General features: G+C 38.9%; 99 protein-coding genes, 3 tRNA genes and 1 CRISPR repeat array (2 of these 103 running past the window's edge). Of the genes, 60 read left to right on the forward strand and 42 right to left on the reverse strand.

Going from position 1 to position 115343, the window contains the following annotated elements; translation table 11 throughout:
* The 10 genes from thrS to B0169_RS04065 all read left to right on the forward strand — a co-directional run.
* A protein-coding gene (gene thrS, locus B0169_RS04020; RefSeq protein ID WP_077284676.1) for a threonine--tRNA ligase crosses the window boundary here: on the forward strand, positions 1–1765 show its 3' portion. Its footprint begins 146 nt before the window's first position; the window shows 1765 of its 1911 coding nt (coding positions 147–1911); its start codon lies beyond the left edge, outside the window; it ends in the stop codon at positions 1763–1765.
* Between the two features lie 94 nt (positions 1766–1859).
* Positions 1860–2414 (forward strand): translation initiation factor IF-3, encoded by a 555-nt coding sequence (gene infC / locus B0169_RS04025; protein ID WP_077284677.1) that lies wholly within the window; start codon positions 1860–1862, stop codon positions 2412–2414.
* A gap of 180 nt (positions 2415–2594) precedes the next feature.
* Complete coding sequence (gene rpmI, locus B0169_RS04030) at positions 2595–2789, forward strand: 50S ribosomal protein L35 (protein ID WP_077284678.1); 195 nt, start codon at positions 2595–2597, stop codon at positions 2787–2789.
* A gap of 15 nt (positions 2790–2804) precedes the next feature.
* Positions 2805–3161 carry a 50S ribosomal protein L20 gene (gene rplT, locus B0169_RS04035; protein WP_077284679.1) on the forward strand — a complete coding sequence of 119 codons (357 nt, stop codon included), beginning with the start codon at positions 2805–2807 and terminating at the stop codon, positions 3159–3161.
* Between the two features lie 191 nt (positions 3162–3352).
* Positions 3353–4456: a phosphoribosylaminoimidazolesuccinocarboxamide synthase gene (locus B0169_RS04040; RefSeq protein ID WP_077284680.1), complete on the forward strand. Its 1104-nt coding sequence runs from the start codon at positions 3353–3355 to the stop codon at positions 4454–4456.
* A 351-nt stretch (positions 4457–4807) separates the two neighbouring features.
* The gene (gene glnK, locus B0169_RS04045; protein ID WP_077284681.1) at positions 4808–5146 is read left to right on the forward strand and encodes a P-II family nitrogen regulator; all 339 of its coding nucleotides are present in this window, start codon (positions 4808–4810) and stop codon (positions 5144–5146) included.
* A 74-nt stretch (positions 5147–5220) separates the two neighbouring features.
* Positions 5221–6513 carry an ammonium transporter gene (locus B0169_RS04050; RefSeq protein ID WP_077284682.1) on the forward strand — a complete coding sequence of 431 codons (1293 nt, stop codon included), beginning with the start codon at positions 5221–5223 and terminating at the stop codon, positions 6511–6513.
* Between the two features lie 574 nt (positions 6514–7087).
* Complete coding sequence (pheS, locus tag B0169_RS04055) at positions 7088–8068, forward strand: phenylalanine--tRNA ligase subunit alpha (RefSeq protein WP_077284683.1); 981 nt, start codon at positions 7088–7090, stop codon at positions 8066–8068.
* A gap of 12 nt (positions 8069–8080) precedes the next feature.
* Positions 8081–10507 carry a phenylalanine--tRNA ligase subunit beta gene (gene pheT, locus B0169_RS04060; protein ID WP_077284684.1) on the forward strand — a complete coding sequence of 809 codons (2427 nt, stop codon included), beginning with the start codon at positions 8081–8083 and terminating at the stop codon, positions 10505–10507.
* A 3-nt stretch (positions 10508–10510) separates the two neighbouring features.
* Positions 10511–10804 (forward strand): integration host factor subunit alpha, encoded by a 294-nt coding sequence (locus B0169_RS04065; RefSeq protein ID WP_077284685.1) that lies wholly within the window; start codon positions 10511–10513, stop codon positions 10802–10804.
* An 81-nt stretch (positions 10805–10885) separates the two neighbouring features.
* Here B0169_RS04065 and B0169_RS04070 read toward each other — a convergent pair whose 3' ends face one another.
* Positions 10886–11404: a DUF2937 family protein gene (locus B0169_RS04070; protein WP_077284686.1), complete on the reverse strand. Its 519-nt coding sequence runs from the start codon at positions 11402–11404 to the stop codon at positions 10886–10888.
* Positions 11405–11600: 196 nt separating this feature from the next.
* Here B0169_RS04070 and B0169_RS04075 point away from each other — a divergent pair, with 196 nt between their 5' ends.
* From B0169_RS04075 to B0169_RS04090, 4 genes are all read left to right on the forward strand, one after another.
* Positions 11601–13391, forward strand: a complete 1791-nt coding sequence (locus tag B0169_RS04075; RefSeq protein ID WP_077284687.1) for an ABCB family ABC transporter ATP-binding protein/permease — start codon at positions 11601–11603, stop codon at positions 13389–13391.
* A 106-nt stretch (positions 13392–13497) separates the two neighbouring features.
* Entirely contained in the window at positions 13498–14046 is a 549-nt protein-coding gene (locus B0169_RS04080) for a DUF1415 domain-containing protein (protein ID WP_077284688.1), read from the forward strand.
* Between the two features lie 137 nt (positions 14047–14183).
* Positions 14184–14972, forward strand: coding sequence for a hypothetical protein (locus B0169_RS04085; RefSeq protein ID WP_077284689.1), 789 nt, complete (start codon positions 14184–14186; stop codon positions 14970–14972).
* Between the two features lie 70 nt (positions 14973–15042).
* Positions 15043–15888, forward strand: coding sequence for a glucosaminidase domain-containing protein (locus B0169_RS04090; protein WP_077284690.1), 846 nt, complete (start codon positions 15043–15045; stop codon positions 15886–15888).
* Positions 15889–16030: 142 nt separating this feature from the next.
* Here B0169_RS04090 and B0169_RS04095 read toward each other — a convergent pair whose 3' ends face one another.
* The 14 genes from B0169_RS04095 to B0169_RS04160 form a co-directional block, all read right to left on the reverse strand.
* Entirely contained in the window at positions 16031–16801 is a 771-nt protein-coding gene (locus B0169_RS04095) for an outer membrane protein OmpK (protein WP_077284691.1), read from the reverse strand.
* Positions 16802–16831: 30 nt separating this feature from the next.
* Complete coding sequence (locus B0169_RS04100) at positions 16832–18124, reverse strand: NCS2 family permease (protein ID WP_077284692.1); 1293 nt, start codon at positions 18122–18124, stop codon at positions 16832–16834.
* A 52-nt stretch (positions 18125–18176) separates the two neighbouring features.
* On the reverse strand, positions 18177–19112 hold the full coding sequence (ttcA, locus tag B0169_RS04105) for a tRNA 2-thiocytidine(32) synthetase TtcA (protein ID WP_077284693.1): 936 nt from the start codon (positions 19110–19112) through the stop codon (positions 18177–18179).
* A gap of 121 nt (positions 19113–19233) precedes the next feature.
* On the reverse strand, positions 19234–20166 hold the full coding sequence (gene uspE / locus B0169_RS04110) for a universal stress protein UspE (RefSeq protein WP_077284694.1): 933 nt from the start codon (positions 20164–20166) through the stop codon (positions 19234–19236).
* 173 nt (positions 20167–20339) lie between these two features.
* Positions 20340–21059 (reverse strand): fumarate/nitrate reduction transcriptional regulator Fnr, encoded by a 720-nt coding sequence (fnr, locus tag B0169_RS04115; protein WP_077284695.1) that lies wholly within the window; start codon positions 21057–21059, stop codon positions 20340–20342.
* 50 nt (positions 21060–21109) lie between these two features.
* Positions 21110–21772, reverse strand: a complete 663-nt coding sequence (locus tag B0169_RS04120; RefSeq protein ID WP_077284696.1) for a sulfite exporter TauE/SafE family protein — start codon at positions 21770–21772, stop codon at positions 21110–21112.
* Positions 21762–21986, reverse strand: a complete 225-nt coding sequence (gene ccoS, locus B0169_RS04125; RefSeq protein ID WP_077284697.1) for a cbb3-type cytochrome oxidase assembly protein CcoS — start codon at positions 21984–21986, stop codon at positions 21762–21764. Before ccoS ends, B0169_RS04120 begins: the two co-directional genes overlap by 11 nt.
* Positions 21983–24382, reverse strand: coding sequence for a heavy metal translocating P-type ATPase (locus B0169_RS04130; protein ID WP_077284698.1), 2400 nt, complete (start codon positions 24380–24382; stop codon positions 21983–21985). Before B0169_RS04130 ends, ccoS begins: the two co-directional genes overlap by 4 nt.
* Positions 24383–24409: 27 nt before the next feature.
* On the reverse strand, positions 24410–24910 hold the full coding sequence (locus B0169_RS04135) for a FixH family protein (protein ID WP_077284699.1): 501 nt from the start codon (positions 24908–24910) through the stop codon (positions 24410–24412).
* Positions 24911–25086: 176 nt separating this feature from the next.
* Entirely contained in the window at positions 25087–26055 is a 969-nt protein-coding gene (ccoP, locus tag B0169_RS04140) for a cytochrome-c oxidase, cbb3-type subunit III (RefSeq protein WP_077284700.1), read from the reverse strand.
* Positions 26048–26245 (reverse strand): cbb3-type cytochrome oxidase subunit 3, encoded by a 198-nt coding sequence (locus B0169_RS04145; protein ID WP_412842109.1) that lies wholly within the window; start codon positions 26243–26245, stop codon positions 26048–26050. The genes ccoP and B0169_RS04145 overlap by 8 nt, the downstream gene beginning before the upstream one ends.
* Entirely contained in the window at positions 26245–26889 is a 645-nt protein-coding gene (gene ccoO, locus B0169_RS04150; RefSeq protein WP_077284701.1) for a cytochrome-c oxidase, cbb3-type subunit II, read from the reverse strand. The genes B0169_RS04145 and ccoO overlap by 1 nt, the downstream gene beginning before the upstream one ends.
* Before the next feature lie 11 nt (positions 26890–26900).
* Positions 26901–28322 carry a cytochrome-c oxidase, cbb3-type subunit I gene (ccoN, locus tag B0169_RS04155; protein WP_077284702.1) on the reverse strand — a complete coding sequence of 474 codons (1422 nt, stop codon included), beginning with the start codon at positions 28320–28322 and terminating at the stop codon, positions 26901–26903.
* A gap of 389 nt (positions 28323–28711) precedes the next feature.
* Positions 28712–29443, reverse strand: a complete 732-nt coding sequence (locus tag B0169_RS04160) for a Crp/Fnr family transcriptional regulator (RefSeq protein WP_077284703.1) — start codon at positions 29441–29443, stop codon at positions 28712–28714.
* Positions 29444–29621: 178 nt separating this feature from the next.
* Here B0169_RS04160 and B0169_RS04165 point away from each other — a divergent pair, with 178 nt between their 5' ends.
* The gene (locus B0169_RS04165; protein ID WP_077284704.1) at positions 29622–30173 is read left to right on the forward strand and encodes a hypothetical protein; all 552 of its coding nucleotides are present in this window, start codon (positions 29622–29624) and stop codon (positions 30171–30173) included.
* 114 nt (positions 30174–30287) lie between these two features.
* On the opposite strand, the gene B0169_RS04170 is transcribed toward B0169_RS04165, so the two are convergent.
* Positions 30288–30908: a LysE family translocator gene (locus B0169_RS04170; protein ID WP_077284705.1), complete on the reverse strand. Its 621-nt coding sequence runs from the start codon at positions 30906–30908 to the stop codon at positions 30288–30290.
* Between the two features lie 264 nt (positions 30909–31172).
* Between B0169_RS04170 and B0169_RS04175 the strand changes: the two genes are divergently transcribed.
* From B0169_RS04175 to B0169_RS04190, 4 genes are all read left to right on the forward strand, one after another.
* Complete coding sequence (locus B0169_RS04175) at positions 31173–31619, forward strand: TlpA disulfide reductase family protein (RefSeq protein ID WP_235838459.1); 447 nt, start codon at positions 31173–31175, stop codon at positions 31617–31619.
* A gap of 13 nt (positions 31620–31632) precedes the next feature.
* On the forward strand, positions 31633–31884 hold the full coding sequence (locus B0169_RS04180) for a DUF4266 domain-containing protein (RefSeq protein WP_077284707.1): 252 nt from the start codon (positions 31633–31635) through the stop codon (positions 31882–31884).
* The gene (locus B0169_RS04185; protein WP_077284708.1) at positions 31875–33194 is read left to right on the forward strand and encodes a DUF3570 domain-containing protein; all 1320 of its coding nucleotides are present in this window, start codon (positions 31875–31877) and stop codon (positions 33192–33194) included. The genes B0169_RS04180 and B0169_RS04185 overlap by 10 nt, the downstream gene beginning before the upstream one ends.
* 159 nt (positions 33195–33353) lie before the next feature.
* Complete coding sequence (locus tag B0169_RS04190; RefSeq protein ID WP_328589004.1) at positions 33354–34256, forward strand: FAD:protein FMN transferase; 903 nt, start codon at positions 33354–33356, stop codon at positions 34254–34256.
* An 85-nt stretch (positions 34257–34341) separates the two neighbouring features.
* Here B0169_RS04190 and B0169_RS04195 read toward each other — a convergent pair whose 3' ends face one another.
* A complete protein-coding gene (locus B0169_RS04195; protein ID WP_235838461.1) occupies positions 34342–35490 on the reverse strand; it encodes a DUF3083 family protein in 1149 nt (382 codons plus the stop codon).
* 238 nt (positions 35491–35728) lie between these two features.
* On the opposite strand from B0169_RS04195, the gene B0169_RS04200 reads away from it, so the two are divergent.
* Positions 35729–37378 (forward strand): M28 family metallopeptidase, encoded by a 1650-nt coding sequence (locus tag B0169_RS04200; protein ID WP_077284710.1) that lies wholly within the window; start codon positions 35729–35731, stop codon positions 37376–37378.
* 172 nt (positions 37379–37550) lie between these two features.
* Here B0169_RS04200 and B0169_RS04205 read toward each other — a convergent pair whose 3' ends face one another.
* The 4 genes from B0169_RS04205 to B0169_RS04225 form a co-directional block, all read right to left on the reverse strand.
* Positions 37551–37865: a hypothetical protein gene (locus B0169_RS04205; protein WP_077284711.1), complete on the reverse strand. Its 315-nt coding sequence runs from the start codon at positions 37863–37865 to the stop codon at positions 37551–37553.
* Positions 37866–38767: 902 nt separating this feature from the next.
* Positions 38768–38843: transfer RNA gene (locus B0169_RS04215), tRNA-Asn, on the reverse strand.
* A 48-nt stretch (positions 38844–38891) separates the two neighbouring features.
* A tRNA-Asn gene (locus B0169_RS04220) sits at positions 38892–38967 on the reverse strand.
* A gap of 57 nt (positions 38968–39024) precedes the next feature.
* A tRNA-Asn gene (locus B0169_RS04225) sits at positions 39025–39100 on the reverse strand.
* A gap of 559 nt (positions 39101–39659) precedes the next feature.
* Here B0169_RS04225 and B0169_RS04230 point away from each other — a divergent pair.
* Together B0169_RS04230 and uvrB are read left to right on the forward strand one after the other, a co-directional pair.
* On the forward strand, positions 39660–41033 hold the full coding sequence (locus B0169_RS04230) for an MATE family efflux transporter (protein WP_077284884.1): 1374 nt from the start codon (positions 39660–39662) through the stop codon (positions 41031–41033).
* Positions 41033–43033 carry an excinuclease ABC subunit UvrB gene (uvrB, locus tag B0169_RS04235; RefSeq protein ID WP_412842110.1) on the forward strand — a complete coding sequence of 667 codons (2001 nt, stop codon included), beginning with the start codon at positions 41033–41035 and terminating at the stop codon, positions 43031–43033. The genes B0169_RS04230 and uvrB overlap by 1 nt, the downstream gene beginning before the upstream one ends.
* Positions 43034–43175: 142 nt before the next feature.
* Here the strand turns inward: uvrB and B0169_RS04240 are convergent, their stop codons facing one another.
* The 4 genes from B0169_RS04240 to sbcB form a co-directional block, all read right to left on the reverse strand.
* Positions 43176–43388, reverse strand: a complete 213-nt coding sequence (locus B0169_RS04240) for a hypothetical protein (RefSeq protein WP_077284713.1) — start codon at positions 43386–43388, stop codon at positions 43176–43178.
* A 393-nt stretch (positions 43389–43781) separates the two neighbouring features.
* Positions 43782–44264: a glutathione peroxidase gene (locus tag B0169_RS04245; RefSeq protein WP_077284714.1), complete on the reverse strand. Its 483-nt coding sequence runs from the start codon at positions 44262–44264 to the stop codon at positions 43782–43784.
* 128 nt (positions 44265–44392) lie between these two features.
* Complete coding sequence (locus B0169_RS04250; protein WP_077284715.1) at positions 44393–45253, reverse strand: NAD(P)-dependent oxidoreductase; 861 nt, start codon at positions 45251–45253, stop codon at positions 44393–44395.
* Positions 45254–45603: 350 nt separating this feature from the next.
* Positions 45604–47046: an exodeoxyribonuclease I gene (gene sbcB / locus B0169_RS04255; RefSeq protein WP_077284716.1), complete on the reverse strand. Its 1443-nt coding sequence runs from the start codon at positions 47044–47046 to the stop codon at positions 45604–45606.
* A gap of 533 nt (positions 47047–47579) precedes the next feature.
* On the opposite strand from sbcB, the gene B0169_RS04260 reads away from it, so the two are divergent.
* The 6 genes from B0169_RS04260 to B0169_RS04285 all read left to right on the forward strand — a co-directional run bounded on the left by B0169_RS04260 (position 47580) and on the right by B0169_RS04285 (position 51714).
* Complete coding sequence (locus B0169_RS04260) at positions 47580–48332, forward strand: nucleotide pyrophosphohydrolase (RefSeq protein WP_202971804.1); 753 nt, start codon at positions 47580–47582, stop codon at positions 48330–48332.
* Positions 48333–48344: 12 nt separating this feature from the next.
* Positions 48345–48665, forward strand: coding sequence for a hypothetical protein (locus tag B0169_RS04265; protein ID WP_077284717.1), 321 nt, complete (start codon positions 48345–48347; stop codon positions 48663–48665).
* Positions 48666–48750: 85 nt separating this feature from the next.
* Complete coding sequence (locus B0169_RS04270) at positions 48751–49062, forward strand: hypothetical protein (protein WP_077284718.1); 312 nt, start codon at positions 48751–48753, stop codon at positions 49060–49062.
* Positions 49055–50221 carry a WYL domain-containing protein gene (locus tag B0169_RS04275; RefSeq protein WP_077284719.1) on the forward strand — a complete coding sequence of 389 codons (1167 nt, stop codon included), beginning with the start codon at positions 49055–49057 and terminating at the stop codon, positions 50219–50221. The genes B0169_RS04270 and B0169_RS04275 overlap by 8 nt, the downstream gene beginning before the upstream one ends.
* Positions 50222–50298: 77 nt before the next feature.
* Complete coding sequence (locus tag B0169_RS04280; protein ID WP_235838463.1) at positions 50299–50505, forward strand: hypothetical protein; 207 nt, start codon at positions 50299–50301, stop codon at positions 50503–50505.
* Between the two features lie 282 nt (positions 50506–50787).
* A complete protein-coding gene (locus B0169_RS04285; RefSeq protein WP_077284720.1) occupies positions 50788–51714 on the forward strand; it encodes a hypothetical protein in 927 nt (308 codons plus the stop codon).
* 24 nt (positions 51715–51738) lie between these two features.
* Here the strand turns inward: B0169_RS04285 and B0169_RS04290 are convergent, their stop codons facing one another.
* From B0169_RS04290 to B0169_RS04300, 3 genes are all read right to left on the reverse strand, one after another.
* Positions 51739–51999: a transposase gene (locus B0169_RS04290; protein ID WP_077284721.1), complete on the reverse strand. Its 261-nt coding sequence runs from the start codon at positions 51997–51999 to the stop codon at positions 51739–51741.
* Positions 52000–52040: 41 nt separating this feature from the next.
* The gene (locus tag B0169_RS04295; protein WP_077284722.1) at positions 52041–53207 is read right to left on the reverse strand and encodes an IS256 family transposase; all 1167 of its coding nucleotides are present in this window, start codon (positions 53205–53207) and stop codon (positions 52041–52043) included.
* Positions 53208–53280: 73 nt separating this feature from the next.
* Positions 53281–53475 (reverse strand): hypothetical protein, encoded by a 195-nt coding sequence (locus B0169_RS04300; protein ID WP_077284723.1) that lies wholly within the window; start codon positions 53473–53475, stop codon positions 53281–53283.
* Positions 53476–53997: 522 nt separating this feature from the next.
* Between B0169_RS04300 and B0169_RS04305 the strand changes: the two genes are divergently transcribed.
* Positions 53998–55713 (forward strand): DUF4153 domain-containing protein, encoded by a 1716-nt coding sequence (locus B0169_RS04305; protein ID WP_077284724.1) that lies wholly within the window; start codon positions 53998–54000, stop codon positions 55711–55713.
* Between the two features lie 226 nt (positions 55714–55939).
* Here the strand turns inward: B0169_RS04305 and B0169_RS04310 are convergent, their stop codons facing one another.
* From B0169_RS04310 to B0169_RS04325, 4 genes are all read right to left on the reverse strand, one after another.
* A complete protein-coding gene (locus B0169_RS04310) occupies positions 55940–56986 on the reverse strand; it encodes a polysaccharide lyase family 7 protein (protein ID WP_077284725.1) in 1047 nt (348 codons plus the stop codon).
* A 186-nt stretch (positions 56987–57172) separates the two neighbouring features.
* Positions 57173–59434, reverse strand: a complete 2262-nt coding sequence (locus B0169_RS04315) for a VCBS domain-containing protein (protein ID WP_077284726.1) — start codon at positions 59432–59434, stop codon at positions 57173–57175.
* 173 nt (positions 59435–59607) lie between these two features.
* On the reverse strand, positions 59608–60138 hold the full coding sequence (locus B0169_RS04320; protein WP_077284727.1) for a hypothetical protein: 531 nt from the start codon (positions 60136–60138) through the stop codon (positions 59608–59610).
* Between the two features lie 23 nt (positions 60139–60161).
* Positions 60162–61565 (reverse strand): polysaccharide lyase family 7 protein, encoded by a 1404-nt coding sequence (locus tag B0169_RS04325; protein ID WP_077284728.1) that lies wholly within the window; start codon positions 61563–61565, stop codon positions 60162–60164.
* A 517-nt stretch (positions 61566–62082) separates the two neighbouring features.
* Here B0169_RS04325 and B0169_RS04330 point away from each other — a divergent pair.
* Positions 62083–65181, forward strand: a complete 3099-nt coding sequence (locus B0169_RS04330) for a TonB-dependent receptor (protein ID WP_158077048.1) — start codon at positions 62083–62085, stop codon at positions 65179–65181.
* Positions 65182–65373: 192 nt separating this feature from the next.
* Positions 65374–66252 (forward strand): NAD(P)-dependent oxidoreductase, encoded by an 879-nt coding sequence (locus B0169_RS04335; protein WP_077284730.1) that lies wholly within the window; start codon positions 65374–65376, stop codon positions 66250–66252.
* Positions 66253–66681: 429 nt separating this feature from the next.
* Here B0169_RS04335 and B0169_RS04340 read toward each other — a convergent pair whose 3' ends face one another.
* On the reverse strand, positions 66682–66951 hold the full coding sequence (locus B0169_RS04340; protein ID WP_077284731.1) for a hypothetical protein: 270 nt from the start codon (positions 66949–66951) through the stop codon (positions 66682–66684).
* A 311-nt stretch (positions 66952–67262) separates the two neighbouring features.
* Positions 67263–68714 carry an SLC13 family permease gene (locus tag B0169_RS04345; RefSeq protein WP_077284732.1) on the reverse strand — a complete coding sequence of 484 codons (1452 nt, stop codon included), beginning with the start codon at positions 68712–68714 and terminating at the stop codon, positions 67263–67265.
* 579 nt (positions 68715–69293) lie between these two features.
* On the opposite strand from B0169_RS04345, the gene B0169_RS04350 reads away from it, so the two are divergent.
* The 14 genes from B0169_RS04350 to cas2e all read left to right on the forward strand — a co-directional run bounded on the left by B0169_RS04350 (position 69294) and on the right by cas2e (position 87241).
* Positions 69294–70343 (forward strand): porin, encoded by a 1050-nt coding sequence (locus B0169_RS04350; RefSeq protein ID WP_077284733.1) that lies wholly within the window; start codon positions 69294–69296, stop codon positions 70341–70343.
* Between the two features lie 471 nt (positions 70344–70814).
* The gene (locus B0169_RS04355) at positions 70815–72650 is read left to right on the forward strand and encodes a sensor histidine kinase (RefSeq protein ID WP_077284734.1); all 1836 of its coding nucleotides are present in this window, start codon (positions 70815–70817) and stop codon (positions 72648–72650) included.
* Positions 72651–72663: 13 nt separating this feature from the next.
* The gene (locus B0169_RS04360) at positions 72664–74025 is read left to right on the forward strand and encodes a sigma-54-dependent transcriptional regulator (RefSeq protein ID WP_077284735.1); all 1362 of its coding nucleotides are present in this window, start codon (positions 72664–72666) and stop codon (positions 74023–74025) included.
* A gap of 280 nt (positions 74026–74305) precedes the next feature.
* Positions 74306–76207 carry a tetratricopeptide repeat-containing diguanylate cyclase gene (locus B0169_RS04365; RefSeq protein WP_077284736.1) on the forward strand — a complete coding sequence of 634 codons (1902 nt, stop codon included), beginning with the start codon at positions 74306–74308 and terminating at the stop codon, positions 76205–76207.
* Between the two features lie 174 nt (positions 76208–76381).
* Entirely contained in the window at positions 76382–78289 is a 1908-nt protein-coding gene (locus B0169_RS04370; RefSeq protein WP_077284737.1) for a class I SAM-dependent methyltransferase, read from the forward strand.
* A 63-nt stretch (positions 78290–78352) separates the two neighbouring features.
* Positions 78353–79261: a WYL domain-containing protein gene (locus B0169_RS04375; RefSeq protein ID WP_158077049.1), complete on the forward strand. Its 909-nt coding sequence runs from the start codon at positions 78353–78355 to the stop codon at positions 79259–79261.
* Between the two features lie 142 nt (positions 79262–79403).
* The gene (gene cas3 / locus B0169_RS04380) at positions 79404–81818 is read left to right on the forward strand and encodes a CRISPR-associated helicase/endonuclease Cas3 (RefSeq protein ID WP_077284739.1); all 2415 of its coding nucleotides are present in this window, start codon (positions 79404–79406) and stop codon (positions 81816–81818) included.
* Between the two features lie 17 nt (positions 81819–81835).
* A complete protein-coding gene (gene cas6e, locus B0169_RS04385; protein WP_077284740.1) occupies positions 81836–82381 on the forward strand; it encodes a type I-E CRISPR-associated protein Cas6/Cse3/CasE in 546 nt (181 codons plus the stop codon).
* 20 nt (positions 82382–82401) lie between these two features.
* Positions 82402–82818 carry a type I-E CRISPR-associated protein Cse2/CasB gene (locus B0169_RS04390; RefSeq protein WP_077284741.1) on the forward strand — a complete coding sequence of 139 codons (417 nt, stop codon included), beginning with the start codon at positions 82402–82404 and terminating at the stop codon, positions 82816–82818.
* 49 nt (positions 82819–82867) lie between these two features.
* On the forward strand, positions 82868–83893 hold the full coding sequence (gene cas7e / locus B0169_RS04395; protein WP_077284742.1) for a type I-E CRISPR-associated protein Cas7/Cse4/CasC: 1026 nt from the start codon (positions 82868–82870) through the stop codon (positions 83891–83893).
* A gap of 37 nt (positions 83894–83930) precedes the next feature.
* Positions 83931–84578 (forward strand): type I-E CRISPR-associated protein Cas5/CasD, encoded by a 648-nt coding sequence (gene cas5e / locus B0169_RS04400; protein WP_077284743.1) that lies wholly within the window; start codon positions 83931–83933, stop codon positions 84576–84578.
* Entirely contained in the window at positions 84565–86037 is a 1473-nt protein-coding gene (locus B0169_RS04405) for a type I-E CRISPR-associated protein Cse1/CasA (RefSeq protein WP_077284744.1), read from the forward strand. Before cas5e ends, B0169_RS04405 begins: the two co-directional genes overlap by 14 nt.
* Entirely contained in the window at positions 86038–86955 is a 918-nt protein-coding gene (gene cas1e / locus B0169_RS04410) for a type I-E CRISPR-associated endonuclease Cas1e (protein ID WP_077284745.1), read from the forward strand.
* A gap of 7 nt (positions 86956–86962) precedes the next feature.
* Positions 86963–87241, forward strand: coding sequence for a type I-E CRISPR-associated endoribonuclease Cas2e (gene cas2e / locus B0169_RS04415; RefSeq protein WP_412842113.1), 279 nt, complete (start codon positions 86963–86965; stop codon positions 87239–87241).
* A gap of 89 nt (positions 87242–87330) precedes the next feature.
* Positions 87331–89738: direct repeats of the CRISPR family, unit length 29 nt; unit sequence GTGTTCCCCGTATCCACGGGGCTGAACCG.
* Between the two features lie 159 nt (positions 89739–89897).
* Here cas2e and B0169_RS04420 read toward each other — a convergent pair.
* Together B0169_RS04420 and B0169_RS04430 are read right to left on the reverse strand one after the other, a co-directional pair.
* Complete coding sequence (locus tag B0169_RS04420; protein ID WP_077284747.1) at positions 89898–90089, reverse strand: NF038104 family lipoprotein; 192 nt, start codon at positions 90087–90089, stop codon at positions 89898–89900.
* 385 nt (positions 90090–90474) lie between these two features.
* Positions 90475–90726 carry a hypothetical protein gene (locus tag B0169_RS04430; protein ID WP_235838465.1) on the reverse strand — a complete coding sequence of 84 codons (252 nt, stop codon included), beginning with the start codon at positions 90724–90726 and terminating at the stop codon, positions 90475–90477.
* A gap of 114 nt (positions 90727–90840) precedes the next feature.
* On the opposite strand from B0169_RS04430, the gene B0169_RS04435 reads away from it, so the two are divergent.
* From B0169_RS04435 to B0169_RS04445, 3 genes are all read left to right on the forward strand, one after another.
* Positions 90841–94050, forward strand: coding sequence for a UvrD-helicase domain-containing protein (locus B0169_RS04435; protein ID WP_077284750.1), 3210 nt, complete (start codon positions 90841–90843; stop codon positions 94048–94050).
* Positions 94051–94231: 181 nt separating this feature from the next.
* Positions 94232–95776, forward strand: coding sequence for an HD domain-containing phosphohydrolase (locus tag B0169_RS04440; protein WP_077284751.1), 1545 nt, complete (start codon positions 94232–94234; stop codon positions 95774–95776).
* A complete protein-coding gene (locus B0169_RS04445) occupies positions 95763–97238 on the forward strand; it encodes a GAF domain-containing sensor histidine kinase (protein WP_235838466.1) in 1476 nt (491 codons plus the stop codon). Before B0169_RS04440 ends, B0169_RS04445 begins: the two co-directional genes overlap by 14 nt.
* Positions 97239–97501: 263 nt before the next feature.
* Here B0169_RS04445 and B0169_RS04450 read toward each other — a convergent pair whose 3' ends face one another.
* From B0169_RS04450 to B0169_RS04465, 4 genes are all read right to left on the reverse strand, one after another.
* A complete protein-coding gene (locus B0169_RS04450) occupies positions 97502–98665 on the reverse strand; it encodes a murein transglycosylase domain-containing protein (RefSeq protein ID WP_077284752.1) in 1164 nt (387 codons plus the stop codon).
* A gap of 65 nt (positions 98666–98730) precedes the next feature.
* Positions 98731–99549, reverse strand: a complete 819-nt coding sequence (locus tag B0169_RS04455; protein WP_158077050.1) for an SGNH/GDSL hydrolase family protein — start codon at positions 99547–99549, stop codon at positions 98731–98733.
* Between the two features lie 107 nt (positions 99550–99656).
* Positions 99657–100169: a YgjV family protein gene (locus tag B0169_RS04460; RefSeq protein WP_077284754.1), complete on the reverse strand. Its 513-nt coding sequence runs from the start codon at positions 100167–100169 to the stop codon at positions 99657–99659.
* A gap of 644 nt (positions 100170–100813) precedes the next feature.
* On the reverse strand, positions 100814–101380 hold the full coding sequence (locus B0169_RS04465) for a bacteriohemerythrin (RefSeq protein ID WP_077284755.1): 567 nt from the start codon (positions 101378–101380) through the stop codon (positions 100814–100816).
* 386 nt (positions 101381–101766) lie between these two features.
* On the opposite strand from B0169_RS04465, the gene B0169_RS04470 reads away from it, so the two are divergent.
* Positions 101767–103395 carry a cytochrome D1 domain-containing protein gene (locus B0169_RS04470; protein WP_164474795.1) on the forward strand — a complete coding sequence of 543 codons (1629 nt, stop codon included), beginning with the start codon at positions 101767–101769 and terminating at the stop codon, positions 103393–103395.
* 130 nt (positions 103396–103525) lie between these two features.
* Positions 103526–105319: a NapC/NirT family cytochrome c gene (locus tag B0169_RS04475; protein ID WP_077284756.1), complete on the forward strand. Its 1794-nt coding sequence runs from the start codon at positions 103526–103528 to the stop codon at positions 105317–105319.
* Between the two features lie 161 nt (positions 105320–105480).
* Here B0169_RS04475 and rarD read toward each other — a convergent pair whose 3' ends face one another.
* Complete coding sequence (gene rarD, locus B0169_RS04480; RefSeq protein ID WP_077284757.1) at positions 105481–106389, reverse strand: EamA family transporter RarD; 909 nt, start codon at positions 106387–106389, stop codon at positions 105481–105483.
* A 320-nt stretch (positions 106390–106709) separates the two neighbouring features.
* Here rarD and B0169_RS04485 point away from each other — a divergent pair, with 320 nt between their 5' ends.
* The gene (locus B0169_RS04485) at positions 106710–107090 is read left to right on the forward strand and encodes a SpoIIAA family protein (protein WP_077284758.1); all 381 of its coding nucleotides are present in this window, start codon (positions 106710–106712) and stop codon (positions 107088–107090) included.
* Between the two features lie 68 nt (positions 107091–107158).
* The gene (locus tag B0169_RS04490; protein ID WP_077284759.1) at positions 107159–107479 is read left to right on the forward strand and encodes a cupredoxin domain-containing protein; all 321 of its coding nucleotides are present in this window, start codon (positions 107159–107161) and stop codon (positions 107477–107479) included.
* 44 nt (positions 107480–107523) lie between these two features.
* Here the strand turns inward: B0169_RS04490 and B0169_RS04495 are convergent, their stop codons facing one another.
* Complete coding sequence (locus tag B0169_RS04495) at positions 107524–108243, reverse strand: substrate-binding periplasmic protein (RefSeq protein ID WP_077284760.1); 720 nt, start codon at positions 108241–108243, stop codon at positions 107524–107526.
* 523 nt (positions 108244–108766) lie between these two features.
* Between B0169_RS04495 and B0169_RS04500 the strand changes: the two genes are divergently transcribed.
* The 8 genes from B0169_RS04500 to B0169_RS04535 form a co-directional block, all read left to right on the forward strand.
* Complete coding sequence (locus B0169_RS04500; RefSeq protein ID WP_280522513.1) at positions 108767–109606, forward strand: CbbQ/NirQ/NorQ/GpvN family protein; 840 nt, start codon at positions 108767–108769, stop codon at positions 109604–109606.
* Positions 109599–110231, forward strand: a complete 633-nt coding sequence (locus tag B0169_RS04505) for a cytochrome c oxidase subunit 3 family protein (protein ID WP_235838467.1) — start codon at positions 109599–109601, stop codon at positions 110229–110231. The genes B0169_RS04500 and B0169_RS04505 overlap by 8 nt, the downstream gene beginning before the upstream one ends.
* 14 nt (positions 110232–110245) lie before the next feature.
* Positions 110246–110509, forward strand: a complete 264-nt coding sequence (locus B0169_RS04510; protein WP_077284761.1) for a cytochrome C oxidase subunit IV family protein — start codon at positions 110246–110248, stop codon at positions 110507–110509.
* Between the two features lie 469 nt (positions 110510–110978).
* The gene (locus tag B0169_RS04515; RefSeq protein WP_077284762.1) at positions 110979–111959 is read left to right on the forward strand and encodes a transposase; all 981 of its coding nucleotides are present in this window, start codon (positions 110979–110981) and stop codon (positions 111957–111959) included.
* A 703-nt stretch (positions 111960–112662) separates the two neighbouring features.
* On the forward strand, positions 112663–112998 hold the full coding sequence (locus tag B0169_RS04520) for a c-type cytochrome (protein WP_280522514.1): 336 nt from the start codon (positions 112663–112665) through the stop codon (positions 112996–112998).
* 4 nt (positions 112999–113002) lie between these two features.
* The gene (locus tag B0169_RS04525) at positions 113003–114391 is read left to right on the forward strand and encodes a cbb3-type cytochrome c oxidase subunit I (RefSeq protein ID WP_077284764.1); all 1389 of its coding nucleotides are present in this window, start codon (positions 113003–113005) and stop codon (positions 114389–114391) included.
* A 180-nt stretch (positions 114392–114571) separates the two neighbouring features.
* Complete coding sequence (locus B0169_RS04530; RefSeq protein WP_077284765.1) at positions 114572–114850, forward strand: hypothetical protein; 279 nt, start codon at positions 114572–114574, stop codon at positions 114848–114850.
* Between the two features lie 122 nt (positions 114851–114972).
* Positions 114973–115343, forward strand: the 5' portion of a protein-coding gene (locus tag B0169_RS04535) for a nitric oxide reductase activation protein NorD (protein WP_077284766.1). Its footprint extends 1471 nt past the window's final position; only the first 371 of its 1842 coding nucleotides appear in the window; it begins with the start codon at positions 114973–114975; its stop codon lies off the right edge, out of view.

The raw sequence follows: 115343 nt of genomic DNA on the forward strand, positions 1-115343 counted from the left end.
ATTAATTAAAGAAGACGCAGCACTGCAACTTATTACCAGCAAAGATAGCGAAGGTTTAGAGATTATTCGTCATTCTTGTGCACATTTATTAGGTCATGCGATTAAGCAATTGTGGCCTAATACCAAGATGGCTATTGGTCCAACAATCGAAAACGGTTTTTATTATGATGTTGATTTAGAAGAATCAATCACCGAAGACGATTTAGTTAAACTAGAAAAACGTATGACAGAATTAGCGCGAACGGGCTATGAAGTTATTAAAAAAACAGGTACGTGGCAGGATGCATACGATGCTTTCACTGAACGTGGTGAAACATACAAATTAGAAATTCTTGATGAAAATATTGATAAGTCAGATACACCCGCGCTTTATCATCACCAAGAATACATTGACATGTGTCGTGGTCCTCATGTGCCAAGCATGCGTCATTGTCATCATTTTAAGTTGATGAAAGTTGCTGGCGCCTATTGGCGTGGTAATTCAGATAATAAAATGCTGCAACGTGTTTACGGCACAGCATGGGCTGATAAAAAACAACTTAAAGCTTATATCGTGCGCTTAGCGGAAGCTGAAAAACGCGACCACCGTAAAATTGGTAAAACGTTAGATTTATTCCATTGGCAAGAAGAAGCGCCAGGTATGGTGTTTTGGCATAACGATGGTTGGACGATTTACACTGAGTTAGAAAAGTTTGTGCGTGAAAAGTTGCACGAATATGATTATGACGAAGTTAAAGCGCCAATGATGATGGATAGAAGTCTTTGGGAAAAATCAGGCCACTGGGACAAATATGCTGATGGCATGTTTACCACAGAATCTGAAAAGCGTGAATACGCGATAAAACCGATGAACTGTCCGGGTCATGTTCAGATATTTAACCAAGGGTTAAAATCTTACCGTGATTTACCGCTGAGAATTGCAGAATTTGGTTGTTGTCATCGTAATGAGCCATCAGGTTCATTACATGGCTTAATGCGTGTACGTGGCTTTACCCAAGATGATGCACATATCTTCTGTATGGAAGAGCAAGTACAAGCGGAAGTAACTAAATGTATTGAAATGGTTTACGACGTATATGGCTCATTTGGCTTTGAAGACATTGTTGTTAAACTTTCAACGCGTCCAGAAAACCGCATTGGTAGTGATGAAATTTGGGATAAAGCTGAAGCAGGTTTAGCGCAAGCATTAACGGACAGTGATATTAAATTTGAATACTTACCAGGTGAAGGTGCGTTTTACGGTCCTAAAATTGAATTTACTTTAATGGATTGTTTGGGACGTGCTTGGCAATGTGGTACTGTGCAACTCGATTTTGCTTTACCAGAGCGTTTAGGCGCAACTTATGTTGGTGAAGATAACGAAAGATACATTCCAGTGATGATCCATCGTGCAATTTTGGGTTCACTTGAGCGCTTTATCGGAATTTTGATTGAAGAGTACACCGGCAAATTTCCAACGTGGTTATCACCAATTCAAGCAACTGTGATGAATATTACCGACAAACAAGGGCAATATTGTGAAAAAGTTGTTAAAAAACTAAAAGAAAATGGATTTAGAGCAAAACTAGACTTGAGAAATGAGAAGATAGGCTTTAAAATCCGCGAGCATACTTTAAAGCGTGTTCCGTATTTGTTAGTTGTCGGTGATAAAGAAATGGAAACTGGCGAAATTGCAGTACGAACTCGAAGTGGTGAAGATTTAGGTACAATGTCAGTTGATGACTTTGTTGCCAAATTATCAGACGAAGTTAAAGCTCGTCGCTAAGCACTTTATATTATAAAACACGTAACATTATTATTTAAGCCAAGTAAGCTAAAACTATAAGCGCTTACTTGGTCACAACGTTCTTTGGAGGAACATGGCTATTAAAGGTGGACAACGAGGCGGGCAAAAAGAGCCAGCACATCGTTTAAATGAGTTAATCACAGGTATTGCAGGCAATGAAGTTCGTTTGATTAAATATGACGGAGAGCCTGGTGGTATCGTCACATTGGATGAAGCAATGGATCAAGCTGAAGATGCAGGTGTCGATCTTGTAGAAATCAGCCCAACAGCAAAACCTCCTGTTTGTCGCGTTATGGATTACGGTAAGTTTATCTATGAAAAAGCGAAAGAACAGAAAGAGCAGCGTAAAAACCAGAAACAAATACAGGTTAAGGAAATTAAATTCCGTCCTGGAACAGATGAAGGCGATTATCAGGTCAAACTACGCAACCTGAAGCGCTTTTTAGAAGGCGGCGACAAGGTCAAGGTAACATTACGTTTCCGTGGCCGTGAAATGGCCCACCAAGAACTTGGTCTTGAAATTCTAACTCGCGTTAAAAACGATTTAGAAGAATTGACTGTAGTTGAGTTTTTCCCTCGTAGAGCGGAAGGGCGTCAAATGGTGATGGTCTTAGCCCCTAAAAAATAGATAATACCCGGTTTGACAAGTAGTTAATTGTTTTTCGGAATAATTAACTCACCGCTATTATCTTTAAGCTGGTAAACAAGGCCTACAAGCAGAGTTCGATATCTTAGCTTAATTGCTAAGCGCTAAGAAACTCTCGCCTAGTTTACTTTATATTTGGCATAACAATGCGGAGTTATTAACATGCCTAAAATGAAAACCAACAAAGGTGCTGCAAAGCGCTTTAAAGCGACAGCCACAGGCTATAAATTTAAACAAGCCGGTCTTCGTCATATTTTGACTAAACGCCGTACTAAAGTTAAGCGTCATCTTCGTGCTAAATGCATGATCGCCGCATCTGACATTAAGTCAGTTAAAAAACTTTTACGTCACGGTTAATAGGAGAGATAGAAAATGGCAAGAGTAAAACGTGGTGTACAAGCGCGTGCACGTCATAAGAAGGTTCTAAAGCAAGCTAAAGGTTACTACGGTGCTCGTAGTCGCGTTTATCGCGTTGCTTTCCAAGCTGTAACTAAAGCTGGCCAATACGCATACCGTGACCGTCGTCAACGTAAGCGTCAATTCCGTCAACTTTGGATTGCTCGTATTAACGCAGCAGCTCGTCAAAATGGTTTATCTTACAGCCGTTTCATTAATGGTCTTAAAAAGGCTTCTATTGAAATCGATCGTAAGATCCTAGCTGACATCGCAGTATACGATAAAGCAGCTTTCACATTCTTAGTTGAAAAAGCGCAAGCTTCTTTAGCATAAGTTTGAGATATTAGCTCGAAAAAAAGGACGCCTTTAGGCGTCCTTTTCTTTTTTTAAATGTTAAGAAACTGACTAATAAGTCAGGAAATATTATGGCTATAGTATGAGCGATTAATTAAGCGGGTTACGCACTTGTACATCAACCTGTTTAGTTAAACGTTTATTTAATTATAGGAAGTAAAGGTCTTATTATGAGTCTTGCTGATCAAATTTTAGCGGTAAATAATGATTTGCCTATCCGTACTGACGTTGCTGTGCACAGTGGCAAGGTACGCTCCGTTTACTGGTTAACTCAAGCGGATAGCCAGCGCTTAATTAAAGAAAAAAACTACGATGTTGCACTCGATACCCCATTAGCTATTATGGTGATCAGTGACCGTATTTCAGCTTTTGACTGTATTTGGCATGGCGAAGGTGGCATGAAAGGCGTACCGGGTAAAGGTGCAGCACTGAATGCGATATCAAATCATTGGTTTAAGCTATTTCAAGAGCAAGGCTTAGCTGATAGTCATATTCTTGATATACCGCACCCTTTTGTTTGGATTGTACAAAAAGCTAAACCTGTGATGATTGAAGCCATTTGTCGTCAATATATTACTGGCTCGATGTGGCGCTCGTATGCTAAAGGTGAGCGAGATTTTTGCGGTATTGAGTTACCTGATGGTCTTGAAAAAGACAGTAAATTGCCGACGTTATTACAAACGCCGTCAACTAAAGGCATTTTACAAGGAATTCCAGGTGTGCCAGCGGTTGACGATGTTAATATTACTCGTAAAAATATGGTTGATAATTTTGCGGCTTTTAATTTTAAGTCAATTGAAGATATTGCCTTATATGAGAAGTTATTAACTGAAGGCTTTGATGTTATCGCTGAAGCATTAGCAAAACTGGACCAAATTTTTGTTGATACTAAATTTGAGTTTGGTTATGTCAAAGACCGTAACGGCAATGACAAACTTATTTATATGGATGAAGTGGGCACACCTGATTCATCACGTATTTGGGATGGAGCGCAATATCGATTAGGTCATATTGTTGAGAACTCGAAGGAAGGTTTCCGTCAATTATTACTGAATCACTTCCCAGATGCCGATATATTATTAAATAAAGACCGTATGGTGGAACGTGAAGCATTGGCTCGTGATAATGAGTTACCTGCAGCAGTACTAATGTCACTCTCTGAAACCTACCTTGCTATAGCAGAAAAAATTACCGGTAAAGCGATTGTTTTATCGAGTAACCCGAAGCAAGAGATCATCGATATTTTACGCACTGAATATCATCTGATTGATTAAGCACGACATACTGACAATGATAGCCTATGCAGAGCCTCGCAATTGCGGGGCTTTTTTATGCCCGTGACAAAATGATTTTCAGCGAGATAAGTATTTGCGTAACAGGGGCTATTTAAGCGGGAATAACGGCTGCGCTTTTTTGATGCGACAAATGAGTGTTGCACCAAGGTGGCTCTTAATTAATGTTTTGTTGCACTGTTTTGGTGCTTTGTTGTGTTGAAGGGGGAGCTGTTTATCATTTAGTTGTTTGTATTTTATAGTTTTTATATTTTGGGTATAAATGGTGCTTAGTGTTGTCTCTATAATAAAAGTTAGAATTTAACTGATAACAAATGCACTAAAGGTGAGCGAATGAAATTAGTCACAGCAATAATTAAACCCTTCAAAATGGATGATGTTAGAGAAGCGTTAAGTGAAATTGGTATTGATGGTATGACAGTAACAGAAGTGAAAGGTTTTGGTCGTCAAAAGGGTCATACGGAACTTTACCGTGGTGCTGAGTACTCAGTTGATTTTCTGCCAAAAATTAAATTTGAAATTGCTGTTAAAGATGATTTTGCCGAGCGAGTTGTCGAAACCATTATTAGTTCGGCTCATACCGGAAAAATTGGTGACGGTAAAATATTTGTTACTGATATTGAAAGCGTTACCCGAATTCGTACCGGTGAAACAGATGATGACGCGATTTAATCAGTTGTTATTACCCGGTAATGAACAACTTCATTGCTTATTCTTAAGCTAAAAATTTAAATAGTGGATGTAAAATGAATAAAATAATAATCGCACTGCTAGCGTTAACGTTTTCTGTGCCAAGCTTTGCGGCCGTGCCAGCCCTTAATGGCGCTAACACCGCTTGGATATTAACTGCTACTGCCTTGGTATTACTAATGACTTTACCTGGATTAGCTTTATTTTATGGCGGTTTAGTGCGCCGTAAAAATATTCTATCAATTCTCATGCAATGTTTTGCTATTGCAGGTCTATCTTCTATTTTATGGTTTATTTTGGGCTATAGCCTAGCGTTTGGTGAGGGTAATGCCTGGATTGGTGATTTTAGTAAAGTCATGATGGTTGGTATGACTAAAGAAACACTCGCTGGTGATATTCCTGAAAGTCTATTTGTGCTTTTTCAAATGACCTTTGCAGTGATCACTCCAGCCTTGATTATTGGTGCATATGCGGAAAGAATGAAATTTTCTGCAGTATTGATTTTTTCAGGTTTGTGGTTGCTAGTGGTTTATGCACCAGTTACTCATTGGGTTTGGGGCGGTGGTTGGTTAGCGCAAATGGGCGTATACGATTTTGCTGGTGGTATTGTTGTGCATATTACCGCGGGCGTTGCGGCGTTAGTTGCTGCGGTAGTGTTAGGGCCACGCCATGGCTTTCCTCGTACGCCAATGTTGCCGCATAACTTAACCATGACAGTAACCGGCGCAGGTATGCTTTGGGTTGGTTGGTTTGGTTTTAATGGTGGTAGTGCTTTGGCTGCTAATGGTGATGCCGCTATGGCGATGATAGTTACTCACCTTTCGGCATCAGCAGGTGCATTGACATGGGCAGCTATTGAGTGGAAGAAATTTGGTAAAGCCAGTGTTTTAGGTGCGGTAACCGGTATGGTGGCGGGGTTGGGTACTATTACACCAGCGTCAGGTTTTGTTGGTCCAGGTGGTGCGTTAATTATTGGTGTTTCAGCCGGTATTGTATGTTTTTACTCAACAGTTTATATCAAACAAAAACTAAAAATTGATGATTCATTAGATGTATTTCCCGTTCATGGCATTGGCGGGATATTAGGTACGTTATTAGCAGGGGTTTTTGCCTCAACTGAGTTAGGTGTCTTTAGCGGATTTGGCTATGCAGAGGGCATCAGTACTATGCTAGGGCAAGTAACTGTGCAGTTAATTGGTATTGGTTCAACGATTCTTTACACGGCGGTGGTTTCTTATTTGTTATTTAAATTAGTCGGCTTTATGACTAACGGCTTGCGAGTTTCCAAAGAGCAGGAAACTACCGGTTTAGACTTAATTGAGCATGATGAAGTTGGGTATAATTTATAACGAAAGCAATTTGAATTATTAACAAATATAGTTTTTATTAGAAACGGTTACTCACATAGTAACCGTTTTTTTATGGCGAGAGTAAATACCATGTGAGTTAAGTAGCCTTGCTGAGGTGGCAGTGAACTGTATCTTTATTTTTTGCTTGCTACTTGCGAGCTAGTAATCGAAATGGATTTAGAAGATAAGCGGATGCTATTAGGCAGCAACGTAGCATGATTGTTCAAGCTAAGGCTAAGACTAAGACTAAAGCTAGGTTGATTTTAACTTAGCATGGTGGTTGTTTTTTATTCAGTAGAGCAAAGGAGAAGTCACTAAAATGCCAGCAAAATATAGCTTAGTTGATGGCTAATTTTTTAAAATAATGTCGTATTTGAAAAGTATTCAGCATCAAAGTGCAAATTATTGTTGAAAAACGTAGATTTACTCTACTTTATCGACAAGTTTTTGTGTAAAATCATTCACCATTTTATTAATCGAAAAAGTCTAGCTAAAGGCCAAATTAGGCCGATGTTAATGCCCTATATTTAAATACTCGAAGTATGGGCGCTTTAAACACGCTTTAGAGGAACTCATGAATTTAGACGATATAATATTGCAGGCAGAACAAGCTATTGCTGCGGCAACTGACCCTGTAGAACTTGACCAAGTTCGCGTTAACTTCTTAGGAAAAAAAGGTTTGTTCACTGAGCAAATGAAAGGCCTAAGTAAGTTACCAAAAGAAGAAAAGCCCAAAGCGGGTCAAGTGATTAACATCGCTAAACAGCAAGTACAAAAATTGTTAACTGAACGTGGTGAATTATTACGTGCCGAAGTTATCAAACAACAACTTGCTGCTGAATCTATTGACGTAACATTGCCAGGTCGTGGTGATGAGCTAGGCGGATTACACCCAGTAACACGTACTATTGAGCGTATTGAAAGCTTTTTTGGCGATTTAGGCTTTTCTGTTAAGCAAGGTCCAGAAGTTGAAGATGATTTTCATAACTTCGATGCTTTAAATATTCCTGAACATCACCCTGCACGTCAAGACCATGATACTTTCTACTTTAACCCTAAGTTAGTGTTACGTACGCAAACGTCTGGTGTGCAAATTCGTACCATGGAAAAAGAACAACCGCCTTTGCGTATTATCTCGCCAGGTAAGGTTTATCGTAACGATTACGATCAAACTCATACGCCAATGTTCCATCAAGTGGAAGGCTTAATGGTTGATAAAGATGTGAGCTTTACACACTTAAAAGGTGTGTTGCATGATTTCTTACATCACTTTTTTGAAGAAGAAGTAGAAATTCGCTTCCGTCCATCGTATTTCCCATTTACAGAACCTTCTGCAGAAGTTGATATTATGGGTAAAAACGGCAAATGGTTAGAAGTATTGGGCTGTGGCATGGTACATCCTAATGTACTGCGCAGTGTCGGCATTGATCCTGAAGTTTATACTGGTTTTGCCTTCGGTATGGGGGTTGAACGTTTAACCATGTTACGTTACGGCGTAAATGACTTACGTTCATTCTTTGAAAATGATCTTCGCTTCTTAAAACAGTTCAAGTAGGAAAGCCATATAATGAAATTTAGTGAATCTTGGTTACGTGAGTGGGTAAACCCTGCTATATCTTCAGATGAGTTAGCTCATCAAATTACCATGGCTGGCCTAGAAGTTGACGCGGTAGAGCCTGTTGCTGGTGAATTTAGTGGTGTATTAATTGGTGAAGTGGTTGAGTGTGGTCCACACCCTGATGCAGACAAATTACAAGTAACAAAAATTAATTTAGGCCCAGATTTTAATGACGGCGAGTTAGTTGACATTGTTTGTGGTGCTAAAAACTGTCGCCTAGGTTTAAAAGTTGCGGTTGCCACTGTTGGCGCGGTATTGCCGGGTGACTTTAAAATTAAAAAAGCAAAACTGCGCGGTGTACCATCACACGGTATGTTATGTAGTGAGTCAGAAATCGGTTTAGCTGATAATGCTGATGGCATTATGGAATTAGCCAGTGATGCACCTATTGGCAAGTGTGTAAGAGAATACCTTGATCTTAATGATGTCACTATCGACGTCGATTTAACGGCTAACCGTGGTGATTGCCTAGGCCTTAAAGGTCTTGCGCGTGAAGTAGGTGTACTTAACAGTTTAAGCGTTACAGAGCCAATGATCACGGCAGTTACACCAACTATTGATGATACCGTAGCGATTACTTTATCTGCTGACAAAGCTTGTCCGCGTTATTTAGGTCGTGTGATTAAAAATATCGATGTAAACGCTCAAACACCTTTATGGATGGTGGAGAAGCTTCGTCGTTGTGGCACACGTTCAATAGACCCTGTAGTGGATGTGACTAACTACGTGCTATTAGAGCAAGGTCATCCAATGCACGCCTTTGATTTAGCAGCTATTGATGGCGGCATTAATGTTCGTTACGCAGCTAAGGGTGAAAAATTGGTTTTGCTTGACGAAAATGAAGTTACACTTTCGGAGCAAACCTTAGTTATTGCTGATGGCGATGACAAGGGTAATGGTAAAGCGCTGGCAATGGCAGGGATTTTTGGCGGTTTAGCGTCAGGCGTGACTAGCGAGTCGAAAGATATTTTCTTAGAAAGTGCCTTTTTCGCACCGTTAGCTATTTTAGGTAAGGCGCGTCAGTATGGTTTACACACTGATGCATCGCATCGTTACGAGCGTGGCATTGACCCTCAATTGCAACGTGACGCCATGGAACGTGCAACACAATTATTGCTTGAAATTGTCGGTGGTGAAGCCGGACCTATTGTTGAAGCCGTGTCGCAAGAAAATATTCCAACTGAAAAAGCAGTAAGCTTACGTCGTGCCAAATTAGATAGCCGTATTGGTCATCATATTGATGATGTAACGGTAACTAACATCTTAACTCGTTTAGGGTTTAGCGTTACTGAAACTGGTGTTGATGCAGAGAAAGTATGGACTGTTGTTGTTCCTGCTTATCGCTTTGATATCAGTATTGAAGTGGACTTAATTGAAGAAGTTGCTCGTATTTTTGGTTACAACAACATTCCTAATGTTTCGCCAAAAGCGACATTGGCGATGCGTGAGCAAAAAGAAGCCGTGTTATCGGTAAGTAAGTTACGCAATGTACTGGTTAATCGCGGTTATCAAGAAGCGATCACGTATAGCTTTGTTGATCCGAAAGTACAGGCGCAGCTTCATCCTGGCCAAGCAACCATGACTTTACCTCACCCGATTTCGTCAGAAATGTCAGAAATGCGTGTCAGTTTATGGACGGGGTTATTGCAATCTGTGGCATATAACCAAAACCGTCAACAAAGTCGTGTACGTTTATTTGAAACGGGTTTACGCTTTATTCCTGATGAAAATGCAGAAAATGGCGTTCGTCAAGATAATATGATTGCAGGTATTCTTAGCGGTCAACGTAGTGAAGAACATTGGGATATTGAAAAATCAGCAACTGACTTTTATGATATCAAAGCCGATGTTGAAGCGTTGCTTAAGCTAACAAGTAATGAAAGTGCCTATGTATTTTCAAAAGCTGAAGTTGATGCCTTACACCCAGGACAAACCGCTGCTATCCACAAAAATGGTGTATTAGTTGGTTATGTTGGTGCCTTACATCCTGAATTAGAACGAAAATTAGGTCTAAATGGCCGAACACTAGTTTTTGAGCTTTTATTGAGTGAGGTTTGTACTCAAAATATCCCGCAAGCACGCGATATATCTCGCTTTCCGGCGAATAGACGTGATATCGCAGTTGTTGTTGAAGAGCAAGTTAGTGCAAATAATGTACTACAACTTATTGAAAAGGTTGGCGGAAATTATTTAGTTGATCTAAACTTGTTCGATGTATACCGAGGTAATGGTATTGAATCTGGTTTTAAGAGCTTAGCAATAGCAATGATATTGCAAGATAATAATAAAACCTTAGAAGAAAAGGACATCACAGACGTTGTTGACCGAGTGGTTGATACCTTAAAAACTGAACTAAATGCATCTCTGAGGGATTAAATAATGGCGCTAACAAAAGCAGAAGTAGCAGAACATTTATTTGAAAAAGTTGGGCTGAGTAAGCGCGACGCAAAAGATATGGTTGAAGTGTTTTTTGAAGAAATTCGTGAAACATTAGAAACAGGCGAACAAGTAAAGTTGTCTGGTTTTGGTAATTTTGATCTACGAGTTAAAAGTGAGCGTCCTGGGCGTAATCCTAAAACTGGTGAAGACATTCCAATTTCAGCACGTAAAGTAGTAACATTTCGTCCTGGTCAAAAGCTTAAAAGTCGCGTAGAAAACGGTAACGGCGAATAAGTTAACAGTTCAGTTTTGCATTAGTACTGTATAAAAAAAGGTTGCTTCGGCAGCCTTTTTTATTGCTAAAAATAACCTAAGCTAATGTTCTATTACTGTTTTCTTTTTGAATGGGTATTTAATCAAATTGACGGTTATTGTTTTTAAAATTAAGGCCGTAATGGCCAGTGTTCCACCAGTAGCAATAGCATTGAGTTCAAGAGGAATTGCCATTGAAAAATGTTCGACAGTGCCCCTGGCAATTTCATTATCTAAATGCCAAATAAACAGATAAACATTATGCAGATAGTCAGATTGTGTTATTTGCGCTAAGTGCGTTGAAAGGTACTCAACACGCAAAGATAGCCGTTCAATAAGTTCACCTGTACTGACAATAGCGGCCTCGCTATTGTCTTTATAGCGCGTGACCATGGTGATGATACTGCCATCAAAGTGTTGTTGAGCGATTATTTCAAATTGATTTAATTGTGACTGTGCTTCAGCCAAGTGCCCAGCTAAGCGCTGTTGATATTGCTGCATAAACTCAGGTAACTGAACACCCAATATAAAAATAGCAGTAAAGAAGCAGCGATCGATAATATTATTAATCAAAGTAAACATAATCGCGAGTTACGGTATAAGCAGAATAGTTTCACGTTAGCACAACTACAGAAAAAGTTCATAAAGCAATGCAAACAGTTTTTAGTTAATGTAATTGTTAAATGTTTTTTCAGACTTAATTTAGCATTAATGATAATATATTCAATTCTTAAAACCATGTAACCAACTCAAATTTTAGCGGAAATAACGAGCAATAATGCGTAGATCATCCCATCAGCCAGAACAAGAAGTTACTACCTTTAATTGGCGTGTTGTTAAGCTTTTAGTACCTTATTTACTTGAGTTCAAGGCGCGTATTTTTTTTGCTTTAGCTTGTTTAGTAATGACCAAAGTCGCCAGCGTATATTTACCTTTTATTCTTAAAGATATTGTTGATGTTTTAGATAGCCAGCAAGAAAACCGCATTTACTTAGTGCCGTTTGCTTTAGTGGCAGCCTATGGTCTGGTCAGACTAACCATTGTTATATTTGCAGAAATTCGTGACACTTTGTTTGGTCGTGTTACTGAGCGTGCGATTCGCCGGATAGGTTTAAAAGTTTTTCAGCATCTACATAAATTAGATTTAGATTTTCATTTGAATCGTCAAACGGGTGGGTTATCACGAGATATCGATCGTGGCACCTCTGGCATTAACTTTTTAATGCGCTTCATGATTTTTAATATTATCCCGACCTTAATCGAAATAGTCATGGTAGTTGGGATTTTATTGGTTAATTATGGCATTTGGTTTGCCCTTATAACCCTCTCTTCTATTGTGCTATACGTTGGTTATTCTGTTTATGCGACAGACTGGCGTACTCGCTTTATTCGAGAAGCGAACAAAGCTGACTCATCGAGCAATACTCGCGCTATTGATAGCCTACTCAATTATGAAACAGTTAAGTATTTTACAAATGAAGCATACGAAGCCTCAGCTTATGATAGCCAGTTAGCCAGCTGGGAGCAGGCTAAAATGAAGAATAGATTATCTCTATTTGCCTTAAATGGCGGGCAAGCACTGATTATCTCGTGCTCAATGACAGCTATGCTTGCACTTGCCGCCTATCAAGTAACCTATGAAAAAATGACCTTGGGTGATTTTGTCTTGATAAACGCTTTCATGATGCAACTTTTTATTCCATTAAATTTCTTAGGTTTTGTTTATCGCGAGATCAAAGGGTCATTGGCCAACATTGAACAAATGTTTGAATTGATGTTGAAGAAACCCAAAGTCGAAGATAATGAAAATGCTGACGTATTAAGTTTATCTCAAGCTGAGATTAACTTTGAAGCAGTGTCGTTTGCTTATGATGCTAAACGTCCCATCATCAAAAACATATCATTTACCATTAAGTCAGGGCAAAAAGTGGCTGTAGTTGGTGAAAGTGGCTCAGGAAAATCAACTTTAGTTAAATTGTTATTTAGGTTTTACGATTGCGACAGCGGTAAAATAACGATTGATGGACAAAATATTCGTCAAGTGACTCAACATTCGTTAAGAAAAAATATTGGTATTGTGCCGCAAGACACTGTGCTATTTAATGATACGCTATTTGCTAATGTGCACTATGGAGAGCCCAACGCAGATAGCGAAAAAGTACATCACGCTTTTAAAATGGCGCATTTGTCAGACTTTGTTGCTAGGCTTCCTGATGGTATCGACACGATTGTTGGTGAACGTGGTTTAAAGTTATCTGGCGGTGAGAAGCAACGAGTGGCTATTGCCCGAACTATTTTAAAAAATCCGCGGATTTTAGTTTTTGATGAAGCAACATCTTCACTTGATAGCCAATCGGAGCAAGCCATATTAACAGCAATAAAGGAAGTGGCGGAGCATAGAACCAGTTTAGTTATTGCGCATAGACTATCGACCATAGTTGACGCGGATAATATTATTGTCATGCAGCAGGGCGAAATAGTTGAACAGGGCACTCATCAGGGCTTATTAGCACAAAAAGGTTACTATTATACTATGTGGCAGCTGCAACAAAGTCATCATGATAATTAGGCTTACTGCGCTTAAATTTTTCCCTAGATTATCGTTAACCATATCAGGCTAAAAGCATGCTCTTTTAGCCGTAATTAAAAACTTAGCATAGGTTCTTCACGTTTACATGACAACAATACCTGAAATAGAGCAAACCAAACAATGGCTCGAACAAGTCATTATTGGCTTGAATTTTTGTCCGTTCGCAAAAAAAGAGTTTGTTAATCAAACCATACATTACCACCTAAGTGTGCAAGCGCAGCTAAAATCAGCACTGACTGAGTTACTCGCACAATGCCATTACTTGCAAGATAACCCTGAGGTTGAAACCAGTTTATTAATTTACTGTGATGGTTTTAGGGACTTTAATCGTTTTTTAGATTTGGTTGATTATGCTAATGCGCTTGTGGTTGAACATGGTTTTGAGGGGGAATTTCAAATTGCGACTTTTCATCCAGAATATTGTTTTGCTGATGCACATTATGATGATGCCAGTAACTTTACTAATCGCTCACCTTATCCCACTTTGCACTTAATTCGAGAGCAAAGCATGGCAAGGGTACTCAATGTTTATAAAAATCCAGAAGCTATTCCCGATAATAATATTGCGTTAGCGAATAAAAAGGGGGCTAACTACTTCAAAAGCTTGTTAGAGAAAATTAAAAGTAATAGTTAAATGGTATCAGCCGCTTTTATCGAATTTTCACAACTTTGTGCTCCTTATTCACACACACGAGCAAATTACGATATACTGGCGGCAATTAAGAGATAATAAACGCTGAGAATGCGTTGGCTAATTAGGTAATATTTTTTGTGGAAAAAGATCCGGTTGTAAAAGTTGGTGGTAGTGTTGAAGAAGCGATACAAGGTCAATACTCGCTTGATGTTGTGGCGATATTAAAAGAAGCATGGCAAATAACCTTAAAGTCACGTATGGCAATTAATTTAGGGTTATTAACTTGCTTGATTATCGGAATGTTAGTTTCAATGTTGGTGAGTAGTCAATTAGGTGGTATTGAGGTTGCCATTCAAGACCAACAATCAGCAACTTTACTTAATATTATTGTAACCTTAGTGGTTTACCCATTTGTTGTGGGTGTTGAAATGATGGGAATATTTCATTCTGTTGGTTTAAAAACAAGGCCACAATTAGTTTTTGCCTTTTTAAAGCGAGGTAGTTGGGTTGCCGTGTCAGCTTTGTTGACATCAACCCTAGTGACTATCGGGTTAACACTATTCTATTTACCCGGAATATTCTTGGCTGTGGCGTTGTCGCTCGCCTTACCTTTAGTGGTTGAAAAGCAAATGTCACCATTAAAAGCCATATCGGTGAGTTTACGTGCAACTCGTTTTCAGTGGTTTAAAATATTTTCGCTTTATGTCACTTTAGCGCTTGCTACTGTTGTTGCCGCATTACCGATTGCGGCTGCAGGTGGTTCAGAGCTAGGCTTTATTGCAATTGCTTTGTTTCTTTTTTGTTTAGCTTACATTGCGCCGATGTTTTATAACGTAAAAGGTATTTTGTATCGTGAAATATTTGGTTTACAAATGTCAGCTTCTGGTGCTCAATCTAATACTATAACGGACACTTTTTCGGCCTAACGTAAATGATGACTTTGCAGATTATAATGAGTCGATCATACTGAAGATTATTGCTTAAGGAACTATAAGCTTGACGAGATTTAATAAACAGCATTTTTTAGGGTTAATATTCGCTGCCTTGTTGGGTGTTGGTTTAATTGCTCCGTTTACTTTTTTAACAATAGAAGAGGATATTGAGCAGGTAACACCCGTAGCGCCCAAAGCAATACCTAAAGTAGTGAAAAAAGTAGAACAACCATTACATGATGTTACGCTCCCTAATTTTGCCAAAATACGTGATGTGAAAGAGAAAAAACGACAATTTTTTGCTTTTATAAAACCTGCGGTATTGGCTGAGAACAATAGAATACTTGCTTTGCGGGTAGAAATTGAACGTTTGATCGCGCAGCTGACCTTAGAGCAGCCGTTTAGTGAAGAAGATCTTGCACTAGTCGCTGACTTAATTGCAAAATATAAAGTCAGTAAAAAGTTCTCACTGTTAAGGCAGCTGTATGAGTTACAAGTTAAAGTTGATATTATTCCCCCTGCATTGATATTAGTTCAAGCAGCGAATGAGTCAGCTTGGGGAACATCACGATTTGCTCGTATTGGTTTGAACTTTTTTGGTGTTTGGTGTTATAAAAAAGGCTGTGGCATGGTACCGGGCAGTCGTAATACTGGCGCTAAACATGAAGTTGCGGCTTACAGCTCGATAAAGCAGGGTGTTGCACGTTATTTACATAATATTAATACCAATAGTGCCTATACGGTTTTTCGTACTATACGAAGCCAGTTACGAGAACAAAACCAACCACTAGCACCTGAGATCCTTGCTACGGGTTTAATTCCATATTCTGAGCGCGGTACTGATTACGTTTTGGAGTTAACCGAAATGATCCGTCATAACCGTAAATACTTCACTTTTCCCAATAAATAGCCAAGTTGCTATATCTATCGCGGTTTAAAATACAACAGCCCAGTTTATATAAAAAAGCTCATGAGTGTTTACTCATGAGCTTTTGATGTTTAATTGTTATTTTAACTGGCAATTAATACCTATAGCGCTAATTGCCATCGTGCTATAGATGTACCTTTATCATCGCACTTAGGGTGTTTTCGTTATCTAAACCAGCAATACCAAATTTATTATGCCAATATGAATACTCGAAACCCACTTCAAAGAATTTGGCTTTGCCAAAGTATTTACCAACATCGAGACGAATTTGAGGGTTAAAGTGGAAGTCGGCTTTATGGTCATCTGCTGCAGATGACCAATCAAGGTAACCATCGATAATAATATCATGGTTACCTAATTCGATGGGGTAGCCCCATGCTACGGTTAACTGGTAGTCATTGTCAGTATCATCGTTCTCGGCTAAATACACATTACTACTAAGGTAACTAAAGCCTTTAACATCCCATGAGGCACCAACACCAACGAGGTAGTTATTAAAGCCAAAACCAAAGCCATCATTGTTACCTGTGTCGTGTTCATAAGTACCGGCAAGATATAAATCAGTGATCGGTCCCATTGCCATTTTTGTTCCAGTTAAGTAGCTTAAACTGAGACGAGCTGATAGTTCACCATAAGTTTCTTCATAGCGGCCATGGTTGTCATCTTTACTTGCTGTGATGCGATCAACAAAAAAGAACACATCACCCCAATTGTGGCCTGAAGCATGCTCAAAGGTAATGACATTTATGTTGTCGTTTTCCAATAATTGAAAGTCATCAACATTTTTTAAATAGCTAATGGAGTTATCACTCCAAAGTGTTTCAGCATTAACTGCACTTGCTAATAACAAACTCGAACAGATAATCGATTTACATATATTTGAAGTTACTGACATTGGTTATTTCCCTGTGAATAAAATAATAAGTTAAGCGAAAAAAGCAAATTTTAATAAAAACAATAATGCTAAGCATAATACACTGATATCAATTTTATTGAATTGGCCACTAAAAGCTCTCACTGCCACATAACTAATAAAACCAAAGGCGATACCATTGGCAATTGAAAAGGTTAATGGCATGGTAATACAGATAATGGTGACGGGAACCGCTTCAGATAAATCGTCCCACTTAACATTCACTAAGCCTGCAAGCATGAGTACAGCAACGTAGAATAATGGTCCAGCCGTTGCGTAAGCCGGTACCATGGCAGCTAAGGGCGAAAACATTAATGATAATAAAAATAGCACACCCACTGTAACTGCTGTTAAACCAGTACGACCACCGGCACTGACACCTGCGGTACTTTCAACATAGCTAGTTGTGGTTGAAGTACCTAAAACACTACCCGCAACTGTCGCGGTTGAGTCTGCTAATAACGCCTTGCCTAAGCGTGGAAAGTTACCTTTCTTATCAAGTAAATTCCCGCGCTGTGCAACAGCAATTAGCGTACCTGAAGTATCAAATAAATCGACAAAAAGAAAAGCAAATATTACAGAAAGCATACCTACTTCTAATGCACCAGCAATATCAAGTTGCATGAATGTTGGCGCAACAGAAGGAGGCAAAGAAACTAAGCCTTGATATTGAATATCGCCAACAATAATCCCCAGTAATGTGATCACTAAAATGGCGATCATTACAGCGCCGTTTATGCCTCTGTTTGCCAAGCCAACGATAAGGAATAAACCTACAGCGGCAAAAATAGCTGGCATTGAAGTAATATCGCCCAAGGTTAATAAGGTCGCTGGGCTATCAACCACAATACCGGCATTTTTCAGGGCAATAAATGCGAGAAAAAGCCCAATGCCTGCGGCAATACCAAAGCGCAATGAGTGTGGAATACTGTTTATTATCCATTCACGAATATTAAATAAACTTAATACGATAAAAATAAGTCCAGAAAAGAACACTCCACCTAACGCCACTTGCCAGGTATAGCCCATATCGAGTACTACAGTGTAAGTGAAAAATGCGTTTAGCCCCATACCAGGTGCCAATGCTATTGGATAGTTAGCAAGCAAACCCATGACAAAACAGCCAATGGCCGCTGCAACACAAGTCGCAACAAAAACAGCGCCGTGATCCATTCCGGCATCGGCTAACATGGCCGGATTAACAAAAATAATATAAGCCATGGTTAAAAATGTTGTAAAACCGGCGATGACTTCTTGTTTAACGGTTGTTTTATGTTGCTGTAACTGAAATAACTTTTCGAGCATAACTAAGCCTTGTTTAAAAAAATGCTAAAAGTGGTCAACTAACTATATGGTGTTATTTAATTTCTACTACTTGTAATAAATCAGCAGAATTTACTTTCGTTTGATTACTATCAAGTGCCGTTGCTTGGCTAAGTACTTCTTGATCAAAAGCTGTGTCTCCACCGTCAATAATGCCAGAGCTGGAATTTATTGCCTTAAAGTCAAATAATTCGCTGTCACATAAATGTGAAGGTACAACATTTTGAATAGCAGTAAACATCGACTCTATACGGCCCGGATGGTTCTTATCCCAATCTTGCAGCATAGCTTTGATGTTTTGACGCTGTAGATTAGGCTGAGAGCCACATAAGTTACAAGGAATAATAGGGAACTGTTTGAGTTGAGCATATTGAATAAGTTCTTGTTCTTTACAAAATGCTAATGGTCGAATAACAACATGTTCGCCATTATCCGAGACTAACTTAGCTGGCATTGACTTGAGCTTACCGCCGTAAAACATGTTAAGCATTAACGTTTCAAGCATATCATCGCGATGGTGGCCAAGTGCTATTTTAGTTGCGCCTAAAGCTTTTGCCGCTTTGTATAATAATGCTCTACGCAAGCGTGAACATAAGCTACAGGTGGTTTTTCCTTCAGGAATTTTCTCTTTTACAATAGCATAGGTGTCTTCTTCGACAATTTGGTAAGCAACACCTAATGATTCTAAATAGTTGGGTAATATGTGTTCAGGGAAGCCAGGTTGTTTTTGGTCAAGGTTTACGGCAACGAGATCAAAATGAATCGGAGCGGACTCTTTCAAACGCATCAAAATTTCAAGCATGGCATAACTGTCTTTTCCTCCGGACAAACACACCATGATTTTATCGCCATCTTCAATCATATTATATTGGGCGATAGCTTGACCGACATGACGGCGTAAGCGTTTTTCGAGTTTATGTAATTGTGTTTCTTGGCTCGGAGAAAGGGCCAACTTTAAGTCTGCGCTCATAGTAAATTCCTGATAAATTGCGGCGCGTAGTATAGCCCAAGCAATTAAATGAAAAAAGTTGAACAAGACAATTTATCGTCTAAGTTCAACTTTACTTTCTTAATCTCTATTTTAGCTAAGATTATTCAACGTCAAGTGGTGAGACATAGCCGTCGGGTTTCAGTGCTAATACATCACAGTTGAGTCGGTCAATCACATGCTCGGCAGTATTGCCAATCAATGCTGCCGATAAGCCGGTCCGTCCTACTGTGCCTAAAATAACGAGTTCGGCATCTAATTCATTAGCAATACTTTGAATGACATCTTCAGGTAAGCCCTCTTTAATATGGGTATTTTCCTTAGCAATGTTAAACGCTTGAGCATGTTCTTGCATCGCATTTTCATGATGTTTAAACATCGAGCGATTATAGTCGCTAGCGTTAAATTCTGGAATTTCGATGGCAATATTGACGGGAGTGCCAGGGTATGAATTGACTAAATGTAAATTAGCATTCATCACTTTAGTGAGTTGTTTAGCTTCAGCGGTGATTTTTTCATTGAGTGAGTTATGTTCTTCTTCATCACTGCCAATATTTAATGCGGCCACAATATTACCGTTATCAGGCCATAAATGCTCTTTGACGAGTAAAACTGGGCACGGGCATTTTCGTAAAATATGCCAATCGGTAGGTGTGAAAATAACTGACTTAAGCTTATCGTGCTGATGGGTACCTTTAATAACAATGTCGTAGCCATTCTTTAATACTTGTTCAATAATTTGTTCAAACGGACGATTATGCCAAATTACCTGACAGTCAATACGGATTTCACCGGTATCAAGTTCTGACAGTAAGGATTGTAACCATTGTGTTCTATCGTTTATTACCGACTGACGCATAGCTTCACGCTCATCACTCGATAGCATGGTAGTCATTTCATAAGAAAAATCGTATATGGTCAAAAATGCGGTAATGCTAGCGCCGGTTTTACGTGCAAGCTCTATTGCTCTCTTTAACGCTTTTTGATCTTCAGTTGTTGGGTCAACAACCGCGAGTATTTTTTGATACTTTTCCATAGTTAATTCCTTTATCAATTGCCTACTGTACTTGTAACAATAGTCTACTTTGTAACAATAATAGTTGTTTTAAATCAAATTATTATCGTATCAAATATAAATGGTATTTCACGCTAAGCATAGCGTGAAATACTTGAATAAGGAAGTTTATGAATTAAGAAGGGAAAACTATATTATAGTGCTGCGCACTCGTTTAATTTATCAATATCAAGAATGGTAATTAACTTACCATCCACTTGAATTAGCCCATTTTTGTGAAAACGGTTAAGTAAGCGGCTGATGGTTTCAACGGTTAAACCAATATAGTTGCCAATATCACTACGAGTCATTGATAAACGAAACTCAGATGCTGATAGACCACGAGCGTGATAGCGACTACTTAAAGCACTAATAAATGTCGCTAAGCGCTGTTCAGCATTCTTACGATTCAATAATGTTAACATTTCTTGGTCTTCGCGAATTTCTGAACTCATCATGCGCAAAATTTGTTTCTTTAATTTCGGCATCGTATTCGACAATGTATCTAGGGTATTGTAAGGAATTTCACAAACCATTGATGTTTCTAATGCTTTAGCAAAACTTGGATGCTCTGATTCTGCAATCGCGTCAAAACCAAGTAAATCACCTGCTAAATGGAAACCTGTGATTTGCTCTTCACCTTGTTCGTTAACGGTGTAAGTTTTAAAGGTACCTGAACGAATAGCATAAAGAGCATGCATAGGCTGACCGTCATTAAATATTTGTTCGCCTTTATGAATAGGTCGCTTACGATCAATTATATTGTCTAGAGAATCTAACTCTTTCTCGTTGAGAGAAAATGGTAAGCATAATTCGCTGATACTACAATTTTGACAGTGAATATGTTGCTGACCAGTACATGATTTATTACTCATAGTAACCTATAGTATTTTGCTTTTTAATGACATAAATCATATTAGAAGTTTTATAGATAAGCAATATATATAGTGTAAAAGCCATATATAATCACTGAAATGGCAGCTAACTTTCTAAATATAATATTACTTAATAACGATTTTATACTTAAAGTTCCGAGTGATACTGAAAGTAGAGCAGGTAAAGTACCTAGCCCAAAGAAAAACATGATCAGGGCACCATTCATTGCATCCGCGCTAGCCAATGCCCAAGTTAAGGTTGAATAGACTAAACCACAGGGTAACCAACCCCATAATGCGCCAAGGGCGAAGGCACTTTTAATGTTGTTAATAGGGATGAATTTTTTAGTTTGTGGTGAGATATAACGCCAAATATTTTTGCCTAAATGCTCAACGTGACTTAGCCACATTAGCCATTGTCCTAGATATAGCCCTAATAAGATAAGAAAAACCCCAGCAATTGTCTTTAAAAACGCAACGGGAAAGCCAATTTCTTTTGTTGCCATTGAACTGGTAAAAGCAACTAGCGCTCCAATCATACTGTAAGAGGCAATACGACCAAAATTATAAGCAAAAACGATGAGGTGTTTCTTCTGCTTGGCAACATCTGATATAGCGGTAGTGAGCATAGTGCTAATACCACCACACATTACAATACAATGCCCAGAGCCTAATAAGCCAATAATAAAAGCAGAGAAAAAATCAAGGCTCATGGGATGACTTTTCACTCTGCTTATTTGCCGTTACCTTATCACTTTGCTCACTGATTTCATTAGCGGTTTTATCGTTGGCATCATCAAATAAAATGCTCATGCCTTGTTTTTCTAAATCATCAAACTGCTCTGTTTTTACCGCCCAAAAAAATAGATAAATACCAATAATGGTAAGTAAAATTGCTATCGGGATTAAGACATAAATTACACTCATTTTTTTAACAACCTTAAAGAGTTACTGACAACAAGTATTGAACTGGCAGACATGCCAATAACCGCCATATAAGGGGCAATGTAACCCATAACAGCCAATGGTAATACAACTGCATTATAACCAAATGCCCAAAGGTAATTTTGTTTAATAATTCGGGTTGTACGTTCAGAAACATTTCTTAATGTTTGAATTGACGCTAATTTATTATTAAGCAATATAACATCAGCCCCACTTTTTGCGATATCTGTGCCGCTACCCATCGCGATAGACAAATGTGCAGCGCCTAATACCGGGCTGTCATTCACACCATCACCAATCATGGCGACAGTGTGAGTTATTTGCTGTTGTTTAATGGCGTTAACTTTATCTTGTGCTGATAAGTCAGCTTGCACATCACCTAACTGTAATTGGCTTTGTAATTTGTTACAGCCAGCTAAGTGATCACCAGATAACATTAGCGTTTTAACGTTTTCAGCATGTAAGAAGTTGATTAAATCTGTGGCATCATCACGTAAACCATCATGTAAGTAAAATTCAGCGACTAAGCTATCATTCTCCATCAGAACACATTGCGCACTGTGAGCTTGTTGTTGGTTTTCTTGCAACAGCCATGAATTTTTACCTATACGGTAATGTTGTTGAGCAATTTCTCCAGTAATACCGGCGCCTGGAGCAATAACAACTTGCGACGCTTTTTGCTTGAAATCTCGATAACAGCTAAAGGCCTTGGCAAGAGGGTGAGCAGAGTGTGCCTCAAGCGCGGCTGCTATCGCTAACACTTGTGCTTTACCTTCAGTGTTCTGGTCAATAGCAAACCTGCCATGAGTAACGACTTTTGTAATAGTAAACTCGCCTGTGGTCAGGGTACCTGTTTTATCAAATGCAACAGCATCAATCTTCGGCATGGCTTCTAAAACATGCCCAGATTTAACCATAATACCTTCACGATTTAGGCGAGTAGTAGCACAAGTTAATGCGGTTGGCGTTGCCAATGATAAAGCGCAAGGACATGTCACCACTAATACTGATAACGTGATCCAAAATGCCTCTGCAGGTTGGTGCTGCGCCCAATAGAATGCAGTACAAGAAGCGGTAACAAGAATTAAAGCAACAAAGTATTGTGCGATCTTATCCGATAATTTTGCCAGTTTAGGTTTGTGGGTTTGCGAGCTTTCACTTAAGCGAATTAACTGGCTTAAGAATGACTTTTGATTATTGTGTTTTACTTTCGCTGTTAAGTTGCCATCACCATTGATGGTACCGGCATAAATAATATCATGTTCACTTTTGTGTAGCGGCAGCTGCTCACCAGACAGCATAGCTTCATTAATTTGGCTGTTACCAGAAATAATTTCACTATCAGCCGGGATGGTTTCACCCGGCTTAATAAGAATGATGTCTTCAGCCTTTAGATGGGTAGCGGCGATAAAGCTTTCTTGGTGATCAACGAGCTTTGTTGCTGTCATCGGCATTAACTTTAACAAATTTGCTGAGACATCAGCAGCTCGGGTACGAGCTCTAAATTCAAGGAATTTGCCAATTAACAGTAAGAAAGTAAACATCGAAACAGATTCAAAATAGACTTCACCTTGTTGAGTGAACGTTGCCCAAGTACTGGCTAGAAAAGCAAGGCTAATAGCAATAGATACGGGTACATCCATGGAAAGCTGTTTAGCTTTAAGGGCAAAGTAAGCGCTTTTATAAAAAGGGAAGGCGCCATACGTAACAATAGGTACGGTTAAGAAAAAACTGGCAAAACGTAAATAGACTAAATTGTGATCGGCCATATCAGAAAAAGCACCAAAATATAAACCAAAGGCGATCATCATCACTTGCATCATTAATATGCCAGATATACCTAAACGTTTAATAAAGTTTTTAGCTTGTTTTTTATTGAGCTCTTCTGCGGTACTGGCTTTGAAGGGCAGGGCATGATAACCAATTTTATCTATTAAGCTCAGAATTTCACTGAGTTTTACTTGCGCTTCTTGCCATTGTACGGTTGCTCTTTGTGTTGTGGCATTAACATTTATTTTATTAATGCCAACATGCTTGCTTACTTGCATTTCTATTAACCAAGCACAGGCTGAGCAACTGATGCCTTCAATGGTTAATATGGTTTCTTTAAAACCATCATGGTAATAAGCAAATTCATTTTGTAAGCTTTCTTCGTCGAGTATTTTGTTACGTTGTAACTGCTCAGGGATAAGTGCCTCGCCTTTTTGAGCAGGAGCGCTGCGAAAGCGGTAGTAGTCGGTTAAGTTATTGTCGACAATAGTTTGGGCAACCGCTTGGCAACCTATGCAGCACATCGGCTGCTTGATATTCTCAATAGTTGTTGTTAAATCAATACCATTGGGGACAAGTTCACCACAATGAAAACAATTTATGCTCATTAACCTATACCCATTAATAAAAATTCGTTAATTTGCGACAGCAGGATTTGGTGTAATATCGATAAATTCAGATTGAGGTAAAGTGATTACTGATTGAATTTTCCAGTGATCTTCAAATGGGCTAAGCGTGACACGCCATTTACCTGATATATCTTGGTCAGCTTCAAAGTGATGAGTAAAGTTGCCATTACCATCAGCGGTTAGCGCTAAGTAAAAGTCTCTATCAGCCAGTGTTGGGTGATAAAAATTAACATTGAGTAATGGGAATTCTTTTTCGATACCGGTAGGGCGAATAATCAGTTGATCATCAACTACCTTTAGTCCAAAGCGCATACCAAGCTTTTGTGCCTGCTTAATTTTACCTAATTCAAGGTTAATCGCTTTACCTTTTTTGTAATAATCACCCACCACTAGCGTGTCAGGATTGGTATTAGCAATGATAAAAGTAGCGATACCAGCAACGACAGCAGTAAAAGGCAAAATAAATACAAGCCATGCCCAAGGCTCTTGATACCAAGATGTTTTCATGTGATTTTCTTCTTTGCAGATAGTGCCGACATTATACGACTTTTCTTAAACAGGAACTATTAAAAAAGTGTTAATTTTCTTAACTTTAATTTTCTTTAAGGTAATAAAAAACCCTAGTGTAATTAAACACTAAGGTTTTGTTTTTAAAGGGAGATGAACCCGTTAAGTTTTAGCTATTAATTTTGTGACAAGCTGTAAACATAAGCACTGATCACGTGAACTTTTTGCTCACCTAGGATTTTATCCCAAGCAGGCATTACACCAGCACGACCGTTAGCAATTGATGTTTCAACTGCGCGCGGAGAGCCACCGTATAACCACACGTTGTCTGTTAAGTTTGGTGCACCTAATGGAATGCCCATTTCAGCACTACCTTTACCTTCAGGGCCATGACAAGCAGCACACATAGCAAACTTCACTTTACCTGCTTCAGCGGCTGTTGTATCAACTTCACGACCACTTAGGCTAAGTACAAATGCAGCCACTTCCTTAACACCTTGCTCACCACCTAATGCAGCACTCCAAGCCATCATGCCATTAGCCTTGCGGCCATGCATAATTGTAGCTTTGATCATTTCAGGTGAACCACCGTATAACCAATCTTTATCGGTTAGGTCAGGAAAGCCTGTTGTACCACGGGCATCAGAGCCGTGACATTGTGAACAGTTTTGTAAAAATAGACGTTGGCCCACTTTTAATGCTTCTTCATTACCCGCTAAGGTTTCAATGCTCTGCGCCGCGTAAGCTTCAAAAATTGGACCATATTTTTCGTCAGCCGCCGCAACTTCACGGTCGTACTGAACTAACATGCCAGATTCTTTAGCGTTAGCAACACTCGCTTTGGACTCAGATAAGTTCAAGATACCTTGGTTCGAACTCTTCCAACCTAATAAGCCTTCAAAGTTACCTAAACCAGGGTAAAGCAATAAGTAGCCAAAACCCCAAATGATTGTTAATAAGAAGAACGTACTCCACCATTTTGGTAGTGGGTTATTTAATTCTTCAATGCCGTCGAAGGTATGTCCCATAGACGCGCCTTCTTCAACGCCTGCAAAGTTCTTTAAACACCAGCGCAATAATAGGTAACAACCTACTAGTGTGCCTAAAGTAAGAACAGTAATCCAAATACTCCAGAAGCTAGACATTATTATTAGTCTCCTGTTTGTTATTTTTGTCGTTGTGTTTTAATTCACTTGATTCATCGAAAATTGAATTCGCCGCTTCATCAAACGCTGATTTGCGTTTTTTTGAATATGACCAAACCACAATGACAATAAATAATGCCAATATTAATAGGGCAATTAACCCTCTAAGCGTGCCGTAGTCCATCATCATTATTTCAACGCATGACCAAGAGATTGAAGATATGCAATTAATGCATCCATTTCTGTTTTACCTTTAACTGCTTTCTTTGCACCAGCAATATCAGTTTCAGAGTAAAGAGGGATAGCATTACCTTGCTCGTCTTTATGGCTACGATTACGTGTTAAGAAGTTAAATGTTGATAACTTTTTCGCTGTTAATTCACCATCAAGGGTATTTTCAGCTAACCATTTAAACGAAGGCATATTTGACTCAGGTACAACAGAACGAGGGTCAAGTAAATGCGCACGGTGCCAATCGTCACTATAACGACCGCCAACACGAGCTAGATCTGGCCCTGTGCGTTTTGAACCCCATAAATGTGGATGTTCCCATACACCTTCACCGGCAACTGAGTAATGACCATAGCGCTCTGTTTCCGCACGGAAAGGACGGATCATTTGGCTATGACATACATTACAACCTTCGCGAATATAGATATCACGACCTTCCATCTCTAAAGCTGTGTAAGGGCGTAAGTTATCCACTGGCGTTGTTGTCGCTTTTTGGAAAAATAATGGCGTAATTTCAACTAAACCACCGATGCTGATAGCAAAAATAGTGAAGATAAAGAATAAGCCAACGCTTTTTTCAACTTTTTCGTGTTTGTTGATCATGGTCTGGCTCCTTAAGCTGCTTCAACTGGCTTAAGACTTCCGTCTTTAGCGCCAATAGTTTTGAACATGTTGAAAGCCATTAAAATAAAGCCTGCAACCACTAATACACCACCAACAAAACGGATGAAGTAGAATGGGTATGACGCTGTTAAACTTTCAACAAAGCTGTACGTTAAGGTACCGTCAGTGTTAACCGCACGCCACATTAACCCTTGCATTACACCTGAAATCCACATTGCTACTATGTATAAAACGATACCCGCTGTGTGCATCCAGAAATGAATGTTGATTAAACGAATACTGTACATACGGCCTTGGTTAAATAGCACTGGAATTAAATGGTACATAGCACCAATTGATACCATAGCAACCCAACCTAGCGCGCCTGAGTGAACGTGACCAACAGTCCAGTCAGTGTAATGAGAAAGTGCGTTTACAGATTTAATTGCCATCATTGGGCCTTCAAACGTAGACATACCGTAGAAAGATAATGAAACAATTAGGAAACGTAGAATAGGGTCATGACGAAGCTTATGCCATGCACCAGATAGCGTCATAATACCGTTAATCATACCACCCCAAGATGGTAAGAATAATACGATAGACATAACCATACCCACAGATTGTGCCCAATCAGGTAAAGCTGTGTAGTGAAGGTGGTGAGGACCAGCCCAAATGTAAAGAGAAACAAGTGCCCAGAAATGCACGATTGATAAACGGTACGAGTAAACTGGACGTTCAGCTTGTTTTGGTACGAAGTAGTACATCATACCTAAGAAACCAGCTGTTAATAAGAAGCCTACGGCGTTATGTCCATACCACCACTGCATCATGGCATCGATAGCACCAGAATATAGAGAGTAGGATTTAAACATTGATACTGGGATCACCATGCTGTTGCCTATATGCAATACAGCTACGGTAAGTATGAAACCACCAAAGAACCAGTTGGCAACATAAATATGTGAGGTTTTACGCTTAACTAAAGTACCAAAAAATACAATAGCGTAGCTGACCCAGACAACCGCGATTAAAATATCAATCGGCCATTCTAGCTCTGCGTATTCTTTACTTGATGTGTAACCAAGTGGCAAAGTTATCACGGCAAGAACGATAATGGCTTGCCAGCCCCAAAATGTAAAAGCGGCTAATTTTCCACCGAAGAGGGCAGTTTTACATGTACGTTGCACCACATAATATGATGTAGCAAACAGTGCACTGGTACCAAAAGCAAAAATTACCGCATTGGTATGCAGTGGACGAAGACGAGAATAGGTTAACCAAGGTGTTTCAAAGTTTAATGCAGGCCAAATTAATTGTGCTGCAATAAGAACACCTACTAGAGTACCAACGATCCCCCAAATAACTGTCATTATGGTGAATTGACGCACCACTTTGAAGTTATAGGACGGATGATCAAGCGTTGTTGTCATTTTTATTGTTCCGTTACTAGGTTAAATTTTGCATTTTTTATAAAAAACAGGCTTTTTTATTAAAAATGCTGAGAAGCCGTGATAATTGTCACAATCTGTAGTGAGTTGTTTCAAATTCAATGCAATTTTACCTTTCGGCCATGACATAAATCAACCGTAAAGCTTGATTTAAATCAACAAATAAATTGCAGTAGCTTTAATCTTGTCCGATAAGTGATTCTTAAGATAGAAATTATTGCTGTATCAATAGATTGTTCTTATTAAAAGTAGGCTATTTTTGTGAAAACAGCGAGTTAACTTATGCTTGAATTTTACTCAATGAGTTTGAGTATGAAGAGGTCATTACATCTTGCTTAAATGAGAAGTCGCACCATGAAAGTGCGACTAAATTAATCATAGGCAATATTCTTTAATCCCTCTAAGTCTAAGATTTCCATGTCTTTTGCATGAATCGTTAGTAAACCTTTTTGCTGGAATTTAGAAAATATACGGCTAAGCGTTTCTCGACGAAAACCCAAATGATTGGCAATTACATCACGCCCAACCGGCAAATGCAGTTTAGTTTCACTTTCTTGGTATTGGGCATTTCGTTTTAGCATGTTGAGAATAAATGCCGCTAATAAACTTTCGGCAGTATGTTTAGCCACCACAGAAGTAAATTCTTCTCGTAGCATTGAATTTTGCTTACTGAGTAAAGAAATTAAGTTTAATTGCAGCTCGGGCAGCAATTTTCCGCATTCATTGAGCTCTTTTAAATCTATTTTACACACGCTAGTTGTGCCCACCGCTACGGCATTGTAATTGTAGTGTTGAGTATGAATAGCATCTTCACCAATTAATTCGCCAGGAAAACGAAAGCCAATGACCTTCTCGTTATTTTCTGATGATATTTCTGTGAGCTTAAAGCTACCTGCACATACCGCGTATATTGCATCGGCACTTTCTTTCTCGCGAAATAGTGGTGTTGAATTATTAACCGTATTACGTCTGGACAAATAACTGTCCATGATCGACACTTCTGTTTTTCCTGCTCTTAATGGCACGCAAATCGGTTGCATGGAGCAATTATCACAGTCTACGTATTTGATGTTAGGTTGTTTTACCTTAATACATGTTGTCATTTTGTTGCCTACAGTCTTTTAAACGAGCTTGAATGTGTAAAGTCGGATACTGGATTAATTATAACGAATGCCAATTCAAGCAGATTTGTTTCAAATCAAAAACAAGGCTTAAAAAAGTGATAAATATCACTGTGTTTTAGGTATCATAGCGACTTATTTAGCGCCTTAGGTCTTATTAATGACAAACCGTAGAAAATCACTTGAACCGTTTTTATATTTACTGCTGTTGATAATGTTAAGTGCTTGTAATGACAACAGTCAAAATAAGCGAATAAATGCCACTGATGCGACGCATCCTGTTGCAATGCAGTGCCTTGAATTACAAAGCCAATGCGACTTTGAATTGGCTGATGGTCGTGCTCAAGTGTTATTTGATGTTAAGAAAATAATCGCTGAACAGGCATTTAACATGTCAATTAATTATACCGGTACTAATCGTATTAAAACGGTGAGCGGCTATATGGAAGGTGTTGAGATGTTTATGGGAAAAATACCTGTTTTTTTGGAGCCGGCACTAGCGTCAGATAAACGCAGGGCAGTTAAAATACCAAGTATTCAGCAACAGACTTCGCAGCATGCAACGGCAATTACTCAACAAGTGTTTTTAGCAGAACTTTTGGTTGGTAGTTGTTCTGCTGAGCAAATGACCTGGAAACTATGGTTAACCTTTACCATGGCTGATAACCAAACACAGACAAAAATGCTCACCATCGTCAGTTATCGTAGTTAAGCCGTCAGTTATCGTAGTTAAACTACGTTCGGGCTATGTTTACAGCAAATAGCCATTGCTAATTGCCAGAACAGTAAAGTGGGGTGGCAACTAGGCAATGGGGTAGCGCAATAACTAGCTACTTGCTAACCAAATGGCGACCAAAATCATCAAACTACCTGATATTTTATTGAGTAATTGCACGTTATTTCGCTGCGTTAGTAGCTTTGCGACAGTTTTTCCGCCGGTAGCATAGATCGTCATACAGATAAATTCAGAGATTAATATTACCGCAACTAAAATGCCAAGCTGAGGAGCTAATGGTAATGTTTCGTTTATAAATGGCGGTAATAGAGAGATCATAAATGCCCAGCCTTTAGGGTTGGCAATTGCAGTAAAAAATCCTTGTTGAAATAAACTACGTTTTTTAATAGTTTTTGGGCATTGTTCTGCGTTTTTTGCAAGCTGACCCTTAGCTCGCCACATATTAACCCCGACGTAAGCTAAATACATTGCCCCTAGCACTTTAAAGGCTTGAAATAGTTCGGGGAATTTAGTCATGACTGTTGCAACACCTAGCACAGAGGCAACCGCAACGGTCGCCACGCCTAATAGCTCACCGTACATCATCCAAAATGTTTTTCTTACCCCAATGGTGATACCTAAGCTCATTGCAAGTGTCATACACATGCCAGGCGTTAAGCTGACAATAAAAAATGTTGGGATAAATAGGCTGAGCAAGGTGATATCAATCAAGAGTATTTTACCTAAATGTTAGAGAGCTAATGTTTGTAATACAGCTTTTGGGGCTATTTTTTCGCTATATTATCCTAATGAATGCTATAGCGTAATAAAAGATTTCTTTTCTTAAGCCAGCCTTAAGTTTGCCTTAAGAAATCACCCTTATATTGGATAGTAGAATATCTCTAGATACAAATAACAATGATTGAACGGTTCAGTTTTACAAAACTAAGTGCTGTTAACAAAGTAGGCCAGGTATTAATTAATCTTACGATAGGTTTGCTTTTAAGTATTAGTTTATCGGTACACAGTGCTGAAAATGAAGCTTTAACGCAGTCACAGATTGACTTGCAAGCGGTGTTATTGCAGCACAAAGGTGAGGTGGTTTATCTTGATTTTTGGGCTTCATGGTGTGTGCCATGTCGTAAGTCATTCCCCTGGATGAATAAAATGCAGCAACAACATCAGCATGAAGGCTTTGCTGTTATCAGTGTTAATCTTGATGCTGAGCATTCATTAGCAAAGGCGTTTTTAACCCGTAACAACGCAAACTTTCCAGTGATTTACGATCCTAAGGGCCATATCGCGCGGCACTTTAAAATTAAGGGAATGCCAAGCAGTATGCTGATAGACCGAGAAGGCAAAATACGACAAAGCCACAGTGGTTTTTTCAGCAATAAAATTAAAAGTTATGAAGCAGAAATTACTGCTTTATTAAATCAATAGTAAGGAAAGGGTTATGAGCCGATCATATTTTAAGCCTTATCGTGTTAGTAGACGTTGCTACTCGGTAATATTATTAACAGTATCACTCGCTAGTGGTTGTTCTTCATTAGGTGTTCAACCTTGGGAGCGTGACTTACTAGCAAAAGATGAAATGGCATTAACATCATCTCCTTTAGATGCAGCACTTGATGATCATATTTATTTTAGTAAAGAAGCATCAAGCGGTGGAAAAAGCTTTGGTGGCGGAGGTTGCGGATGCAATTAACTAAAAAAAAGAGCCCAGTGAATATTAAAGCAGCACTAACACTTGCCACAACCGCGTTGTTAGGAACGTTACCTGCTGCGGGTCATGCGCAAGAATCATCAAAAGTTGCAGAGCTATCATCTTGGGATTTTGATACTGCATTTTTGTACTACAGTGAAAGCGACCGAGTGTCAGCTGCAGAAGCAATTATTAATGCGAAAAAAACCTTTGAAAATGATCAAGTGCTTAACCTCAAATTGACTATTGATTCATTAACCGGTGCTTCAGCCAATGGCGCTACCGCGCAACCTAATGTACAAACGTTTACTCGTCCATCTGGCAAAGGCAGTTATCAAACGGATAAAAACACCACACCACTTGACGATACTTTTAAAGATACTCGGGTGCAATTAAATGCACAATGGACCCAACCGTTGGCTGAAAATTATACGGGTAGTGCAGGTATACATATTTCTAAAGAATATGACTATTTATCGTTAGGCATTAATGGCAATTTGGCTTATGACTTTAATAATAAAAACTCAACGTTTTCATTAGGGTTAAGCTATTTTCAAGATACATTTGAACCTGAAGGTGGTATTCCCGTCGCTTTTGCTAGCATGCCATCAGCTTTCGGTAGTGATGAAAACGGGAATAAAGCGCTGTTTGATGCGACACGCCTAACTGATAGTGATGACAAAACCACTGCTGATATTATGTTAGGTTTTACCCAAGTGATTAACCGCAGAATGTTAATGCAATTTAATTACTCGTATTCCAAGGTTGATGGCTATTTAAGTGATCCATTTAAAGTATTAAGTTTGCTTGATAGTAATGGTTATGCACAAGATTACCTTTATGAGAGTCGACCTGATAGCCGTGTAAAACAAAGCTTATTTGCCCAAACCAAATACCACTTTGAACAGAATGTAATTGATGTTTCTTATCGTTATATGTGGGATGACTGGGAGATAGACTCTCACACGATTGACTCAAAACTACGAGTGCCATTATCGAGCACTAGTTACCTAGAGCCGCATTTGCGCTTTTATCAACAAACGGCTGCTGATTTTTATCGCCCTTTTTTAATGCAATCAAACCCTATGCCGATGTTTGCGAGTGCTGATTACCGTATTGGTGAAATGAGTGCTTATACGGTTGGTTTAAAATACGGCATGAAATTGAGTGACGGTAATGATTTATCGTTTAGGCTAGAGTATTATCGACAAAATCCGAAAAATGCAGGTTATCAAGCTCCTGATGCGCTTGAAAGTGCTGATATATATGAAAGTGTTGACGCGATTATTGCGCAAGTCAGTTATTCATTTTAAGCCTTTTATTTTAAAACACTTTGCGCAAGGACGCGCTGGTAACCGTATCAAAGCTTGAACAGTGAGTTTTGCCAAGCAGTGCCTTTATAAAGGGTAACTTGTAACGCCTTAAATGAGTTGGTATAAGTCATTATGCCTAACAGGTGTAAAGGAAGCGATTTGTCAAAAAAGATTAAAAGATCAGTTGAAGTTTTAGCGACGGCAGATGGTCATTGCATGCGTTTTGATGCCATGGCCAGCCCCTGTGAAATTCTTGTTGCAGGCAGTGACCTAAAGCTAGCACAAACTTTAGGTCAGCTTGTTGCAGATGAAGTTTGGCGTATTGAAGATAAATATTCTCGCTATAAAACCAACAGTGTTTGCTCGACTATTAATAACAGTAGCGGGCAATCAATCGCAATTGATCAAGAAACTTTTGCATTATTGAACTTTGCTGATACTTGTTATCAGCTAAGCGAAGGCGTGTTTGATATCACTTCAGGAGTATTGCGCAAAGTCTGGTGTTTTGACGGTAGCGATAACATTCCTAATGAAGCTAACGTGCAAAAAGTGCTGCAAAATATTGCTTGGGAAAAAGTACAGTTTGATCAGCAGCAGATCACTTTACCTGCCAACATGGAGTTAGATTTTGGTGGGATCGGGAAAGAATACGCCGTTGACCGAGCGCTACTTATTGCTGAGCAGTTAACCTCATTACCGATATTAGTCAATTTAGGTGGTGATTTAGCCGCGAATAAACCTCGTCAAGACAATACACCATGGCAAGTCGGTATTGAGCACCCAGGCTTTATTGATCGCAAACCTATGGTTGTTAGTTTACTTTCAGGCGCGTTAGCAACCAGTGGTGATGCTAAGCGTTTTTTATTGAGAAATAATATTCGCTATAGTCATATTTTAAATGCAAAAACAGGTTGGCCTGTAGCACAGGCACCGCGCTCAATCACTGTAGTTGCCCCTCAATGCATTCAGGCCGGAATATTGGCAACACTAGCGTTAATGCAAGGAGAAAATGCAGAAACATTTCTTTCTGAGCAAGAGATTAAGTTCTGGGCCATTCGCTAGCGGCTTTAATTTTAGGGTGGACATAAAAAACGCGCGGTGAGCGCGTTTTATTTTTTCAATCACATAGCTTTATAATATTTCTATACTACTCTTGATAAAAACCAAGGTGTTGATGAAAGCGAACGGTTAACTCTTCTTTGTTATTCACATATTCGAGCTTCTGAGCAATGCTATGCAGCGCATGCTCAATTTGCATTAAAAATTTACCGTAGCCATGGCTAGTTTTATCTTGCTCACTTGCCACAAAAATAAGCTGAACACTGTCAACAAGTTTATCGGCTACCCACTTGCAAACATAGCCACCATTGTTATTTTTAGGGTTGTATCCCAGCATGTAAAGCTCACCTTTAACTGCAGCCATTTCATCATCGCTACGGCGAACAATGGGCACTAAGCCATTCGCAATAACCGCACCATTATGCAAATTATGCTTTTCTGCCGCATCGACAAATGCGTCAGAAATAAAGCTGTAAAGTGGGCTGTAGTTTTCGCCATTACTATGGTCTAAAGGCACAATGTTTCGCAAGCGACGATTAATCGGCATATCAACAATGGAGTAAGTTAATTCATCAGTATTTTTAGGTAGAGTAATATCATCAGCAGCATAGCGATTAGAAATACTACGAAGCTTATGAACTTGATTACCCTGTACGCCTTTATCTTTAGCAAATAAATCGTAAGTTAAGTGCTGATGATCACAAATTCGCACGTCTTGCACGTTAAGCCCTGTTTGCTCTGTAAATTGGCCAATGGCTTGTACAACTTTTTGGTGGAATATTGCAGAGTTATGTCTGACATCATCACCGTTTGATAAAAATACTAGGTGTATTTTATTGGCTTTTTTGCTGGCATCAAAGTAAGCGTTTTGGCTGTAATGGTAGCGAGAGTTATACAAAAACAAAATTTGCTGTGCTGTTTGCGCGGTTAATTTTTCTGGGCTAAAGCGAATACGGGTAAATTTGTCGTTAGCAACAAACTGGCCACTTTCAATATCGAGTTCGTCGTTAATTTTAAAAAACAATACGGAGAGTTTCTTATAAAAGGCGAGAAAAGGTTGTTCACTTTTGTGATCAATCGCACCAACAAGGTTCTCGATTAATTTATTTGTAACAGTAAACTTAGCCAGTAAATACTGGTTTTCACGGGCTGAAGATGGAATATGAACTTTGTGCTGAACGCTTCTTTTACGAGATAGTGGCATAACATGTAACCCATTGATTAAAAACGTTAGCATAGTAACAACATTCAACATCAGCAAATATGATTTATATCAAAAAGTAAGCTCACAGCTTGCGCATATTTTCCGCAGCAGTGCTTGCTTAGTATGGCAAAGCTAAAAAAGTAGTTTGACTAAAAATATACCGTGATTTTGCTGTGGTTATTAGCGTGGATAAATTTATTAGCTAGACCTACCTAATTGCATCTGTATTTGTTTATAATCGTTGCACCATTCGCAACTTAAGAATAAAAATATGAAAAAAACCTTAGCTTTTACCCTACTTACCTCTGCTGTCTTGTTTGGCTGTGGGGCAGAAAATGTTGCTAAAAGTAATAGTGCTAAAAGTAATAGTGCTGCAGATGTAACAGCAAGTTATAACAGCATTAATAAAGAACAACTCACCGAACATATTAAAGTGCTAGCTTCTGATGAATTTGAAGGGCGAGCACCGTCGAGTAAAGGTGAAGAACTGACACTTGATTATTTAACTAAGCAGTTGACTGCGATAGGTTTCAAACCTGGTAATGGCGATAGTTTTTTACAAGCCGTGCCTATGGTCTCAATTGAAGCATCTCCAGAAATGACCTTAACCATAGGTGGTAAAGACTATCAATATGGTCATGATATGGTCATGGGCTCTAGCCGTATTAGTGATTTTGAACAGCTTAAAGACTCTGAATTAGTTTTTGTTGGTTATGGGGTTAATGCACCTGAGTATCAATGGAATGACTATGAAGGACTTGACGTTAAAGGTAAGACCGTTGTTATTTTAGTAAACGATCCGGGTTTTGCGACCCAAGATCCAGCAATATTTAACGGTAATGCCATGACTTATTATGGTCGTTGGACATATAAATATGAAGAAGCAAGCCGCCAAGGTGCAGAAGGGGCAATTATCATTCATGAAACCGCACCGGCATCATATGGTTGGTCAGTAGTAGAGCACTCATGGACAGGGCCACAATTTGGTTTCGTACGTGAAGACCTTAATAAAGGACGCGTTGCAGTTGAAGGTTGGGTTAATAGCGATGTGGCAAAAGAGCTTTTCGCAAATGCAGGTTTGAATTTTGAAGAGGCAAAAGCAAAAGCCGCCAAAGGCAGTTATCATGTTGATATGGGTGACTTAACCGCGTCTGTTGCCGTTAAAAATACCGTTAAAAAGTCAACATCATATAACTTCATTGCTACTTTACCGGGTAGTAGCAAACCTGATGAACATATTCTTTATACAGCCCATTGGGATCATTTAGGTAAAGATACCAGTAAAGACGGTGACCAAATTTATAATGGTGCTGTTGATAATGCTTCTGGTACTGCAGCGTTGATTGAAGTGGCTGAAGCTTTCTCTAAGCTACCAGTAGCACCTGAACGTTCAATCACTATTATGGCGGTAACAGCTGAAGAGCAAGGTTTACTGGGTTCTAAGTTTTATGCAGCAAACCCAGTGATCCCAGCAGCGAAAACAGTTGCTAACATTAATATGGATGCATTAAATGTTAATGGCCGCAGTAAAGATGTTTCCGTTTACGGTTTGGGGCAATCACAGCTTGATGATTACTTAACCGTGGCAGCGAAGAAACAAGGTCGCGTTATTTCAGGAGATCCTCGTCCAGCGGCAGGCATTTATTATCGTTCAGATCATTTTGCTTTCGCTAACATTGGTGTACCAGCGCTTTATGCTAAAAGTGGTAAAGAGCCCGTTGATGAAGCTACAAAGGCATTACGAGCAAGTTTAGACCCAATTTTAGCTAAGTGTTACCACAACGCATGTGATGAATACAGTGAGCAATGGGACCTTTCCGGTGCTGTTGAAGATATGCAAGCGTTCTTCGAAATTGGTTATGAATTATCTCATGAAAATGTTTGGCCACAGTGGAGCAAAACTTCAGAGTTTAAACGTTAATCAAAGGGTTATCGCTAAAGTAGGGGAGCCTTAGTGCTCGTTGAATACAGCGCTTTAAAACCAGAGCAGCAATGGCATCATTGCTGCTTCTTTGTGCCACCAAACCATTCAATTCAGAAAAATTAATCAAGTTTCCAGGCTGTGATTTAATTTCATAGGTGTATCACCCACATTAACCTTCTTTTATGAACTCAACAATAAATGTCACACCAGAAGGTATTAGTTGAAAGCTAGATGAAATAATCTTGTAATCAACATATTCATCATGAAGGGCTATAAACTTTTTAGCTTCTACATCTAAGTCTTTTTTTGCATACTCTGGTCCTGCAAAACCGCCGGTATATATTTTTAAGGTATATTGATTTGATGCTTGATTTTTTTGAACAGGAGTAAAAGAGTTACCATAACTCGATGATGTACAACCTGATGTTGTGATGAGTAAAACGGTAATAAAAATTAATGTGACCACATTTATTCGTAAATACATAATCTATCCTTGCTGAGTGTTATTTTAGAACGTTAACTAGACTCTAGACTTTTTAAATTTGAAAAAACAGTTTTATAACTTATTCTTATATGGCCTTTAGTCATACTAAAACCTCTATGCCATTTTAAACAGCAAAGAACTTGTTCGTTGCCAAGTTAGAAAGTACTAGCTAAAAGTGATATTTTTGTTTGAAAGCTTAAGTTTATACTGCATAAATGTCCATAAAATGGTTCTGTAAATTAAAGTATCCTACCTTTTAGGTAGATTAATTACATCAAGAATAACGTCATCAGACTCAATTACGATTAATTGTTGCTCCACCAACTAAACTATCGAATGTCGCAGTTAATATCTACCAAACAACGAGCATCAAATTCTAGACGAAAAAAAACCTGCTAAAAGCAGGTTTCTTTAATGTGGCTCCTCAATCTGGACTTGAACCAGGGCAAACGCTGACTTTTATAACAGCACAGTCCGTTGCTCTACCAACTGAGTTATTGCACATTACAGTTAATAGCTACCAAACAACGAGCATCAAATTTCAGGTGAAAAAAAACTGCTAAAAGCAGGTTTCTTTAATGTGGCTCACTATCAATGCTGGACTTAAATCAGGGACAAACGCTTGTTTTCATAAGAGTACAGTCCGTTGCTCTACCAACTGAGTTATTGCGCATTACAGTTAATATCTACCAAACAACGAGCATCAAATTCTAGACGAAAAAAAACCTGCTAAAAGCAGGTTTCTTTAATGTGGCTCCTCAACCTGGACTTGAACCAGGGGCAGACGCTGACTTTTATAACAGCACAGTCCGTTGCTCTACCAACTGAGCTATTGAGGCGTAATATTAATTTCACTAAATTTTAGGCGAAAAAAAACCTGCTAAAAGCAGGTTTCTTTAATTTGGCTCCTCAACCTGGACTTGAACCAGGGACAAACGGATTAACAGTCCGTTGCTCTACCAACTGAGCTATTGAGGAATAAAACTTTTACTTCCTTTATCAGGGAAGAGAGCAATGCTCTTAATGTGGCTCCTCAACCTGGACTTGAACCAGGGACAAACGGATTAACAGTCCGTTGCTCTACCAACTGAGCTATTGAGGAATTGTTCTTTTTAATATAACCGCTGGTAATTAAATTACTAGCCATTACTTTTAAATTTGGCTCCTCAACCTGGACTTGAACCAGGGACAAACGGATTAACAGTCCGTTGCTCTACCAACTGAGCTATTGAGGAATTGTTTTGAAAGCCGCTATCGGCTAACGGGGCGGAATATTAAAGGCAGCATGTCAGACTGTCAACACAAAATTTAGAAAAAAATCATTTTATTGACTGTTTGCTTAAATTGCAGCCATTGTTGAGGAAAAATACTCATATTTTGTTGAATAAATGCTCAGCTCGATTTAACTGAGGATATAAACCATAGTTATCCACTTATTCTGTGGATAACTATGTGAGTTAAAGTGTAAGTTTACGTACAATGAACAGTAGAATGCGGCTTGTAGCAAGGTTGCTCTTTATTATCCAAGTGTGTAATTTTCTTTAATAACAGTTAGTTAGTGGTTTATTGTGGTGTTTATGACCATGCTCGTGCGTTTTTTGTGCAAGAGTGATATTTGTCACGTTTGTTGTGTATTTCTATCTATAACAGGTGAATTAAATTATTTATAAGTCAATAAGTATTTCTAAGAATGGCACTATTATGTGTCGAAATAAAATATTTACGTAGCGAGTCCTAGCACTATCTTTTACAATGGTTGAAGCATTCGCTTTATTATCTATTTTGAAGTTATTAATGACCGAAATTAAAAAAAACCGCCAAATTAATTTACTCGAAGATCCCGTTGCCCCCACATTGAAGTCAATGACCATTCCAATGATCTACGGCATGATTCTATTGATGACTTTTAATCTCGTTGATACTTTTTTTGTTGGTTTATTAGGTACTGAGCCTTTAGCAGCAATTAGCTTTACTTTCCCCATTACCTTTACCGTGATCAGTTTAACCATAGGTTTAGGAATAGGCACCTCAGCGGTTATTGCTAAAGCATTAGGCAAAGGAGATAAAGCGTCAGCAAAAAATCTAGCCACTAGTTCTTTATATTTAACCGCGATAATTGTCGGTATTTTGGCGGTTGTTGGCTACTTGTATATTGATGAAACCTTTTTGCTTTTGGGTGCAAATGAGGCGCTGTTACCGTTAATTCATCAATACATGGATATTTGGTTTTTAGGCTGTATTTGTTTGATTGGCCCTATGATAGGTAATGCGGTTTTACGTGCCTCAGGAGATACCAAAACGCCAAGTTTAATTATGGGCAGTGCGGGTTTGATAAATGCGGTATTAGATCCTATTTTGATTTTTGGTTTCGGCCCTGTGCCCGCGATGGGAATTCAAGGGGCTGCTATAGCAACCTCAGTATCGTGGATATTTGGCTCTGGCTATGTTTTATATATTTTAGCAGCTAAAAGAGGTTTGATTCATACCGGCTTAATGACCATTAAAGACTTTATTAGCTCAGCACGTGGAATTCTACATATCGGTTTACCTGCTGCTGGTGCTAATATGTTAACACCTGTTGCAGCTGCTGTACTGACGGCAATAGTTGCAAATTATGGTGCTTCCGCTGTTGCTGCATTTGGTGTCGGCTCTCGAATTGAATCAATTGCTTGCTTAGTCGTACTGGCATTGTCGATGACCTTACCGCCATTTATTAGCCAAAATTTAGGCGCTGGCAATATGAAGCGTGTTGAAGAGGGTTATAAAACATCAATAAAATTTGTTTTAGCTTGGCAGGTATTTATCTATCTTGTCTTAGTACTAGCAGCACCATTTATTGCACAGGTGTTTTCTAAAGAACAAGCCGTAGCAGATATTATTAAGCTCTTTATTTGGATTTTACCTTTAGGTTATGGCTTTCAAGGCGTGATTATTTTAACAAATTCGTCATTTAACGCCCTGCATAAGCCTATGGTTGCTCTTACGCTCAGTATTATTCGTTTATTTGTTTGTTATGTACCTTTGGCTTATCTGGGCAGCTTATGGTTTGGACTAGAAGGTTTTTTTATTGGTGCGTTACTGGGCAACGTTGTAATGGCAGTGATTTCGTATACCTTGTTTGCTAAACAATGCAAAAAAGATAGCTTACCGGAAGAGGTTGTTGTTTGATGAAAGCATTAAAAATACATTCCGATTATATTCCTAGCGGTGATCAACCTACGGCAATCGCACAGCTGCTTGATGGTATTGAGTCAGGCCTAGCGCACCAAACGCTTTTAGGTGTAACGGGCTCAGGTAAAACGTATACCATTGCCAATGTTATTGAAAAACTAAATCGCCCAACCATGATGTTGGCGCCTAATAAAACTTTAGCAGCGCAACTCTATGGAGAAATGAAAGAGTTTTTCCCGAACAATGCTGTTGAGTACTTTGTTTCATATTATGATTATTATCAGCCTGAAGCCTATGTACCCACTACGGACACTTTTATTGAAAAAGATGCTTCTGTAAATGAACATATAGAGCAAATGCGTTTATCTGCTACTAAGTCATTATTAGAGCGTCGAGACGTTATCATTGTTGCATCAGTATCAGCCATATACGGCTTGGGTGATCCCGATTCATATTTAAAAATGATGCTGCACATCAGTGTTGGCGACATTATTAATCAACGCGACATTTTAAGACGATTAGCAGAGTTACAATATTCACGTAACGACGTGGCGTTTCAGCGAGCAACATATCGTGTACGCGGTGACGTGATTGATATATTCCCAGCAGAATCAGACCGTATGGCTTTGCGTGTTGAGTTATTTGATGAAGAAATTGAGCGGATTAGTGTTTTTGACCCATTAACCGGTGAAGTTGAGCGCACATTGGCGCGTGTTACGGTTTATCCTAAAACCCATTACGCCACACCGAGAGAAAAAATTCTTGCCGCGGTTGAAAATATAAAAATTGAATTAAAGCATAGATCCGCACAGTTAAAAGAAAACAATAAGCTGGTAGAAGAGCAGCGCATAGTTCAACGTACGCAGTTTGATATTGAGATGATGACAGAGCTAGGCTATTGCTCAGGTATTGAAAACTACTCGCGTTACTTGTCAGGCCGAGGCGCCGGAGAGGCTCCACCTACCTTGTTTGATTATTTACCCAGTGATGGTTTGTTAATTATTGATGAATCGCATGTTACCGTGCCGCAAATTGGTGCTATGTACAAAGGTGACCGTTCACGTAAAGAAAACTTAGTTGAGTACGGTTTTAGGTTGCCTTCAGCGCTTGATAATCGCCCGATGAAATTTGAAGAGTTTGAGGCCTTATCACCACAAACTATTTATGTGTCTGCAACACCAAGTAATTATGAAATTGAAAAGTCAGCAGGCGAAATTGCTGAGCAAGTAGTACGACCTACAGGCTTACTTGATCCGCAAATTGAAGTTCGTCCGGTTGAAACGCAAGTAGATGATTTATTGTCTGAAATTCGCAAGCGCGTGAAAATTAATGAACGCGTATTAGCGACAACATTAACCAAGCGAATGGCGGAAGATTTAACGGATTACTTAGATGAACATCAAGTTAAAACGCGCTACTTACATTCTGACGTTGATACGGTGGAACGAGTTGAAATAATTCGCGATTTTCGTTTAGGAAAATTTGATGTGCTTGTTGGTATTAACTTATTACGCGAAGGCTTAGATATGCCTGAAGTGTCATTAGTGGCCATTTTAGATGCGGATAAAGAAGGCTTTTTACGTTCAGAACGTTCACTTATTCAAACGATTGGGCGAGCAGCACGTAACATTAACGGGCGAGCAATTTTGTATGCTGGGCGTATTACAGGTTCAATGCGTAAAGCGATTGACGAAACTGACCGACGTCGCGCGAAACAGCACCAATATAACCTTGATAATAATATTACGCCACGTGGTGTTAAACGTATTATTGCTGATGTCATGGATCTTGATGGCGGTAAAACCCGTGCTGAGGCCGCATTAAAAGCAGCAGAGCCGGCAGGTAAGTATGATTCGCTAACGACGAAAGAGATTGATGCCAAAGTACAAGAGCTAGAGAATAAGATGTTTACTCATGCTCAAAACTTAGAGTTTGAACTTGCGGCCTCAGTACGTGATGAAATTAAACAACTGCGTGATCAACAGTTAGTGACTTAAACAGTTAGCGACTTATACACTTACTGAGCTAATAAATGATGCAATGAGATAGGGCGTTTATTTTATTGTTATATGTTGTGAAATATAACTAACACTTAATAACACACATGCGTGTTAATAAGTGTTAGTAAAAGCCTAAAATTTACTTCATTTCAAACATCATATATCGATTAATGATACTGGCGACTTCGTCGGTGTTACAATGTTTTAAACGACTAACATCACTAATAATTTTATCTTGAATATCGACAGGAAACAGCATTAATTGCTCCAAATATAAATGAGCATCGCTTTCATTATTACTGTTAATTAATGTGATCAATCGGTCAGCATGGTTCTTCCAAATAACACTCATACAAGCTCCCCGCTATTGTAATTATCTTTAATATGTTTAAGTAACCAACACAGCATGGTGACAAGATATAAAAATATACCGTCACTACCTTAAGTTTAGAGTATCGAGCGGCAGAGCTTATACGCATTAGGAATTAAAATAACCTGTTGACAATTAAGTCATCTAAAACTGAAACATATTGAAGTGAAAGCTTAAGTGAAAAGCATGTAACTGTGAGTACTACAGAGCAGGGTTAAAGTCTAATATCAGCCAAATTGAAGGTTTTTAACCTGTTAACTATATAAGCTAGCTAAGTAAGTTAGCTTAGTAAGTTAGTTAAGTGTGCGAATAGGAGTAACAAGCCTGGTTCAATGGCTTATTACTCAATCATATTTTTATAGCCGTCAAGTTTGATTACAGTATAGCAGCGACATCATTGGCAATATCGGCCGGCTTAGTGGTTGGACTATAACGCTTGATCACCTCTCCTTGCTTGTTAACCAAGAACTTAGTGAAATTCCATTTAATGCCTTTACTGCCCAAAATGCCAGGCGCCTGAGCTTTTAAATGTTGGAAAAGTGGGTGTGCGTTGTCGCCATTGACTTCAATTTTACTGAAAAGCTCAAATGAAATATTAAAATTGAGATCGCAAAACTTTTTGATCTCACTATTTTCAGCTTTTTCTTGCTTACCAAATTGATTACATGGGAAAGCTAATATTTCAAAATTTTTGTCTTTATATTCTTGAAACAATGTCTCTAAACCAGCGTATTGCGGAGTAAAGCCACAAGCACTCGCCGTATTGACGATCAGCAATGTTTTACCTTTATATTTAGCAAAATCAATGGTTTCATTTTTATAATTGGTTGCACCAAAAGTGTAGATTTTATTTGTCATTATTGTTAACTGGTCGGATCAATGTAATAAGTAGAGTAAGGGAAATGCGTGAAATTAACAACATTCACGCACGACAAATGTATCTTAAGGCGTTTTCACCTTACGCTTGAGTTATAGGAATATTTGCTTCAAAGGCGAGTTAGTAAGCTTGATGTGTCCCAACGGTTGCCACCATTTTTTTGTACATCAGCATAAAACTGATCAACAAGCGCCGTTAATGGCAGGGTAGAGCCATTGTTTTTAGCTTCTGTCAGTGCAATATCGAGATCTTTTCTCATCCAGTCGACAGCAAAACCAAAATCATATTCGCCTTTTATCATGGTTTTATGGCGATTATCCATTTGCCAAGAGCCAGCAGCACCTTGACTAATCACTTCAACGACTTGCTCGCAATCTAATCCTGCGTTTTTACCAAAATGTAAAGCTTCAGCTAAGCCTTGAACAACACCGGCAATACAAATTTGGTTCATCATTTTAGCTAATTGTCCGCTACCGGCTGGGCCAAGTAATTTGCTAAATTTTGCATAGGGTTGCATTGCGCTTTCAGCAATATCATATATATTTTGTTCGCCGCCTACCATAATGGTTAACTGGCCATTAACGGCACCGGCTTCGCCGCCTGAAACCGGAGCATCGAGAAAAGCTAAATCAATAGCCGCCGCTTTTTGCGCTAGTTCACGGGCAACACTTGCTGATGCAGTTGTGTGGTCCACTAAAATAGCTTTTGCTTTCATGCCCGCAAATGCGCCATTTGGTCCTAATACGACTTGACGTAAGTCGTCGTCATTACCGACACAAACAAACACAATATCACTATCCTTTACCGCCTTGGCTGGTGTACTTGCCATAGCGCCGCCATATTGTTTAACCCAATTTTCAGCTTTATTTTGACTGCGGTTATAAACGGTGACTTGATAGCCAGCATTTTGTAAATGCCCCGCCATTGGAAAGCCCATAACACCTAAGCCAATAAAAGATACTTTGTTCATATTGTTCAATCTACTACAGTTTATGTTGTTAATATTTATAGCATATATTCAAACACTTTTGCGCAAATATAGTTGCTTGTGATAGATAAATTTTATTGCTGACTTAAGGTGTAATAAACCTGAGTAAGGTTGAAATGCAATGAGATATTAAATTAATTGTAGCTATGCCTGACTAGGTGTAATTATGCCTAACTATGTCTAGTAATGAGTTACGACAAGTAACTAGAGAGAATATTTTACTGAAGTAGGGGAGAATCATTGTTTTCAGTGGTGAGAGGTACAGTGTCGAGAAGCAAAGTGATGAGAGGTGCAGTGTGAGTACCCCTCATACCAGTAATTATCAGTTAAGGTTATTTGTTGATATATTCAAATAATGCTTTCAATAATTGCATTTTTTCAGTGTTGTTTTCATATTCATATGCTAAATTTTCTAGCTTTATCATAAACTCATCTGCGCTCAATAAGCCTTTACTACCATGCTGAATACGATTTTGACAATGAGCTTGCCATTTTTGCTGCTCACTATCGGTTAAGGTTAATGGGAAATTACGTGCGCGGTAAATAAACAGTAAACTTGCTAAACGCTCATCTTGAAACTGAAAAGGGTGTGTGCCTAATTGCTCAGGTGGTAGTTGATGCAATATCTCCATTTGTGCTTTATCGCTATGTGAGAAAAATTTGCCGCCATAAAGCGCAAATTCAGCCTCCACTGGCTCATCGCCAAAGTCACTTTCAGCAAACACATCGGTTAATTTATCTCTAAGCTCTGCGTATTGCTTGAGTCGTTTTAAATTATCTAAACAAAGCTCACGCGGGATCGCTAAGCGCTCAGCGTTTTCAGGTAACAATGTTTTTGCTGGCGCAACTACAGGGCACTTATTCAAGTGAATTAACTTAACCGGGATCGGTAACTCGTCTGCTGCTAAGTCGTCATAACGGGTATATAAACGAGCTTTGATTTCTTCGCTCGATAACTCAAATAACGGCGTAGGATCACGTGCCAAATCAACCGTAATAACCGCATTTTTGTTTATTGGGTGATAACAAACTGGCGCAAACCAACTTGTGCAACCATGCGCAGAAGACACTTTACTTGAGGTATGAACAATCGGTGTCATATTATAAACATCAATTAATTCAGCTACTTGTTTCTTATTTTTTAAGTTGAAAATAAAGTCATATAGCTTAGGTTGCTTTTCTTTTATTAACTTTGCCATTGCAATGGTGGCGTAAACATCACTCATGGCATCATGGGCAGCTTCATGGCTAATACCATTAGCCTTTGTTAGCAACTCTAAACGAAAACTTACCACTTGTTCGCCATCGCGTTCAACTGTTGGCCACTCAATACCTTCTGGTCGCAATGCATAGCAAGCCCTGACCATATCGATAATATCCCAACGGCTGTTACCATTTTGCCATTCACGTGCATACGGATCGTAAAAATTGCGATGAAATAAGTAACGTGTCACTTCATCGTCAAAGCGAATACTGTTATAACCGGCAACACAAGTGTCAGGTTGAGAAAATAAACCATGAATACGATCAGCAAATTCTGCCTCTGTTAACCCCTCGCGTAATGCTTTTTGTGGTGTAATGCCCGTAACTAAACAAGCCTCGGGTTGCGGCAGATAATCTTGTGGCGGCTGACAATAAAACATCTCAGGCTCACCAATAATATTTAAATCAAGATCGGTTCTAATACCGGCAAATTGTGATGGCTTGTCAAATTTTGGCGATATACCCCATGTCTCATAATCGTGCCAGAGAATGGTTTGTGTGTTTGAATTCAATTTATTCCTACTATATTTTTATTTTTAACTTTATCTTCAATAATTAATATTAACAAATCAAGTTATATAAATCAGGGTTAACTGCTTCGCAGCAAATTTAATGTAACCTAGAGAGTGGAGTGTATAAAGTTATTAAAATAATTTATACAGTTAAAACAATGGAACATCTGGAGGTAATGGAGAGGCGTAGCAAAAAAATACCACAGGCAAGCATACAGTTTGCACCAATGTTACATTGGGTTGTTAATTTCTTCTATTGCTGTTTGGTGATAGGGCTAATTATATTTGCATTAACTTCATTAGAAAGCGAAATGTCAGAACTGAGTATTGAATTTGCGTTGAGTATTAGCAACAGGCTATCACATGTTTTGCTAAGTTATACCCTTTACTTTGGTTCACATGCCTTATTTTCAGCACTGTCCTGAGTTAATTAGTTTGGAGTTATATAGAGGAATTAGAGGGTTGAGACAAAAGATGTCTTAGTGGTGAGTATAATTATTTCAAATTAGTTTAAAGCAACGAATAAGTCACTTATGAATACGTTCAATAATCAAATATCTGAAGATTACTTTTTACACCGCATTAAACCTGAGTACCAAAAAGAAGCTAATATTTTGCTGGCTACTACTGGTGTTCTTAACAGTTTTTCTGGTGAGTACACTTTAGCCATTATCAACTGTACTATGAAGCCAGTAGCACTATCTTCAATGAATCACCAGCATTGTATTTATAAAGCATCAGTGATTGACCAAGATGATACTATCGTTGATACATTTAATTGTGAAGGTTCTCCAAATCAGTGCTTTGAATACCTTACTCATTGTTTTGAACAATTGCTAACAAAGCACAAAGATCAAATTTATTTAAAGCAGCATGATGAATTAACAGTAGATGACATTTCGATCGCTGAAACCTTTAAATCCCCTCAAACACTAATTGATAAGCAACCATCATTATCAGTGGTACAGCAAGAAGTTGATGAATGGATTAGTACCTTGGGTGTTCGATATTTTAGTGAGTTAACTAATTTATCAAACTTAATTGAAGAAGTCGGAGAAGTAGCTCGTTTAATAGGTCGTGAGTATGGGGAACAAAGCTTCAAAAAAGGTGAAAAACCAGAGTGCATTACAACTGCCATTTCTGACGAGTTATCCGATGTACTGTTTATTGTCGTGTGTTTGGCAAATCAGCTTGGTATTAACTTAGATGAAGCCTTTGCTAACAATATGGATAAAAAAAACAACCGTGATACTAGTCGACATAAAAACAATAGTAAGTTGAACTAAGGGGACATTTATATGAAAAGTGATATGACTTATTATACAGGGAATGCAAAGGTCATTTACATGCTAAGCCTTTGGCTTACGCCTGACATGTGGCAAGAGAAGACTGTATTTTTTGAAATTAAAGAAGTAATTCAAAAACTGACTGAACAGTCTTCATATCAACTATCTGAACGAGAATTTTATCTCACTCAAGAACTTACTAATGGCCTTTTAGAAGCAACTTTAACCTCATTTGATAAAGCAGACGACTTCCAAAAAGATGAGCTTGGCTTAGCGCTCAACGATATAAGAAAATTCCTATCATTCTTGCAAATTAGTACTGAGACTCACTGAATTCATGCTCAACTTCCTTGTGAGACAAAGTATGTCCTAGTTGGTGTTTACAATACACATATAAATCATTATTGTTGAGGTTGTGATGGAATATATTACGGTGTTTTTTGGTTCGTTATTAACGGTTTACATGCTTGGCATAAACTCTCAGTTAGTTCGTGATAAGAACTGTGTTGGGGCATTTGCTTTAGCATGGTTCATTTCTTTGTCTAACATGCTTTACATCAAGGTGTTTGTGATGAGTGATGAATTTATACTGACTTATCTGTGCTCTGCATTAGGTAGTGGTATAGGGATTGTTTTATCAATTATTACTTATTCAAGAGCACATAAATTATTAACCAAAAAAAGCTTAGTTAAAAGTCAGCGTCTTATTGAAGGAACTCAGGATGTCTAGAACATACGCTTGTTACAATGATGCAATAAAGCGAATTATTGGAGTCGGTGAGGACAATAAGTTAACTATTGCCCAAATTATAGATCACCCTGATTTTATTCGTGAAGATGAACACTTAGCTGTTGCAGATTTCAAAAAAGAAATAAGACGAGAAATACGTCGAATGATTAAAGAACTTGGCTCAGATTTGGAAACAGGTTTAATGATTTTGGTTGAGGAAAAACCAAAAGGGCGAGGACAACAAGCATATTATTACTGGGCAAGTAGCCCATTGAAAAATGTGGCGTTAGGTCGCGAAGAAATATCTGATGATAGGTTGATGGCTAGGGCAATAGCATTTCAATTTGTCGATGAATATTTGAAAGAGTTCCTTCCTCCAAGCATTATTGAAAGTCTTGAAGCTGATATGGATGAAGCGAATGACGATTTACATGCAGCTAAATTTTGGCAAAAAAAATTGCAGTTTCATCCGTCAGGTTTTGAGGTTAGCCCTAACCCTAAAATTGTTATTGGCAATGAGCAAGACTGGGATAAGACTTATGATGCATTGAATAAGCAATATGTTATACAAGCAACCTATGAAACATTACATCAAGGAATAATGCCTAGTTCAGTTTTTTTGTCACTTCAGAAAATTCAATATGTGAATCATAAAGTAATGGTTCTGGCTTATGTTCATAAATTAAATTGTGTAAAAACGTTTGAGGTAGCTCGTCTTAGGGATATTAAGCAGTCATCTGATTATTCGTTTGAACACGTTGATTTCAATACCTATGAAAAAAGTTATAAGTTCGAAGCGAGAGTTAACGTTAGTGTTAAAGATTACTTTAAGAGTGTTCGATTTGGTCATAACTTCAAAGAAGCAGAATATGAAGCTGATGATTCATGGATAATTAAATCAACAATTAAAGTACCAGATCATTTCTCTAAAGATAAACAAGGGCCTGACCCATTTGCCATCGCTAACTTCTTGAGTGGCTTTGCTGACTCAATGGAGATCATAAAGCCGGACTTCTTGAGAGAAGAAATGAAGCGTAGGGCAGATAACTTATCGAAGTTATATTTAGATGAATTTGATAGTGTGCCTGTTATCAGTAGAAGCCCTCATGAACAAACAGGAAACATAGAAAAGCTTAAAGAAATAGACGAGAGGCGTTAATGGTACAGGTGAGACAAGGCGTGTCTCACTAATCATTATAATGATGCTTGAACTGTTAACTACAAATGGATGTACAAATGACTAAACATCGTTACTTAACTAAATCTCGTTTCAAAATCGCAACGGAATGCCCAACTAAGCTTTTCTATACAGGTAAAAAAGAATATCCCAATACCATGCTAGATGACCCATTCTTAGCAGCCCTTGCTGATGCTGGTCATCAAGTTGGCGAATTAGCTAAGCAGTATTACCCAAATGGTTTTGACATTACCACACTTACCTAAAATGTTTGCTGGTATAACTGACCATGATGTTGAATTGCTATCAGAAGGTAGTGAGTGAAATAATGGTGGTTTGGTACTGACCGCCTATGCAAAGTTACAGCATACTCACATGAGAGAGTATGCGCGCAAAGAATTGAAAGAGCGCTGTTGTGTTACTGCGAGACAAATACTATCGCTATGGTATTTTTATTTGAAGCTTGGAGATAAATGTTAAACTAAGACATTTAGTGTCCCACCTGCGTTTTATAATAAAGTTTCAGTAATCAGAATAGAGGTACTCCTATGAATAAAAATGATTTTTTAAAACATGAACATATAGCACCATTTATAAATTACTTGGTTGAAGAGTTGAAAGGTAAACGCTCTATTGCTCATAACTACCAAATGGAAACTAAGGGGAAAAGCAATAAACTAATCGATTGGAATTGTAAAAATGTATTTGATGCTTATTCAAACTATGAATGGCCTTTTTCGTTTAAGAGTTTTTTAGAACAAGACAAATTATGGCCAGAAGAACTGTATGACCCAGTAAAGTTTAAAGTTAAAGGAAGAACTTATGATGAGAGTGAAGTCGTTTTATCTATTTTATCTTCAGAATTAAGGCAAGCTGTTTCTGATGGTAACACTCAGAAGTGTTTTGAATGTTGCCACATGATTTTAGATTGGGGCGGTGTATTAGGGGGCGAGAAAAGTGGAAATTTACGCTTTTTATTAGAGAGTAAAGAATATTTAGCTTCATACTTACAACAAATAAAAATGTACTTTGAATCCAGTGAGTTAACACTTGGTTCTAAGTATACAGTTAATGTTTCTGGAGAGAATTATCCAATTAAAATGAATGCGGGTTTTACTAAGATTTATGCTTTGCTTTGTGACTCCTTTGTTATTTACGATGGAAGGGTTGGAGCAGCTTTGGGATTGATTGAAAAGAAATTCTATAATGATGAGAACATACCTCAATCTGAGATTTTAAGCTTTCGCTTTGGTAAGGCTAAAAACCCTAAGGTAAACAGAAACCCCTCGGATGAAACTTATGAATTTAAAGCTCTTCATAGTAGTAATCCAATTCATACTACAAATAATATTAAAGCTAACTGGATCCTTGATAAAGCTATTTCAAGCTTACCTAACACAATATCATTTGGTAGCTGCAAGGCTCCACTAAGAGCCCTAGAAGCCGCTCTGTTTATGATTGGTTATAGGGTTTAAATCTAATAACCATTGAAGTTGTTTTTATATTAGTGCTAGCTCCACGAAACTATTGAATAAGGTGGACTGCTCATCAATCGAAGGAGCTGTCATTAATAAATGAACATGGTTAGTCAATAGAACAAATGCATGAATGGAAACATTATGCTTATTAGCGAAATACTTGAGTTTAACTAAATAAACTGTGTAATCCTGCTCACTAAAGAAACACGCTTGGCGATTATTGCCCCTTTGAATTATGTGCTGAGGACAGCCAACGATGGATAGTTGAGGTAGACGAGCCATTTTTGTATCCCTTTACATTCTTTAGGTATACAAAGTCTAATTCATAATTCCGTTTGTTCAATTGAGACTACTTTCAACGAACCTGACCCCGCAGGTTTCTCAATCGCCAAATAGATAACTTTCTTCGCTGAATCATCATGTGGAAATAACTTACGTTTTTTAATCGCCTTACGAATAACGCTGTTCAGTGACTCTATCGCATTCGTGGTATAAATCGCTTTGCGTATATCGTCAGGGTAGTTAAATAACGTGCTGACGTTTTGCCAGTTACTGCGCCATGAGCGAGAGATGCTCGGGTATTTACTATCCCATCGATGCTCAAATTGGTCGAGCGACAACAGAGCTTCGTCTTCAGTGACTGATTGATAAATTCGTTTTAAATCTGCCGTGATAGCTTTGTAGTCTTTCCAAGGCACGAACTTCAGAGAGTTACGTACCATATGCACGATGCAGAGCTGTATCTGCGTTTCAGGATAAACCGTATTAATCGCATCAGGAAATCCCTTAAGCCCATCGACACAAGCGATGAGGATATCTTTTACGCCTCGATTTTGCAGCTCAGTGAGTACATTAAGCCAGAACTTAGCCCCTTCATTTTCTGATATCCACATGCCAAGTAATTCTTTATGACCTTCAACATTAACACCTAAGGCGAGGTAAACCGCTTTATTGATGACCTGCTTATCTTGCCTGATTTTAAACACTAAGCAGTCTAAATAGACGATGGGATAAACCGAATCTAAAGGTCTTGCTTGCCATTGAACCACTTGTTCAATAACGGCGTTTGTTACCCGAGAAATAAGCGTTGGTGATACATCGGCATCGTACATTTCTTTAAACGTTGCGACGATATCACGCGTTGTCATGCCTTTGGAATACAGATATAAAATCTTGTCGTCCATCGAGGTAAAGCGGGTTTGGCTCTTCTTTACTAGCTGCGGCTCAAAGCTTGAGTCTCTATCGCGTGGCGCGTCTAAATCGACTTCACCATCTTCCGTACGAATAACTTTAGAAGAATAACCATTACGGTAATTATTTCTAGGGGATTGCTCATGACGAGCATAACCAAGATGTTCGTCTAATTCAGCATTAAGTGCTGCTTCAACGGTTACCTTGGTTAATATTTTACGAAAGTCAGTTAAGTCTGCTTCGGTTTTAATTGATTTAGCGGCTTGCTTCGCAAACGCTTCAAGTTCTTTCTTATTCATAGTCTGCCTATCCTAAATCCTACATGGGTATTAATGATAGGCAGTTACACAGATTTTGTTACAGGGTCTCACTTTATAATAATGAGCTCAATTGATCGCCGATACCAATCAACCTTCCCGTTCTAGCACAAGTTGTTTTATCACTTGTAGCGTCATACCAGCCAAGTAAAGCGCCTCTGCTGTTCCTGATTTTCTTTCTACCACTGTTCGCTGTTTCAATCCAACCAGTTAATTTTCCTTTATCATCACGTAATTGAGTTCTATTCATTGCTATACACCTCGTTTTTAAAACATTAGTGTAGTTATTAACTAAGACACAAAAAGTCTTAGTTAATAACTAAGTTAAATTCAACCTTCAGATTGAGTAAGCAATATGGGAAGTCCAGGGAGTGATAATTAGCTTTTATTGCGGTATTTTATTAGGGAAATGGTAGTAAATTAACAATATGACTCCACGTGTGAGCCCATAAACGAAATATTCTATCTAGCTCTTTGAAAACAAGTCGTGGTTCTATTTTTAATATCGCCAATCCTACAAAACGGCGGTGTTAAAAGCGTAATGCTGCCAAAATAACGGTTGCTAGTTAGTAATATTATTATAGTTAGCGCAGCAAGTACTGTTTGCTTTTGAGCTTTTAAATCGGCGGTAATGTGAGTAGTATCAGCTGATTTGTTACAACTTATTAACAGGCTCTCGTGTCAGGTTAACTCAGTGCTTTGTGTTTTTACTTTGAGTTTTTATTTTGACACTAAAGCAGTTTTCACTTTATGGAATATAACGGTGTAAAAAATGGATAATCAATTACCTAAACCACTAATTATTGCTATAGCGCTGATTCAGGGGATTTTATTAACGCTGCTGTATCAAAGTGTTGAACATCAAGTATGGCCTGGCACAGCGCCGACATGGTTAACAGCGCTTGTCACCTTTGTTATTACTTTACCTTTACTGACCTTGCTCTCAATAACCCAAACCAATGCGAAGGCGACAGTAAAATACCTATTACCTTTTACGCTATTATTATCCACTTTAGGTGCTTATGTCGGCTATCAGCAAGAGCCAGCAGAGTTGATTAACAATGGCGGTGTCATTGCTATATTTTGTTTTACCGGCCTTATTGCGGCTTTTAAAGCATTAATGTATGTCCAACAATATATTAGTAATGAACGTATTAGCTACAGTTCATTGTTTAAATTATCGTGGCGAAACTTTATTATTTTCGGTGAATGCTGGTTATTTGTTTTAATATTTTGGGCAATATTACACTTAGGTGCCGGACTATTTGCTGTTTTAGAAATTGAGTTTTTCAACCAGTTATTATCAAAAGACTGGTTTGTGATACCGGTGTTAAATTTGGCTTTTGGTTTTGCCATTATCGTTTTTCGAAATATTACTTTCACGGTAGATAATATTTTTACCATACTGCAAACCTTGATTAAATTTTTGCTACCAGCACTAACCGTTGTTTCATTAGGGTTTTTAGCCACACTGCCTTTTACCGGCTTAGACACACTATGGAAAACCGGTACCGGCAGCATGTTAGTCATGTGGCTTCAGGCGTTAACGCTATTTTTTGTTAATGCGGTTTACCAAGATGCTTCACATGAACGTCCTTACCATCATATTTTACATCGACTAATTTTTATTGGCGTTGCGGTACTACCTATTTATAGCCTTATTTCATTTTATGGGCTTTGGCTTCGTATTGACCAGTATGGTTTAACCGTTGATCGTTGTTGGGCAGTGCTAATTTGCCTTTTATTAGCATGTTTTTCTTTCGGATATTTAATCGGCATTATTAAAAAGCGAGATGCCTGGTTAGCAACGCTTAGTCAAGTCAATATCGCTATGGGCGTTGTTGTCATGGTTGTTATGTTATTGGTTAATTCACCGATATTAAATTTTCAGAGTATTGCAGCATCTAGTCAGCTATCAAGACTGCACGATGGCAAGGTATCTTATGAGCAATTTGATTATCAATACTTTGATCACGCATTAGGCCGACAAGGCTATTTGGCGTTACAAGCGCTAAAAACAGAGCTGGCAGTTTCTGCACCTGAAAAAGTCGTGATGATCGATAGAATGTATATCAATCATGAAAACATAGCCGAAGATGATTTAACCCTAGAAGATTTCAATACGTTAGTGACTTATTGGCCTAATAAAAGTGATTTTCCACAAGCGTTAATTCAGGAAGTTTATCGTGAAAAACTTAAAAATGAATGGGCTACGTATCGTGGTAATAACTACTACTTTATCGCTCAAGATTTAAATGCCGATAATGCCTTAGATTTCATTGTTATCGAAGAAAATAATTACTCAACTTCCGCTAACCTTTGGTTTTTAGAAGATAATCAATGGCAGTCGCAATATATGCAAACGAGTAATCCAAACGATAGTAAGTTTATAAAAGATTTTCTGCTAAATAATAATGTTGAAGTGAGTCAGCCGAAATGGCAAAACTTAAAAATAGGTGACTTAACGTTTAGAGCAGCATTAGATTAAAAGTAGCGTAGGGCGTTTAGCGGGTTAATTTTGGTTAAATAAGGTTATTAGCTGTAAGCTTTCAGTTCGAAGCTTTCAGTTATCAGCTACCAGTTGTTAGTTTTCAGCTATCGGTTTTTAGCTAATGGTTGCTCGCTGTTAGTCGGAAAGGCATTATCCATTTTGGGTAATGCCTTTTTATTTCTTATTGAAGTGCTTATTGAAGTGTTTGTTGAAATGCTAGTTGTTACTTTTGGCTCGTTTTATCGCTTAATGTCAGCTTAGAGAATGATACGCTAGTATAATCGCCATTTGCTTTGTCTATTGCCCAATCGCCAGTGCCTGAACAGCCGGCATACCAAATGCCATCAGCGTCTTTGGTTGAACATTGGTTATAAGCTCCTGCTTTAAAATACAGCCAATCACCGCTGTAACCTGCGCTGTGATCTTTCTCATCTACCTGACCATAAGCGTCTATGTTATTAGAAAGGTTAATATCATAGGTGACGGTGTTCTTATCTTTTTGGCTAAATGTTAGTCTCATGATATTACCAACAACATTTATCGTGTAGCTAAACTCTTCACCTAGCGCAATGCCTGAACTTTTTGGATCATTTGGGTTTTCCCAAGTGTTACCCCAAATAGGATAAGCGATGTCAGTTCTATCGGGGTTATCTTTAGCTAGGTTGCGTTCATAGGTCCAAAATACCGATCCTGTATCGTGATTTGGCCATTTTTTATAATAAATTTTTATCGGTTCGTTACCCCAGCCAAACCCTTTGCCTTGTGCAATAACTTCTTTATCTTTTCCTGCATGTATTTGTCCAACTACCACAGAATAAGCTGGTTTTTTCGGATGTTTAGCGTTTTTAGCTACATGATTTACTTTTAAGGTTGCGTCTAATCTGCCACCAATTTGATTAAAGTAAGCTGCATCAGGATGCGCAGCAATAGCGAAATTGTTGGCGTAAGATTTAGTGCCGATTGAAGTGTCTAAGCCACGGATCATTTGTCTTAATTCGCTTCGGGTATTAGATGATGAAGCTGTTGTTACGGCTTTATTAGGTGAGGTGAATACCATCTCACCATTGGCATCAATATAGAAAAAATCAGAGTGTTGATAACTTTGTAATGCCTTAGTGTCGATATCATCAGCCTTACCATTGTTATCTCGGTCTAACGGAATAGTGATTTTCCAATGCGAGAGATCAAATTTTCCAGCAGGAACATTAGAGGTACTTGCACAGCCAGTTATCAGCAAAGCAAAGGAAAGGGTAGATACAGCTTTAAACATAAAGCACTCCTGTATATTAATTTTTATTTATCGTTGTTATTTATCGTTGATATAAATCGTATTTATTTATTCGCGGCTTTAGGCAATTAGCGTTAAATTAAACGTTATCGTTTATGAAAAAATAGCGCCATTAAAGCGCTATTTTTATTTTCAACTTAATAATTAACCTGAACTCTGGATAAAATGCTATTTTGCTTTTTTAGCAACAACCGCTTCAGCAGTCGCTGAATTATAAGGTGATGCGGTATTGTCATCATCTAATGAGTCGCCTTCAGCATAACCTTCAAAGTTATCTTCAAATAGAATTGCCGTACCATCCATATCAGAAAATAGTTTGAATTCATCAACATAATAAGCTGCATCGCCAGAAACCGAGCTGTTATCACCTAGCTTAAAGATAACAGTTTGAACACCAATTGCTACGTCGCTTAAGGATTCAGACACAGAAGCAAAAGGTGAAGTAGTAACACTGGTGCCGTCAATAGTCAGGGTTAGCATAGGGGCAGCAGTTGCCGAAGCGTTTGTTGCATCCCAAGTTATCTCAACGTCAGTCCATTTGTCAGCGGTAAATGGAATCGTGATATCAACACCTTCATTGTTGCGAATAACATAGCCGCTGTTTTGAATACGTAAATCAATCAGCGCATTACTGGTACTTGTTGAAGAGCCAAACAAGCCAATGTAAGCATCTTTTTCAATCGCCGCTTCTTTAAGAAATGACACGGTTAATTTACCAGCAGCGGTAATGTCGCTTGAAGATAATTTGTAACGTAATTCACCGGCATCATCTTCCATGTTGTCGGTAATTCTGGCTGTTAGATTATCAGGGTTGGTGTTACCGTTACCGCTTGTAGTACCACTAAGTAACTCTACAAACGCTTCAGCAGTTGCAGAATTGTATGGAGAAGCAGGGTTATCAGTGTCTAATGACGCGCCATCATCATAACTTTCAAAGTCATCTTCAAATTGTACTGTTGTTCCGTCGATATCAGCATAAAGTTTGAAGTTATCCAGATAATAAGCCGCATCACCAGAAACCGAGCTGTTATCACCTAACTTAAAGATAACGGTTTGAACACCAATAGCGACATCGCTTAATGACTCTGACACTGAAGCAAATGGTGAGGTAGTAACACTGGTACCATCAATAGTAACCGTTAATAATGGTGCAACAGTTGCCGAAGCGTTCGTTGCATCCCAAGTCATTTCAACGTCAGTCCATTTGTCAGCGTTAAATGGAATGGTGATGTCAACGCCTTCGTTGTTACGAATAACATAGCCGCTGTTTTGAATACGTAAATCGATCAGCGCATTACTGGTACTTGTTGAAGAGCCAAATAAACCAATGTACGCATCTTTTTCAATTGCCGATTCTTTTAGGAATGACACGGTTAATTTACCGGCTGCAATTATATCACTTGAAGAGAGCTTGTAACGTAATTCACCGGCATCATCTTCCATATTATCAGTCAGTCTTGCCGCTTTGGTTGGAGCTACATCTTCGGCACCGGTAATGGTGAAAACAACTTCAGCCGCAGTACCATCAACAGAGCTAATAGCGACAGTATCAGTAACAATATCACTGGCATCAACTAATGAAGCGACTGTTGCGTTAGCAGTGTCAAGGGTATAAGTCCATTCACCCGTAGCTAGCACTGAAAATGTACCAAAGGTTGTTGTTAAGTTAGCTTGAGCTTCAACGGCGTTTTCATTAGCGTCATCATCGCTAACGACGATTGTGCCAGTCACGGCATCGCTGACGTTGTTTGCAATGCTTGCTGTTAAATCGCCTGAAAATGTTGCTGGCGTATTGGCAGAAGCTGGGGCAATAACACCCGTCTCTGCAGAGGTAAGTGTTTCGCTGTAACCATCAAGATCGCTATAAGCGGCAGTAACAACAAGGGTTTTTCCTACTTCGTCATCGGTCAGCGCAAAGGTAGACTCTGTTGCGCCCACAATAGCAACATCATCGGCAAGCCAGCTATATACTACGCTTTCAGCATCAAAGTCATTGTCATCTAATACGGTAGCTGTCAGTAACTTACCTGATTCTAAAGTACCTGAGATTTCTATAGTGCCAATAAAGTTGATTAACACATCAGCTGTAGGGTTAGAGGTAATTACTTCGCTATAGTTATCGTTATCTGTGTATGAAACGGTAACTTTTATATTTGTGCCGGCTTGAGCATCAGTTAATAACAAAGTGCTTGATGTTGCACTAGCAATTGCAACGTCGTCTGCCATCCAAGTATAAGAAACGGCTGATGCATCTAAGCCATTTGCATCAGTTAACGTTGTTGTGAGTGTTTCACCAACTTTCGCTTCCCCAGATAGCGAAAGTTGACCAAACGAGTTGCCTTTTTTGTCAGGCAATGTATCGGTATTACAACCAACCACTGCTAATGCAATGGTTGATATAGCAATCGTTTTATTCATTAACTTTATCATTATTATAATCCTACTATTTTTTTTGGTAAAAAATTTCGCTGCTATTTGGTTTGTTATTAATACTAATTTGTATAGCCACTTTGTCAACCAATATGTGCAAAATGCGGCTAATTTAATCAGTTTTTGATGGTGTGTTAGTGATAAGAAAGCGGTTTTTTTATGCTCGTTATCACTTAAATATCCTTGAGTTGGATTGAATCCATACTTTCTCTGGCTAGGGCTAGCCACTTGTTTTTGTATTTTTTATCGGTAGTAGTAAATGAAATAAAAGTTAATTTACCGTCAACAGGTAATGCATAAGTAAGATTGTATTGGTATTTACCAATAGATCTGATTTCGTACTCAAATACAGCAACTTTAGTTTTTAGACGGTTATATACCTTGTCTTTTTTCCAACGGGCTTTGTCATTCGACTTACGTAAGATATTAGATAGCGACTTATGAATTTTATTCATATTTTTCTTATCCGCTGGCGTGGAATACTGGGTGAACGTGAAGCTGACCGATTTATCCTTATCGCTAAATGCAAAAGCAGGAGGATTTTTTTGTTTGCCATAACGCTTGTCTAAAGCAGAGTCAGATAAGGCCTTAAACTCTGTTGACAACTCTATGATCAGATGGTCGTTGAAAAAGCGCTCCGTTTTAGTTTCTGCGGCCATGCTGGTAAAGCTGAGCAAAAAAAGTAGCAAATATAAATTCTTCATGGTTAATCTCTTATCTTATTGTTTTAGTTTGAATAACCGCTATGGCTATTATCGATTCGATAGAACGTCGCTCTGACAAAATCATGGTCATCGCCGGAATTATTTTGGTTATAAACCCCAGCTTTAAAATACATATACTGGTTGCCTTGGTCATAGCCACTTGTCGTCATATCTACGACTTGTTCAAACGCTTTGCCATCAGTTTTAATCACTTTCACGGTTAACTTATACCCTGACACAGTGATTGAATAACTAAACTTCTCATTAAGCTCAATACCGTCAGTGGGATTACTTGCCGTATTAGTGCGACTGCCTATGATGTCGTAATAGCTATCGTTACCGCCAAGGGTTTCATGGGCGAGATAAATGCTACCTTTTGAATTTCCTGGTAATTTTCGATAGTAAAGTCGTGCTGGCTCATCATCATTTGCATGAATTTGACCGATAATAACGCGACCTATTTGATAGGCTTCGCCGGTGGTTGTTACGTTATTAACAGCTAGTTCAGCATTGAGTTCACCGTCGATACCACCGGCATTGTCGAGGTCAGCTTGTGGTGCAGTTGAGAATACCCAATTATTTTTATTAACCCCTTGGGTTTGTTTATTTGTATCGCCTCTGCGCAACATTTCTCGTAACTCTGAGCGTACATAGTTAGTATTGGTTGAGGTGCGATAGCCTGAAACTGAGGTAGTGAATACCAGGCCACCATCTTTTGATAAAGTAAAAAAGCGCGGGTCTGCATAGCCATCTGCAAGCGCTGTTTCCTTAATACTGTCTGATTTACCGTTGTTATCTTCATCCGTTGGTACACTTAAATACCAATCAATTAATTCGATGTTATGACTGACATCTTGTTGACAACCAAAGGCTTCAATTTCCAACATACTACTTGGCTGTGAAACATCGTTACCAGCGAGTTCTACGCGAATAAACAGCGCCGTTTCAGTACCCATTTGGTCTAAGTTAATTACCTCAGGGAACAGTGAATTCTTTTCGCTTTGGGTTTTGTTATTCAGTAATTGCCAATTTACTTGGTCTTTAGAGCCGTAAATATTAAATAAGTGTACATAGTCTAAGTTTTTCCAAGTAATAACCAGTTGCTTTAGCGAAGCAGGCTCTGCAAGGGTTAGCAATAACTTACTATCAGTTGTGTTGGCCTGCCAGCTAGAGACATTGGTTTTATTGCCATCGAATAAAGCCTGTACTGTCGCGCCAGTTGACTCATCGTGAATAGCTGAAATATGAAGTGGGTAACTCACGTTACAGCTAATATCATCAATAATAACGGGCGTGGGAAGGGGATCTACCACTGGCTTTGGGTTTTCTGTTGTTGCGGTATTATTACTTGGGCTGCCCCCACAGCTAATTAAGCAAAATAAGCTAAATAAGGTAATAGTAGTAAAAAAATTCTTATGTATTTGCATAGTTATCCTAACGGCTAAAATTAATTAAATACCACAATTTTTTGTATTCAATATGGGCTGACGGTATATTTTAAGTTGTTTTATTTAGGTCAGTTTTTTGAGCTTTTATTCAAGCAACCCTGTTACGAGTAGCACAAATTATTACTGTAAAATTCTCTAGCTAGGGTTTTTTACACTATGTAGTACACCTTGGTCAACCAAAAGCTAATTTTGGTCATTTAGCTTGTTGTTGTGTGATTTATACAGAATTATCTTTTATGCTAGTGTTGTTATAACCATCTCTGTTTATGTCTAGCCTAAGGTAAGGCACTTCTAAATTAAGCTGAAAACTCTGTTTGATGATAAGATTTTTATACCAATGAAAAATGATAATTGGTTATGTGGTTACTTGTTATTGGTCACCTTTGGTGTGGTTCCTAGTGTACTTCTGTATTACCAAATTGGTTGACAATTGTGTTTTATATTGTTTGAATAAAACACAACGAGTATAAAAACTATAATGAAATCGGAAATATCAATGGCTACTTTCAATAAGTTAAATAAAATTAGCAGCGTTGTGCGTAAGCAGGCTAGCTATCCTAGACAATTTTTGTGTGCATCTACATTACTCTCATTACTTGCTTTTCCAGCAACCGCTGCAGAAGAAAGTGAAGCAGAAAAAAAAGTTGATGCTGACATTGAAGTCATCGAAGTAAGTGGGGGCTTACGACGTACTATGACTCGTTCATTGAACGAGAAAAAACACAGTACGGCAATTGTTGATGCAGTAGCCGCAGCAGATTTTGGTGATTTACCTGGTTTATCACTATCTGATGTTATTGAAAATATTTCTGGTGCATCTGGTCATCGTCTCAAAGGTAGTCAAAACGAAATATCAATTCGTGGTTTAGGCTCTTATTGGGGCTACTCAACCTTTAATGGTCGCACAATAACCAATGCTGGTGCTGGTCGTGCGGTTAACTTCAAAAAATTCCCATCTGAGCTTGTCGACAAAGTTGTTGTTTATAAATCTCAACAAGCTGATTTAGTGGAAGGTGGTACTTCAGGTACTATCGATGTTAATTCACTACGTGCGGTTGATTATGGTGAATCACAAACTACGGTTCAAGCTACTGGTATTTATAACTCTTATTATGACGATGTTGAAGGTGACAGTTCACCTTGGGGCAAAAAATTTGTTCTTTCGACTGTGCAGCAATGGGAAACTGATAGTTTAGGCGACATGGGTTTTACCTTAGGCCTTAGCCATTCTGATTCTTCAAACCCAGAAGAAAACTACGGTGGCAATTCACAAATGGCAGTTTGTGCGTTACGTGCTGCAGATGGTTCAAATCTTGTAGGCGGTAGTAATTGTGCTACAGGTCAGCAAGGGGTGAGTTCTGGCCGTGTTGGTCGCGAGCCTGAGTTGGGCATAGATACTGACTTAGCCGATTTTGACCAAAGCAGCATTTTTTATGTACCTAACGACGCGTACTGGCGAACAGGTGAAGATGAAGATGTTCGTACCGGTGCAGTATTTACTTTTCAGTGGATACCGCGTGACGACTTAGAAATTAACTTCGATTATGAATACTCTGATTTAGAGTACACCGAAAAACGTATGGAATTAGCGCTAGATTCTCGCATCGATGATCTCGCCGACCATATTATTGCTGACGACCACACTTTACTATACGCAACCGGTGAAGCTCGACCAACGTTACAGGGTGAAGATCGTAACCAAGTTGATGAATATCGTGGTGGTGGTATTGAAATAGAATATGCCCCAACTGAAGATTTAACCCTTGCTCTTGATCTTTCTTACTCAGAATCATACCGATACCGTTTACGCCAACGAACTAAATTTCGCTCAACTGAGCGTTATAACTATGCACTAGACTTCCGCGGCCGTAATGTTCCAACATTAACATGGCTAGACAACAACCGTTTAGGTCCTGGTGATGACGGTTTTGCTGCATCAGAAGTGTTTGACGCCAGCGACATGAACAACTTTGTTAATGATGATCATGCTTATGTTGAATACCGACGTGCTCATGAACATCGTAACGATGATATTTTCGCGATTAATCTAGACGGTGAATATCAGTTAGATAACGACTACTTCTCAAGTGTTAAAGTCGGTGTGCGATACTCGAAAGAGCATTTACTTGATTTTGTGACTAATGATGTATCTTTAGTGCTTGCTGATGGCTCACAAAAATACGGTGCTAGTGACAATGAAGATAACAACTGGGATGGATTAAACCCAGAGGCCAACTCAGAGCTGATTAACGGCATTATCAATGGTTGTCAAAATGGCCATTCAAATAATATCCAGTTTACTGAAGAGCCGGGTAGCGGCGGTGATGCAACGCGTTATGCTACTTATGATCACAAATGTTTTATTGGTCAAATTTTAGGACAGTTACCAGGCGCAACAAGCACGGCCTTTTATGACATCGGTGAACGTGAAGATGGGCGTGACGGTGCTGACCGTGACGTAACTGAAACCATCACAGCGGCCTATGTTATGGGTAACTTTGATACTGAAATCAGTGGTATACCTGTATATGGTAATGTTGGTGTTCGTGTGGTAAAAACCGAAACTGAATCTCAAGGTTGGGGTGACAAAGTTTATATCACCACCGATGAAGAAACGGGTACTTACAGTGCACAAATTAACCCAACGGGTGATATTGAACGCGTCAACTTAGCTTCACAATACACCGAGGTATTACCAAGCTTAAACTTAACTTTCCACGTAACAGACGAATTTTACGTTCGAACAGCAGCCTACCGCTCTATGTCTCGCTTTCAGTTAAACGCGATGTCGGCAGGGGTGAGCTATGAAACTTGTGAAGATGAAGATGACACCATTTGTGACCCATCAACCAATACCGATTATTCGGCGGTTATTCGCAGTGGTGAAGCTAATGGTAACCACTTAGACCCATACACAGCAGTTAACTACGATTTATCATTTGAATACTACCCGTCAGAAGATGCAGCGTTAACCGTAGCGTTTTATCATAAGTCGTTCACTGGTGGTTATGAAACCGAAACCGAGCAACGTGACATTGTCGTTAATTTAGATGGCGTTGATACCACTTACACTGGGGTTAGCCACTTAGTGAAACAAACGTCAGACAATAACTCTATTATTAAAGGCGTTGAAATCACCGGTCAAAAGCACTTTGTTGAACTACCTGAGCCGTTTAATGGTTTAGGTGCTAAGTTTGCTTGGAACTATGCAAGCTCTAACTTTGTCACTGAAGAGCCTGCTAGTGCGGGTATTGTGCCAGATGCAAACTTATTTGGCTTCTCAAAAAATGTCGCTTCAGCGTCAGTTTATTGGGAAGGTGATGATACAACGGTTCGTTTAATGTGGAAGTACCGCTCTAAATACTTACAACCGAATAACCTACCATTTCCAGACCGTTCACACCGCTATGTTCAAGACGCTATCTATATGAACATGTCTGCGAAGTACAAAGTTAATTCCAATGTCAGCATATTCTTGAAAGGGCTTAATTTGACCAACGAGCCACAAGTGATGACCCGAGGTAATGACACGACTATCGCAGATTACTCTCGCTCAGGCACTAAATGGGAGTTTGGGGTAAAGGCTAAGTTTTAATACGTAATCGAGGTGGGCGGTTTAGGCTGCTCATCAAACAAATTTTGAAACTTTTTAGCGTAAATAATTTAAGTAATGAAAGTAATTTAAAAAAATTCATCAGTTTAACTGTAATAAAAGCTAGCTGTTTTGTTTCCAGACACGCCATTGAATTCACCGTTAAGCTTTAGCGAATACTTTTAGGAGAATATTATGACTAAGCCAACTATTGGTTTTATCGGATTAGGCCTTATGGGCGGCAACATGGTAGAAAACCTTCAGAAAAAAGGCTACCAACTTACCGTTTTAGATCTCAACAAAGACGCAGTTGCGGCTTGTGTTGACCGTGGTGCTAATGTGGCTGCTTCGGCAAAAGAACTTGCCGCAGCAAGCGATATTGTTATGTTATGTCTTACCACTTCAGCCGTTGTTGAAAGCATAGTGTATGCTGAAGATGGTCTTCTTGCTGGTATCAAGCCAGGAGCCGTATTGGTTGATTTTGGTACGTCAATTCCAGCTTCTACTAAAAAAATTGGTGCCGACTTAGCGGCCAAAGGCGCAGGCATGATTGACGCGCCATTAGGGCGTACACCTGCACATGCTAAAGATGGTTTATTAAACATTATGGCAGCCGGTGATCAAGCAACATTCGACAAAGTTCAGCCAGTACTTAAAGACCAAGGTGAAAACGTATTTTACTTAGGCGCATTGGGTGCAGGCCACACCACTAAGCTGATTAATAACTTTATGGGCATGACCACGGTTTGTGCTATGTCTCAAGCTTTTGCTGTTGCCGAGCTAGCGGGTGTTGACCGCCAACAATTGTTTGAAATTATGTCAACGGGCCCATCAAATTCACCTTTCATGCACTTTTGTAAAAACTACGCTGTTGACGGTGTCAGTGATCTTGGTTTCTCTATTGCTAATGCTAATAAAGATCTCGGCTACTTTTTAAAAATGCTTGAAGAATTAGACACTCAATCTGAGATCGCAGAAGGCTCTTCAGCTAATTTACAAGCGGCATTTGATGCCGGTATGGGTCAAGGTAACGTACCTGAAATATTTGACTACTTTCTTAAATTGAAAAAATAATTCAAGTCAATCACCGTCAAAATTAGTTAGTAAGTTGCGTTAACTAAAAGTTTCTAAGGCTTTATCGTACAAGGAGTTGATAAAGCCTTAATTTTTTCTATCAATACTTATGCTTATGCTTATGCTTATGGTTTAGGCTTAGAGCGTACGTAGGCAGGAATATCAATATAACTGTCATCACCACGTTCAATAGCAGATTTTATACCCAAGCCACTTGAATATGCAGGATTCAGCAAGTCGAGAAACGGGGGAGTTCCAAGGCATTGATTGAAGAGAATGGTTGTTCCACTGTCGAAATCAATAACGCTGGAGATGCCCCTTTATCGCATTGCCCGAAGGGAGCTAAGCTAGAAAACCAGCTCTGCGTTACAGCACTTGATAAGGGAATAACCATTGTCTTCGTGCTGCGCCTTGACCTGATTTCCTAGCTTAGCTCTGAAACTGCATCTTCAAGTGGTTTGGGTATAAGCTTATTTTTCGATTACGATGAGTCTCAATGCTTTCACCAAACACATCAAAGTGTGCTTTTTCCATCATAGTGGCGGCTTCTTTATGAGATATAATGCCTAACATTTTACCTGCTTGAATAAAGCCCTCTGCTCTAAATTTTTGTTTATCATCTTTTTTATGTTGCGAAGCAGGTTGAAAAATCTCGAATAGCTGCTGATAACAACAGTTCAAGTAGTTTTGTTTGGTCATCTGATATGCTCACCGTATGTAGTTAAGTTTTATGCCCTGTAATTAGCCATTTTTCCGCATGAAAAAGTAGAGCACTTAATTAATTAAATTGCTATTAACTCGTTGAAGATAAAAACTTATTGAAGAAAGAAAGAAAGAAAGAAAGAAAGAAATGAATGATCGGTTTAATTTTTGGCGAGGCTTTGGCGAAAGTTTTTTGCTGAACTTATATTGCTGAGCTTATTTTGCGCTAATGCCTGAAGTAAACACCAGAACTTGAAGTAAACACCAGATAAATGCGCTGGTGCTTACTTCAATATGTTGGCTAATGGTTATAGGCTAAAAACCAAAGGTACCGTTGTTAACATCATAATAACGATTAAAACTACCGCGGTAATGTTAAGCCAAAAGCCGGCTTTGGCCATGTCCGCAATACGCAATTCACCTGAGCTAAATACTACCGCATTAGGTGGTGTTGCCACTGGCATCATAAAGGCACAACTGGCGGCTAATGCCGCAGGTATCACTAACATTAAAGGTCCGTCAGTTAACGTTACAGCAATAGGGCCTAATAGCGGTAAAAAGCTTGCAGCAGTTGCGGTATTACTGGTTACTTCTGTTAAAAATAAAATTGTTAAGGTAACGATTAACACAGCGGCTATCACCGGAATATTTGACGTTGCTTCAAGCTGAGTGGCAATGTAACCGGCAAGTCCAGACTTTTTAATTAAACTTGCTAAAGCTAAACCGCCACCAAAAAGTAGTAACACACCCCAAGGAAGTTTTTTGGTGTCTTCCCAAGCTAAAATACGAATATCTTTTTTACGGTCAACCGGCACAACAAATAACATTAAACCGATAAACATCGCGATGCCGGTGTCTGATATAGCTAAGCCAGTAAAATCGGCTATTAATGGTCTAAATATCCAACCTATAGCTGCCAATGCAAAGAAAAACAGTACTAGTTTTTCACCTTTTTGCATGTTACCTAACTCTTTAAGCTTGTCTTTAAACATGCTGTTGGTGTCAATGTGCTCACCTTTATTAACCTGGTAGCAGAATTTAGTTAAAATTAACCAACACAACACTAACAGTATCGCTGTTAACGGCACGCCAACCATCATCCATTGAGCAAAGCCAATTTCAATATTGTAGCTATCGGCTAAATATGCCGCCATCAAGGCATTAGGCGGCGTACCAATTAAGGTAGCTAAACCACCAATACTGGCAGAAAAGGCAATGGCTAACAGCATAGGTTTTGCAAAGTTACTGGCGTCTGTACCGTCTTGCTTTTGCTTCACCATTTCGATGATTGATAACGCGATAGGTAACATCATTACTGCCGTTGCGGTATTTGACATCCACATAGACAAAAACGCCGTTACTAGCATTAATCCGCCTATTTGATGGCTAGGCTTAGTGCTACATAATGACATGGCTTTTAATGCGATGCGCTTATGTAAATTCCATCTTTCCATGGCGATAGAGATAAAAAAGCCACCAAGAAAAAGAAATATTAACGGGTGAGCGTAAGATGATGTGGTTAACTTGATCGGTGCAATGCCAACAATTGGCGCTACAATCAAAGGTAAAAATGCGGTAACTGAAACAGGCGTAGCTTCAGATATCCACCAAGTTGCCATCCATAATGCTAAACCTAAGGTGTGCCAGGCATCAATCGACATACCCTCAAAAGGGCAAGGCACTAATAAGGTAAACAGCATGAGTGCTGGTCCTAATATGAGCATACGTAATGGCGTTGCTTTGTCTTGAATCTCGGTCATAAACTTTCTCACATAGTTGTGTTTTTATAATAATTTTGATTTATGCTTGGCAAAGACAATGCCATGTTTTTATCTTATTGTTAACAAAAGAAATTATTTTTTTAAGTGTTTTTTTTGTTTCTTGTACGTATTGATATCCACCCATTAAAACAGCCAGATATGCGGAAATCCGCCAATTTGCACAGTAAAAAAAATTCTAACCACCTAATTTTAGCGCACCTTTGTGATTTTCGGGTGCTTATCGGGCGCTAGCGCTTTGTTTACGTGACTTTTTATCTATCTTGTTATCTGTGTTCTCTAATTTTAGCTTCATAATAAGCCCCTAACTGACAGTGTAAATGTCAGTAGATGGGGGGATTTCTATATAGTGCAATCGCCATTAAGGGTGATATTCCCCCCAAAGCACTAGGGCCAGTAAAATCACAGTTTCAATGTAACTAATTGTTATCTTGGTGTTTATTTTCATCTTTTAGATTATTCATAACTTGGCGTGATCATTGCCATAGCAACGGTCGACTTAACGTGATCATCACCGATGATTTAAAAAAGATAATAACGTCTAAGAAATAGGGGAAATAAATGAAACGTACTCAAGTGAATAAAACCAGTAAGTTAATTTTTATAAATGCACTGTTGTTAAGCAGTTTAGGTGCACATGCGAATGAAAACCCAGTAAATAGCTCATTTTATGGCTCTATTCGCTTAGGGGCTGACTATGTTGACAGCGGAACTTCAGACGACGCAGTAAATGGTAGAGATTACTTAAGTCGAGTAGGCATCAATGCTGATGTGCAATTAGCTGATGGCATCACCGGGCTGGCAAAAGTTGAGTACGGTTTACGTGGTGATGACGGCGTTAACTTTGAGCAAAATGACGGTGTTGGCTTACGTCAAATATATGTTGGCGTTAAAGGTAAATACGGTACAGTAACTTACGGCTCGCAAACTATTATTTGGCATCAGTATGTACGTAGTGCTTATTTCTCAGATGCTTTAGACTCATTGCGTCAAGGTGCTATTCGTGATGATGATATGCTGCAATGGCAAAATACTTACGATAATTGGAAATTTGGCGCTGCTATTCAAACAGAAAAGCAAGATGGCGACTCTATCGACCAATACCAATTAGCGGCAGAATATAAAAATAACAACTTCAAACTTCAAGCAGCATTAGCGGCAGATCAACAAGGCGAAAATACTGGCAACTTGTATGGTGTTCGTGCTTGGTATGATATTTCAGACGCATTCACGGTATCAGCTTTTTATCACTTAGCTGAAGCCGACTTCGATATTTACAATGGTAACTCTTCAGGTAATGTCAGACTTGTTTCCGCTGAAGAAAGCGGCAAAGTAGGTGGCGTAACTACCTGTGCTGGAGAAGAACGTACCACTGCGGGTTTATATGGCAAATGGCGTCAAGGTAACAACCAAGTACATGCCAGATACGCCGTGAACTCTTGTGATATAAAAGGCGATGTTAGCTCGATCAAAGTGGAATATATTCGCTACCTTTCGAAGAAATTCCGTGTATGGGCATCATTTGAGCAATTAGATAACGACACAACACGTTTGCCTTCAACAGCTGAAGACATGTCAGAACTTCAATTAGCTGCTAGATTCGACTTTTAGTTTAGCCAGCATAAATGCTAAACAAACTAGTGGCTAATTAGCTAATTAGCCAACTAGAAGCTAAATAATCAATACCAGCCAGCGCGCTAAGCTTTGGCGATTTGGCCCGGTATTGGTAGCAACCCCAGTGTTTATTTCTTCTCAAATACATGACAGTAAACAAAGTGCTGCCGCGAAAAAGCTGATAAAATGCCTAACAGCCTTATACCAACCTTATTGACTCTGTAATTATCTGCGCTGCGTTATGCGCAAAGCAACTATTTAACGGCTTTGGTATAATGTTGTTTTTTTTCGCGCCAAGCCTTTAGCACATAGCCTTTAGCACAAAGCTTTTAGTACAGATGCTTTAGTACAAAGACGTTAGTAAAGCGACTTTAGCTCGGCTCGAATGCGGCAAAAGTACAATGGCAGTACAATGACAGTACAGCGCAAGTTTCGCTTGAATATGAATTTTTTTGATAAGGTAACATTGTGGCACAACAAGAAAAATCAAAGCGTAAAAACTATATTGTTTTCACTTTGGTCATGGCAGGCTTATTACTGACCATTGAATTAACACAAATGATAGGCATGAGTAAGTCTTATCAAAAAATGTATCAGCAGTCTGACCAACAATTGTCTAACTTAGTCAGTTATATTGATAACATTCTTGCTCGTTTTGACCGTGTGCCAAGCGTGCTATCTACGCAGCCTGTTTTAGCGCAAGCCTTATTATTTCCTAATGACCAAGCCAAACTAAGTAAACTCAATCATTTATTAGCCGACGTAAGCACCATGACACAGGCGTCTGATATTTACCTTATTGATAAAAATGGCATGACCATAGGCGCAAGTAATTGGCAGTCAGCCACCTCATTTATTGGCATGAACTTCGTATTCCGACCTTATTTTCAAAATGCCTTAAATGGCCAGCTTTCACACTACTATGCGGTGGGTTTAAGTAACGGTAAACGAGGGTTTTATTATGCACACCCGGTGCTTATTGATAATGAGATTATTGGCGTTATTGCCTTAAAAATAAGTATCGCCGATATTGAAGAACAGTATAAAAAAACGGTATTACATAACAGCTTCAACTTTTTGATTGTTGCCCCTGACGACGTAGTGTTTATTTCTGATAGACCCGACTGGCGATTAAAAACCATTGGCGGTTTGTCACCAGCAAAACAAGAAAACTTAATGTCAGAAAAACGTTATGCAGAGCAAGAAATTTCGCCATTAAATGTTATTGATATCTCGAATCATTACTTGCCACAAAACCTAGGTAATAAGTTATTAGAAATTACCTCAGAGCAAGGCGCAGAGCAGGTTTTTGCCTTAAGTAAACTGATGAAAACCGCCAATTGGCAAGTGCATTTATGGAGCTCAGTAGCACCACTGAAAAAACAACAAAAACTGCTGGTTATGCAGAGTGTTAGTGGTTATTTACTGATGGTGTTTTTGTTTTTATTTGCTAACGAACGCATGAAAAATGCCCGCCGATTAAAACAGTCACAACAGCTGTTAGAAAATAAAGTTAAAGAACGTACTGCCGACTTAAGTGCCACCAACGCCATATTATATGAAGAAATAGCACAACGTCAGCAAGCACAAACCCAAGTAAATAAAATGCGAGATGAGCTTATTCAATCTGAAAAGCTAGCGCTAATTGGCAGTATGTCAGCAAGTATTAATCACGAAATTAATCAGCCATTAACCGCGTTACGCAGTTATTCAGAAAACGCGCTCGCGTATCAAGAACGCAACATGGCAGACAAAGTAAAAAATAATCTAACACTGATCATTGGTTTAGTAGACAGGCTCAGCGATATTGTTAGCCAATTTAATAGCTTCTCGAAAAAAAGTAAGGGTGTTGCCACTACGGTTGATGTTGAAATGAGCATGGTTGCCGCCATGAGCATTGTTAAGCACCAAGCAAAAGCCGCCAATGTAGAATTTACCAGCAACGCTTGTTATGAGCCGGTACATGTTTATGGCGATGCTATTCGTTTTGAACAAGTGTTAGTTAATTTATTAAGTAACGCCATACAAGCGCTTAGCGATCAAAAAGATAAAAAAATAATGATCACCATTTCTGAAATTAAACAGCGGGTTATTATTGAAATACGCGATAACGGCCCCGGCATATTAGTGGATAACATCGACAGAGTGTTTGAAGCTTTCTTTACCACCAAAGACAACTTCGGCCTAGGTTTAGGATTGTCTATTTCGCACCGAATTATTGAGTCAATGCAAGGCCAACTTAACGTCAGCAATCACCCAGATGGCGGCGCTATTTTTACCATTAGTTTGCCTGTAAACAGGTAACGAAGGAAATATTATGGAAACAGAAAAATTGGGTGTGGTATTTGTTATTGATGACGAAGAACATATACGCAGCGCCATTGAACAAACATTTGAACTACGCAACTTTGAAGTACAAAGCTTTTCGCAAGCACAGCCATTACTTAATCAACTTAGTGATACTTGGCCAGGCGTGGTGATCAGCGATATTAATATGCCGAAAATGGATGGCCACCAGCTCATGGCTGAGGTGAAAAACATCGACGCCGACATTCCAACAATTTTACTGACCGGCTTTGGTGATATATCAATGGCAGTTAATGCCATGCGCAATGGCGCTTATGACTTTATCGAAAAACCATTTAATAACGACGACTTAGTCGACACAGTGAAAAGGGCATTAGATAAACGTGCTTTGGTGCTTGAAAACCGACAGCTCAAAATAGAAATAGAAACTCACTGCTCTCCCGGCCCTCGTATTTTAGGTAACTCGCCCAACATTGTACAAATGCGAAATATGCTTAACCAAGTAATGGATGCACCAGCAGATATTCTAATTGATGGCGAAACGGGCACAGGTAAAGAACTAGTAGCCCGTTACTTACACGACCATAGCATACGACGTGACAGTAACTTTGTTGCGCTTAATTGTGGGGCGATCCCTGAAAACATTATCGAAAGCGAGCTTTTTGGAGCGGAAAAGGGCGCTTATACTGGCGCAGATAAAAAACGCATTGGTAAATTTGAATATGCTGACGGTGGCACCTTATTTCTCGATGAAATTGAAAGCACACCAATGGCATTACAAGTTAAATTACTGCGCGTATTAGAAGAGCGAAAAGTAGTACGTTTAGGTGCTAACGAAGGCATAGCGCTTGATGTGAGAGTTATTGCGGCCACAAAAGTTGATTTATTAGAATTGTGCGAGCAAGGCTTGTTTCGTCAAGATCTATATTATCGTTTGAACTTAGTCAAAGTAGATATTCCGCCACTTAGAGAGCGCATTGAAGACGTACCTTTACTGTTTTTACATTTTGCCCGCATAGCCTCAGCACGTTATAAAAAAGAACTTATTCCGCTATCACAAGCGCATAAAACACAGTTGCTAAGCTATGGCTGGCCGGGCAATGTGAGAGAATTACGCAACTTAGCCGAGCGCTATATTTTACTGGGTGAAGCCGCAGCATTTAATTTAAATCAAAATACTTGCTCGAACTCAATGCACAGCGATATGGGCCTTACACAGCGCGTTGAGTTTTTTGAGAAATTTCTTATTGAAGAAGCACTAGCCAGCAACCAAGGCTGTATTAAAGACACCATGGAAGCATTAAACCTAGCCAGAAAAACCCTCTACGACAAAATGAAAAAATACGAACTTGAACGCACAAGTTATCAGTAAACCATAGGTACAGCGTTAAACCTCGTATCCACTAATCATTAGCATTTAACGAATAAACGTATCTTAAATGCTACATTGAAAATCCAGCTTATTGATATAAATAAGCTGGATTTTTATTATTTAGAACCGCCAACGCAGTACTTGTATTAATAACCTTAAATTATAAAGCTTTAGTTATTAGTCGGTTAACGTTTAATTAAGGTGATATTTATGTGCATTTTAGAAAAATACATAATAAACTCTGACAATATAAAAATACAAAACGCTTCCAGGTACGATCATGCCATTATACTCTCTGCTATTTATCGCGCTGTTTTTTACCCCATTTAGTTACGCTGATACACAAAGTACGTCCAACAAAAGTAATGCCAATGAAAACAGTGTCAGCAGCCAACCATCAACAGAAAAAACGGCTGCAAATAGTAAGTATCAGCAGTTAACTGAAGATTTTTCGAAAGCTGAACAACCAAAACAGCAAGCAGACATTTTGATCTCGTTACTTGAACTTATCAGTACAGACAGAAACTACTGGCCACACTTTGAGGCAGAAGAAAGCAAAGCACTAACGTTATTAACGCAAACACTGGCCAATGAGCAAAAGTTCGACATTTACTATCATCTAGGTTTAATACAGTATCGCCAAGGTAAATTCAGCGAAGCCGAAACCTACCTTCTTACTAGTCTTAACTTTACCGATGAAACTCGCTTAAGCAGTAGTAAAAGTTACTATGCCTACGGTATTTCGCTGGTTAGGCAAGGAAAAATGGTTGAAGGTTTAGACAACATATTAAAAGCTCACGACATACAAATTGCCGTACAAGGCTTTGCTTCATCGAAAATATTAATTGGTTTAGGCTTCACCAATTTTTATATGAAAAACTACGATAAAGCCATTGACTACACACAGCAGTCAATTGCTAGCCAACCAGAAAATGACTTAATGCTCATTGAGTTATATCCCAATTTAGCCGCCATGTTTATAGCACAAGAAAACTACGACAGTGCTTTAGAAGCAATAAACCAAGCCGAACGTGTTGCTCACTATCATAATATTTTTGACCGTGTTGCGATTATTGTTAATAAAGCCACAATTTATGCTGAGCTAGGCGAAGACAAAAAAGCGATAGAATATTACTTAAAAGCCCTTGATATCACAAATGAAAAAGGCGACGCAATTAATAAACCAACGGTAGTAAGCAACTTAGCTGAAAGTCATCAAAACCTAGGTATGCATGACATAGCCGCAAATTATTTTGAGCAAGCTTACCAGCTTTATGCTGATGATAGTCAGCTTATCAAGCGTTTAGAGCTATATCCGCCGATGATAAAAAACTATCAATCATTAAAAAACTATCAGCGAGCATTAGCGTTAATGATTGAATATAAAGACCTCGCTGATGAAAGCACGTCACTTTCAGCCAAAGAAAAGTTTGATCAATCACAAGCCGCCTACGACTTAGCCGTAAAAGAAAACGCGCTAATTGAAGCCAAGCTAGAGCAAACCCGAAATGAAAACTCAATTTTATATCTTTATGGTGTCGTCAGCTTTTTTACGCTTTTTGCGGTATTTTTGTTTATAGCTTACCGATTGAAAAACTCGGCCTACAAAAAAGTAAAAGAGCTCGCCACTCGTGATCAACTCACCGGTTTACTGAATAGGCGTGCACTGCACGACATTTTTGAATTAGAAATGAACCGTGCCAAACGAAATAAAAATACCTTTAGCGTTATTTTGCTCGACATTGATCATTTTAAAACCTTAAACGATACATATGGTCACGACTATGGCGATGTGGTTTTACAGGAAATCGCTCAAACATTACAAAGTTCAGTAAGAGAAATGGACAAAGTTAGTCGTTGGGGCGGAGAAGAGTTCTTGATCTTCCTACCAGAAACAAACCAAGCACAAGCGACGATCTTGGCTGAAAAAATAAGACAAGTTGTTAGTGATATACCGCTTTATTACCCTATGCCCGAGTCAAAATCAGAGTCAAAATCAGAGCCAACTAAAAAATCATCAACAAAACAGCCGCAAGCACAAGTTGTTCAAGTGACCATCTCGTTAGGTGTTGCAGAATATCAGTTGCAGGACAATTACAAAGACATTGTTAAACAAGCTGACTTAGGGCTATATAAGGCGAAGGATCAAGGGCGAAATACTGTAGTGTGTATTAATAGCTAGCTTGATTAATATCAACTAAGTTAGTCACTTATCTAAATACTCATTGACAATTAATTACATTTTTATCAATCTGGGTACGACATAATAATATTTCAGATATAAATACCCACAGGGCGTTATATCTGAAATATTATTATTTTGAGCTTATGGACGAAGTGTAATTAGGATGATGACGTGACCCCGCAGTTTTACAATGACAACGCCAAAGAACTTGCTAAACAATACCTTTCAAAATCATTTGAAGAGGTTCACCAAAGTTGGTCGCACTTTTTACCTGCCATTTTTAAAAATGCCAATGCTCGTATCTTAGATCTAGGCGCAGGATCGGGGCGAGACGCTAAGTATTTTGCTGAGCTTGCTGAAAAAACGCATCAAACCGAAAACAATATTCAAGTTTATGCTGTGGAACCCGCCACTGAATTTGCCGAGTTAGGAGCTCAAGTTACCCAAGGCTTGAAGGTTAAATGGCTTAATGATGCGTTACCGACATTAAGTGTCATAACTAAGCAAGAAGTTAGCTTTGACTTAATTTTGCTAAGCGCTGTTTGGATGCACATTCCGCAAAGTGCCCGGGCTCGTGCAATTCGTAAACTTGCCAATTTATTAAAGCCCGGCGGAAAACTCGTTATATCATTACGCCACGGACAAACTGAAGACGATTTAAAACTGCGTAAAATGCATGTCGTATGCGCCGATGAGTTAAAAAGCCTAGCGACAGATGTTGGCTTATTTACGCAACTAGAAACCCCAAAAGAAGCCGATAAACTTGGCAGAAATCATGTTTCTTGGCAAACCCTTGTATTGCAAATGCCAGACGATGGCACAGGTGCATTTCCGTTCATTCGTCATGTTGCGCTTAATGACGGAAAATCAGCCACACATAAATTGGCCTTGTTAAGAGTGTTACTGCGCATTGCCGACGGCCATCCAGGCGCCGTGCTGCGCAGAGAATCATCACCATTTGGCGATCGCGTTATTTTACCCGTTGGCTTAGTCGCGCTTTATTGGTGTCATCAATATAAAGAGTTAATTGATACGCATCAGCTATTTCAATCACCGAGTCAAAACCCAAACATGGGGTTTATGAAAGCTAACGGCTGGCACAAGTTAACACACCGCAGTGCCGCTGATTATCGAATTGGCAATATGTTCATAGGTGAAGACGCGGTCGCGCTGCACAAAACCCTAACGGCGGCCGTCAGTAACATTAAAAACATGCCATGTCGCTACATCACTTTCCCAAATCAAGCGGCCAATAGTAGCCAAACCGTTTTTGAAGTGGCCAACAAAAGCGTAAAAGCCAAAGACAGCCTATTTCTTGATTTACAAACGCTTGAGCAATGGGGCGAATTTTCACTGCCTGAATCAACATGGTTAGCGTTCAACCGATACGCATGCTGGATTGAACCAGTGTTAGTTAGCGAGTGGGTAAAAACCATGGCAAGTTATTCGGGTAATGCTCAGTATTCAGCCCCAGAACAGCAATATCACTTATACCAAGCCCTAAACTGGGAAGAGCCAAAACGCACAACAACCGAAGTACGTAAACGTTTTGAACAACTAAAAGAAACCTTGCCAAAGTCTGAGCAAATACGCTGCGTATGGTCAGAAAAATCGTTAATGCAACATTATGAAATTGACCACAGCATGCCATTCGCGCGCTGGCCAAATAACGACTTATGGAACTTACTGCCAACGGATAGCCAAATTAACAATCAAAAAAGCGACCGCTTGCCAACTGAGCAAAAATTAAAGCAATCAAAAGCAAGAATTCAGCACTGGTGGCAAATCGCTTGGTTAGACAATGACGTTAATACTGCTAGCGCAATAAAATTAGATAAAACGCATGAAGTAAATGAAATCCCTGCGGGCTACGAAATAAGCACAAAAGCTATTATGCCGGCATCAAGGCTAGAGCAAAAAACAGCAACGTTGTCAGCAAACAGTAAACGCTTTTTTGCTGAAGCGAATATCGCCTTACCTGGGTTAAATTCAGATAACACTTCAATTGATGACTTGTTTGAAGCACTGGTGATGCAGCGTGGGCGATTGAAAGAAATGCAACAGTTGCGAGAGTGGTGAGCCGATAATAATTAGTAAAAATACTTTCAAATAAATTTGAATTAACAACTAATGGAGTTAGTAGTGGATAAAAGTTCAAGGCTTAAGGTGATAGAGTTAATGTTGCAGTGGCAAGGTGATATCAGCTCTCGTGACTTAAAGATCCTATACGATATCAGCCATGATACCGCTAAAAGGATGATTCAAAACTACACCAAACAATACCCAGATAATATTACGTATAACGCTCATTTGAAAAAACATCAAGCAACCGATAGTTTTATGCCCAAATTATCGGTTTGCCTTTTCGAAACCTACATAAATACTCTTGAAAAACTACAATTTATAAAGGGTGAAGGTACGCTAAGTGTTGAAATATTGCTAACGGATAATCACGACTTGCATAATAAAGAAATTCAACCGGTGCAAAATTCACCTGGTAAATCAACGACACCAATTACTAGAATAACGCATCCACAAAGGCGATTAAAGCCAGAGTTGATGAGAGTCATCATGTTGGCATGTCAGCAAAACCTACGAGTAGAAGTAGACTATTTATCATTAAATAACCCTGACTATGAAGGGCGTATCATTCAGCCGCATGCACTAGTCCATGACGGTTCAAGGTGGCACGTTCGTGCTTATGATGAAAAATCCCAGTCATTTAGAGACTTCAATTTAGCTCGATTTAAATCTAAAGCCCTAGTTGAAGGTAACGCGACTGTTACCCCAGAACAGGATGCGGATTGGAACATGATAGTAGAATTGGAAATTATACCTGATACGCGATTATCGCTAATTCAAAAAGAATGCATTGAGCAAGAATTTCAGATGCATCAAGGGAAATTAGTTATTCCTTGTCGTGCAGCCTTAATTAACTACTTATTACTGAATTTACGTATTGATCAATATAGATCTGAAGCTGTGGCACAACAGATTATCTTAGCCGAAGATTGCCGAAAAAAACTAAAGCAATATTTATGGGATAGTTAATCTATAAAATTGTAGCAACATTTCAGTAACCCGATTAAAAATCCCTACTGTATTAAAGTACAGCATAGGAAAGTTATAAAACGTAATGCAAAGTAATAAAATCTGTAAACAAGGTGCTCTAAAATGAGGTTTGTAATTATTAATGAATAGTTATTTTAAATATTGGGGCAAGGCTAAAAAAGTTCCTGATGGAAACGGTAACGACTATCACTTATTGCCTTATCACTGCTTAGATGTCGCAGCGGTAGTTGATGTATGGTTGAGTGAGTCAAAAGTACTGTTGAAACAAATCTCCTATCAAATAAATAAATCGGAACAAGAAACACGTTCAATTATTTTATTTTTTGTACTGCTGCATGACTTAGGCAAGTTTGATGCTCGTTTTCAAAATTTCGTAGAAGAAATACGTACTCAACTACAAGGTGACGAATTTGACGTTGAATCAGAAAAGTATAGTCATGGGTCTCATGGTTATCTGCATTTCATTCAAATCTATGATCACAATGAAGCAATGAAGGCTGTGGCTGGACATCATGGCTATTGTGATACTTCTATAGATCGGAATTTACTTGATCCTGATGCAGATGAAGAATTAATTGAATTAGATAAATTAGCTAGGCAAGAATGGGTAGATTTTTGTCTTCAATGGACAGGATTAACGAGTGTGCCTGATGTTGGCGAAATTCCAATGTTAGCTGGCTTATGCAGTGTTGCTGACTGGGTGGGCTCTTCAATCACTAACTTTACAACGGAAATTTACGATTTAACGGATTATTATCAGCAAGCAATTCCGAGAGCGAAAACAGCACTAATCGAATCTGGGATGCTTAATAAAATAAAAGGGGCTGGATTCAACTTTTTATTTAATCCATACCAGCCTAGAGGCGTCCAAACGCTATTAGCCCAAATGCCACTTAAAACGGGTTTAACTATAGTTGAGTCAGATACAGGCTCAGGAAAAACAGAATTTGCACTCGCTTACGCGTCGATGTTAATTGAGCAAGATCTTGCAGACGGGATCGTTTTTGGGTTACCAACGCAGGCTACGGCTAACGGATTATTTGACCGTATCGGTGATGCAGCAAGCAAGCTCTTCCCCGACAGTAAAATTACCCTAGCTCATGGTAAATCGAAATACTTATTCCCTGATGAAAATGGTTTCTTACACCAATCAAATAAACGTGCATTTTTAGGCTCGATGTCCGTTGCAACAGTTGATCAAGTGTTAATGGGGGTTTTGGGAATTAAACATCAATTTATTCGCTCGTTTGGCACACGTAAATCAGTGTTGATTTTAGATGAGATTCATAGCTTTGATGCATACATGTACGCATTGATTGATAACGTATTGAAAGGCCAACACCAAGCTTATTCTAGTGTGATTTTATTATCAGCAACCCTGCCATTATCACTAAAAAATAATTTGTTAAGATCATATGGTGGAACATCAACAAGCATTGAGTATCCGTTGATTACTCACGTTGATATAGATGGCATGACTCAAGAATTTTCAGTTGAAAGTACAGGTTATAAAACCGACCAAAATAAAACAGTACAGTTAGAAAACTGGCATACAGATAACTTATTACCCACTACTGCTCAACAATATGAATTGCTCAACCATGCCAAGGCTGGAGCTGTTGTAGGTGTTATTTGTAATACCGTTGCTGATGCCCAAAATTTGTATAGCGAATTAAAAATACAAGCAGAAAATCAGCAAATTGAAATAGATCTATTTCATGCCCGTTTTACTTTTGCTGACAGGGCACGAATAGAAGCTGCAATATTACAAACCTACGGGAAAAATGCGCCACGTAAAGGCCGTGTTTTAGTTGCGACACAAGTAGTTGAACAGTCCCTTGATTTAGATTTTGATATTATGCTCAGTCAATTAGCGCCTATTGAGTTTCTATTTCAGCGGATGGGACGATTATGGCGACACGATCGAAATAATACGGATCTTCCCCCCCGTAGTGACAGAATTAAATTTCCAACATTCATCACGTTACTTCCTAATAAGCCGATTGAAAACTGGGTTAATCACTACCAGGGGAGTGGTTATGTCTATCGCAACACGCGTGTTCTTTTTCGAACAGAGCAATATCTTACTCATCATCAAACTTTAACTTTTCCTGATTGTTATCGTGAGGCTATTGAGTACGTTCATGCTGAAGAAGCTTACCCCGGTGAGGCGATTGAATTAACCAATTTATTTGAAAAATATCAGCTAGATCAGGATGGCTCGGCTTATACGGCCAAAATGTATAGTGTTTTAGACTCTAAGCCTTTAAGTGATGTTGATCCGCGTTGTGCATTGCTAACGCGAGAGGGTGAAATGACAGCAACAGTCGTACTGCTAAATGAACAAGGAGGTTTATTGCACGGAGGAGATTATAAAGAGCAACAAGACAGAGAAAAAAGTAGCGTATCAATTGCTAAAAAACATGCAAAAGGCCAACAGGATACAGATTTTTATTGTGTTAAAGCCATTGTTAATAAAGACATGGTGTATGGAGAGTTAGGCGTGGTTTTGCCTAAATTAAAACTTAATAATTAGATTGAAAAGGAAGCGATATGTACATATCCATGGTGGCATTGAATGCTACCGATAGTTATCAACAGCATAAGGATATTTGGAGTTTATTTCCAAATACACCAGAGCGTCGGCGTGATCATTTATTCCGAGTAGAAAACCAATCTTCCAACGAAAGAGTGATGGTATTGGTGCAATCAAGTTCAGCCCCTAGCAGTAGTGAAAAAGCGCAAGTGTTGCAATCAAAATCTTTTAACCCGCAACTGCACAATGAAGAGTTTTATAAATTTAAGTTATTGGCTTACCCAACAAAGTGTTTAAGCAAAGGTAAAAAGGTAATTGAGATACACGACGAGAATGAACAAATTGAATGGCTTCATCGAAAGTTAAAAGGGGCAAATGTTAACGTCACCTCAATGGAAAGTATCATGGTTAAAAGCAAAAAAAGTTTTAATAGTCGATACGTTTGCTTTGAAGGTATTTTACAAATAATTGATTCCGAACAAATCTACCAAGCGTTAGTGATGGGGATTGGTCGGCAAAAACATGCAGGAGCAGGATTATTGTCTCTTGCTAAAGCTAATTAATAAATTCAAAGGGAATAACTATGTACGAAAGAATTTATAACGCTTATTTAAGTTTAGGGAAAGGTGACCAAGCTGAACTAAAGCGGTGCAATTTAGAAAAATTGGCTAACTGCCCAGCTTACTTTCGGATACTAAAATTTACGGGTGCAAAAGACACAACTCAAACACAACGTATTTTGTTTTTACTTGTTGCGATTGATGTTTCTACAGAACCAGAAGCCAACTCAGTCGCAATCGCTTTGTTAAAAGCAGGCGTTAAAGAAACTCAAATCATTCAAATTACAAGAAGTGGAGACAATGCTGTTGAATACCTAAAACGGCAATTAGTACGCTGTAAAAACGTTAATTTATCAAGTCTTGGTAAATTATCCCAATACTGGGGAGAGCAAGCGCGGCGGCAGCTTTTAAAAGAATTTATTTTAGCTGAACAAGACTAACCTCATACTTTTAACAAAATATAAAATGATTTAAATTAAGGATAACCTAATGACCACATTTATTAATATTCATGCGTTAATTTCTCACCCATCATCAATGATGAACCGCGATGATTCAGGATTACAAAAAACAGCCGTATTTGGTGGAACAACCAGAAGTAGAATTTCTAGCCAATGTTTAAAACGGGCAATTCGTCAAAGTGATTTGTATAAAGCTAATGTCGAAGAGCTATCTATTAGAACGAACAAATTTGATGAGTTATTGAGTTTGTGTGTTGAAAAACTCCCCGAGTTTGATGCCAAAATGATCGAAGATGTTTTAGTGAATATAGGCTCTAAAATCAAAACAGAAACCGACAAAGAAACCAAACAAAAACATAGAACTTTCGACGCAGTGCAACCATATTCTATTGGTGCTATTCGTGAAGCAATTCACATGGTACAAGCTGGAACCGATTTAAAAGGCCTTAAAAAGATAGTACAAATACCTACCACAGATGTTGCATTGTCTGGCCGGATGGATGCAAGTTGTCCAGAACGAAATATTGAAGCTGCAATGAGTGTTGCACATAGTTTAACGACACACAGTGCAGACATTGAAGTTGATTGGTTTACAGCATGCGACGACTTAGCCGAGCAAGGTTCTGGTCATATTGGTACTAATGAATTTAGTTCTGGCGTGTTTTATCGTTATGCTTCAATTGATGTTGATTTACTCGCGAGTAATATCAAAAAAACAGTGGCGGACACTGCGGATATTATTAACACCATTGTTAATTGCTTCGCGCAAGTCTCACCTTCAGCGAAACAAAAAACATTTGCTGCACATAACAAAGCTGACTTTGTACTATGTACTCAATCTAATCAACCCTTGTCTCTTGCAAATGCATTTAGAAAACCCATTCCAAATACAGGTGACGTGATGGAAGTATCTATTAAAAGTTTGGTATCTCATTATGAAGATTTAGTTGATGGCTATGAGTTGCAATCTGAGGCAAAAGCTTTCGATATTACTAAAACAGCTAATAGTGAAAAGGTAACCTTAGTTAACAAAATTAGCGAATTATCATTTTAACTTTGTTGTTTGTTATAAAGAGCACAAGGAGTTAAATATGAAAACGTTAATTTTAAAAACCGAAGGCCTGTCGGCTTATGGCTTGCAAACCTTTGATGTACACCGAAGAGCAAATCATTTTCCAACACGCTCAGCAATCATTGGTTTATTAGCTGCAGCATTAGGTATTACACGCAAAGAACAGAGCACTTTATATGAATTGTCTGAAAACTTAGCTATTGCCGTGCAAGTTAATCAGACTGGCGAGAAAATGGTTGATTACCACACAGTGCAAAATTTTCGTAGTCCTATGGGAAAAATTCAAAATGGTACTAAACCTACCTATCGTGAATATTGGTGTGATAGTGAGCATACCTTTGCTATTTCGGCCAGCAACGAACTCATTGAGAAATTAGCTGCGGCAGTTAAATCCCCTAAATTCACCTTGTTTCAAGGTCGAAAATCATGCCCTTTAACAAGGCCTTTGTTCGAAAAGTTAATTGATGAGAGTAATCCAGCAATAGCGCTTAAAAAAGGTTGTAAAACGGGGCAGATCTTTAGCGACGTGATCGGTGAAAACCATATCGCTACATTACAAGTGCGAGATAAGCTAACTTCTGTTAGCAGAAAGTACGCAATGCGCACAGTGTATGTCAGTGGCCAACGATTGCAAAATTCGGCAGGAGCAAGCAATGAACTTACTTAAAGATCCTTTTATTTCAACTACATTGGGTAAAGTTTCATTAAAAGATATTTTAACGTCAGATGAAGATTATCAACTACAGTATTTTTTTGATGAAACCCAATTAGCTATGTTGCAAATGTTGTCTTCGTTGGCAACCGTTGTGCTTAAACCGACTATTTTGGAATTAAAGGGGTATATAGCAAAAGGATTAACTGCTGAACAGTATGACCTAGCGCTTTCTAAAATTGAAAGTAAGTGGTTTGAAGATGATTGTTTTATGCGTTCGAAAGCTTCAAATAAAGCGAAAGTTGCAGACGGACCTATCACAAAATTAGTTTCAGGCATTGAGTGTGGAGGTTCTCCAAACGCACTTGGTTTATTTTCTGATTCTGAAAATGTGACTATTGCATGCTCTGACTGTACTCACGTTCTAAATTACAATTTACATATGAATATTAAAGGTGAGTGTTTTGGTCCTACAGGTGCTACAGGGATACGTGGTGGTGGCGCCATCACAACGCTTGTTTCAGGTTCGAATTTGAAAGAAACGTTATTATTCAATGTTGTAGCCATTGATTTTTATCAAAAAAATACAGCTTTAAGTGATAGTGCTGACTCCAAGTTTATGTGGGATTTACCTTTAGATGGTGATTTATACCAAGCACAAAACATAGGCTTAGAAAGAGGACTGTTTGCATTAGCGTATCACATTGACTTTGTTATTGAAGACCAAATTGCTGAGTGTCATATTTGTGGACATGAATCGAATAAGATTACTAAAACTTTCAAACGAGTAAAATATTCAGGAGCTTATGGTTCAACCAAAAAAGGTCGAGATAACGGCGCTGGTTGGTGGTTGCATCCATACACTCCGAGAAATGAAAAGGAAGACGGTACTTATGCTGTTTGCGCTAGAGACCAGAATTGGCAATCATGGCAAGAGTTAACTGCATACATAATCGGTAAAGAAACAGATAAAACGGCTGTGAAGCCTGCTTTAATCATTAATCAATTTCAAAATGCCTTATCTAATGGAAAAGCGAATGTATTAGTTGGTGGTAATATTGCAGACCAAGGCTCAATCACTGGGCGTGTCTATGATTTATATTCAATGCCTTCTTCACTTTCTAAAAATAACGCGAGAATTACCCAGGTTATCGATTCTGGTTTAGATCAGAAGGAGAAGTTATCAATTGCTTTAAATAAAATGTTTGGAGTTGGATATGATAAAAACTTTGTTAGCGGTATTAAAAATCAAGCTATGCAACGTTTTACCACTAACGCTCAACAAATAGTTCAGCAAATATTGTTAGACGTTGACAGAAAAGAAGCAGCAGAATTAAGAAAAGATGCAGTTAGTTCACTAAGTAATGAAGCAAAAGCGATTTTTAAATCTGTTCAACGTAAATATCAACACGATTTGCCTTTATTTAAAGCGTTAGTTAAAGGCGAGTTTATATTGTATAAAGCTGATAATTAAATGGCTTTTATACCACTCAAACCAATCCCAATTAAAGATCGTAATTCAATGATTTTTGTCGGTATGGGGCAAATTGACGTCAAAGATGGTGCTTTTGTTGTTATCGATAAAAACGGCGAACGTATGCATATCCCTGTTGGTTCAGTGGTATGTATCATGCTCGAGCCTGGTACGCGCGTTAGTCATGCGGCAGTTAAATTAGCGGCAACAACCGGTACGCTACTGATTTGGGTAGGCGAGGCTGGTGTGCGTTTGTATTCTGTTGGCCAACCGGGTGGCGCAAGATCTGATCATTTGCTTTATCAAGCTAAGTTGGCTTTAGATGAGAGTTTAAGGTTAAAAGTCGTTCGTAAAATGTTTGAGCTAAGGTTTGGTGAGCCAGCACCTGAACGACGAAGTGTTGAGCAGTTGCGAGGTATAGAAGGAGCAAGAGTGCGTAAAACCTATCAGCTGCTTGCGAAGCAATATAACGTTGACTGGAATGGGCGCCGCTATGACCCTAAAGATTGGAAAAAAGGCGATGTAGTTAATCAGTGTATAAGTGCAGCAACATCTTGCTTATATGGTGTAACAGAAGCCGCAATTTTAGCTGCAGGCTATGCTCCTGCTATAGGGTTTATTCATAGCGGTAAGCCGCTTTCATTTGTCTATGATATTGCGGACATTTGGAAATTTGAAACTGTTGTGCCGCTAGCTTTTAAAATAGCTGCGAAAAAACCTTTTACGCCAGATAAGGCGGTGCGTATCGCTTGCAGAGAGTTATTTCGCTCCGACAAAGTGCTAAAACGATTAATCCCCTTAATTGATGAAGTATTATCTGCAGGTGAAATTGAACCACCTAAACCACCAGTGGATGCACAACCACCTGCTATACCAGAACCTAAGTCAATAGGTGATTTAGGGCATAGGAGTAAATAAATTGAGTATGCTTATGGTTGTAACCGAAGCAGTTCCGCCCAGATTGCGGGGACGTTTAGCTGTATGGCTACTTGAAGTTAGAGCTGGTGTTTATATTGGTGACGTATCACGTCGTATCCGTGAAATGGTTTGGTTGCAAGTAACAGAATTAGCAGAAGACGGTAATGTAGTAATGGCTTGGGCAACGAATACTGAGTCAGGATTTGATTTTCAAACTTATGGTGAGAACAGGCGAGAGCCTGTTGAATTAGATGGTTTGAGATTAGTAAAGTTTAAAGCATTGTAATCAAGAAATTAGTATATATAGCTCTTTAAAAATTTGGTAGAATTTAAAAGTTCTAAAAAAACCATTAAAAACAACGATGTTTTTTTAGTGTGTTCCCCGTATCCACGGGGCTGAACCGCGATGATCGACAAACAAATTAAAAGCGACAAGGTGTTCCCCGTATCCACGGGGCTGAACCGGTACACCGAGCAACGTGGAATTGACGCTGGGCGTGTTCCCCGTATCCACGGGGCTGAACCGGCGTTGAAATAGGCGTGGAGTTGACGCGAGAAGTGTTCCCCGTATCCACGGGGCTGAACCGCGAGCGTTATTGCGCACAGGCATAGCAATGAGGTGTTCCCCGTATCCACGGGGCTGAACCGCCTGATGTTTCCCCACCGTTACCACTAAATATGTGTTCCCCGTATCCACGGGGCTGAACCGTATTGGCGCGACCAATAGCGGTTAGTATTCAGGTGTTCCCCGTATCCACGGGGCTGAACCGGGTACGTATACTCATGATAGAAATAACACCAGGTGTTCCCCGTATCCACGGGGCTGAACCGTTATAGGTCGATACGGTAATTCATATTTGACAGTGTTCCCCGTATCCACGGGGCTGAACCGGTTTCAGGATTTACATTTGGTAAAAATACTTTGTGTTCCCCGTATCCACGGGGCTGAACCGTTTTTTGATTATATCAGTTATCTTTGCTGCATGTGTTCCCCGTATCCACGGGGCTGAACCGGTTTTTTTGAGTTGTTATGCACATTACTAAGTGTGTTCCCCGTATCCACGGGGCTGAACCGTAATATAAACCACGTATGATTCACCATCTGCCGTGTTCCCCGTATCCACGGGGCTGAACCGAGTTCGCAGGTTATGCCGAGGGCAACCAAAAAGTGTTCCCCGTATCCACGGGGCTGAACCGGAACACTAACAAACGGGGGTAAAAACATTGGCGTGTTCCCCGTATCCACGGGGCTGAACCGAATACTGAACGCTTAACTAAGCCCAAATTATCGTGTTCCCCGTATCCACGGGGCTGAACCGCTAAAATCACCGCCATAACCTGTAATAGTATTGTGTTCCCCGTATCCACGGGGCTGAACCGTCTAAATCCCACCTTGAAAAAGTAGTAGCTAGGTGTTCCCCGTATCCACGGGGCTGAACCGCTTTTATTTATCATGCAATAACCCCTCCCAATGTGTTCCCCGTATCCACGGGGCTGAACCGGAATTCAGTTGTCAATGGTGACGGCTGGCATGGTGTTCCCCGTATCCACGGGGCTGAACCGGCATTCAGTTGTCAATGGTGACAGCTGGCATGGTGTTCCCCGTATCCACGGGGCTGAACCGATTGTTAGTGCCATCAGATAAAAACACGTTGCGTGTTCCCCGTATCCACGGGGCTGAACCGCTTTATAATATCAGAGATGCTAACCCAACCAAGTGTTCCCCGTATCCACGGGGCTGAACCGTAAACAGTCTTGGTTATTGCAACGACCTGATGGTGTTCCCCGTATCCACGGGGCTGAACCGACTGATAAATTCAAAGGACTGGATTTAGGTGAGTGTTCCCCGTATCCACGGGGCTGAACCGTCCGCCTTTTGGCTTATCAAAAACACACTGCTGTGTTCCCCGTATCCACGGGGCTGAACCGAGCCGAGGATATTGAGCACTTGGTTTACGATAGTGTTCCCCGTATCCACGGGGCTGAACCGGGTTTGCGTTTCGGTAGATTAGTCGCAATTAGGTGTTCCCCGTATCCACGGGGCTGAACCGAATCAGATCCAATCAGTAATTTTATTGACGTGGTGTTCCCCGTATCCACGGGGCTGAACCGGTTACGGACTGTTTCCACAAGATGTAAATCAGGTGTTCCCCGTATCCACGGGGCTGAACCGATATCCACGTTTCTATGCCAACAGGTCAGCGAGTGTTCCCCGTATCCACGGGGCTGAACCGTAACTTGTCAGCAGTCGAATAGAGAGAAAATCGTGTTCCCCGTATCCACGGGGCTGAACCGTCGTTATTTGCATTTACTGAACTATTTACTAAGTGTTCCCCGTATCCACGGGGCTGAACCGCACGTCAATAAATACGTTAACTTTATTATTGTGTGTTCCCCGTATCCACGGGGCTGAACCGCTTGGTGATGGTTATTTGCTGCGTATAGATTTGTGTTCCCCGTATCCACGGGGCTGAACCAGTAATTGTTGGTCTTGGTGATTCGATAACGTTGTGTTCCCCGTATCCACGGGGCTGAACCGGGGCTTTATCTAAGTGTTGAAAGCTACTTCTTGTGTTCCCCGTATCCACGGGGCTGAACCGTTTGCACTATATCATTAATTAGCTAGATAACTGTGTTCCCCGTATCCACGGGGCTGAACCGGTGGTGACTTAACGCACGAATCAAACGGCAATGTGTTCCCCGTATCCACGGGGCTGAACCGTTATGGGTTGATGGTCAGGAAATTATGAACATGTGTTCCCCGTATCCACGGGGCTGAACCGTGTGATTATTTAAATGCAAGAAACAAACAATGGAGGTCCTCGTATACCAGAAAAATTAACCTTAATGCCACTGTGTTTGTCTTTTGAGAATTACTTAATTCAATACCAATAACCTAAACCCCTTAAAATAAAGATTTAACCACATCTCTGAGTTTGATTTTATTCGTTATCACCATCATCTTCGTCTTCATCATCGATAATATCTGGCGTTACTGCGTCAACAACGTCGATAGCACCTCCAACCACTGTTGTTGTGGCACTTACCGCGGTAGACACAACAGCAACTGCAATGCAGCCTGATAAACTAAAAGCAATAGATAATAACAACAAGCTGTGTAGCACTTTTTTCACGGTAATATTTCCAAATGAATAAATATATGAAGGTGCACAATACGCTAATTTTGGGGCGAATCAATCGTTGTTTTTATGTTTTTTGAAAGTCATATTTTCGGCAAACTTTTATCACCATTTTATAAACAGCTAAAACGGATAAAAGCTAAAAACGTAAGCACTATCACTAATAAAGTTTCACTGCTGGTAAACAATACTATAGTAGCCTCGACATGGGCCAATATGTTGTAGGTAATAATTTGATATTGTTTGCAACTGCGAGCATGTACCAAAAAGGCTTGCCCAATATTGCGCATAATAAAGTTTTTGGCGCTCAAGTTTTAGCATTAAAGCGCTTGAGCTCGGCTCGTAAACTAGTGGCTGTTGAGCAGCTATCTTATTTTGCTTACTTTTTATTACTTGCCCATTGAAAAACCAGCGCAATGGGAAAAGGCGAAACGAGCACTAAGCCTAAACCAATTAAACTGCTGATCACTACCATGCCTGTTACATTTTGCCCAATGTCGGTCATGAACAGGCTTATTACACCAGCAATAAACAGCGTTAACCCTATAATGTGCAGTATTTTAAACACGCTAATTATTGAATATTGTGCTTGGGGCATACTTGTTAGCCTTTGCTTGAGGTTTTTTCGCATTATACTTTTTCCGTTCAACTTTCTCTATTGATCAAAGGGCAATTTTGTTATCACTAATGCTAGAATGCTTGCCTCTGGAAAAGTCTCCTTTTCGTATTCGGGTTTGTTGTGTAAATGAATGCTATTACTGCAAGTATTTTTGGTCGTTTTGTTGTTAAAAACAGAAACATTAATTTTGATAAAAACGGGCTATCGTTTGAGTTTAAAAACAGCTTAGTTTCGCTTAAATGGCAAGCGCTGGTAATGCCGCCGCAGTTTAATATTAGCTTTTTGGGCCAAATAGTTACCCTAAAAACCACTAAACAAACCTATGTGCTTAGCATGTGTGCCTATAGTGCTAGGGTGATGAAGCAGTCGGCATGTGAAAAGCTTTGGGTGGCCGCTAATCGTTCTCGGCTTGATACCTTGCTAGCGTCAATTGAAAAACTCAGCGTTAACCATTATGTTCGCCAGTCACACATTGAGAGTTTTCAACGCCTTATTCAGCAAGAGTTTCAGCGTTGGTTTCCTTGGATAAAACAAAGTAAAGCCTTGCCTATAGTTACTGAAAAACTGCAATGGCTGTCACATTATGCACGTTGGCAAGCGCAAGATATTGATGATTGCAGAGAGCGCTATATCGCTCGGCAATTAAAAGTTCAACAAAGCTTTTTTGATACGGTTGAGTCAAACCCGTTAACCTTGTCGCAGCGCCGAGCCTGTATTATTGATAACGACAATAATTTATTGCTAGCGGGCGCGGGCACCGGTAAAACCAGTGTTATGGTAGGGCGAACGGGGTATTTACTTAACAGTAAACAAGCACAGGCCAGCGATATTTTATTATTGGCTTATGGCCGTAAAGCAGCTGATGAAATGGACGATCGGCTCAAGGCTAAGCTTGCAAGCACTTTTGAAACTACCGCAATTACTAGTACTGGCTCGAAAACAAACATCAACCAGGCAAGTAAGGGTATTGCGGCGTCAACGTTTCATAGTTTAGGTTTGCAAATAATTGCTCAAGTTGAGGGGGCAAAGTCTAAGTTGTCTCGGTTTGCTGAAGACGAAAAAGCGAAAACGCAATGGCTGCAAACTTGCTTTGAAACATTGATTAATGAACATGCCACGTATCGTGCGCTTATTATTGAGTATTTTTGTCAATATTATTATGTTGAGCGCCATGCCGCTGATTTTAAAAGCCTAGGCGAGTACTACCAATACTTAACCAACAACGATGTTCGTAGCTTAAAAGGCGATAAAGTTAACAGCTTTGGCGAGCTTACTATTGCTAATTGGTTGTTTATGCAGGGGGTTGAGTATCAGTATCGGGCCAATTATGCCGTTAATGTTAGCACGGTTGAGCGCAAGCAATATCAACCTGATTTTTTCTTACCTGAGCATAATATTTACATTGAATATTATGCTTTAGACGAGAGCGGTGAACCGCCGACATTTATCGATAAAAAAGCTTACCACGAAGCCATTGCCTGGAAGCGAGCGACCCATAAAAAGTATCAAACCCGCTGTATTGAATTAAGCTATTTTCAGCATAAAAGTGTTCAGCATAAAAGTGATCAGCATAAAAGCGGCCAATTAATTACGCCTTTAGCAGGCTACTTTGCTGAGCAAAATATTGTTACCACGCCATTACCTGATGAGGCGATTATCGCTAGTTTACAAGAAAGTGGCCGTATAACGCAGCTTGTTGGGCTATTTTCTCAATTGCTGGGCCTGTATAAAGCGGCTTGTTTAGACACCGCGTTAGAGAAACAACTGGTTATTAATGCTCAACACCCCAAGCAAACGGTAAAAGCCTTGGTGTTACTTAAACCTATTTTGCATCGCTATCAGGCGCATTTAACTCAACACGGCGAAATTGACTTTGAAGATATGATCAACAAAGCGCTTAGTTATGTGCAAACGGGCAAGTTTCAATCACCGTGGCGCTATATTATGGTGGATGAATTTCAAGATATTTCAGAGCCAAGGGCGCGCTTAGTTAAAGCCTTGCGTGATAACCACAAAGGTAGCTCAATATTTGCCGTGGGTGACGACTGGCAGGCCATTTATCGTTTTAGTGGCGCTGATGTTAGCTTAACCACACATTTTGCGCGTTATTTTGGCGCAACTGGCGCAGTTAATTCGAGTAACTCAAGCAGTTCAGCCAATGCAGTTCATTCAGCTGATTCAGCTCATTCAGCTCATTCAACGACGCAATCAACACTCGACACTACTTTTCGGTTTAATAACCAAATTGGCAAGGTGGCGAGCGATTTTATTAGCAAAAATCCGCAGCAAATTAAGAAAAAAATTCATGCTTTGCAACAAGTACCGGCGCCGGCGGTGTCGATACTTAAGCGTGCGAACTCGGTTGTTAACTCAGTTAGTAGCAGTACCCTTAGCAACAATAACGTTAAAACCAATACCGCCAACACCAATACCGCCAGCACCAATACCAGCCATCAACAAATTAATGAACTGGCCAACGGCGCTATTGATGATGTTTTAGCGGCTATTTCAGCAAAAGTACTTGTTGGTCAAACTGCTCAGGCTGCTAAAAAATCGCCAGATAAAAAGCCTAGCCCAGCTAGCGTGTACTTTTTAGCCCGCTTTTGGTTTCAGTTGCCAAGCAAAGCTGACCTTGAACGCTTAAAAGTTAAATACCCGCTGTTAACGCTTGAGTCTCAGTCGTTTCATGCCTCCAAAGGTAAAGAGGCTGATTACGTGGTTATTTTAGGATTAAAAAAGGGCGTACAGGGTTTTCCGTCAGAAAAAACAACACCTGCGCTGCTTGATACTTTGCTCGCTAAACCTGAAGCCTATGCTTATGCCGAAGAGCGACGCTTATTTTATGTTGCGTTAACCCGGGCAAAAAATCGGGTTTATATTATTGCTGATATCAGCGAGGCAAGTTGTTTTGTTAAAGAGCTTATTGACCAACATGCCGATAATATTACGGTTGACGAATTTGCCAGCGAGGCCAGCCAAGCTTTTACCGATGAAATAAACTGTTTGGTTTGTCAAACGGGTATTTTGAAAAAGCGCAGTGGCAAGTTTGGCGATTTTTATGCTTGCTCACACTTTCCGCGTTGTACGCATAAAGAAAAACCCTGCACAAACTGTGCAAGCCCCATGACACGCCAACGCTTTACCGGCTTTAAAGTGTGTTTAAATAACCGCTGTAACACCCTGATACCTACTTGTGAAAGATGCCATGCTGAAATGGTATTACGCGCAAGTAAGAACGGTAAATTTTGGGGCTGTAAAAACTTTAAAGGCAATGAGCCAACAAGCTGTAAACATAGCATTGATGAAGCAAACATAAATTGGCCAACCTTGGTTTAAGAGATGCTTAAGTAAGGCTTAATTGGATTTTATTGTTTTGAGTCGGTTTGAATTTGTTTGAGTCGGCTCACATCGCAACAACAAAATTAAATATTTTAGCTATATAAGTGCAAGAGTTTCTTCATTTTTAAAAAATTCGAACTAGTATAAATATATCATTCCAATTTCTAGTGTTAGATGTATGCCTTTCAGTTTACTTAAAAATGATGAAGTAAAAATACAATTGAAGCCGTGGCGAATACTTATTGTTGATGATGAAGTTGATATTCATACCGTTACTAAAATGGCACTTAAACGCTTCGAATTTGAACAACGAGAAGTTGAGTTCTTAAGTGCTTTTTCTTCAAAGGAAGCTCAACAAGTTATTAATGACAATGATGATATAGCATTGATTTTTCTCGATGTTGTTATGGAGTCTGACGATGCTGGTTTGCAGTTAGCCAAGTGGCTTAGAGAAGAAAAAAAATCGACGTTAACCCGTATTATACTACGCACCGGGCAGCCAGGGCAGGCACCTGAAGAAGATGTCATTATGAATTATGATATTAATGACTATAAACAAAAAACAGAATTAGACCGAACTAAGCTATTTACTGCTGTTGTAACGGCATTACGAGCTTATCGAGATTTAATCACAATAGATCAATCTAGGATCTATGAAAGAGCCTACAGACTTGGCTTGCAGCAAGTTATTGAGTCAACTACCGGCTTACTGCAAGAGAAAAAAATAAAGAACTTCTTTAATGGGTTATTACAACAAGTTATTTCGTTAATTCATGTTGATCAAGAAGGTGCGTTAGTGAAACCGATAGACGGCGCGGGCACTATTTGTTGTGCTAACGATTATCAAATTATTGCTGAGTGCGGCGACATTTCACTTGAAAATGGCTTACAGCCGAAAGCTATTGAACTGCTTGATGAAGCAAGACGGATAAAAAGTAGTGTTTTTGAAGGGGAATACTATGTTGCTTATTTTCCGTCGACTAGTGATAAAGAAAGTTTGTTGTACTTAAAAGGCAGCCAAATTGAGCGATTAACTAATGTTAATGTGCAACTACTGAACTTATTTTCAAATAGTATTGGTATTGCTTTTGATAACTTACTGCTTAATGAGGAAATAATAAAAACTCAGGAAGATTTAATAAATCGCTTGGGCAATGCCGTAGAGTCGCGTTCGAAAGAATCAGGTAATCATATTAAGCGTATGTCAGAGTTTTGTTATATTTTAGCGCACGAACTAGGTTTACCTGATTTTGAATGTGAAATTCTCAAGCAAGCTACGCCTATGCATGATGTGGGGAAAATTTCTATTCCTGATAGTGTTTTGCTTAAACCAGGGAGATTAACCGATGAAGAAATGCTGATCATGAAGCAGCATTCTGAGTTAGGTTTTGATATTTTGGCAGGGTCGGAGCGCCCAATATTAAACGCTGCAGCCATTATTGCGCAACAACACCATGAAAAATTTGATGGCAGTGGCTATCCGGCTGGGCTTAAAGGTGAAAACATTCATATTTTCGCTCGAATAGTCGCGGTTGCTGATGTATTTGATGCCTTAATACATAAGCGTTGTTACAAAGAGCCTTGGTCGATTGAAGATATTTTGGCGTTATTTGACAAAGAAACCAATAAGCATTTTGACCCTGATGTTATTGCTGCCTTTAATCGTAGGCTGCCTGAAATATTAGTGCTTAATGAGCAACTCACCAAAGATGACTGTTTGTAATTATATGCCTGCCAATAAAAGTTCAAACAATAAAAGTCACCCGCAAGCCAAGGTAAGTGCGGAAGCTAGCGCTTATAACACGGCTATTGCTAGTGCTAATAAAAATAACATTAATGTTATAAATGCTTTGTTGAAAATATCTTCGCTTGTCCAGTCTACGTTAAGCCTGCCTGAAATTTATAAAGAAATTCATCAGATTATTGCTGAAATAATTTATGTCAAAAATATCGCTATATTTTTATATGATCCGATAGAGAAAATCATCGTTTTTGATTACTTTGTTGATGAAAAAGATCAAGGCGTTATTGGTACCACCATGCCGATTGGCAATGGCATTTCGTCTTATGTTATTAAAAAAAATAAACCTTGTATGTTCACAAGTGCTGAACAATTAGAGATGCAAGTAAAAGGTAAAATTTCTAATGTTATTGGCTCGTTAAGTGAAAGTTGGATGGGGGCACCTATTGCCAACAATGATGGCGTTACGGGGATCATTATACTGCAAAGCTATTCAAGCGAGCATATGTATCAGGAAGATGATCTGCAACTATTGTCTTTTGTTGCCGATAACCTAGCTATTGTGCTGCAGCAACGAAAACTTATTGATAAAGAAAGAGAAGATAAAAAGTCGCTTGAAAGCAGTTTACAGCTGATAAAAGAGCAGAACTTAGCGTTAGAGCAGATGATGCAAACGCTAAAAAGTGCGCAAAATGAGTTGGTACAAAAAGAAAAAATGGCCTCGCTTGGTAATTTAGTAGCGGGTATTGCCCATGAAATTAATACGCCTATCGGCATTTGTGTAACGGCCATCACCAATTTGCATCACGAATATAAAAACTTACAAAAGCAAATAGCACAGAGCACGGCTACTGATAAGCACTTAAATTATTTTTTGGAAGATGTGAATGAAGCTTGCACAATAATCGAGTCAAATACCCTTCGTGCAGCCGAATTAATCAATAGTTTTAAAGAGATAGCCGTTGACCAATCTTCTGAAGTGTCTCGTAAAATAAACATGAAGGAATATATCGACGAAATATTACTTGCTATGCGACCCATTTTGAAAAAAACGCCTCATGAAGTACAGGTTAATTGCCCTGAAAATTTAGTAATAAAAACAATACCCGGCGCTATTTCTCAAATACTGACCAATATGATTAATAACTCAATTATTCATGGTTTTAATGACGGTGACAAAGGCTGTTTAAAAATAACAGTGGTGAAAAAATCGGATAGCTTTGACATTTGTTATCAAGACAACGGTAAGGGCTTAAATAGCGATGAAATAAAAATGTTATTTGAACCCTTTTATACCACTAAACGAGGCATGGGCGGCAGTGGCTTAGGTACACATTTAATTTATAACATTGTTACTTCTAGTTTAAATGGCAAAATCAATGTTGAAAGTGAGCCCGGTAAAGGCTTGCGCTATGATATATCTTTACCTATTGAGGCGCTTTAACTCGCGCGCTTTTAAGCATAAAAAACTGCAAATAGTTATCTTTTTAGCATTCAAACATTCAAACATTCAAACTTTCAAATATTTAATCTTTGAATTTGTAAACTTAGCGCTTGAGCAATAAACCACGATTAAAATAAATACCTGCGCCTAATACTTTGGTGTTTCTTTATGTTAAGTACTTATTTTTAAACAGCCGATAAATCAATTTTACTAGTCACGCGTTGCTAGTAGTTTACTGCTAGTAGTTTGTTGCTAAGAGTTTGTTATAAATAGCCTTTTTCAGCCTTGGTTACTTTTTCTAAATATCGACGAGACTCAGCTTTGGGATGTTTCTTTGTCAGTAAATAATATACGTCTTGGGGTGATTTTGTATTGAGCACTTTCATGGCGGTGGTGCGATTGCTATGAAAGGTTTTTAAGACATTGCCACTACCACCATTGTAAGCCGAAATAATTGAATAATGGCGGCTGGTGGCATTAGTAACGGCTTTTAAGTAGTTATTGTTGAGAATGTGTAAATAGGCTGCACCAATATCAATATTAAACGCCGGATCAAAAAGTTGTTGTTTGGTTGGCGCGCCAGTTTTCTTTTTAATGCGCTGATAAACATCAGCACCGGCGGTTTTAGGTACTACTTGCATTAGGCCATAAGCATTGGCACTGCTAACAGCAAAGGGGTTAAAGCTACTTTCGGTTTCTATTATGCCGTAGATAAGTTGTGGCGATATTTGATAACGCTTAGCAGAGGCTAGCACATGTTGGCTGTATTTTTCTTCACGTAAATGTTGATGTTGCTCAACCATATTAATGCTAACCGCATAAATTTGTTTACTATTTTTGCTGTATTTTTGTAATTTAAATTCAGTTAAGTATTTCGAAAATCGGTTAGCGCGCCATTGGTATTGAATGGGCTTTTTGTCTTGGTCAATTACTTGTTGATATAAGTAGGGTTTGCCGGAAAGCTTTGGCGCATCACTAGAAAATATATCGGTTTTACTTGGATCAGCACTTGTAAGTAGCGTGGTAACTATGGCGTTTTGTAAATTGCTAAGAGTTTTAGCTGGCGTGCTGTCAGCGAGTGTTTCAACTAAAATACGGCCTTTTTCAAAATCTACAATGGCACGGGCTTTATAGTTGTTTGTGTATTTTACGAGTTTTTTATTGCTCGGGAGTTGCGGTTTATCTTCGCCCCAAACGTTATGAATATGTTTGCTTAATTCATCGAGTAAAGCTTTGATATTATTAATGTCTTGCTGAATAAGTTTATTAGTTTTAACGGCTTGGTTAGCAATGCTAACTACATCTGGATTGTCGGCTTTGATTTGCTTAATTAAGTTTTCAGCACTACGTATTGAAGCAAGGTTAGCTGTACTTTTACAGCTAGTTAAACTGATGACGATTAGCAGTAGTACTATTTTTTTAAACATTATACATCGGCCTTTAATTTGTCATGGTTAATTCATTCATCGAGAGTTAGTCGTGGTTAACTGTTTTAGCTAACACGCTTTTTTTGCTTATACCGTTTGGGATTTGTATGGTTTTTGTTTTTATGGTGATCAGTGTTAAGCCATTCATTAAACTGCTCTGCGGCTTGTTTTGCCCAAACGCGGTAAGCTAATGTTGATGGATGCATACCGTCTTTTGCTAAGTATTCGGGTTTAAAGGGTAGGTCAACCGTTAATACGGCGCATTTGTTAGTATGCTTATTTACCCCTTGGTTGTCTGTATTTTGAACACTTGAGTGTTGCTGTAGATCCACTAAAACACTGGCCATTAATGCATTTAGTTTGCTGGCGCGTAATCCTAACCACCAGCGCAGTGGTTGTGGTAATGCGGTGAATAAATGCATGGGTGGTACGCTAGAAAATAACACCTTATCGGCGCTGAACTTGGTAGTAAGTATAGTGGCCAAATGGCTGATGTTTTCAGCCCATTGTGCTTGTTGAGTGAAGTGGGTGACATCATTAACACCAACGGATACTAAAACAAGATCAAACTTCTGTGTTGGTAATAAAGTTAATTGCTGAATAATATTGGTAGATGTTAAGCCGCTGCTGGCGACTAACTGCCAAGTGAGAGAATGTTGCTTGGTAAGTAATGGGGGTAGTTGTCCCGCTAATGCTTGTTTTTGCTGATTTACACCGACACCTGCTGCAGCTGAGTCACCCAAAATTAATAGGTTAACAGTTTCGTTGTTATGCTTAGCGTTGGTGTTAATGTCAGTGCTTGTGTTAGTACAGGTGCTAGCGCTAGCGCAATAACCAGAACGTTCGCCTGTTGCTTCAGGTAGCTTGATTGTTTTAAAGCGCACCCAAATGCCTTGTAGTAATAACAAAGGCAATAGTATGACAAAAACAGTGTAATAAAATACCAGCTCGTAATAGGCTTTTATCTTCAAAACTTTTCCTAACGGTTTGTTTATGAAGAAAGTTTAACCGAATTTTTTGCAATATAATATCGATAATAACCAATAGCACTACTACCAACAAAAATCACTTCAACGAGAATACCGACAGGTGTCCACAAAAGCAGGTTGTGCAGCAGCCATAATGAACCGCCTGTTATCATCATCGCACGTAAAAATTTATCGTTATGGCTAAATGAGCCAACGGTAATAAAGACCGTGGCGATAAAGCCAATAATACTTAAAGCGCCGTTGTAAGTGGCTATTGTGATCAGCAAACTAACGCTCAGTGCTGCCACTGATAGCCATTGAAACTTCCACTTTATTGAAATTAAAAACCGTAAACTTGAAAACAAAAATATAAAACCAGCTGTTTGTTGCTCAAGCAGTAAGTAATGCATGCCATTAAAAAGACAACTAACGGATAAGGCCGCTAGAATGTAGTTTTTATTTTTTAGTTGCATAGCACAACACTCAATAATAAGTGTGACGGTAACTAGCAATTGAGAGAGTAAAAAATCAGGCATAATAAAGCTTTAAGTAATTTGTGTTATTTAAAAGTTGTCGGTTACAGAGGCGCTGTTCAACGCTTATTTGACATAGAGGTTCGTGGCTGTACTTTGCTTAGTCGATAGCTTAGTTAATAATTTAGTTAATAATTTAGTTAATAGCTTAGCAATTAGGTTAGCCACTAGCTTAGCTACGAAAAATTTGTTGATAATGTTTAAACATTAATAAGCTAAGTTGTTGCATTACTATACTATCAGCAATCGAATTTAACATCTTAGCTTGCTTTGTTATAAATTGTAACTGTAGTGGTAAAAGAGCGGGGTTATTTGATTTTTATTTCTAAATTATTTTAAATGAGACTGTTAAATTTTGATTATCTTGGGTTTTGCTGTTTATTATTCGAATGTAATATTTGGCATTTAAACGAGGATAAAGCGGCGGAATTAGTTTAGCGTTATCCGCCATTTGTTAATGCTTAGCACTTTGTTAATGCTGCAAGTGGTAGTCGTATGTCTTTTCAATAAATCAGTTTGCGAGTAAAAAATAAACGGTGCTGTATCACTAAAGCTTTTAGTAATACAGCAAGTATGTATGGTAGGTAATAAGCTGTATTTAAAGGTTGTTATTTGTATATAATCGTTGTTTCAGTAGATAACAGCGCTTATTTAACACCTTTTTGGCTTAACAGTTCACTGTATTCTTTATCTGTACCGTTGATATGATTAATTAACCAATTAGCGAGAAAGTCACTGATTTCATTTAACGCGTCATGACCCTTTTCATTGTATAAATCCATAAAGCTATTAACTTGCTTGATCATTTGTTTATGCTGGGCTTTATGGGCTTCTAAGTCAGCGTAATCATGTTGTTCTAGCAGTTGCTCTTCACGATCAAAATGATACTTGGTGTAGTTAATCAAGTCGTTAAGGGCTTCACGTTCAAACTCTTCGCTCATGGCATAATCATAAGCCGTCGTAAAATGGTTAAGTAAACTGATCAGCTTTTTGTGATCGTTATCTAAGCTTTCAATACCAACACTGTATTCTTCTTTCCATACAACTTCGTTGGTTTTTCTTACTTTGTTATAGAGCATTGGGGTTAATGCCAACACCACAATAAGTAGCCAGGATATTGGGTTTGTCAGGCTTGATAAGAAGCCTAAAAATATGGCGACAATAATCAACCCAACTATGGCTGCGTATATTAGAGATTTATTGCGACTATTCATAAGTAATACTCAATTAAAGGTTGTGGGTAAATTATCTTGCTCACGTCGATTCTAATACGAATTGCCTGCCATGCGCGTAAAACCTATTTATTTGTTGACCTCGATCAAGTTGTAAATCTATTCCGTTCGTAAACTTTTAAAACTTGATCTGCATCAGGTTATTTCTTCGCAAAGTAATGAATAGTTGCACTACTTTATATTTGAGCTCTGAAACTTAAAAGTAAACGATTACTTAGTCAGAATTTCAGAACAACATTTTATAAGCAGCCCATTTGTCTAACTATTGTCTGCATTAACGAAAGTGGCTGATAGAAATTTTAGATAGATAAAAAACATAATATTTTAAAAACATGAAGCTAGTTAATTTTGTAAATGGAGATGATCCTATGAAAACGATTAAATATAGTCTTTCAGCACTTGGTTTAGCTATTGGTATGGCAGCTACGGGTCTTAGTATGACCGTATCAGCGGCTGAACCAACGCTATCAAAAGCAGACTTTGAAAAAGCACAATTACATTACTTCCAGCGTTGTGCTGGTTGTCATGGTGTTTTACGTAAAGGTGCTACCGGTAAAAATCTTGAGCCAGAAAACACGCTTAAGAAAGGCCAAACGCGTTTAGAGAAAATTATTTCTTTAGGCACAGAAGGCGGTATGAACAACTTTGATGACTTGTTTACTGAGCAAGAAATCAGCGATTTGGCAACATTTATTCAAATGGAGCCGCCAGTACCACCTGAAATGTCTTTAGAGCAAATGCGTTCTTACACCAAAGAATATGTGGCACCAAAAGACTATCCAACTAAGCCTATGCACGGATTAAATTGGAAAAATTTCTTTGTTGTTATCGAACGTGACGCAGGTACTGCGGCAATTATTGATGGCGATACGAAAAAAATCATCACACATATCGATACTGGCTATGCGGTTCATGTAATTAAAGGTACTGAACATCATAAAGTTGACCATGCGAAAGATGTTGGTCGTTTTTGGTACACCATTGGTCGTGACGGTAAAGTTAACAAAATCGATTTATGGCAAACACCTGAAAAAATGTTAGTTGCTGAAACTAAAATGGCATACGACGCACGTGATATTGCGGTATCAGGTGACGGTAAATACGTCATTGCTGGTGGTTACTGGCCTGCACATTTCGTGATCATGGATGCAGAAACATTAAACCCACTTAAAGTTGTTTCAACTCGTGGTTACAACACGAAAGGTGAGTTCATTAACGAAGCTCGTGTAGCGGCAATTTATACGGCACCTAATACGTCTTCTTTCATCGTTGCTGTTAAAGAAACAGGTCAAATGTTGCAAGTTGATTATAACGACTTAGATAACTTAACCATCACCAGCATTGCTTCTGCTGAATTCTTACATGATGGTTTCTTTGACCCTACAGGTCGTTATTTCCAAATTGCGGCTAATGCGTCAAACGCTATGGTTGTTGTTGATACCAAAGAACGTGCATTAGAAAAAATCATTGAAGTTGATAGTTTACCTCACCCAGGTCCAGGTGCTAACTGGATTGATGAAGAATGTGGCCCAGTGGGCGGCACAACTCATTTAGGTGTTGGGCTAGTATCAGTTTGGGGTAATGATCCTATTGGTCACCCAGACAATGCTTGGAAACTTTGTTATGAAGTTGAAACTGACGGTGCTGGTGTATTCATCCGTACTCATGAAACGTCTGATTACGTATGGGCTGATCAACTTAAACATCCAGAGCCAGAAATTCAACAGTCTGTACAAGTTTTTGATAAGAAAACTCACGAAATCGTTAAAACTATCCGTGTAACTGAAGAAGAAGGTAAAGCTGCACTTCACATGGAATTCAACGATGACGGTACAGAAGTTTGGGTTTCAGTATGGAACCGTAAAGATGCGAAAAACCCAACGGGCGAAATCGTAGTTTATGATGCAAAAACGCTTAAAGAGAAAACACGCATCAAAGGCTTAACAACGCCAACAGGTAAGTTCAACGTATTTAACCGTATGAACCACAAAACCTAGTAAGTCCCTTAATTGGTAGGTGGCATATTGAGCTGAATTTACTCAAATAAATACCACGTTATCAAGTTAAGTAGTGGGTATAGCTGATGTTATACCCACGTATTTTCGCTTTATTCTGTAAGAGTCAATTATGGTAAATAACACAGTAAGCAAACCCAGCTTTTGGTCTCGTCGACTAATTCTTGGTACTACGGTTGCCGGAGCGGTGATCTTCTTTGTGGTTGGTATTATTTTTTGGGGTGGCTTCAACACAGCAATGGAAGCAACCAACACCACTGAATTTTGTATCGGTTGTCATGAAATGGAAGACAATGTTTATCAAGAATATAAACCGACCATTCATTATTCCAATAGAACCGGCGTTAGAGCTGGTTGTCCTGATTGTCATGTGCCAAGACCTTGGATCCACAAAGTGGTGCGAAAAATACAAGCATCAAAAGAAGTATTCTCTTGGTTAACCGGCAAATTAGATACCAAAGAAAAATTCAATGAACATCGTTTTACCCTGGCGAAAAGTGTTTGGGGGGCGATGAAAGAAACTGATTCACGCGAATGTCGTAACTGTCATAACTTTGAATCGATGAACCCTGAGTTTCAAAAACCTCGAGCGCGTAAGCAGCATTTAAATGCTTTTGAAACCGGACAGACCTGTATTGATTGTCATAAGGGTATTGCTCACCACGGCGTGAGAGATAAATTAACTGATGAAGAGCTTGAAGCACTTGAAGCACCAAATCCAGATTATATTCGTGAAGTACCACAGCTTTATCTTGAAGGTTTAGCACGTGTTGAAGCTAAAGAAGCGGCTGAAAAAGCTCAGTTAAAAGCGGATGCAGAAGCTGAAAAAGCAAAAGTACAAGCACAAATAAAGAAAGCCGTTGCAGAAGCCACAAGTAATATGACTGCCACACCAAAAAGCGTAGCAAAGGCAGCTAGTAATAGCGCAGCAAGCAACACTAGCAATATTAATGTTGATTGGAGCAAAGCCAATGCCACTGATATTAGTGTATTTTACCCGGGCACTGCCTCAATAGAATGGATTTTAGGGCGAAATCATGGCGGTAAACGTGCATTCACTAAGGGCGATCGTTGTATAGAATGTCACGGTGAAGAAATTGCCGACATAGGTAATAGCATTGCGTCAGGTGAAAGTGAAAAAATTGAAGACCCAGCGTTAATCCCTGGAAAACGTGGTAGCTTTGATGTCACCATTAATGCAGCCCATGATGCAGAAAACCTGTACTTGAAGTTTAGCTGGCCAGAAACCGACCATACACCGGCTCCATTTATTGATGGGGGTAAAATGGACCCTGCTAACTCAATGAAACTTGCCTTTATGTTAGCAACAGATGATGTTGAATACGCTGACCGAGCTGGTTGCTGGGGCACATGTCATGCCGACGTAACGGGTATGCCATTTGTGCCAGAAAATGATGTGCTAATGGGCTCTGATTTAGCCAAACGTTTAGATTTTAGCAAAGGCTTAACTAAATATGTTAAAGAGTCTCGTACTAAACTTGAACTGAAAGGCCGTCGTGGTAAAGCGCTTGGTGGTTGGGATAAGTTGAAAGATGAGGGCGACATACAAGCCGCTGTTGATTCGAACAAGTTTATGGATATTATGCGCTACAAAGCAGGTGAAGGCATTGTTGAAGATGGTTACATTTTAGCTGAACGCCAAATGCACGGTGGTCAAGGCGGCGAAGTGAGTGCTACCCTTGAAAATGGCACTTGGACTGTGATGGTAAAACGTAAGCTTAAGTCTGACAAAGCCGGTGATGTCAGCATTGAAGCGGGTACTGTTTACAACTTTGGTTTTGCTATTCATGATGACTATACCAATGGGCGTTATCACCATGTTTCGTTTGGCTACAAGTTAGCACTTGATAATGATACTGCAGAAATTAATGCCGCAAAACTATAAGCTTATAGACGTATTTAGCTAATGTTTAGCTGATTTTAACTAGTTTGGCGAATTTGAGCGAAGTTAGACGCAGTTAAAGCCAGAAAATAAAAAGCCTTTTGTGCAAACAAAAGGCTTTTTTCATCTCTAGCGCATGATTCAACACCGAGAGGTTTGCGCAGCTAACGCATCGTTTTTTTATAGCGCAGCAGCTGTAATGAACTATTACAAATAACCAATAATACCGCGATAGCAAAGCAGCCATAACTCCATAATTGTTCAGGGTTGATCGTCTCATTTAATAAAAATATGGCTACCAGCATAATTAAAATTGGCTCACCATAATTTAACATGCCAAAAACCGTAAAACTTAAACGCGCAGCCGCAGAAACAAAAAATAGCATAGCGATAGTTCCCAACAATCCTGCCCCTAGCACCCAAAGCAATGCAAAGTCTGATGATGGCAATAAAGGTAACTGTTGTTGATGATTAATATATAAAATCAACAAGGCGATTGGCGCGATAAGTAAGTTTTCTGCCACAAAGTTGCTGGTAGTCGCAATTTGGCTTTTTCTGCGTAAAATGAAGTACGGCGGATAACCTAAACAAATCAGCAAAGTAACCCAAGAAAATGCATGGTTAATATATAATTCGACACTAACACCTAGCATGGCTGCAAGCACCGCTAGCCATAATAATGGGCTCATTTTTTCTTTAAAATAAAAGCGTCCGGTTAAGCTCATGGTTATCGGTAATAAAAAATAACCCATCGCAATATTTATGGTTTCGCCGTTGACGGGGCCCCAAAAAAATATCCACCATTGCAAGGCGATTAAAGGGGAAGTAAGTAACATGAATGACAGCACTTTTGGCGAAGTGAAAATTACTTTAAGTTCAGCGGCTTTTTGAATTAACAAGAGAAATAGTAAACCAAAAGTAAATTGTAATAGCACCCGAAAGGCAAATAAACTGTTGCCGTCAACAGGGGATAAAAACTGTAAGTAGTAGGGCAATAAGGCAAAAATTACAACAGAGCCAATCATCAAGCAGTAACCTTGTAATTCTTGTTGATTGTTTGGGGAGTTAGGCATGAGTTCTCGCAGATAATTTATGATAAAACGATAAGCGCCGAACAATGCAAGAAGCTAAGCGTAGTGTCAATGCTAAATCAGTTTAGCGGTTTTTTACATGCGAGTAAGCGCCTCATGTTGAGCCAGTTTTAGGGCTTAGAAAGTCAATGCTTTGATCTAAACATTTTATTATTTTAGCCACATTTTGCATTGTTACGTGTTATGAGAATATTATTTGATATGGCGCAATGTTCTGTGTCATAAGCATATGTATTCTAGCGAATTGCGACTATGATTTATTTACCACAATCAAGGGGCACTTAGTTAAAGGAGATTCAATAATGAGCATAAAAAAGCACGGGTTATCTATTGGTATTGAACGTATTAACAATAATGTATTTCTTGCCTTAAAAGCGGTTGGTAAATTAACGCATGCCGATTATGAGTTGATCACACCAATGCTTGATTCCGCCTTATCACAAGTGAAAGATCCTGAGGTTAATGTACTTATTGATGGAACAGAGCTTGAAGGCTGGGAACTTAGAGCCGCGTGGGATGATTTAAAACTTGGCTTAAAACACAATAATGAATTTCGAAAAATTGCTATTTACGGTAATAAAAACTGGCAAGAAATTGCTGCTAAAGTCGGGAGTTGGTTTATTTCAGGTGAAATTAAGTACTTTGAAAATGTTACTGATGCGGTTAACTGGTTATCAGCATAGCTTAACTTCATAACTTAACAGAGCAATCATAGATGAGCTTTATTACAGTTCACCCCAAGGGATTTTAAATGCGTATATTTATAGTGATCATTTTACTGCTGAGCGCTTTAGGCTCAGTTAATGCTAAAGAAGTTGTTGTTAAAATATTTAAAAAACAATTTATTCCTGCTGAAATAATTATTGAAGCGGGCGATACGGTTATTTGGAAAAATGTTGAAAAACGCCAGTACCATAATGTTTGGTTTAAACAGTTGGTGAAGGAAGAACCAGATTATATTTTCCCCGGCGAAAGCTATCAGCGTACCTTCTCTAAACCAGGCGACTTTGCTTATGAGTGTGGTCCGCATCCGAAAATGGTTGGGGTGGTTAAAGTGGTTACTCGTCAATAATAAAGTGACAATGCCTATTAACAATACTGCTTGATAGCGTTTGGTTACTTTTCAAATAGTTGTGGATGTGTTGCTTTTATTTTCAATAGGGCGTTGTTGACCATGCTAATATCAATAGTCTGCTTTTTAAAAGCGATATATGTTGGCAGTTGATAATTGGTAATGTCTGTAATATTTGCAACAAATTCAGGGTGATGGAGCTTTAAAACATACTCGCCGACAACTTTGCTTGTGATCACAGCATCAAGTCGTTGGTGACTTAACATTTTAAATAAAATGTCATTGGAAGGTAGTTTTTTGAAGGTGGAATTTTCAAGCTGATGTAAATCAGTAATGTCTAGATGAAAATTAATTCCTCGATGTACGCCAACAACCTTTTTAGTTAAATCTAATTTTTTATTGTTCTTGGGGGTAAAAACGGCAATTCTTGTTATATGGGTTGGTGTGCTGGTGTAGTCTAAATACTTTTCTCTATGTGGGAATTTCCCTAATGAAAAATAGCAATCGTAGCTGTTTTTTTTAATTTCTTTTTTTAGCCTTGCCCAAGGTAAATTCACTATTTTTACCTCTAAGTTGATACGTTCAAATAACATTTGTAATAGTGTTATGTCTGAGCCGATAAACGTATTAGTTGCTTTGTCGAAAGTTGTGTAAGGAGGATAATGAGTCGTAGCGCAAGTTAATTGTTGAGCCGCTTTGACGTTTGAGTTTACCATCAACGAAAACAGTATCAACAGAGCGAATAACTTAGCTATGTTAAACATTGGTAACTCTATTTTTGCCAGAGAACTTATTTATTATTGGCTCCAGTATCTTGGAAAACTATGCTGAAAAAATTACGCTGAAATATTGATAATAAAGATTATGTAATATATCTGAAAAAGTCCAGTTGATATGCTTTTAGTTGCTCACTTGCTGTCAGAAGGCAACCCAACAAACAGAACTCTCGCTTGCGCATTTTTTACTTCAAGTTTATGTTTATGCTGGCATTGTTACCAGTAATTAACCTTAAATTTACATGAAACTAAAAAGTAAACACCCATATTATAACCTGTCATTATTACATTGAGTTAATGCTATTTGCAGATAGGCATGAACCAAATCGACATGCCAGTTATGTGATTTTTCGCACAAAATATTGAAAGATCCACATTGGCTTGATCGGTATCAAATAGCCGCCATTCTTCTTTGTATTTCAGCACTCTTCAATTGCCTTAGGCCGATTTTGAGCGTAATTTAGCGAGTATTATTTCGTTATCCTCTATAGAAAAGTGTAAATAGGAAATTATGGCTACTATGACTTCAAATGCATCAGTTGCAATTGCCGCTGACAATACAAAACGCTCACAAGAGCCGCTTTACTATCAAGAACAAGATAATGAAGTCGCCTTATTTGAATATGCTTACAATCACCACTTACCCGTATTGATAAAAGGGCCAACGGGCTGTGGTAAAACACGCTTTGTTGCTCATATGGCAGAAAAACTCAACAAGCCTTTATATACCGTTGCTTGTCATGATGATTTAACCGCAGCCGACTTGGTGGGACGACATCTCGTTGGCCCTGAAGGAACATATTGGCAAGACGGTCCATTAACGAAGGCTGTAAGAGAAGGCGGAATTTGTTATTTAGATGAAGTAGTTGAAGCGCGTAAAGATACCACAGTAGTGCTGCATCCACTTGCAGATGATCGTCGTATTTTACCGCTGGAACGCACCGGTGAACTTATTGAGGCTGCGCCAGGGTTTATGCTGGTAGTTTCTTATAACCCAGGTTATCAAAACCTTTTCAAAGGCATGAAACCAAGTACTCGCCAACGCTTTGTTGCTTTGCGCTTTGGCTATCCCGAAAGCCAAGTTGAGCAAGATATTATTATTAAAGAAACCAGTGTTGAGCCGAATATTGCCTTTAAATTAGTTGAATTGGCACAAGCACTGCGTCGCTTAGAAGAAAACGACTTAGATGAAGTTGCATCAACAAGGCTATTAATATATGCGGCCAAAATGATGTCTTCAGGTATGGATCCGATAGAGGTCTGTCGTTGTTGCTTAGCTGAACCGTTGTCTGATGATTTACAAACAGTTAATTCAATTATGGAAGTGGCTAAAATTTATTTTGATGCCTAACAATACAGCCATGCCTAGTGATGTTTCGGGTGCAGAAGTCGATATGTATAAAATTGATGATAATAGAAAACTACCCGGTGACTTGGCCATGTGGTTTTTTATTTTGGCTGAATTAACCGTATTTGCCGTATTTTTTATTGGTTTTGCGGTCGCCGAAAACTTAAATTTAACCATGTTTGCTGAGGGGAAGGCACAGCTACATAAAGTTGCTGGCCTAGTAAATACTATTGCGTTAATTACGAGTAGTTACTTTGTTGCAATTTCTTTGCATTCAATGCGAGAAAATAAAGATAAACAAACCATTTCGCGTTTAGCCTTAGCGTTAATGTTTGCCTCAGTTTATGTCGTGTTAAAGCTATGGGAGTATCAAGCGTTATTTTCACAAGGTATTGATATTGAAACTAATACCTTTTTCACTTTGTATTTTTTAATCACTGCTTTTCATTTTATGCATATTTTATTAGGTATGGTGATTTTGCTGTATATGGCGATAAATGTTTATAAAGGTAAATATCGAGATCCTGAGACAGAGAATGAATTTTCAGGGTTTGAATCTGGTGCTTGTTATTGGCATATGGTTGATTTGCTTTGGATTATATTATTTCCATTAATATACGTAATTTAGGGAGTATTTAGATAATGAAAGCTTGGCAACGCTTTGCATTAAGTTGGGGTTGGTTAATTATATTAACCTTTACTTCGGTTGCAATAGGGCAGTACTTTCAATCGGCTTCATTTAATACATTAGGGTTCATTAGTATCGTTATGTTGATTGTTGCGATGAAAGGTCAACAAATTATTGATGTGTTTATGGAGCTAAAACATGCCCCTCGTCTTTGGCGCAATATCATGTTGGCTTACGTGATTGTTATCCCGGTTATTATTACCATTATTTATGTTTAAGCTAGCTTGCGCGTAAAAAACACCAACAGTAGCAGTTACAAAGCTAAAACCAGTAAATGCTATTTTTTGTATTGCTTTAATCTTGCCACTCATAATCTTTAATCATGCCATCCATAACAGGTTGTATAGATTTCGTTTAATCGTGACAGCCATAATTTCAATAATCTTTAATAGCTTTTTATCATGCCACCCATAACGGTTTGTATGTATTTCGTACAATAAAATACACTTAATTCATCTTTTTCGGACTGTGTGGTTATTGCTATGGCTAAGCCTCGCTCTCAGTTTTAATCGTGACAGCCATGTTTTAATTTTTAAGTGCTTTATTTGTTTCAGTCATTTTATCGTGACAGCCATAATTCCAATAATCTTTAATAACTTTTTATCATGCCACCCATAACGAGTTGTATGTATTTTGTACAATGAACTACACTTAATTCATCTTTTTTCGGACTGTGTGGTTATTGTCATGGCTAAGCCTCGCTCTCAGCAAATCAGTTTAATCGATACACCTTATTATCATATTTGTAGTCGAACGGTAAGAAAGGCTTTTCTTTGTGGAATAGACAAAGAAACAGGTATGAGTTTTGAGCATAGACGCACGTGGATTGAACAACGCATATTTCAATTACAACAGGTATTTGCTATTGATATTTGCGCCCATGCTGTTATGCATAATCATTTACACCTTGTATTACATGTTGATAGCGATCAGGTAAAGGGCTGGTCAACAGTTGAAGTGTTAACGCGTTGGCACCAGTTATTTAAGGGCACGCTGCTCACTCAAGAATACTGTAATAAACAATCCCTCGATAAATTTCGATTGGCTATAGTTGAAAGCACAGCAGAGATTTACAAACAAAGATTAATTGATATCAGTTGGTTTATGCGTTCATTGAATGAGCCTATAGCACGACAAGCAAATCGAGAAGATAAGTGCACAGGACACTTTTGGGAAGGGCGCTTTAAATCACAAGCGCTACTTGATGAAGGCGCCTTGTTGTCATGTATGGCCTATGTCGATTTAAACCCTGTTCGTAATGCTATTGCCCCAACCCCAGAGCAATCAGCCTTCACCAGTATTCAATTACGCATCAAAGCCGCAATAAAGGGAGCACAGCCTTTGGCGTTACTTCCGTTTATTGGAAGTGAGCATCAAGATAAAGTTACCGGTATTCGTTTTAGTCTACAAGATTATTTACAGTTAGTTGATGAGACAGGCCGGATAATCAGAGATGATAAATGCGGTGCGATTAACCCTCAAACAGCAGAAATACTCACCAGGCTGCATATCAGTAATGAAAGTTGGTTGAAGCTGACGATGAATTTCGAAGGTATCTTCACTGGCGCAGTAGGTAGTGCGGAGCACTTATGTGAATTTAGTGAGCATGTTGGGTTACAACGAACACATGGAATTGCTAATGCTAAAGCTTGTTTAAATAGCGCATAAAACCTATCGTTAATTTCACTTCATTTATGCTAGCTTCAAAGTAGCGGTAATAACAATATTAAAATTCAATGATTTATAAACATCTATAGTAAAAAGCCAAGTTGATTCAGCACTCTTTAATCAAAAAGCCTTTATTTCTTCCAATACCTTAAACTAATGAGCCATTTTACTCATTATTAGACTTATTATGGCTGGCACATTAGGAAATGTTTGAGAATTTATTATGGGTGGCCTGTTAAGAGAGGTTTTACTTTGATGGTTGGTTAAGTAGAGTTTTTTTATGTTTATTGATTCAGTTTATAGCTACATTTTTCTCGGAAATACTTGTTTTTAGTCGCTAATATTTATTTTTAATTTATGAGCCAATATTAAACTGTACTGTTCAAATTAAGGTTTAAAAACCCTACAAAAATTAAGGGTTTATAATGCAGGAAGTGCTCTGTCATAAATGAAAAGACAGTGCTTTTGTAGGTTAATTCAAGCTATTTTGACTTTATTTGTTACACATTTCTAAAAACTTGATTTTCATCAAAGTGAGTACGTTGTGATTACCTTATGATGACTTTGCTTTATTACATATTTTAATAAGGGAAATACCATGTCAGAGCGCTTTACAAAAGGCATGGCTCGAAATATTTATTATGGTGGAAGTGTATTCTTCTTTTTAATATTTCTTGCTTTGACTTTCCACACAACAAAAGAGATGCCCAAACGGGATCATCGAGAAAACATCACTGAGTCTGTAGCGCGCGGTAAGGCGTTATGGGAAGACAACAACTGTGTTGGTTGTCATTCATTAATTGGTGAGGGGGCTTATTTTGCGCCTGAGCTAGGCAATGTTTATGACCGTCGTGGTGGAGAAGCTGGTTTTAAAGCATTCTTCAACGGTTGGATGAAAGCTCAACCACTAAACATTCCAGGTCGTCGTCAAATGCCGAACTTCCATTTATCAGATCAAGAAATTGATGATTTGGCTGAGTTCCTTAAATGGACTTCAGAAATGGATACCAATAACTGGCCACCAAACATAGAAGGATAATGGCGTGAATACTCTTAAATATCAATCACAAGCCGTTGCAAAACCTTATTTTGTTTTTGCTATGATCTTGTTTGTAGGCCAAATATTATTCGGCTTACTGATGGGCTTACAATATGTTATTGGCGATATCGTCGGTGGCTTAATCCCTTTCAACGTGGCACGTATGGTTCATACCAACTTGCTAATAGTTTGGTTACTTTTTGGCTTTATGGGTGCTGCTTATTATTTAGTACCAGAAGAAGCTGAAACCGAACTCTATAGTCCTAAACTTGCCCTTGCGCTATTTTGGATCTTTGCTGCTGCAGGTGTCGCTACTATCCTAGGGTATTTACTTGTACCTTATGCAACCTTAGCGCACATCACAGGCAACGACTTATGGCCAACCATGGGACGAGAGTTCCTTGAACAACCAACGATCACTAAATTAGGTATTGTTGTTGTTGCATTAGGCTTCTTATTTAACCTAGGCATGACTATGCTGAAAGGCCGTAAAACTGCTATCAATATGGTGATGCTGACAGGTTTGATCGGTTTAGCGGTATTCTTCTTATTCGCATTTTACAACCCAACTAACTTAGCATTAGATAAATACTTCTGGTGGTTTGTTGTACATTTATGGGTTGAAGGTGTTTGGGAATTAATCATGGGTGCAATTTTAGCCTTTGTATTAATCAAAGTAACCGGTGTTGACCGCGAAGTTATTGAAAAATGGTTATATGTAATTATCGCCATGGCATTAATCTCGGGTATCTTAGGTACGGGTCATCACTTTTATTGGTTGATGGTACCTGAATACTGGCAGTGGGTTGGTTCAATTTTCTCTGCAATCGAACCGTTACCTTTCTTCGCTATGGTATTGTATGCCTTTAATATGGTTAACCGTCGTCGTCGTGAACATCCAAACAAAGCGGCAACGTTATGGGCACTTGGTACTTCAGTAATGGCGTTCTTAGGAGCGGGTGTTTGGGGCTTCCTTCATACACTTGCGCCAGTGAACTACTACACTCATGGTACGCAAATTACCGCAGCGCATGGTCATATGGCATTCTACGGTGCTTACGCTATGATCGTTATGACTATTATGTCGTACGCTATGCCTAAGTTACGTGGTATCGGTGAAGCTAACTGCAACAAAGCACAAGTTACTGAAATGTGGGGCTTTTGGCTGATGACAGTCGCAATGGTTTTCATTACTTTATTCTTAACAGGTGCCGGTGTATTGCAAGTATGGTTACAACGTATACCTGAAAGTGGTGAAGCATTAAGCTTTATGGCAACACAAGACAAATTGGCTATTTTCTACTGGTTACGTGAAGTTGCTGGTGTAATATTCTTAATCGGTCTTATTGCCTACTTAGCTAGCTTTTTCATCACAGAAAAGAAAACAGCTTAAAGTAGCATTATCTTGAACTAATACATTATATTCATACACTTGAATGTAAACTGTTTTAGTTAACCTAAGCCGTGGTAGTGATATCACGGCTTTATTTTTTAATCATTGAAATGCTGTAGTTAATCACGACACAAGGCTATTCAATAGCACGCCAATCAACAACTTGTTGAGGAGAAACGCTTGAGTGACTATCAATTAACCCAACGTAAAAATAAACATATTTTACAACGTATGGCTAAAATTGTTGGTATAACGAGTATTGTTGTTGCGCTAATTTGTGCTGGATACTTACTGACTTTAACCGACACCGAAGACAAAGTGATGAAAGCCTTTTATGGCTCAATTTCATTTTTCTGTTTTATGATGGGCTTAGTACTACAAAGTATTGGTGACGCAGATTTACCTGATTTAACCATACCAAAAGATAAAGTAAAACCTGAGGTACTTGACGATAAATAGCAAGTTAAATTGCTACGCTTAATCTCGCTAAATTGACATACATCACAACTCACTTATAAATCTTTTGTTAGCATAGTTGCCAGTAAATTGAATAAAACAATAATCCTTTTGGGAAGAGCAAAATGGAAGAGTGGGTAGGCGGTCTTTGGCATAAATATATCACGCGCAAAGCTAGCACTGAATTTACAGATGCCGCGGTGCAGTTTTCACAAGTAAGCCATGCGATAGGATTGGTTTACCGTGCCTTGGGTGGCGAAGCTGTTAAGCGTGTTGAAGCTGCTAGTGATCGAGACTACATTGTCCGTCGTAGTTTTCTTGAAAAAATTGCCGGTGAAAATCAACAAATTAGTCTTGCCTGGCAAGATGATGAAAGCTTACGTTTACCTGAAACTTTAGCGGTATTTCCCCACGCAGAATTAAATCATGATTTGTATATTTGGTTAGCGGTATTAGCCGCACAGCATGACGGAAAGTTTCGTCATTGGGCGATAGA

The organism is Cognaticolwellia aestuarii (genome assembly GCF_002000025.1).
Taxonomy (GTDB): domain Bacteria; phylum Pseudomonadota; class Gammaproteobacteria; order Enterobacterales; family Alteromonadaceae; genus Cognaticolwellia; species Cognaticolwellia aestuarii.

Excerpts from the sequence above, each read along its gene's own strand:
- fnr (WP_077284695.1), bottom strand. The coding sequence starts at position 21,059 with ATGAGTAATAAATCATGTACTGGTCAGCAACATATTCACTGTCAAAAT.
- B0169_RS04265 (WP_077284717.1), top strand. The coding sequence starts at position 48,345 with ATGAAAAGTGATATGACTTATTATACAGGGAATGCAAAGGTCATTTAC.
- B0169_RS04130 (WP_077284698.1), bottom strand. The coding sequence starts at position 24,382 with ATGAGCATAAATTGTTTTCATTGTGGTGAACTTGTCCCCAATGGTATT.
- B0169_RS04500 (WP_280522513.1), top strand. The coding sequence starts at position 108,767 with ATGGCTACTATGACTTCAAATGCATCAGTTGCAATTGCCGCTGACAAT.
- B0169_RS04515 (WP_077284762.1), top strand. The coding sequence starts at position 110,979 with ATGGCTAAGCCTCGCTCTCAGCAAATCAGTTTAATCGATACACCTTAT.
- B0169_RS04200 (WP_077284710.1), top strand. The coding sequence starts at position 35,729 with ATGAAAAAAACCTTAGCTTTTACCCTACTTACCTCTGCTGTCTTGTTT.
- B0169_RS04490 (WP_077284759.1), top strand. The coding sequence starts at position 107,159 with ATGCGTATATTTATAGTGATCATTTTACTGCTGAGCGCTTTAGGCTCA.
- uspE (WP_077284694.1), bottom strand. The coding sequence starts at position 20,166 with ATGGAAAAGTATCAAAAAATACTCGCGGTTGTTGACCCAACAACTGAA.
- B0169_RS04335 (WP_077284730.1), top strand. The coding sequence starts at position 65,374 with ATGACTAAGCCAACTATTGGTTTTATCGGATTAGGCCTTATGGGCGGC.
- cas7e (WP_077284742.1), top strand. The coding sequence starts at position 82,868 with ATGACCACATTTATTAATATTCATGCGTTAATTTCTCACCCATCATCA.
- B0169_RS04290 (WP_077284721.1), bottom strand. The coding sequence starts at position 51,999 with ATGGCTCGTCTACCTCAACTATCCATCGTTGGCTGTCCTCAGCACATA.
- B0169_RS04320 (WP_077284727.1), bottom strand. The coding sequence starts at position 60,138 with ATGAAGAATTTATATTTGCTACTTTTTTTGCTCAGCTTTACCAGCATG.
- B0169_RS04465 (WP_077284755.1), bottom strand. The coding sequence starts at position 101,380 with ATGAATAGTCGCAATAAATCTCTAATATACGCAGCCATAGTTGGGTTG.
- infC (WP_077284677.1), top strand. The coding sequence starts at position 1,860 with ATGGCTATTAAAGGTGGACAACGAGGCGGGCAAAAAGAGCCAGCACAT.
- B0169_RS04195 (WP_235838461.1), bottom strand. The coding sequence starts at position 35,490 with ATGCTAACGTTTTTAATCAATGGGTTACATGTTATGCCACTATCTCGT.
- B0169_RS04165 (WP_077284704.1), top strand. The coding sequence starts at position 29,622 with ATGACAAACCGTAGAAAATCACTTGAACCGTTTTTATATTTACTGCTG.
- B0169_RS04435 (WP_077284750.1), top strand. The coding sequence starts at position 90,841 with ATGAATGCTATTACTGCAAGTATTTTTGGTCGTTTTGTTGTTAAAAAC.
- B0169_RS04405 (WP_077284744.1), top strand. The coding sequence starts at position 84,565 with ATGAACTTACTTAAAGATCCTTTTATTTCAACTACATTGGGTAAAGTT.
- ccoO (WP_077284701.1), bottom strand. The coding sequence starts at position 26,889 with ATGATCAACAAACACGAAAAAGTTGAAAAAAGCGTTGGCTTATTCTTT.
- B0169_RS04120 (WP_077284696.1), bottom strand. The coding sequence starts at position 21,772 with ATGAGCCTTGATTTTTTCTCTGCTTTTATTATTGGCTTATTAGGCTCT.
- B0169_RS04305 (WP_077284724.1), top strand. The coding sequence starts at position 53,998 with ATGGATAATCAATTACCTAAACCACTAATTATTGCTATAGCGCTGATT.
- pheT (WP_077284684.1), top strand. The coding sequence starts at position 8,081 with ATGAAATTTAGTGAATCTTGGTTACGTGAGTGGGTAAACCCTGCTATA.
- B0169_RS04250 (WP_077284715.1), bottom strand. The coding sequence starts at position 45,253 with ATGAACAAAGTATCTTTTATTGGCTTAGGTGTTATGGGCTTTCCAATG.
- B0169_RS04345 (WP_077284732.1), bottom strand. The coding sequence starts at position 68,714 with ATGACCGAGATTCAAGACAAAGCAACGCCATTACGTATGCTCATATTA.
- B0169_RS04230 (WP_077284884.1), top strand. The coding sequence starts at position 39,660 with ATGACCGAAATTAAAAAAAACCGCCAAATTAATTTACTCGAAGATCCC.
- B0169_RS04295 (WP_077284722.1), bottom strand. The coding sequence starts at position 53,207 with ATGAATAAGAAAGAACTTGAAGCGTTTGCGAAGCAAGCCGCTAAATCA.
- cas1e (WP_077284745.1), top strand. The coding sequence starts at position 86,038 with ATGGCTTTTATACCACTCAAACCAATCCCAATTAAAGATCGTAATTCA.
- B0169_RS04245 (WP_077284714.1), bottom strand. The coding sequence starts at position 44,264 with ATGACAAATAAAATCTACACTTTTGGTGCAACCAATTATAAAAATGAA.
- B0169_RS04285 (WP_077284720.1), top strand. The coding sequence starts at position 50,788 with ATGAATAAAAATGATTTTTTAAAACATGAACATATAGCACCATTTATA.
- pheS (WP_077284683.1), top strand. The coding sequence starts at position 7,088 with ATGAATTTAGACGATATAATATTGCAGGCAGAACAAGCTATTGCTGCG.
- B0169_RS04070 (WP_077284686.1), bottom strand. The coding sequence starts at position 11,404 with ATGTTTACTTTGATTAATAATATTATCGATCGCTGCTTCTTTACTGCT.
- B0169_RS04505 (WP_235838467.1), top strand. The coding sequence starts at position 109,599 with ATGCCTAACAATACAGCCATGCCTAGTGATGTTTCGGGTGCAGAAGTC.
- B0169_RS04450 (WP_077284752.1), bottom strand. The coding sequence starts at position 98,665 with ATGTTTAAAAAAATAGTACTACTGCTAATCGTCATCAGTTTAACTAGC.
- B0169_RS04180 (WP_077284707.1), top strand. The coding sequence starts at position 31,633 with ATGAGCCGATCATATTTTAAGCCTTATCGTGTTAGTAGACGTTGCTAC.
- B0169_RS04145 (WP_412842109.1), bottom strand. The coding sequence starts at position 26,245 with ATGATGATGGACTACGGCACGCTTAGAGGGTTAATTGCCCTATTAATA.
- B0169_RS04430 (WP_235838465.1), bottom strand. The coding sequence starts at position 90,726 with ATGCGAAAAAACCTCAAGCAAAGGCTAACAAGTATGCCCCAAGCACAA.
- B0169_RS04460 (WP_077284754.1), bottom strand. The coding sequence starts at position 100,169 with ATGCCTGATTTTTTACTCTCTCAATTGCTAGTTACCGTCACACTTATT.
- B0169_RS04510 (WP_077284761.1), top strand. The coding sequence starts at position 110,246 with ATGAAAGCTTGGCAACGCTTTGCATTAAGTTGGGGTTGGTTAATTATA.
- B0169_RS04360 (WP_077284735.1), top strand. The coding sequence starts at position 72,664 with ATGGAAACAGAAAAATTGGGTGTGGTATTTGTTATTGATGACGAAGAA.
- B0169_RS04275 (WP_077284719.1), top strand. The coding sequence starts at position 49,055 with ATGTCTAGAACATACGCTTGTTACAATGATGCAATAAAGCGAATTATT.
- rarD (WP_077284757.1), bottom strand. The coding sequence starts at position 106,389 with ATGCCTAACTCCCCAAACAATCAACAAGAATTACAAGGTTACTGCTTG.
- B0169_RS04050 (WP_077284682.1), top strand. The coding sequence starts at position 5,221 with ATGAATAAAATAATAATCGCACTGCTAGCGTTAACGTTTTCTGTGCCA.
- B0169_RS04075 (WP_077284687.1), top strand. The coding sequence starts at position 11,601 with ATGCGTAGATCATCCCATCAGCCAGAACAAGAAGTTACTACCTTTAAT.
- B0169_RS04350 (WP_077284733.1), top strand. The coding sequence starts at position 69,294 with ATGAAACGTACTCAAGTGAATAAAACCAGTAAGTTAATTTTTATAAAT.
- glnK (WP_077284681.1), top strand. The coding sequence starts at position 4,808 with ATGAAATTAGTCACAGCAATAATTAAACCCTTCAAAATGGATGATGTT.
- B0169_RS04135 (WP_077284699.1), bottom strand. The coding sequence starts at position 24,910 with ATGAAAACATCTTGGTATCAAGAGCCTTGGGCATGGCTTGTATTTATT.
- B0169_RS04240 (WP_077284713.1), bottom strand. The coding sequence starts at position 43,388 with ATGAGTGTTATTTGGAAGAACCATGCTGACCGATTGATCACATTAATT.
- cas6e (WP_077284740.1), top strand. The coding sequence starts at position 81,836 with ATGTACATATCCATGGTGGCATTGAATGCTACCGATAGTTATCAACAG.
- B0169_RS04095 (WP_077284691.1), bottom strand. The coding sequence starts at position 16,801 with ATGTCAGTAACTTCAAATATATGTAAATCGATTATCTGTTCGAGTTTG.
- B0169_RS04390 (WP_077284741.1), top strand. The coding sequence starts at position 82,402 with ATGTACGAAAGAATTTATAACGCTTATTTAAGTTTAGGGAAAGGTGAC.
- ttcA (WP_077284693.1), bottom strand. The coding sequence starts at position 19,112 with ATGAGCGCAGACTTAAAGTTGGCCCTTTCTCCGAGCCAAGAAACACAA.
- B0169_RS04315 (WP_077284726.1), bottom strand. The coding sequence starts at position 59,434 with ATGATAAAGTTAATGAATAAAACGATTGCTATATCAACCATTGCATTA.
- B0169_RS04495 (WP_077284760.1), bottom strand. The coding sequence starts at position 108,243 with ATGTTTAACATAGCTAAGTTATTCGCTCTGTTGATACTGTTTTCGTTG.
- B0169_RS04470 (WP_164474795.1), top strand. The coding sequence starts at position 101,767 with ATGAAAACGATTAAATATAGTCTTTCAGCACTTGGTTTAGCTATTGGT.
- B0169_RS04365 (WP_077284736.1), top strand. The coding sequence starts at position 74,306 with ATGCCATTATACTCTCTGCTATTTATCGCGCTGTTTTTTACCCCATTT.
- B0169_RS04440 (WP_077284751.1), top strand. The coding sequence starts at position 94,232 with ATGCCTTTCAGTTTACTTAAAAATGATGAAGTAAAAATACAATTGAAG.
- ccoS (WP_077284697.1), bottom strand. The coding sequence starts at position 21,986 with ATGAGTGTAATTTATGTCTTAATCCCGATAGCAATTTTACTTACCATT.
- B0169_RS04445 (WP_235838466.1), top strand. The coding sequence starts at position 95,763 with ATGACTGTTTGTAATTATATGCCTGCCAATAAAAGTTCAAACAATAAA.
- B0169_RS04160 (WP_077284703.1), bottom strand. The coding sequence starts at position 29,443 with ATGACAACATGTATTAAGGTAAAACAACCTAACATCAAATACGTAGAC.
- rplT (WP_077284679.1), top strand. The coding sequence starts at position 2,805 with ATGGCAAGAGTAAAACGTGGTGTACAAGCGCGTGCACGTCATAAGAAG.
- B0169_RS04080 (WP_077284688.1), top strand. The coding sequence starts at position 13,498 with ATGACAACAATACCTGAAATAGAGCAAACCAAACAATGGCTCGAACAA.
- B0169_RS04205 (WP_077284711.1), bottom strand. The coding sequence starts at position 37,865 with ATGTATTTACGAATAAATGTGGTCACATTAATTTTTATTACCGTTTTA.
- B0169_RS04260 (WP_202971804.1), top strand. The coding sequence starts at position 47,580 with ATGAATACGTTCAATAATCAAATATCTGAAGATTACTTTTTACACCGC.
- B0169_RS04040 (WP_077284680.1), top strand. The coding sequence starts at position 3,353 with ATGAGTCTTGCTGATCAAATTTTAGCGGTAAATAATGATTTGCCTATC.
- ccoP (WP_077284700.1), bottom strand. The coding sequence starts at position 26,055 with ATGTCTAGCTTCTGGAGTATTTGGATTACTGTTCTTACTTTAGGCACA.
- B0169_RS04485 (WP_077284758.1), top strand. The coding sequence starts at position 106,710 with ATGAGCATAAAAAAGCACGGGTTATCTATTGGTATTGAACGTATTAAC.
- rpmI (WP_077284678.1), top strand. The coding sequence starts at position 2,595 with ATGCCTAAAATGAAAACCAACAAAGGTGCTGCAAAGCGCTTTAAAGCG.
- B0169_RS04330 (WP_158077048.1), top strand. The coding sequence starts at position 62,083 with ATGGCTACTTTCAATAAGTTAAATAAAATTAGCAGCGTTGTGCGTAAG.
- B0169_RS04300 (WP_077284723.1), bottom strand. The coding sequence starts at position 53,475 with ATGAATAGAACTCAATTACGTGATGATAAAGGAAAATTAACTGGTTGG.
- B0169_RS04065 (WP_077284685.1), top strand. The coding sequence starts at position 10,511 with ATGGCGCTAACAAAAGCAGAAGTAGCAGAACATTTATTTGAAAAAGTT.
- B0169_RS04185 (WP_077284708.1), top strand. The coding sequence starts at position 31,875 with ATGCAATTAACTAAAAAAAAGAGCCCAGTGAATATTAAAGCAGCACTA.
- B0169_RS04475 (WP_077284756.1), top strand. The coding sequence starts at position 103,526 with ATGGTAAATAACACAGTAAGCAAACCCAGCTTTTGGTCTCGTCGACTA.
- ccoN (WP_077284702.1), bottom strand. The coding sequence starts at position 28,322 with ATGACAACAACGCTTGATCATCCGTCCTATAACTTCAAAGTGGTGCGT.
- B0169_RS04325 (WP_077284728.1), bottom strand. The coding sequence starts at position 61,565 with ATGCAAATACATAAGAATTTTTTTACTACTATTACCTTATTTAGCTTA.
- cas2e (WP_412842113.1), top strand. The coding sequence starts at position 86,963 with ATGCTTATGGTTGTAACCGAAGCAGTTCCGCCCAGATTGCGGGGACGT.
- B0169_RS04280 (WP_235838463.1), top strand. The coding sequence starts at position 50,299 with ATGACTAAACATCGTTACTTAACTAAATCTCGTTTCAAAATCGCAACG.
- cas5e (WP_077284743.1), top strand. The coding sequence starts at position 83,931 with ATGAAAACGTTAATTTTAAAAACCGAAGGCCTGTCGGCTTATGGCTTG.
- B0169_RS04270 (WP_077284718.1), top strand. The coding sequence starts at position 48,751 with ATGGAATATATTACGGTGTTTTTTGGTTCGTTATTAACGGTTTACATG.
- B0169_RS04310 (WP_077284725.1), bottom strand. The coding sequence starts at position 56,986 with ATGTTTAAAGCTGTATCTACCCTTTCCTTTGCTTTGCTGATAACTGGC.
- uvrB (WP_412842110.1), top strand. The coding sequence starts at position 41,033 with ATGAAAGCATTAAAAATACATTCCGATTATATTCCTAGCGGTGATCAA.
- cas3 (WP_077284739.1), top strand. The coding sequence starts at position 79,404 with ATGAATAGTTATTTTAAATATTGGGGCAAGGCTAAAAAAGTTCCTGAT.
- B0169_RS04520 (WP_280522514.1), top strand. The coding sequence starts at position 112,663 with ATGCCCAAACGGGATCATCGAGAAAACATCACTGAGTCTGTAGCGCGC.
- B0169_RS04340 (WP_077284731.1), bottom strand. The coding sequence starts at position 66,951 with ATGACCAAACAAAACTACTTGAACTGTTGTTATCAGCAGCTATTCGAG.
- B0169_RS04100 (WP_077284692.1), bottom strand. The coding sequence starts at position 18,124 with ATGCTCGAAAAGTTATTTCAGTTACAGCAACATAAAACAACCGTTAAA.